This is a genomic window from Agrococcus sp. GCM10030265 (assembly GCF_042666675.1).
GTDB lineage: Bacteria > Actinomycetota > Actinomycetes > Actinomycetales > Microbacteriaceae > Agrococcus.
Map to the genome: position 1 here is coordinate 109,505 of NZ_JBHTCZ010000004.1, position 112,146 is coordinate 221,650.

The 112,146-nt window shown below is 73.2% G+C and carries 105 protein-coding genes, 3 tRNA genes and 1 riboswitch (2 of these 109 only partly in view); of the genes, 63 read left to right on the forward strand and 45 right to left on the reverse strand.

The annotated features are described in order from the left end of the window. The 5 genes in view from ACFQPP_RS12245 to nagB are tightly spaced (at most 23 nt apart) and all read left to right on the forward strand, a layout consistent with a single transcriptional unit that may run on beyond the window. Positions 1 to 285, forward strand: the end of a protein-coding gene (locus tag ACFQPP_RS12245; RefSeq protein ID WP_376916921.1) for a carbohydrate ABC transporter permease. It extends 693 nt beyond the left edge of the window; 285 of the gene's 978 nt are visible here — the last part of the coding sequence; its start codon lies beyond the left edge, outside the window; the stop codon is at positions 283 to 285. Positions 286 to 308: 23 nt separating this feature from the next. Next, positions 309 to 1,133 carry a carbohydrate ABC transporter permease gene (locus ACFQPP_RS12250; protein WP_376917330.1) on the forward strand — a complete coding sequence of 275 codons (825 nt, stop codon included), beginning with the start codon at positions 309 to 311 and terminating at the stop codon, positions 1,131 to 1,133. Then, positions 1,130 to 2,548 carry a glycoside hydrolase family 3 N-terminal domain-containing protein gene (locus ACFQPP_RS12255; RefSeq protein ID WP_376916922.1) on the forward strand — a complete coding sequence of 473 codons (1,419 nt, stop codon included), beginning with the start codon at positions 1,130 to 1,132 and terminating at the stop codon, positions 2,546 to 2,548. Before ACFQPP_RS12250 ends, ACFQPP_RS12255 begins: the two co-directional genes overlap by 4 nt. Further along, entirely contained in the window at positions 2,548 to 3,453 is a 906-nt protein-coding gene (locus tag ACFQPP_RS12260; RefSeq protein ID WP_376916923.1) for an ROK family protein, read from the forward strand. Before ACFQPP_RS12255 ends, ACFQPP_RS12260 begins: the two co-directional genes overlap by 1 nt. Beyond that, the gene (gene nagB, locus ACFQPP_RS12265) at positions 3,441 to 4,223 is read left to right on the forward strand and encodes a glucosamine-6-phosphate deaminase (RefSeq protein WP_376916924.1); all 783 of its coding nucleotides are present in this window, start codon (positions 3,441 to 3,443) and stop codon (positions 4,221 to 4,223) included. Before ACFQPP_RS12260 ends, nagB begins: the two co-directional genes overlap by 13 nt. Before the next feature lie 3 nt (positions 4,224 to 4,226). Here nagB and ACFQPP_RS12270 read toward each other — a convergent pair whose 3' ends face one another. Next, positions 4,227 to 5,360, reverse strand: coding sequence for an acyltransferase family protein (locus tag ACFQPP_RS12270; RefSeq protein WP_376916925.1), 1,134 nt, complete (start codon positions 5,358 to 5,360; stop codon positions 4,227 to 4,229). Positions 5,361 to 5,392: 32 nt separating this feature from the next. Further along, positions 5,393 to 6,559: an N-acetylglucosamine-6-phosphate deacetylase gene (gene nagA, locus ACFQPP_RS12275; protein WP_376916926.1), complete on the reverse strand. Its 1,167-nt coding sequence runs from the start codon at positions 6,557 to 6,559 to the stop codon at positions 5,393 to 5,395. A gap of 59 nt (positions 6,560 to 6,618) precedes the next feature. Here nagA and argG point away from each other — a divergent pair, with 59 nt between their 5' ends. The 3 genes from argG (at position 6,619) to ACFQPP_RS12290 (ending at position 11,186) form a co-directional block, all read left to right on the forward strand. Continuing rightward, the gene (gene argG, locus ACFQPP_RS12280) at positions 6,619 to 8,046 is read left to right on the forward strand and encodes an argininosuccinate synthase (protein ID WP_376916927.1); all 1,428 of its coding nucleotides are present in this window, start codon (positions 6,619 to 6,621) and stop codon (positions 8,044 to 8,046) included. A gap of 195 nt (positions 8,047 to 8,241) precedes the next feature. Then, positions 8,242 to 9,183, forward strand: a complete 942-nt coding sequence (locus ACFQPP_RS12285; RefSeq protein ID WP_376916928.1) for a hypothetical protein — start codon at positions 8,242 to 8,244, stop codon at positions 9,181 to 9,183. Between the two features lie 83 nt (positions 9,184 to 9,266). Continuing rightward, positions 9,267 to 11,186, forward strand: a complete 1,920-nt coding sequence (locus tag ACFQPP_RS12290; RefSeq protein WP_376916929.1) for a beta strand repeat-containing protein — start codon at positions 9,267 to 9,269, stop codon at positions 11,184 to 11,186. Between the two features lie 46 nt (positions 11,187 to 11,232). Here ACFQPP_RS12290 and ACFQPP_RS12295 read toward each other — a convergent pair whose 3' ends face one another. Continuing rightward, positions 11,233 to 12,456: a 4-alpha-glucanotransferase gene (locus ACFQPP_RS12295; RefSeq protein WP_376916930.1), complete on the reverse strand. Its 1,224-nt coding sequence runs from the start codon at positions 12,454 to 12,456 to the stop codon at positions 11,233 to 11,235. A 305-nt stretch (positions 12,457 to 12,761) separates the two neighbouring features. On the opposite strand from ACFQPP_RS12295, the gene ACFQPP_RS12300 reads away from it, so the two are divergent. Beyond that, positions 12,762 to 13,382, forward strand: a complete 621-nt coding sequence (locus tag ACFQPP_RS12300) for a hypothetical protein (RefSeq protein WP_376916931.1) — start codon at positions 12,762 to 12,764, stop codon at positions 13,380 to 13,382. Between the two features lie 235 nt (positions 13,383 to 13,617). Next, positions 13,618 to 15,204 carry a Y-family DNA polymerase gene (locus ACFQPP_RS12305; RefSeq protein WP_376916932.1) on the forward strand — a complete coding sequence of 529 codons (1,587 nt, stop codon included), beginning with the start codon at positions 13,618 to 13,620 and terminating at the stop codon, positions 15,202 to 15,204. Between the two features lie 46 nt (positions 15,205 to 15,250). On the opposite strand, the gene ACFQPP_RS12310 is transcribed toward ACFQPP_RS12305, so the two are convergent. From ACFQPP_RS12310 to ACFQPP_RS12325, 4 genes are all read right to left on the reverse strand, one after another. After that, a complete protein-coding gene (locus ACFQPP_RS12310; protein ID WP_376916933.1) occupies positions 15,251 to 16,657 on the reverse strand; it encodes an Nramp family divalent metal transporter in 1,407 nt (468 codons plus the stop codon). 66 nt (positions 16,658 to 16,723) lie between these two features. Next, positions 16,724 to 17,761: an Ldh family oxidoreductase gene (locus tag ACFQPP_RS12315; RefSeq protein WP_376916934.1), complete on the reverse strand. Its 1,038-nt coding sequence runs from the start codon at positions 17,759 to 17,761 to the stop codon at positions 16,724 to 16,726. A 279-nt stretch (positions 17,762 to 18,040) separates the two neighbouring features. Next, positions 18,041 to 18,802 carry a FadR/GntR family transcriptional regulator gene (locus ACFQPP_RS12320; protein WP_376916935.1) on the reverse strand — a complete coding sequence of 254 codons (762 nt, stop codon included), beginning with the start codon at positions 18,800 to 18,802 and terminating at the stop codon, positions 18,041 to 18,043. 101 nt (positions 18,803 to 18,903) lie between these two features. Beyond that, positions 18,904 to 19,134: a hypothetical protein gene (locus ACFQPP_RS12325; protein ID WP_376916936.1), complete on the reverse strand. Its 231-nt coding sequence runs from the start codon at positions 19,132 to 19,134 to the stop codon at positions 18,904 to 18,906. Between the two features lie 341 nt (positions 19,135 to 19,475). Here ACFQPP_RS12325 and ACFQPP_RS12330 point away from each other — a divergent pair, with 341 nt between their 5' ends. After that, the gene (locus tag ACFQPP_RS12330) at positions 19,476 to 22,829 is read left to right on the forward strand and encodes an error-prone DNA polymerase (protein WP_376916937.1); all 3,354 of its coding nucleotides are present in this window, start codon (positions 19,476 to 19,478) and stop codon (positions 22,827 to 22,829) included. 123 nt (positions 22,830 to 22,952) lie between these two features. Here the strand turns inward: ACFQPP_RS12330 and ACFQPP_RS12335 are convergent, their stop codons facing one another. The 7 genes from ACFQPP_RS12335 to ACFQPP_RS12365 form a co-directional block, all read right to left on the reverse strand. Continuing rightward, positions 22,953 to 26,249 carry an ExeM/NucH family extracellular endonuclease gene (locus tag ACFQPP_RS12335; protein WP_376916938.1) on the reverse strand — a complete coding sequence of 1,099 codons (3,297 nt, stop codon included), beginning with the start codon at positions 26,247 to 26,249 and terminating at the stop codon, positions 22,953 to 22,955. A gap of 179 nt (positions 26,250 to 26,428) precedes the next feature. Further along, complete coding sequence (locus ACFQPP_RS12340) at positions 26,429 to 27,793, reverse strand: aldehyde dehydrogenase family protein (protein ID WP_376916939.1); 1,365 nt, start codon at positions 27,791 to 27,793, stop codon at positions 26,429 to 26,431. A gap of 192 nt (positions 27,794 to 27,985) precedes the next feature. Next, positions 27,986 to 28,834, reverse strand: coding sequence for a formyltetrahydrofolate deformylase (gene purU, locus ACFQPP_RS12345; RefSeq protein WP_376916940.1), 849 nt, complete (start codon positions 28,832 to 28,834; stop codon positions 27,986 to 27,988). A 37-nt stretch (positions 28,835 to 28,871) separates the two neighbouring features. Further along, positions 28,872 to 29,288 (reverse strand): DUF779 domain-containing protein, encoded by a 417-nt coding sequence (locus tag ACFQPP_RS12350; protein ID WP_376916941.1) that lies wholly within the window; start codon positions 29,286 to 29,288, stop codon positions 28,872 to 28,874. A gap of 105 nt (positions 29,289 to 29,393) precedes the next feature. After that, positions 29,394 to 30,917: an aldehyde dehydrogenase family protein gene (locus ACFQPP_RS12355; RefSeq protein ID WP_376916942.1), complete on the reverse strand. Its 1,524-nt coding sequence runs from the start codon at positions 30,915 to 30,917 to the stop codon at positions 29,394 to 29,396. An 87-nt stretch (positions 30,918 to 31,004) separates the two neighbouring features. Next, entirely contained in the window at positions 31,005 to 32,207 is a 1,203-nt protein-coding gene (locus tag ACFQPP_RS12360) for a GAF domain-containing protein (RefSeq protein WP_376916943.1), read from the reverse strand. Positions 32,208 to 32,297: 90 nt separating this feature from the next. Next, on the reverse strand, positions 32,298 to 32,600 hold the full coding sequence (locus ACFQPP_RS12365) for a DivIVA domain-containing protein (RefSeq protein ID WP_376916944.1): 303 nt from the start codon (positions 32,598 to 32,600) through the stop codon (positions 32,298 to 32,300). A 36-nt stretch (positions 32,601 to 32,636) separates the two neighbouring features. Between ACFQPP_RS12365 and ACFQPP_RS12370 the strand changes: the two genes are divergently transcribed. The 3 genes from ACFQPP_RS12370 (at position 32,637) to ACFQPP_RS12380 (ending at position 36,134) form a co-directional block, all read left to right on the forward strand. Further along, the gene (locus ACFQPP_RS12370) at positions 32,637 to 33,872 is read left to right on the forward strand and encodes an MFS transporter (protein ID WP_376916945.1); all 1,236 of its coding nucleotides are present in this window, start codon (positions 32,637 to 32,639) and stop codon (positions 33,870 to 33,872) included. Positions 33,873 to 33,876: 4 nt separating this feature from the next. Beyond that, positions 33,877 to 33,959, forward strand: a riboswitch (ZMP/ZTP riboswitch). A 19-nt stretch (positions 33,960 to 33,978) separates the two neighbouring features. Further along, positions 33,979 to 35,256 carry a serine hydroxymethyltransferase gene (gene glyA / locus ACFQPP_RS12375; protein ID WP_376916946.1) on the forward strand — a complete coding sequence of 426 codons (1,278 nt, stop codon included), beginning with the start codon at positions 33,979 to 33,981 and terminating at the stop codon, positions 35,254 to 35,256. Continuing rightward, positions 35,253 to 36,134 (forward strand): bifunctional methylenetetrahydrofolate dehydrogenase/methenyltetrahydrofolate cyclohydrolase, encoded by an 882-nt coding sequence (locus tag ACFQPP_RS12380; protein WP_376916947.1) that lies wholly within the window; start codon positions 35,253 to 35,255, stop codon positions 36,132 to 36,134. The genes glyA and ACFQPP_RS12380 overlap by 4 nt, the downstream gene beginning before the upstream one ends. Positions 36,135 to 36,182: 48 nt before the next feature. Here ACFQPP_RS12380 and ACFQPP_RS12385 read toward each other — a convergent pair whose 3' ends face one another. Both ACFQPP_RS12385 and ACFQPP_RS12390 read right to left on the reverse strand, forming a co-directional pair. Further along, positions 36,183 to 36,710: a gamma carbonic anhydrase family protein gene (locus tag ACFQPP_RS12385; protein WP_376916948.1), complete on the reverse strand. Its 528-nt coding sequence runs from the start codon at positions 36,708 to 36,710 to the stop codon at positions 36,183 to 36,185. A gap of 42 nt (positions 36,711 to 36,752) precedes the next feature. Then, positions 36,753 to 37,619 (reverse strand): hypothetical protein, encoded by an 867-nt coding sequence (locus ACFQPP_RS12390; RefSeq protein WP_376916949.1) that lies wholly within the window; start codon positions 37,617 to 37,619, stop codon positions 36,753 to 36,755. Between the two features lie 35 nt (positions 37,620 to 37,654). On the opposite strand from ACFQPP_RS12390, the gene ACFQPP_RS12395 reads away from it, so the two are divergent. The 4 genes from ACFQPP_RS12395 (at position 37,655) to ACFQPP_RS12410 (ending at position 41,626) form a co-directional block, all read left to right on the forward strand. Beyond that, a complete protein-coding gene (locus tag ACFQPP_RS12395; RefSeq protein ID WP_376916950.1) occupies positions 37,655 to 38,596 on the forward strand; it encodes an aldose 1-epimerase family protein in 942 nt (313 codons plus the stop codon). A 140-nt stretch (positions 38,597 to 38,736) separates the two neighbouring features. Continuing rightward, positions 38,737 to 39,204 carry a hypothetical protein gene (locus tag ACFQPP_RS12400; RefSeq protein WP_376916951.1) on the forward strand — a complete coding sequence of 156 codons (468 nt, stop codon included), beginning with the start codon at positions 38,737 to 38,739 and terminating at the stop codon, positions 39,202 to 39,204. A gap of 2 nt (positions 39,205 to 39,206) precedes the next feature. Next, positions 39,207 to 40,091 carry an FAD:protein FMN transferase gene (locus ACFQPP_RS12405; protein WP_376916952.1) on the forward strand — a complete coding sequence of 295 codons (885 nt, stop codon included), beginning with the start codon at positions 39,207 to 39,209 and terminating at the stop codon, positions 40,089 to 40,091. Continuing rightward, positions 40,088 to 41,626 (forward strand): oxidoreductase, encoded by a 1,539-nt coding sequence (locus ACFQPP_RS12410; RefSeq protein ID WP_376916953.1) that lies wholly within the window; start codon positions 40,088 to 40,090, stop codon positions 41,624 to 41,626. The genes ACFQPP_RS12405 and ACFQPP_RS12410 overlap by 4 nt, the downstream gene beginning before the upstream one ends. 40 nt (positions 41,627 to 41,666) lie before the next feature. On the opposite strand, the gene ACFQPP_RS12415 is transcribed toward ACFQPP_RS12410, so the two are convergent. From ACFQPP_RS12415 to ACFQPP_RS12425, 3 genes are all read right to left on the reverse strand, one after another. Beyond that, complete coding sequence (locus ACFQPP_RS12415) at positions 41,667 to 42,764, reverse strand: hypothetical protein (RefSeq protein WP_376916954.1); 1,098 nt, start codon at positions 42,762 to 42,764, stop codon at positions 41,667 to 41,669. Positions 42,765 to 43,130: 366 nt separating this feature from the next. Next, positions 43,131 to 43,203, reverse strand: a tRNA-Lys gene (locus ACFQPP_RS12420). A 156-nt stretch (positions 43,204 to 43,359) separates the two neighbouring features. Next, the gene (locus ACFQPP_RS12425; RefSeq protein WP_376916955.1) at positions 43,360 to 45,075 is read right to left on the reverse strand and encodes an alpha/beta fold hydrolase; all 1,716 of its coding nucleotides are present in this window, start codon (positions 45,073 to 45,075) and stop codon (positions 43,360 to 43,362) included. 141 nt (positions 45,076 to 45,216) lie between these two features. On the opposite strand from ACFQPP_RS12425, the gene ACFQPP_RS12430 reads away from it, so the two are divergent. From ACFQPP_RS12430 to pstB, 6 genes are all read left to right on the forward strand, one after another. Beyond that, positions 45,217 to 45,843, forward strand: a complete 627-nt coding sequence (locus tag ACFQPP_RS12430; protein ID WP_376916956.1) for a DNA-directed RNA polymerase subunit beta — start codon at positions 45,217 to 45,219, stop codon at positions 45,841 to 45,843. 70 nt (positions 45,844 to 45,913) lie between these two features. After that, the gene (locus ACFQPP_RS12435) at positions 45,914 to 46,477 is read left to right on the forward strand and encodes a hypothetical protein (protein WP_376916957.1); all 564 of its coding nucleotides are present in this window, start codon (positions 45,914 to 45,916) and stop codon (positions 46,475 to 46,477) included. A gap of 313 nt (positions 46,478 to 46,790) precedes the next feature. Continuing rightward, positions 46,791 to 47,894 (forward strand): phosphate ABC transporter substrate-binding protein PstS, encoded by a 1,104-nt coding sequence (locus ACFQPP_RS12440; RefSeq protein ID WP_376916958.1) that lies wholly within the window; start codon positions 46,791 to 46,793, stop codon positions 47,892 to 47,894. A gap of 99 nt (positions 47,895 to 47,993) precedes the next feature. After that, positions 47,994 to 48,983 carry a phosphate ABC transporter permease subunit PstC gene (gene pstC / locus ACFQPP_RS12445; protein WP_376916959.1) on the forward strand — a complete coding sequence of 330 codons (990 nt, stop codon included), beginning with the start codon at positions 47,994 to 47,996 and terminating at the stop codon, positions 48,981 to 48,983. After that, positions 48,983 to 50,065, forward strand: coding sequence for a phosphate ABC transporter permease PstA (gene pstA, locus ACFQPP_RS12450; RefSeq protein WP_376916960.1), 1,083 nt, complete (start codon positions 48,983 to 48,985; stop codon positions 50,063 to 50,065). Before pstC ends, pstA begins: the two co-directional genes overlap by 1 nt. A gap of 27 nt (positions 50,066 to 50,092) precedes the next feature. Continuing rightward, positions 50,093 to 50,872, forward strand: coding sequence for a phosphate ABC transporter ATP-binding protein PstB (gene pstB / locus ACFQPP_RS12455; RefSeq protein ID WP_376916961.1), 780 nt, complete (start codon positions 50,093 to 50,095; stop codon positions 50,870 to 50,872). A gap of 40 nt (positions 50,873 to 50,912) precedes the next feature. On the opposite strand, the gene ACFQPP_RS12460 is transcribed toward pstB, so the two are convergent. The 5 genes from ACFQPP_RS12460 to ACFQPP_RS12480 all read right to left on the reverse strand — a co-directional run bounded on the left by ACFQPP_RS12460 (position 50,913) and on the right by ACFQPP_RS12480 (position 56,284). Next, the gene (locus ACFQPP_RS12460; protein WP_376916962.1) at positions 50,913 to 51,506 is read right to left on the reverse strand and encodes a hypothetical protein; all 594 of its coding nucleotides are present in this window, start codon (positions 51,504 to 51,506) and stop codon (positions 50,913 to 50,915) included. A 105-nt stretch (positions 51,507 to 51,611) separates the two neighbouring features. Next, positions 51,612 to 52,535, reverse strand: coding sequence for an NUDIX domain-containing protein (locus ACFQPP_RS12465; RefSeq protein WP_376916963.1), 924 nt, complete (start codon positions 52,533 to 52,535; stop codon positions 51,612 to 51,614). Continuing rightward, positions 52,532 to 54,715, reverse strand: coding sequence for an RNA degradosome polyphosphate kinase (locus ACFQPP_RS12470; protein WP_376917331.1), 2,184 nt, complete (start codon positions 54,713 to 54,715; stop codon positions 52,532 to 52,534). Before ACFQPP_RS12470 ends, ACFQPP_RS12465 begins: the two co-directional genes overlap by 4 nt. 101 nt (positions 54,716 to 54,816) lie before the next feature. Next, positions 54,817 to 55,644 carry a mycothiol synthase gene (mshD, locus tag ACFQPP_RS12475; RefSeq protein ID WP_376916964.1) on the reverse strand — a complete coding sequence of 276 codons (828 nt, stop codon included), beginning with the start codon at positions 55,642 to 55,644 and terminating at the stop codon, positions 54,817 to 54,819. Beyond that, positions 55,637 to 56,284, reverse strand: a complete 648-nt coding sequence (locus ACFQPP_RS12480; protein ID WP_376916965.1) for a DNA-binding response regulator — start codon at positions 56,282 to 56,284, stop codon at positions 55,637 to 55,639. The genes mshD and ACFQPP_RS12480 overlap by 8 nt, the downstream gene beginning before the upstream one ends. Before the next feature lie 70 nt (positions 56,285 to 56,354). Here ACFQPP_RS12480 and ACFQPP_RS12485 point away from each other — a divergent pair, with 70 nt between their 5' ends. From ACFQPP_RS12485 to ACFQPP_RS12495, 3 genes are all read left to right on the forward strand, one after another. Continuing rightward, positions 56,355 to 56,612, forward strand: coding sequence for a hypothetical protein (locus tag ACFQPP_RS12485; RefSeq protein ID WP_376916966.1), 258 nt, complete (start codon positions 56,355 to 56,357; stop codon positions 56,610 to 56,612). Between the two features lie 172 nt (positions 56,613 to 56,784). After that, positions 56,785 to 57,408: an FABP family protein gene (locus ACFQPP_RS12490; protein WP_376916967.1), complete on the forward strand. Its 624-nt coding sequence runs from the start codon at positions 56,785 to 56,787 to the stop codon at positions 57,406 to 57,408. Continuing rightward, on the forward strand, positions 57,405 to 58,451 hold the full coding sequence (locus ACFQPP_RS12495; protein ID WP_376916968.1) for a YgfZ/GcvT domain-containing protein: 1,047 nt from the start codon (positions 57,405 to 57,407) through the stop codon (positions 58,449 to 58,451). The genes ACFQPP_RS12490 and ACFQPP_RS12495 overlap by 4 nt, the downstream gene beginning before the upstream one ends. A gap of 6 nt (positions 58,452 to 58,457) precedes the next feature. On the opposite strand, the gene ACFQPP_RS12500 is transcribed toward ACFQPP_RS12495, so the two are convergent. Beyond that, entirely contained in the window at positions 58,458 to 59,294 is an 837-nt protein-coding gene (locus ACFQPP_RS12500; protein WP_376916969.1) for a class I SAM-dependent methyltransferase, read from the reverse strand. 78 nt (positions 59,295 to 59,372) lie between these two features. Between ACFQPP_RS12500 and ACFQPP_RS12505 the strand changes: the two genes are divergently transcribed. Next, complete coding sequence (locus ACFQPP_RS12505; protein WP_376916970.1) at positions 59,373 to 60,119, forward strand: phosphoglyceromutase; 747 nt, start codon at positions 59,373 to 59,375, stop codon at positions 60,117 to 60,119. 80 nt (positions 60,120 to 60,199) lie between these two features. Here the strand turns inward: ACFQPP_RS12505 and phoU are convergent, their stop codons facing one another. Beyond that, positions 60,200 to 60,868 (reverse strand): phosphate signaling complex protein PhoU, encoded by a 669-nt coding sequence (gene phoU, locus ACFQPP_RS12510; RefSeq protein ID WP_376916971.1) that lies wholly within the window; start codon positions 60,866 to 60,868, stop codon positions 60,200 to 60,202. Positions 60,869 to 61,006: 138 nt separating this feature from the next. Between phoU and ACFQPP_RS12515 the strand changes: the two genes are divergently transcribed. Together ACFQPP_RS12515 and ACFQPP_RS12520 are read left to right on the forward strand one after the other, a co-directional pair. Beyond that, the gene (locus ACFQPP_RS12515) at positions 61,007 to 62,152 is read left to right on the forward strand and encodes a sensor histidine kinase (protein WP_376916972.1); all 1,146 of its coding nucleotides are present in this window, start codon (positions 61,007 to 61,009) and stop codon (positions 62,150 to 62,152) included. Next, positions 62,149 to 62,832 (forward strand): winged helix-turn-helix domain-containing protein, encoded by a 684-nt coding sequence (locus ACFQPP_RS12520; RefSeq protein ID WP_376916973.1) that lies wholly within the window; start codon positions 62,149 to 62,151, stop codon positions 62,830 to 62,832. The genes ACFQPP_RS12515 and ACFQPP_RS12520 overlap by 4 nt, the downstream gene beginning before the upstream one ends. Positions 62,833 to 62,912: 80 nt before the next feature. On the opposite strand, the gene ACFQPP_RS12525 is transcribed toward ACFQPP_RS12520, so the two are convergent. Further along, positions 62,913 to 63,428 carry a hypothetical protein gene (locus tag ACFQPP_RS12525; RefSeq protein ID WP_376916974.1) on the reverse strand — a complete coding sequence of 172 codons (516 nt, stop codon included), beginning with the start codon at positions 63,426 to 63,428 and terminating at the stop codon, positions 62,913 to 62,915. A gap of 155 nt (positions 63,429 to 63,583) precedes the next feature. Between ACFQPP_RS12525 and ACFQPP_RS12530 the strand changes: the two genes are divergently transcribed. The 10 genes from ACFQPP_RS12530 to ACFQPP_RS12575 all read left to right on the forward strand — a co-directional run bounded on the left by ACFQPP_RS12530 (position 63,584) and on the right by ACFQPP_RS12575 (position 73,051). After that, the gene (locus ACFQPP_RS12530; protein WP_376916975.1) at positions 63,584 to 64,066 is read left to right on the forward strand and encodes a CarD family transcriptional regulator; all 483 of its coding nucleotides are present in this window, start codon (positions 63,584 to 63,586) and stop codon (positions 64,064 to 64,066) included. A 105-nt stretch (positions 64,067 to 64,171) separates the two neighbouring features. Beyond that, complete coding sequence (ispD, locus tag ACFQPP_RS12535) at positions 64,172 to 65,386, forward strand: 2-C-methyl-D-erythritol 4-phosphate cytidylyltransferase (protein ID WP_376916976.1); 1,215 nt, start codon at positions 64,172 to 64,174, stop codon at positions 65,384 to 65,386. A 278-nt stretch (positions 65,387 to 65,664) separates the two neighbouring features. After that, positions 65,665 to 66,261, forward strand: coding sequence for a PTS glucitol/sorbitol transporter subunit IIC (locus ACFQPP_RS12540; RefSeq protein ID WP_376916977.1), 597 nt, complete (start codon positions 65,665 to 65,667; stop codon positions 66,259 to 66,261). A 2-nt stretch (positions 66,262 to 66,263) separates the two neighbouring features. After that, positions 66,264 to 67,319 (forward strand): PTS sorbitol transporter subunit IIB, encoded by a 1,056-nt coding sequence (locus tag ACFQPP_RS12545; RefSeq protein ID WP_376916978.1) that lies wholly within the window; start codon positions 66,264 to 66,266, stop codon positions 67,317 to 67,319. Between the two features lie 28 nt (positions 67,320 to 67,347). Continuing rightward, positions 67,348 to 67,734, forward strand: coding sequence for a PTS glucitol/sorbitol transporter subunit IIA (locus ACFQPP_RS12550; protein ID WP_376916979.1), 387 nt, complete (start codon positions 67,348 to 67,350; stop codon positions 67,732 to 67,734). A 2-nt stretch (positions 67,735 to 67,736) separates the two neighbouring features. Then, positions 67,737 to 68,123 carry a transcriptional regulator GutM gene (locus ACFQPP_RS12555; protein ID WP_376916980.1) on the forward strand — a complete coding sequence of 129 codons (387 nt, stop codon included), beginning with the start codon at positions 67,737 to 67,739 and terminating at the stop codon, positions 68,121 to 68,123. Between the two features lie 183 nt (positions 68,124 to 68,306). Next, positions 68,307 to 69,650: an NAD(P)H-dependent oxidoreductase gene (locus ACFQPP_RS12560; protein WP_376916981.1), complete on the forward strand. Its 1,344-nt coding sequence runs from the start codon at positions 68,307 to 68,309 to the stop codon at positions 69,648 to 69,650. Continuing rightward, on the forward strand, positions 69,650 to 70,639 hold the full coding sequence (locus ACFQPP_RS12565; protein WP_376916982.1) for a thiamine pyrophosphate-dependent dehydrogenase E1 component subunit alpha: 990 nt from the start codon (positions 69,650 to 69,652) through the stop codon (positions 70,637 to 70,639). Before ACFQPP_RS12560 ends, ACFQPP_RS12565 begins: the two co-directional genes overlap by 1 nt. An 83-nt stretch (positions 70,640 to 70,722) precedes the next feature. Beyond that, positions 70,723 to 71,697 carry an alpha-ketoacid dehydrogenase subunit beta gene (locus ACFQPP_RS12570; RefSeq protein ID WP_376917332.1) on the forward strand — a complete coding sequence of 325 codons (975 nt, stop codon included), beginning with the start codon at positions 70,723 to 70,725 and terminating at the stop codon, positions 71,695 to 71,697. A gap of 1 nt (position 71,698) precedes the next feature. Beyond that, positions 71,699 to 73,051, forward strand: a complete 1,353-nt coding sequence (locus ACFQPP_RS12575; protein ID WP_376916983.1) for a dihydrolipoamide acetyltransferase family protein — start codon at positions 71,699 to 71,701, stop codon at positions 73,049 to 73,051. 174 nt (positions 73,052 to 73,225) lie between these two features. Here ACFQPP_RS12575 and ACFQPP_RS12580 read toward each other — a convergent pair whose 3' ends face one another. Together ACFQPP_RS12580 and ACFQPP_RS12585 are read right to left on the reverse strand one after the other, a co-directional pair. After that, positions 73,226 to 74,680, reverse strand: a complete 1,455-nt coding sequence (locus ACFQPP_RS12580) for a PTS galactitol transporter subunit IIC (protein ID WP_376916984.1) — start codon at positions 74,678 to 74,680, stop codon at positions 73,226 to 73,228. A gap of 57 nt (positions 74,681 to 74,737) precedes the next feature. Then, entirely contained in the window at positions 74,738 to 75,016 is a 279-nt protein-coding gene (locus ACFQPP_RS12585; RefSeq protein ID WP_376916985.1) for a PTS sugar transporter subunit IIB, read from the reverse strand. Positions 75,017 to 75,139: 123 nt separating this feature from the next. Between ACFQPP_RS12585 and ACFQPP_RS12590 the strand changes: the two genes are divergently transcribed. Next, complete coding sequence (locus ACFQPP_RS12590) at positions 75,140 to 75,613, forward strand: PTS sugar transporter subunit IIA (protein ID WP_376916986.1); 474 nt, start codon at positions 75,140 to 75,142, stop codon at positions 75,611 to 75,613. Positions 75,614 to 75,615: 2 nt separating this feature from the next. On the opposite strand, the gene ACFQPP_RS12595 is transcribed toward ACFQPP_RS12590, so the two are convergent. Then, positions 75,616 to 76,530, reverse strand: a complete 915-nt coding sequence (locus ACFQPP_RS12595) for a sugar-binding transcriptional regulator (RefSeq protein ID WP_376916987.1) — start codon at positions 76,528 to 76,530, stop codon at positions 75,616 to 75,618. Between the two features lie 121 nt (positions 76,531 to 76,651). Here ACFQPP_RS12595 and cysS point away from each other — a divergent pair, with 121 nt between their 5' ends. Both cysS and rlmB read left to right on the forward strand, forming a co-directional pair. After that, complete coding sequence (gene cysS, locus ACFQPP_RS12600; protein WP_376916988.1) at positions 76,652 to 78,067, forward strand: cysteine--tRNA ligase; 1,416 nt, start codon at positions 76,652 to 76,654, stop codon at positions 78,065 to 78,067. Continuing rightward, entirely contained in the window at positions 78,064 to 79,041 is a 978-nt protein-coding gene (gene rlmB / locus ACFQPP_RS12605) for a 23S rRNA (guanosine(2251)-2'-O)-methyltransferase RlmB (RefSeq protein WP_376916989.1), read from the forward strand. The genes cysS and rlmB overlap by 4 nt, the downstream gene beginning before the upstream one ends. Before the next feature lie 63 nt (positions 79,042 to 79,104). Here rlmB and ACFQPP_RS12610 read toward each other — a convergent pair whose 3' ends face one another. Then, positions 79,105 to 80,418 carry a DUF4032 domain-containing protein gene (locus ACFQPP_RS12610; protein WP_376916990.1) on the reverse strand — a complete coding sequence of 438 codons (1,314 nt, stop codon included), beginning with the start codon at positions 80,416 to 80,418 and terminating at the stop codon, positions 79,105 to 79,107. Positions 80,419 to 80,529: 111 nt separating this feature from the next. Next, the gene (locus tag ACFQPP_RS12615; protein WP_376916991.1) at positions 80,530 to 81,645 is read right to left on the reverse strand and encodes an ABC transporter ATP-binding protein; all 1,116 of its coding nucleotides are present in this window, start codon (positions 81,643 to 81,645) and stop codon (positions 80,530 to 80,532) included. A gap of 161 nt (positions 81,646 to 81,806) precedes the next feature. On the opposite strand from ACFQPP_RS12615, the gene ACFQPP_RS12620 reads away from it, so the two are divergent. Both ACFQPP_RS12620 and ACFQPP_RS12625 read left to right on the forward strand, forming a co-directional pair. Next, positions 81,807 to 82,733: a DsbA family protein gene (locus ACFQPP_RS12620; protein ID WP_376916992.1), complete on the forward strand. Its 927-nt coding sequence runs from the start codon at positions 81,807 to 81,809 to the stop codon at positions 82,731 to 82,733. Then, entirely contained in the window at positions 82,733 to 83,698 is a 966-nt protein-coding gene (locus tag ACFQPP_RS12625) for a DsbA family protein (protein ID WP_376916993.1), read from the forward strand. The genes ACFQPP_RS12620 and ACFQPP_RS12625 overlap by 1 nt, the downstream gene beginning before the upstream one ends. Positions 83,699 to 83,728: 30 nt before the next feature. Here ACFQPP_RS12625 and ACFQPP_RS12630 read toward each other — a convergent pair. Then, positions 83,729 to 83,801 (reverse strand) — tRNA-Thr (locus ACFQPP_RS12630). A gap of 34 nt (positions 83,802 to 83,835) precedes the next feature. Between ACFQPP_RS12630 and ACFQPP_RS12635 the strand changes: the two genes are divergently transcribed. After that, complete coding sequence (locus ACFQPP_RS12635) at positions 83,836 to 84,762, forward strand: DMT family transporter (protein ID WP_376916994.1); 927 nt, start codon at positions 83,836 to 83,838, stop codon at positions 84,760 to 84,762. Positions 84,763 to 84,810: 48 nt separating this feature from the next. On the opposite strand, the gene msrB is transcribed toward ACFQPP_RS12635, so the two are convergent. Beyond that, the gene (gene msrB, locus ACFQPP_RS12640) at positions 84,811 to 85,209 is read right to left on the reverse strand and encodes a peptide-methionine (R)-S-oxide reductase MsrB (RefSeq protein ID WP_376916995.1); all 399 of its coding nucleotides are present in this window, start codon (positions 85,207 to 85,209) and stop codon (positions 84,811 to 84,813) included. Between the two features lie 77 nt (positions 85,210 to 85,286). On the opposite strand from msrB, the gene ACFQPP_RS12645 reads away from it, so the two are divergent. The 4 genes from ACFQPP_RS12645 (at position 85,287) to groL (ending at position 88,949) form a co-directional block, all read left to right on the forward strand. Further along, positions 85,287 to 85,529, forward strand: a complete 243-nt coding sequence (locus ACFQPP_RS12645; RefSeq protein ID WP_376916996.1) for a DUF3263 domain-containing protein — start codon at positions 85,287 to 85,289, stop codon at positions 85,527 to 85,529. Then, positions 85,526 to 86,038, forward strand: a complete 513-nt coding sequence (locus ACFQPP_RS12650) for a LytR C-terminal domain-containing protein (RefSeq protein WP_376916997.1) — start codon at positions 85,526 to 85,528, stop codon at positions 86,036 to 86,038. The genes ACFQPP_RS12645 and ACFQPP_RS12650 overlap by 4 nt, the downstream gene beginning before the upstream one ends. A 107-nt stretch (positions 86,039 to 86,145) precedes the next feature. Further along, the gene (locus ACFQPP_RS12655; protein ID WP_376916998.1) at positions 86,146 to 87,195 is read left to right on the forward strand and encodes a DUF3048 domain-containing protein; all 1,050 of its coding nucleotides are present in this window, start codon (positions 86,146 to 86,148) and stop codon (positions 87,193 to 87,195) included. Between the two features lie 134 nt (positions 87,196 to 87,329). Further along, positions 87,330 to 88,949, forward strand: a complete 1,620-nt coding sequence (gene groL, locus ACFQPP_RS12660; RefSeq protein WP_376916999.1) for a chaperonin GroEL — start codon at positions 87,330 to 87,332, stop codon at positions 88,947 to 88,949. Positions 88,950 to 89,062: 113 nt separating this feature from the next. Here the strand turns inward: groL and ACFQPP_RS12665 are convergent, their stop codons facing one another. The 6 genes from ACFQPP_RS12665 to ACFQPP_RS12690 form a co-directional block, all read right to left on the reverse strand. Then, positions 89,063 to 89,353 carry a WXG100 family type VII secretion target gene (locus ACFQPP_RS12665; RefSeq protein ID WP_376917000.1) on the reverse strand — a complete coding sequence of 97 codons (291 nt, stop codon included), beginning with the start codon at positions 89,351 to 89,353 and terminating at the stop codon, positions 89,063 to 89,065. Positions 89,354 to 89,395: 42 nt separating this feature from the next. Then, a complete protein-coding gene (locus ACFQPP_RS12670; RefSeq protein ID WP_376917001.1) occupies positions 89,396 to 91,021 on the reverse strand; it encodes a sensor histidine kinase in 1,626 nt (541 codons plus the stop codon). 4 nt (positions 91,022 to 91,025) lie between these two features. After that, on the reverse strand, positions 91,026 to 91,724 hold the full coding sequence (locus ACFQPP_RS12675) for a response regulator transcription factor (protein WP_376917002.1): 699 nt from the start codon (positions 91,722 to 91,724) through the stop codon (positions 91,026 to 91,028). 78 nt (positions 91,725 to 91,802) lie between these two features. Beyond that, positions 91,803 to 93,431: a DNA repair helicase XPB gene (locus ACFQPP_RS12680; RefSeq protein ID WP_376917003.1), complete on the reverse strand. Its 1,629-nt coding sequence runs from the start codon at positions 93,429 to 93,431 to the stop codon at positions 91,803 to 91,805. A gap of 31 nt (positions 93,432 to 93,462) precedes the next feature. Continuing rightward, complete coding sequence (locus tag ACFQPP_RS12685) at positions 93,463 to 95,094, reverse strand: helicase-associated domain-containing protein (RefSeq protein ID WP_376917004.1); 1,632 nt, start codon at positions 95,092 to 95,094, stop codon at positions 93,463 to 93,465. 1 nt (position 95,095) lies between these two features. After that, positions 95,096 to 95,371: a hypothetical protein gene (locus ACFQPP_RS12690; protein WP_376917005.1), complete on the reverse strand. Its 276-nt coding sequence runs from the start codon at positions 95,369 to 95,371 to the stop codon at positions 95,096 to 95,098. A gap of 65 nt (positions 95,372 to 95,436) precedes the next feature. Between ACFQPP_RS12690 and ACFQPP_RS12695 the strand changes: the two genes are divergently transcribed. Both ACFQPP_RS12695 and ACFQPP_RS12700 read left to right on the forward strand, forming a co-directional pair. Next, the gene (locus ACFQPP_RS12695) at positions 95,437 to 95,820 is read left to right on the forward strand and encodes a cold-shock protein (protein WP_376917006.1); all 384 of its coding nucleotides are present in this window, start codon (positions 95,437 to 95,439) and stop codon (positions 95,818 to 95,820) included. Further along, complete coding sequence (locus ACFQPP_RS12700; RefSeq protein WP_376917007.1) at positions 95,820 to 96,335, forward strand: DUF3027 domain-containing protein; 516 nt, start codon at positions 95,820 to 95,822, stop codon at positions 96,333 to 96,335. Before ACFQPP_RS12695 ends, ACFQPP_RS12700 begins: the two co-directional genes overlap by 1 nt. 37 nt (positions 96,336 to 96,372) lie before the next feature. Here ACFQPP_RS12700 and serC read toward each other — a convergent pair whose 3' ends face one another. Next, complete coding sequence (gene serC, locus ACFQPP_RS12705) at positions 96,373 to 97,470, reverse strand: phosphoserine transaminase (protein ID WP_376917008.1); 1,098 nt, start codon at positions 97,468 to 97,470, stop codon at positions 96,373 to 96,375. 90 nt (positions 97,471 to 97,560) lie between these two features. Between serC and ACFQPP_RS12710 the strand changes: the two genes are divergently transcribed. From ACFQPP_RS12710 to ACFQPP_RS12730, 5 genes are all read left to right on the forward strand, one after another. Then, positions 97,561 to 98,232, forward strand: coding sequence for a metal-dependent transcriptional regulator (locus ACFQPP_RS12710; RefSeq protein WP_376917009.1), 672 nt, complete (start codon positions 97,561 to 97,563; stop codon positions 98,230 to 98,232). A gap of 151 nt (positions 98,233 to 98,383) precedes the next feature. Further along, positions 98,384 to 99,181: a C40 family peptidase gene (locus ACFQPP_RS12715; RefSeq protein WP_376917010.1), complete on the forward strand. Its 798-nt coding sequence runs from the start codon at positions 98,384 to 98,386 to the stop codon at positions 99,179 to 99,181. A gap of 118 nt (positions 99,182 to 99,299) precedes the next feature. Next, complete coding sequence (locus ACFQPP_RS12720; RefSeq protein ID WP_376917011.1) at positions 99,300 to 100,091, forward strand: NlpC/P60 family protein; 792 nt, start codon at positions 99,300 to 99,302, stop codon at positions 100,089 to 100,091. Positions 100,092 to 100,195: 104 nt separating this feature from the next. Further along, positions 100,196 to 100,267 (forward strand) — tRNA-Arg (locus ACFQPP_RS12725). 67 nt (positions 100,268 to 100,334) lie between these two features. Beyond that, positions 100,335 to 101,495, forward strand: a complete 1,161-nt coding sequence (locus ACFQPP_RS12730; RefSeq protein WP_376917012.1) for an MFS transporter — start codon at positions 100,335 to 100,337, stop codon at positions 101,493 to 101,495. 239 nt (positions 101,496 to 101,734) lie between these two features. On the opposite strand, the gene ACFQPP_RS12735 is transcribed toward ACFQPP_RS12730, so the two are convergent. Next, positions 101,735 to 103,093, reverse strand: coding sequence for a sn-glycerol-1-phosphate dehydrogenase (locus ACFQPP_RS12735; protein WP_376917013.1), 1,359 nt, complete (start codon positions 103,091 to 103,093; stop codon positions 101,735 to 101,737). A gap of 217 nt (positions 103,094 to 103,310) precedes the next feature. On the opposite strand from ACFQPP_RS12735, the gene ACFQPP_RS12740 reads away from it, so the two are divergent. The 4 genes from ACFQPP_RS12740 (at position 103,311) to ACFQPP_RS12755 (ending at position 109,714) form a co-directional block, all read left to right on the forward strand. Next, positions 103,311 to 104,351, forward strand: coding sequence for a lipid II:glycine glycyltransferase FemX (locus ACFQPP_RS12740; RefSeq protein ID WP_376917014.1), 1,041 nt, complete (start codon positions 103,311 to 103,313; stop codon positions 104,349 to 104,351). 130 nt (positions 104,352 to 104,481) lie between these two features. Then, on the forward strand, positions 104,482 to 108,351 hold the full coding sequence (locus ACFQPP_RS12745) for an AAA family ATPase (protein ID WP_376917015.1): 3,870 nt from the start codon (positions 104,482 to 104,484) through the stop codon (positions 108,349 to 108,351). Beyond that, entirely contained in the window at positions 108,348 to 108,575 is a 228-nt protein-coding gene (locus ACFQPP_RS12750; RefSeq protein ID WP_376917016.1) for a hypothetical protein, read from the forward strand. The genes ACFQPP_RS12745 and ACFQPP_RS12750 overlap by 4 nt, the downstream gene beginning before the upstream one ends. A gap of 116 nt (positions 108,576 to 108,691) precedes the next feature. Continuing rightward, complete coding sequence (locus tag ACFQPP_RS12755) at positions 108,692 to 109,714, forward strand: LLM class flavin-dependent oxidoreductase (RefSeq protein WP_376917017.1); 1,023 nt, start codon at positions 108,692 to 108,694, stop codon at positions 109,712 to 109,714. Between the two features lie 72 nt (positions 109,715 to 109,786). Here ACFQPP_RS12755 and mscL read toward each other — a convergent pair whose 3' ends face one another. The 3 genes from mscL to ACFQPP_RS12770 are packed head-to-tail and all read right to left on the reverse strand — an operon-like array spanning position 109,787 to position 111,125. After that, entirely contained in the window at positions 109,787 to 110,188 is a 402-nt protein-coding gene (mscL, locus tag ACFQPP_RS12760; RefSeq protein ID WP_376917018.1) for a large conductance mechanosensitive channel protein MscL, read from the reverse strand. Between the two features lie 41 nt (positions 110,189 to 110,229). Further along, a complete protein-coding gene (locus ACFQPP_RS12765; protein ID WP_376917019.1) occupies positions 110,230 to 110,541 on the reverse strand; it encodes an FmdB family zinc ribbon protein in 312 nt (103 codons plus the stop codon). A gap of 11 nt (positions 110,542 to 110,552) precedes the next feature. Further along, positions 110,553 to 111,125: a 5-formyltetrahydrofolate cyclo-ligase gene (locus tag ACFQPP_RS12770; protein WP_376917020.1), complete on the reverse strand. Its 573-nt coding sequence runs from the start codon at positions 111,123 to 111,125 to the stop codon at positions 110,553 to 110,555. Positions 111,126 to 111,157: 32 nt separating this feature from the next. Here ACFQPP_RS12770 and ACFQPP_RS12775 point away from each other — a divergent pair, with 32 nt between their 5' ends. Both ACFQPP_RS12775 and ACFQPP_RS12780 read left to right on the forward strand, forming a co-directional pair. Continuing rightward, positions 111,158 to 111,811 carry a GNAT family N-acetyltransferase gene (locus ACFQPP_RS12775; protein ID WP_376917333.1) on the forward strand — a complete coding sequence of 218 codons (654 nt, stop codon included), beginning with the start codon at positions 111,158 to 111,160 and terminating at the stop codon, positions 111,809 to 111,811. A 101-nt stretch (positions 111,812 to 111,912) separates the two neighbouring features. Beyond that, positions 111,913 to 112,146, forward strand: the start of a protein-coding gene (locus tag ACFQPP_RS12780) for a hypothetical protein (protein ID WP_376917021.1). Its footprint extends 723 nt past the window's final position; 234 of the gene's 957 nt are visible here — the first part of the coding sequence; its start codon is at positions 111,913 to 111,915; its stop codon lies off the right edge, out of view.

A 112,146-nucleotide genomic window follows, 5' to 3' on the forward strand; every position in this document is an offset into this window, starting at 1 on the left:
ATCCAGCGGTTCACGCGCATCGTGCTGCCGCAGGTCGCGCCGATCCTCGTCATCGCGACGATCCTGCAGATCATCTGGGACCTGCGCGTCTTCACGCAGATCTTCGCCCTGCAGGACATCGGCGGCATCCGCGCCGAGACGTCGACGCTCGGCGTGTACATCTACCAGACCGCCATCTCGGGCGGCGAGTACGGCCAGGGCGGCGCGCTCGCCATCATCACGATGGCCGTCATCTCGATCGCGTCGATCGCGCTCATCCGCCGCATGCTGCGGAGCGACTCGTGAAGGGCTCGCGCGCCTACCGCGGCATGACGGTGCTGTGGTGCGCCGTCTCCGTCGTCGTGTTCCTGTGCGCCGTCTTCCCCGTGTACTGGATGGTGAAGACCTCCTTCCAGCCGAACGACGAGGTGCGCACGCCCGAGCTGCAGCTGTGGCCCGAGACGTGGACGCTGCGCAACTACGAGACCGTGCTGCTCGACCCGGGCCGCACGCCCTTCCTGCCCGCGCTTGGCACGTCGCTCGTCGTGACGCTCGTGACGGTCGTCGTCGCCGCGGTGCTCGCCTTCCTCGCCGCCGTCGCGATCTCGCGGTTCCGCTTCCGCAGCCGCCGCGGCTTCATCGTGGCGATCCTCGCGATCCAGATGCTGCCGCTCGAGGCGATGATGGTGTCGCTGTACCGCGTGCTCGACGGCTGGCAGCTGCTGAACACCGTGCTGGCGCTCATCCTCGTGTACAGCGCGACGGTGCTGCCGTTCACGATCTGGACGCTGCGCGGCTTCGTCGACGGCGTGCCCATCGAGCTCGAGGAGGCGGCGATGATCGACGGCTGCTCGCGCGTCGGCGCCTTCCTGCGCGTCACGCTCCCGCTGCTGGCGCCGGGGCTCGTCGCGACGGGCGTCTTCGCGTTCATCCAGGCGTGGAACGAGTTCCTCATCGCCCTCATCGTCAACACCGACCCGATGCTCATGACGCTGCCCGTGTGGCTGCGCACGTTCCTCGCGTTGAACGGCACGACGAACTGGGCGGCGATCATGGCCGGCTCGACCCTCATGGCGCTGCCCGTCGTCATCTTCTTCCTCGTCGTGCAGGGCCGCATGACGAGCGGCCTCGTGAGCGGGGCGGTGAAGGGATGAGCGGGTCGCTGCTGCACGACGTGCGGGCCGTGCTCATGCCCGGGTTCGCAGGCACGACGCTTCCCGCGTGGGTCGCGGATCGGCTGGCCGACGGGCTCGCGTCGGTGTGCCTCTACGGCGAGAACGCGCCCGACGCGGCGACGGTGCGCGCGCTGGCGGATGCGGTGCGCGCCGTGCGGCCGAGCGCCGTCGTCGCGATCGACGAGGAGGGCGGCGACGTCACGCGCATCCACTACGCGACGGGCGCCCCGTACCCGGGCCCCGCGGTGCTGGGTCGCGCGGACGACGTCGCGTGGACGCGCACGGTGGGGGAGCGCGTCGGTCGCGACGTGCGCGCCGCGGGCTGCACGCTCACGTTCGGGCCGGTCGCCGACGTCAACGTCGACTCCCGCAACCCGGTCATCGGCGTGCGCTCGTTCGGGGCGGAGGCCGCGCTCGCGGCCGAGCACGTCGCGGCGTGGACGCGGGGCGTGCAGTCGACGGGCGTCGCGACGAGCGCGAAGCACTTCCCGGGCCACGGCGACACCGCCGTCGACTCGCACCTCGGCCTCCCCGTCGTGCACGCGCCGATCGACGTGCTGCACGCGCGCGAGCTCGCACCGTTCCGCGCCGCGATCGCCGCGGGCGCCGCGACGATCATGACGAGCCACATCGTGCTGCCCGCGCTCGACGCCGTGCCCGCGACGCTCTCGAGCCGCATCCTGCAGGGACTCCTGCGCGGCGAGCTCGGGTTCGAGGGCGTCATCGTGTCGGATGCGCTCGACATGGCGGGCGCGTCGGGGGAGACGGGCATCCCCGAGGCCGCGGTCCGCGCGCTCGCGGCGGGCTGCGACCTGCTGTGCCTCGGCACCGCCACCGGCCCGCAGGGCATGGATGCGATCGAGGCCGCCGTGCTCGCCGCCGTCGCCGACGGCAGGCTGCCCGAGGAGCGCGTGCGCGACGCCGGGCGCCGCGTGCACGCGCTCGCCGCCGCCTCGCCCGCGCCGCTGCCGCTCGACGAGCTCGGCGACGTCGTCGACGACGAGCTGGGACGCATCGCCGCCACGTTCTCCGTGACCGACGCGGGCAGCGCGTGGCTCGGCCGCGTGCGCGGCGACCGCCGCACCGCGACGACCGTGCGCATCGAGCGCGCCGCGAACATCGCCGCGGGCGCCGTGCCGTGGGATCCGTTCGCCGCATCCGTCGTCGTCGAGCCCGGTGCCGTGCCGACGCTCGAGCCCGGACCCGTGCTCCTGCTCGGCAAGGACCTCGAGCGCGGCGACGAGTCCCGCGCGACCGTCGAGGGGCTGCGCGAGCGCCACGACGCGCTCGTCGTCGACCTCGGCTGGTCGGCGGGCGAGCTCGCCGACGTCGCGACGTTCGGCGCGAGCCGGGCGGTCGGCGAGGCGCTGCGCCGCTGGATCGAGCGCGCGTGATGCGGCTCGGCATCGACGTCGGCGGCACGAAGACCGCCGCGGTGCTGCTCGACGACCGCGGCGTCGTGGTGGGGCAGCACCAGGTGGCCACCGAGCACGGCGAGGCGGTGGTCGACTCGGTGCTCGCCGCCGCGCTGCCCGTGCTGCGCGACGTGGGCGCGACCGTCGGCGACCTCGGGGGCGTCGGCCTCGGCATCCCCGGCGTCGTCGGCGCCGACCGATCGAGCATCCGCGACGCCGTGCACCTCGGGCTCGGCGCCTTCGACGTGGGCGCCGCCGTCGGTGCACGGCTCGGCGCGCGCGTGCTCGTCGAGAACGACGTCAAGGCCGCCGTCGCGGGCGCGCGGCACCTGCTGCACGACCGCGGCAGCGACGCATTCGCCTACCTCGGGCTCGGCACGGGCATCGCGGCGGGCGTCGAGCTCGACGGCGCCGTGTGGCGCGGGGCGAGCGGCGTCGCAGGCGAGATCGGGCACGTGCCCGTGCCCGGCGCGACCGGCGTCTGCCGATGCGGCCAGACCGGATGCCTCGAGACCGTCGCCGCCGGCTGGGCGCTCGCGGAGCGGTGGGGCGAGCCGTGGCCCGCGGCGCGCATGCTCGAGGCCGCACGCGCAGGGGATGCCGCGGCGGCGGCCGAGTGGGACGTCGTCGTCGACGCGCTCGCCCACGGCATCCGCATGCTCGTGCTCACCCTCGACGTCGGCACCATCGCGATCGGCGGCGGCATGCGCGGGCTCGGGGCGCCGCTGCTCGACGGCGTGCGCGCGCGGCTCTCGGCATGGGCGGCGACGTCGCCCTTCCTCGCCGCGTTGGCGATACCGTCGAGGGTGCACATGGTCCCAGCAGGCAGCCAGCCGGCCGCCGTCGGGGCCGCGATCCTGGGGAGCAGCGCGTGGAAGTCGTGATCGTCGCGGGGCCGGCCGAGGTCGGCGCCTTCGCAGCAGGTCGGATCGCCGAGGTCGTGTCGGCGAAGCCGGAGGCGGTGCTCGGCGTCGCCACCGGGTCGAGCCCGCTCGAGACGTACCGCGCGCTCGCCGCGCGCCGCGACGCGGGCCTCGACCTGTCGCGCGTGTCGGCGTTCGCGCTCGACGAGTACGTCGGCATCGCGCACGACCACCCCGAGTCGTACCACGCGGTCGTCGACCGCGAGGTCGTGCAGCCGCTCGGGCTCGACGCCTCCCGCGTGCGCGTGCCCGACGGTCTCGCCGACGACCTCGACGCCGCGGCAGCCGACTACGAGGCGCAGATCGCCGCCGCGGGCGGCGTCGACCTGCAGCTGCTCGGCATCGGCGGCAACGGCCACATCGGCTTCAACGAGCCCACGTCGTCGCTGTCGTCGCGCACGCGCGTCAAGACGCTCGCACCGGCGACGCGCGAGGCGAACGCGCGCTTCTTCGACAGCCTCGACCAGGTGCCGATGCACTGCCTCACGCAGGGGCTCGGCACGATCCTCGACGCCAAGCGTGCGCTGCTCGTGGCGCAGGGTGCGTCGAAGGCGCGCGCGATCGCCGAGATCGTCGAGGGCCCCGTGTCGTCGATGTGGCCGGGCTCCGTGCTGCAGCTGCACCGCAGCGCCACGATCGTCGTCGACGAGGCGGCCGCATCCGAGCTGCGGCTCACCGAGTACTACCGGTACACGGTCGAGCACCGCAGCATCGTGCAGCCCGGCGCGTAGCGCTCAGCGCCGAGGGTCGACGGCGGTCGTCGGCAGCGGAGGCGTCGGCGGCACGGGCGGCAGCGCGACGCCGGGCGTGGGGATGCGGGCGACGGCCGGTGCCGCTGGGGTCGCGTCGACGCGGCGAGGCGCTCCGGCTCGGCGCACCCAGCGCCCCAGCAGCGGGGCCTGGAAGAGCCAGCGCACCGGCCGACGGTGCACGAGGAACGAGAGCGGCGTCGCGACGGCGAACGCGGCGACGAGGTTCACGGGGAACCACAGCGCGTCGAGCCCCTGCGACGTGACGAACCAGCCCGTGAGCACCATCACGGGCCAGTGCACGAGGTAGAAGACGATCGAACGCTCGCCGATCCAGGCCAGCGGGCGCATCCACCTCGCGCTGCCCGCGCGCTCCAGCAGCACGAGCGACGCCACGATGCCGGCCACCGTCAGCGGCAGCATGTACGTCTCACGCGTCAGCGTCGTGCTCACGAGCACGGCGAGCAGGCCCTGCACGACCCCGAGCGTCGCGAGCACGGCGATGGTCGCAGGACGCCGCAGCGCTCGATCGACCTGCGACCGGTGCTGCGCGAACAGGTGCCCCAGCAGGAAGAGCGTGCCGTAGTGCATGTAGCCCTCGAGCCCGCCGCTCGAGGGCAGCACGAGCGCGATCGTCAGGCAGACGGCCGCCGAGATCCACGTCGGGATCCAGCGGACGAACGGGGCGACGAGGGTGAAGACGAGCAGGTACCAGAGGTACCAGAGGTAGCCGACGGCGATCCACGACGTCGGATCGGGCAGGTAGTGCACGACGAAGAACGTCCACCCCGCCGTCAGCAGCAGCACGGTCGACCAGATGAGGTACGGCCAGGCGAGGTTGCGCACCTTGCTCAGCAGGTAGGCGCCGAGCGGCTTCGCGAGCGACGGCCCGAGCAGCATGCCGGACAGGAACATGAGCGTCGGCATGCGGAAGGGCATGAAGAGCTCGTTGATCGGCGCGAGCCACGCAGGCCCGGCCGTGCCGAAGCGGAAGGTGAGCCCCTCGGTCGCGTGGAGCACGACGAGCAGCACGATCGCGATGCCGCGCAGCGCGTCGATCGACAGCGCTCGGCTCCGCCGATCCGCGGACGCGGGCAGCGCGGAGGGCGCATGGGACATCTCCGCGGACCGACCGCGCCGACCTGTCGTCGTCACGGCTGCACGAGCTCCCCACGCGAGAGCACCGCCGACACCTCGAGGTGCTCGTCGAGCACCACGAGGTCGGCGACGCGGCCGGGTGCGATCGAGCCGAAGCGGTCGTCGACGCCGAGGGCGCGCGCCGGCACGCGCGTCGCCGCGTCGATCGCGGTCTCGAGCGGCACGCCCGCGCCCACCGCGACGCGCACCGCGCGGTCGAGCGTCAGCGTCGAGCCCGCGATCGAGCCGCCCTCGCGCAGCCGGGGCACGCCATCCGTCACGGTGACGGCGAGCGAGCCGAGCATCCAGTCGCCGTCGGGCTGGCCCGCCGCCGCCATGGCGTCGGTGATGAGGGCCACGCGACCCGGGGCCGCGTCGAAGAGCAGGCGCACCATGCGCGGATGCACGTGCACGGCATCCGCGATGACCTCGATCGTGACGCGCTCGTCGTCGAACGCCGCGGGCAGCACGCCCGGCGCGCGATGGTCGAGGCCGCGCATGCCGTTGAACGCGTGCGTCACGATCGTGGCGCCGGCGTCGAACGCCGCCGCGCCCACCTCGACCTCGGCATCCGTGTGCCCGACCGCCACGCGCCAGCCGCGCGCCGACAGCGCGGCGACGGCGTCGAGGCCGCCACCGAGCTCGGGGGCGAGCGTGATCATGGCGGGCAGCGCGCCCACGGCGTCCACGAGCGCGTCGACGGACGCGGCATCCGGCGCGCGCAGCAGCGTCGCGTCGTGCGCGCCCTTGCGAGCCTCGGCGATGCACGGACCCTCGAGGTGCACGCCGAGCAGGCGGTCGTCGCGCGCCGCGACCGTCGCGACGTCGGCGACGCGCGTCGCCATCGCGTCGAGCGATCCCGTCACGAGCGACGCGAGCTGCCTCGTGGTGCCGTGCGCGCGGTGGAACGCCATCGCGTGCTCGATCGCCGCCTCGCCGTCGTCGAACGCGGCGCCCGCGCCACCGTGGCAGTGCAGGTCGACGAAGCCCGGCGCGACGACGGCGCCCTCGAGCGTGCGGTCGGCGCGCGGTGCTGCGCCGACGCCGACGTCGACGATGCGACCGGCGTCCACGAGCACCCACGCCGAGTCGGTCGCCATGCCGTCCGAGACGACGCGTCCGCGCAGCAGCGTCGAGCCCTCCGCGGTCGATCCTGCGGGGTCCTCGGAGCGCGCATCCACCTTCCGACCCTAGAGCCGCGCGTCGTCTCGCGCATCCGCGCGGCTCTAGGCTGGAGGGCATGTCGAAGGTCCTCTCCTCCCTGCCCGTCGGCGAGCGCGTCGGCATCGCCTTCTCGGGAGGGCTCGACACCTCCGTGGCGGTCGCCTGGATGCGGCACAACGGCGCCATCCCCTTCACCTACACCGCGGACATCGGCCAGTACGACGAGCCCGACATCGACGCCGTGCCCAGCCGCGCGCTCGAGTACGGCGCCGAGGCCGCGCGTCTCGTCGACGCTCGCGAGATGCTCGTCGAGGAGGGCTTCGTCGCCCTGCAGTGCGGCGCCTTCCACATCCGCTCCGGCGGCAAGACCTACTTCAACACGACGCCGCTCGGGCGCGCGGTCACGGGCACGATGCTCGTGCGCGCCATGAAGGAGGATGGCGTCGACATCTGGGGCGACGGCTCGACCTACAAGGGCAACGACATCGAGCGGTTCTACCGCTACGGCCTCCTCGCGCACCCCGCGCTGCGCATCTACAAGCCGTGGCTCGACGCGAAGTTCGTCGAGGAGCTCGGTGGCCGCTCCGAGATGTCGGCGTGGCTCGTCGAGCACGGCTTCGGCTACCGCGACTCCGCCGAGAAGGCGTACTCGACCGATGCGAACATCTGGGGCGCGACGCACGAGGCGAAGGATCTCGAGCAGCTCGACGCCTCCGTGCTGCTCGTGCAGCCCATCATGGGCGTCGCGTCGTGGCGCGACGACGTCGTCATCGAGCCCGAGGACGTCACGATCGGCTTCGAGGCCGGCCGTCCCGTGTCGGTGAACGGCGTCGAGCTGAGCCCCGTCGACCTCGTCGACGAGGTGAACCGCATCGGCGGCCGCCACGGCATCGGCGTCTCCGACCAGATCGAGAACCGCATCATCGAGGCGAAGTCGCGCGGCATCTACGAGGCGCCGGGCATGGCGCTGCTGCACGCCGCCTACGAGCGCCTGCTCAACGCGATCCACAACGAGGACACCGTCGCGACGTACCACTCGGAGGGGCGCCGCCTCGGGCGCCTCATGTACGAGGGCCGCTGGCTCGACCCGCAGTCGCTCATGCTGCGCGAGTCGCTCGTGCGCTGGGTCGCGTCGGCCGTCACCGGCACCGTCACGCTGCGTCTGCGCCGCGGCGACGACTACACGATCCTCGACACCACGGGCCCCGCGCTGTCGTACCACCCCGACAAGCTCTCGATGGAGCGCGTCGGCGGTGCCGCGTTCGGCCCCGAGGAGCGCATCGGCCAGCTGACGATGCGCAACCTCGACATCGCCGACTCGCGTCAGCGCCTCGAGCAGTACGCCGCCGCCGGCCTCGTCACGGGCGAGACGGCGCGTCTCGTCGGCGACCTCGAGCAGGGCGGTGCCGCGCAGATCGCACGCGGCACGTCGCTCGGCGACGACGAGCTCGAGCAGCTCGACGAGGCGGGCGAGCGCGCCGCGTTCGACTCCGGCACCGACTGACGCTCGCGGGCCCACCCGCCGCACGCTCGAGAGCGCCGTCTCCCTCGTCGGGAGGCGGCGCTCTCGTGCGTGCCCATCCATCCGGGCGTCGGCTCCGAACGCGCGCGCACTACGCCTCTGACGTCTCATGTGCAAGGGGTCTGCGCCTGAGACGTCTCGGGTGTGTGATGTCGGTGTTACCGAGGGAGGTGCCGCATGGATGCGTCGAGAGCCAACGCTCTCCGCTCCCGCGCGCTCCGGCTCCTGCTCGGCTCGCTCGTCGTCGGCGGCGGCGCCGTCGTCGCCGGGCTCGCCCTCGGTGCACCGCAGGCCTCGGCCGACGACGGCTCGAGCCTCGACGGCATCCTCTCGTCGACGACGCAGTCGGTCGTCGACGCGACGATCGACGTGACGGACGTCGTGGCAGCGGTCGCCGCCCCCGTCGAGCCGGTTGCGGCTCCCGTCGTGCAGGCGGCGGCACCCGTGGTGCAGGCCGTCGCGACCCCCGCGGTGCAGCTCGCGCAGCCCGTCCTGACGGTCGCGCAGCCCGTGGTCGCCGTCGCGCAGCCCATCGTCGCCGCGCTGCCCGTCGTCGCACCCGTCACGACGCCGATCGTCGACCGCCTCGACGAGGTCGTCGGCGCCGTGCCCATCGTGCAGGATCTCGCGCCGGCTCCGGTGGGGTCGGTGATCGACCCCGTCGTCGACGTCGTCGACGACGCGCTCGACGGCACGGACGCCATCGTCGGCGTGCTGCCGGAGGCGTCGCTCGACGATCGCCCCCTCGTCGACGCGGATGCGCTCGAGTCGGATGCGGCGCTCGGCGACCGCATCGTCGCGACGGGCGCTGCGCAGGCCGCGCCCGGCTCCCTCGCGCCGCCGGCGCCGTCCTCCGCTGCCCTCGCGCAGTCCGACGATCGCGTCGCGAGCCTCTTCGCCGTCCTCGCGCCCGCCCCGTCGGGCGGCGTGGGCGTCGAGCCCTCGCCGATCGACGAGCGCGGCATGGCGTCGCCCACGGTCGGCGGCGCCACCGCCTCGACCGTCGGCGACGCGACCCACGACATCCTCGGCTCGACGGGCGCGGTGCGCGCGGCCCTCGCCGACGACGACCACGTGCCCGCCTCCGTGGTGGGCGACCACGACACGAGCCCTGACTGACGGATGCCCGGCCGCGCCCTCGCGCGGCACGGCGCCCGCTCCATCCGGAGCCGGCGGAGCATCCATCTTCAGAAGGGTTCATCATGAACAAGCACGTCACGCGAGGGCTGCTGTGCGCAGCCGTCGCAGGCGGCCTCTGGGCCGCGGGCACGGCAGTCGCCAGTGCCGACATCGGTGACGAGGGAACGGGCATCGCGTCCGACCTCACCTCGGCCATCGACCTCCAGCTGCCGGTGACGATCGCGGGCAACGCGGTCGGCGGCGACGACGCGAGCACCACCGGTGCCGACACGTCGGTCGCAGCAGCCTCCACGTCCACGTCGCAGGCCGCCCCGGCGGACTCCGGCTCGGGCGGGCTCCTGACGGGCGACTCGTCCGCCGCCGTCGTCTCGGTGCCGGTCACGGTGTCGGGCAACGCGGTGTCGGTGCTCGGCGACGCGCACTCGGAGGGCGCAGCGACGACCGTCGCAGCGCCGGCCGACGCGTCGGCGACCTCGGGCTCCGGCTCGGGCTCGGGCGGCGGGCTGCTCTCGGGCGACGCCTCGGGTGCGCTCGTCTCGGTGCCGGTCACGGTGTCGGGCAACGCGGTGTCGGTGCTCGGCGACGCTCATTCGGAGGGTGCCGCGACGGAGTCGTCGGCACCCGCCGACGCAACTGCATCCGCGGGCTCGGGCTCGGGTTCGTCGGATGACGGCGGGCTGCTCTCGGGCATCGCGTCGGGCATCGGCGTCTCGGTGCCGGTGACGGCCGGCGGCAACGCGGTGTCGGTGCTGGGCGACGCGCACTCGGAGGGTGCCACGACGGAGTCGTCGGCTCCGACGACGGTGGGCTCCGAGGCTGTGGGCTCGGGCTCGTCGGACGACGGCGGGCTGCTCTCGGGCATCGCGTCGGGCATCGGCGTCTCGGTGCCGGTGACGGCCGGCGGCAACGCGGTGTCGGTGCTGGGCGACGCTCATTCGGAGGGTGCCACGACGGAGTCGATGGCTCCGACGACGGTGGGCTCCGAGGCTGTGGGCTCGGGTTCGTCGGACGACGGCGGGCTGCTCTCGGGCATCGCGTCGGGCATCGGCGTCTCGGTGCCGGTGACGGCCGGCGGCAACGCGGTGTCGGTGCTGGGCGACGCGCACTCGGAGGGTGCCACGACGGAGTCGTCGGCTCCGACGACGGTGGGCTCCGAGGCTGCGGGCTCGGGCTCGGACGAGGGGCTGCTCTCTGGCATCGGCTCGGGCATCGGCGCTGCCGCTCCGGTCACGATCGGCGGCAACGCCGTGTCGGTGCTGGGCGATGCGCACTCGGAGGGTGCCACGACCTCGGTCGTGGCTCCGGTCTCGTCGGAGTCCGGCGCGACCGGCTCCGGCTCGTCGGACGACGAGGGCCTGCTCTCGGGCATCGGCTCGGACATCGGCATCGTCGCGCCGATCACCGTCGGCGGCAACGCCGTCTCGGTGGCTGGCGACGCGGTGTCGGAGGGCGCCTCGACGACCGTCACGGCTCCGTCGACGACCTCGGGCGGCTCGACGACGGACGGCGGACTGCTCACGGGCGGCTCGTCGCTGCTCGACGTCGTCGCACCCATCACGATCGGCGGCAACGCCGTGTCGGTGCTGGGTGACGCGACCACGACGGGAGCGACCACGGTCGTGACCACGCCGACCACGCCGACGACGCCGGGCACGCCGGGTACGCCGGGCACGCCGGGCACGCCGGGCACGCCGGGTACGCCGGGCACGCCGGGCACGCCGGGCACGCCGGGCACGCCGGGCACGCCGGGCACGCCGGGCACGCCGGGCACGCCGGGCACCGACGCGCCGACCGTCGACGCTCCTGCGGGCACCGTGCCGCAGTCGCCGAAGGCCGACGCACCCGTCTCGACCTCGTCCTCGGCCTCGCTGCCGGTGACGGGCGTCGAGCTCGGCGGAGCAGCCCTCGCGATCGCCCTCGTGGCGATGCTGCTGGGCATGCTGCTCCTGCGTGCGCGTCGTCGCACGCCCGCGCAGCGGTGACATCCGGTGTCGGCGATGCGAGCCGAGTGCTCGCATCGCCGACACCTCACACGCGGCCGGCTGCCGTCGAGATGGCGCGCAGCCGGCTCGCGTGCGCGCTCGTGAGGGCGCCGGCATCCATCCGCCACCCCCACGTCGAGGCCGTGCCCGGCGTGTTCATGCGCGCCTCGGAGCCGAGGGCCAGCACATCCTGCGCCTGCGCCATCGCGAGGCGGCTCGGGCCGTGCTGCGCGACCTCGATGAGCCCCCACGAGGGCTCGCGACGTCGCGTCGACCAGCGGACGCCCGCATCCCGCATCGCGCGCCGCGCAGCGCGTCGCTGCTGCCTCGGCAGCCCCGACCACCAGCCGACGACCGTGTCGTTGTCGTGGGTGCCGGTGTAGACGACCTGCTCGCGCGTGAGGTTGGCGGGCTCGTGCGGGCTGTCGGCGTCGCCGCCGAACGCGAACTGCAGCACCGCCATGCCGGGGAAGCCGAGTGCGTCGCGCAGGTCGAGGACGGGCTGGTCGATGTCGCCGAGATCCTCGGCGAGGACGGGCAGCGGGCCGAGCTCGGCGGTCGCGGCGTCGAACATGGCGCGGCCCGGGCCGGGCTCCCACACGCCGTGCTCGGCGGTCGCGTCGCCGGCGGGCACCGCCCAGAAGTCGCTGAACGCGCGGAAGTGGTCGATGCGCACGAGGTCGTACAGGTCGAACGTGCGCCGCAGCCGCTCGATCCACCAGCGGTAGCCGTCGCTCGCGAGCGCATCCCAGTCGTACAGCGGGTTGCCCCACAGCTGGCCGGTGGCGGCGTAGGCGTCCGGCGGGACGCCCGCCACGGCATCCGAGCGGAAGTACTCGGGCCATGCCGCCTCGTCGGCGCCGCCCTGCGCGACGTAGATCGGCACGTCGCCGAGGATCCGCACGCCGCGCTCGGCCGCGTAGGCGCGCAGCTCGCCCCACTCTCGGTCGAAGCGCACCTGGTCGGCGAGGTCGCCGCCGTGCGCGACCCACGAGGGCGCCCAGTACGCGTGTCGCTCGGCGAAGTCGCGCACCTCGTCCTGCGAGACGGGCGCGTCGGGATGCTCGAGCAGCGCGGGGTTGGCCGCGAACGCCGAGGGCGACGCGTACGGCGACCCGAACGCGTCGGGCACCGTGAGCGGCAGCACCTGCCATACGGTCTGGCCCGCGTCGGCGAGCCAGTCGACGAAGCGGCGTGCGGATGCGCCGAGACGCCCATCCGGCAGGGACGTGAGGTGCAGCTGGATGCCGCTCGCGCGATCGGGGAGCACGTGTCGAGCCTGGCAGACCCGCGGCGTCGACGTGCGGGGTTGCGGGCGGGCGTGCCGCGGGTGCTGCCGCGTGCGAGGACTGGTGGCGAATGGCCTCCGACCGGTCACTCGTCGCAACCGAGTGGGCAGGAGATGCGGTGAGACCGGCCAGGACGCAGCATCGACCGACCACTGTGGCTGCGTCGGAGGGACAGCGAGCATCGAGTGGCCTCGCCGTGCGCACCGCACGCATCACCGCTCTCGCGCCACGCCGGACACGCCGCACCGGCTTGACCGCGTTCGAACATACGTTCGATCATGGATGCGTGACGATCGCAGACCTCGACCGCGGCAAGGCCGCGACGATCGAGGCGCTGCGCTCGCGCATGCGCGGCATGGAGACGACCGCGGTCGAGGTCGTCGGCCTGCCGACGCCCGCAGCGCTGCGACGCGTGCTGCCCGCGCTGCGCATCGGCGGGGTGCACGCCGTCGACTCGAGGTCGCTCGCGCTGCGCATGCTCGCCGCCGCCCTCCCGGCGGGCGGGTGGAGCGCGATCGTCGGCCTCGCCGACGTCGGCGTCGAGGCCGCGGCCGATGCGGGCGTGCCCGTCGAGCGCGTCGTGCTCGTGCCGCAGCCGGGGGAGGCGTGGGCGAGCGCCGTCGCCGGGTTCGCCGAGGTGCTGCCCGTCGTGCTCGCCGCCGCACCGCCGAGGCTCCCGCCCGCCGAGGCCGCCCGGCTCGCCGCACGCGTGCGCGGGGCCGACGGGTGCCTGCTCGTGCTCGGCGACTGGCCGCAGCCTGCGAGCCGCATCCGCACGCTCGGCGCCGCGTGGGGTGGTGTCGAGCGCGGCCTCGGCCGCATCCGCACCGCCCGCCTCGAGGTCGAGGTGACGGCGGGCGACCGCGTGCCGCGGCGCGCGATCGTCGAGCTCGGCGGTGCGCGGTGAGCGGCGTCGGCTCGCTGCGTCGGGTCGCGGGCGGATGCGGCGGGATGCCCGTGGCGTCCGAGGTGCGCCCCGGGCGCTCGGATGCGGCTCCTTCCGCATCCGAGCGCACGGAGCGCTCCTCGGAGCCAGGCCCTCGCACGCTCGGGGAGCGCATCCGCGGCTCGCGCATCCCATGCCCGCGCATCGCAGGCGAGCGCAGGCACAGGGCGGCCGCTGCAGCAGGCGGAGGCTGGTCGTGAGCGGCCGGCGCATCGCCGTCGTGCGAGTGCCCGACTGGTCGATCGAGGTCGCGCGGGCCTCCGGCGAGCTGCCGGGAGGGGTGCCCGTGGCGACGACGCACGTGCACCGCATCGTCGCGTGCGACGACCTCGCCCGTGCGGCCGGCGTGCGCGTGGGGCAACGCGTGCGCGACGCGCAGGCCGGTGCGCCGTCGCTCGTGCTCGCCGAGGCGGATGCCGTGGGCGAGGTGCTGGCGTTCGCGCACGTCATCCGAGCGGTCGAGGGCGTCGTGCCCGGCGTGCAGGGGCTCGGCGACGGCGCGCTCGCGCTGCCGATGCGCGGCGCCGCCCGCTTCTACGGCGGCGAGCGCGAGGCGGTCGCCGCGATCGCCGACGCCCTCGCTCCGCTGGGGCTGCGGGTGCGGGTCGGCGTCGCCGACGACCGCTTCACGGCCGAGCTCGCCGAGCGTGCGGCGACCGTCTCCGATGCGGCTCGGCACGAGCCGACGCCCAGCGAGCCGTCGGCTGCGCATGACGCTCGAGATCCCGCGCAGGATCACCTCGTGCCCGACGTCTGCATCGTCGAGCCCGGCGCATCCCGCGCGTTCCTCGCTCCCGTGCCGGTCTCGGTGCTCGATGCCGAGCTCGCAGGCATGCTGCTGCGGCTGGGACTGCGCACGCTCGGCGACCTCGCCGCCCTGCCGGAGGCGAGCGTCCGCGACCGCTTCGGCGCCGAGGGGCTCCGCGACCAGCGGCGCGCATGCGGGCTCGACGACCGCCGTGTCGAGCCCGGCTCCGACCATCCGCCCGATGCGCTCGCACTCGAGTTCGAGCCGGGCATCGAGGGCGGCGAGGAGCTGGGGTTCGCGCTGCAGGGTCGGGCGGATGCATACGTCGCCGAGCTCGCATCCCGCCGCCTCGTCGTGGCCGAGGTGCGCATCCTGCTGCGCGCCGACCTCGGCGGCATCAGCGAGCGCACGTGGCGCAAGCCAGGGTTCTTCCGGGCACGCGACATCGTCGACCGAGCCCGGTGGCAGCTCGCCGAGAGCGGCCTCGACAGCGCGCTCGTCGAGGTGCGCATCACGCCAGAGCGCCTCGAGCGCGACACCGAGCACATGCCCGGCCTGTGGGGTGGCCGCGGCGTCGACGAGCGCACGCGCGGCGTCATCGAGCGGCTGCAGGGGGTGCTGGGCCGCGAGGGCGTCGTGGTCGCGAGCGTCGGCGGCGGTCGCCTGCTCGCCGAGCGCGGCGTGCTGACGCCGTGGGGCGATGCGGTGGCCGAGCCGCGCGAGGGCCCGTGGCCGGGGTCGCTGCCCGAGCCGCGCCCTGCGACGGTGTTCCGACCGCCGCAGCCCGTCGTGCTGCTCGATGGCGAGGGCGCGACGGTCGAGGCCGACGAGCGCATCCGCCCGCCCGTGTGGTTCCGGGCGCCGTCGGGCGATCGGCGTCGCGTGGCGGCGTGGGCGGGGCCGTGGCCGCTGCGCATGCGCGCCGGATCGCATGTGGAGTCGCTCGCGCGCATCCAGGTCGTCGACGGTGCGGGGGATGCGTGGGTGCTGCTGGGCGACGCCGCCGGCTGGCGGGCGGAGGGGCGGTACGACTGACGCCGACGCCCCGCCACCCATCCGAGCGGCGGGGCGTCGCGAGCGATCAGAACAGGTTGACGAGCCCGAAGACGCCGACCGCGACGATCGCGATCGCCGACACCACGAGGTAGGCGGCCGTCACCTTGCCGTCCTTGATGCGGCGGTCGGTCTGCGTGAACGACAGGTACGCCGTCGCGATGGCCACCGCGATCAGGTAGAACGCGTTGAGCGTGCCGCCGATGAGGATGAGCGCGAGCGGCGCGTTCACCACGACGCCCAGCACGCCCCACAGCACGGGCATCACGATCATCATGATCCGCAGCCAACGGGCGCGCTTGCGCGCGTCGCTCCAGTCGAAGGCGCAGAAGATCGCGAACGCCGCGACCGTGAGTCGCGACAGGCTGGGCACGTTCGCGAGGATCGTCTTGTAGAGCGTGATGGCGGCGAACACGAGGAAGGCGACGCCCGCCCACGGGCCGAGGGTGTCGGAGAAGATGCGCGAGATCGTCGTGAGCACCTCGCTGCCCTCGGGCACGAGACCCTGCGGGTGCAGCACCGCGGCGCCGAGCACGTAGAACGCGGCGGTCGAGATCGTGTACACGACCCACGCGACCCACGCATCCATCTTCATGACGCCGATCCAGCCCCGCGCGCGCCGCACCCACGCCTCCGAGCCGTCGTTCGGTCCGGTCCAGGCGGCGTAGCCCTTCTCGACGCACCAGAACGAGTAGCTCGTCACCTCGCCTGCGCCGACGCCCGTGAGGCCGAACATCGAGATCGCGACGCCGACGGCGCCGAGCGCGAGCTGGAAGGAGAGGCCGGATGCGACGTCCCCGCCGTCCCAAGCGAACGGCGTCGCCTGGATGCCGAACACGAGCACGACGGCGGCGGCGGTCACGAGCACGACGAGCACGGTGGAGACGCGCTCGACGATCGAGTAGCGGTTCGCGATGTGGATCGCGACGGCGGCGACCACGAGCAGCGCGACCCAGAAGCCGATGGATGCGGCGCTGGCGGGTGGCCCGAGCACGGGCATGAGGATCGAGAGCGCGAGGCCGCTCGTCGCGATGACGCCCGCCTGGCTCGTGACGAACTGCAGCACCATCAGCACCGACAGGTACGAGATCCAGCCGCGCTTGAACACGCGCGGCGGCACCAGGTCGTAGCCGAAGAGGGCGGGCTTGCCCGTCGAGATCGTCCAGCGCGCGAGCTCGATCTGCACGGCCACCTTGACGAACGTCGACACGAAGACGAGCCACAGCAGCATGAAGCCCACCTGCGCCCCGAGGGTCGTGGCGGTGATGAGCTCGCCGCTGCCGACGATCGCGGCGCTCGTGATCATGCCCGGGCCGAGCAGGCGCGCGCTCGCGCGCCATCCCTTCGGCGGATCCTTGATCTTCGACGGGTCGAGGACGTACGGGTCGCCCTCGACGATGGTGTCGCCGGCGCGCGACGGTGCGGTCTCGGTCATGGTCGGCTCCTTTGCCAGTGCTGATGCGGTGCGTCGGTCAGTCGTCGACGGCGTGCGCGAGGGGCGTCATCGCGCGATGCGCTCGAACGGCACCTCGAAGCGCTCGCCGAGCGCGACGAGGTCGTCGACGGTCGCGTCCGGCAGGTCGATGCCGTCTGCGAGGCGGCGCACGCGCGTGCGCTCCTCGGGCTCGCCGGGCACGAGCACCTCGTCGAAGCCGGGTGCGGGGGCGACGGCGTGCGCCTCGGCGACGAGCGCGTCCATGCGCTGCCGCAGCTCCTCGAGCGGCATGAACGCCTCCGCGTCGAGCGCGAGCATCCAGTGCCCGACGTCCTGCGGCTTCGAGAAGTCGGAGTACATGTTGCCGATGCCGCTCGCGACCGCCGCGCCCGACAGCACCCCGCCGAGGATCTCGACGAGGAAGCCGATGCCGTAGCCCTTGGGCCCGCCGGCTGGCAGCAGCGCCGTGACGGCGTGCGGATCGGTCGTGGGGTTGCCGTCGGCGTCGACGCCCCACGTGTCGGGGATGGGGGTGCCGGCGTCGCGTGCCACGAAGACCTTGCCCATCGCGCTCGTGCTCGTCGCCATGTCGAGGCTCACGGGGTCGCCGCTCGTCGGTGCCGCGAACGCGAACGGATTCGTGCCCAGCAGTGCGTCGCGACCGCCGAACGGCACGACGCCGGGCTCGGAGTTCGACACGATCATCGCGACCTTGCCGCGCGCTGCGAGGGCGCGCGCGTAGGTGCCCGCCGTGCCGAAGTGCGCGCTGCCGCGCACGACGGCCGTGCCGACGCCGTGGGCCGTGGCAGCCGCATCCACCGCGTCGACGGCGGCGCGTGCGGCGAGCTGGCCCTGCGCGCCGGCCGCGTCGACGCGCACGACGGCGCCACGCGTCTCGACGACGGGCGACGCGGTCGGCGAGACGAGCCCGGCGTCGATGCGCGCCCGGTAGGCGGGCAGTCGGATGACGCCGTGGGAGTCGACGCCGCGCAGGTTCGCGTCGACGAGGCCCGTCGCGACGTAGGTCGCATCGTCGGGGGAGAAGCCCCAGGAGGCGAGGAGGCTCGTCGTCCAGTCCAGCAGTCGAGCGGATTCGATGGTCACGCGGGGCTCCTCAGGTCGGTACGTCGCTGTCCGGCATCCATTGACTCATACTCGTCATACTTATTGCAACGGGTGCGTCGGTGAATCGCGCGGCCCGAGGTGCATGCGGCAGTGGATCGCCGCGGACGGCACGGCACGCAGATGCCGCAGCACGCGGACGCGGGAGCGCCAGGACGCGGGGGCACGCGGACGCGGGGGCACGCGGACGCGGGGGCACGCGGACGCGGGAGGGCGGTACGGGCGCGCTGCCTATGGGCCGATGCGGCGCGGCGGCCGTCGTCAGGCGGTGGGCTGCGTGCGGATGTCGTCGATCTCGGCGAGGGTGTCGCGCACGACGACGCGGGCGAGCGCCTCGGCGCCGTCTGCGTCGCGCCTCGCGATCGCCTCGGCGAGCGCCCGGTGGTCGGCGATCGACGACGCGCGGATGCCTGCCATGCCAGGGCGTGGATCGCGGCTGCGTGCGGCGATCGTGATGCCGACGGCCTCGGCGAGCCTCGCCATGACGCCGTTGCCGGAGCCCTCGAGGAGGAGCGCGTGGAACTCGACGTCGAGCGCGAAGTAGCGGTGGGCGTCGCCTGCCGCGTGCGCCGCCTCCATGCCGGCGATGCAGGCGACGAGCCGATCGGCGGCGCCTCGCGGCATGCGGCTCGCGGCGAGCCGCGCGGCGACGGGCTCGAGGCCGAGCCGCAGCTCGAGCAGCTCGCGCAGCTGCTCGAGCGCCGTGGCGCCACGACTGCGCCAGCGCACGATGTGGGGGTTCAGCAGATCCCACTCCGCAGCGGGTTGCACGCGCGTGCCGACCTGCGGTCGCGGGGCGACGAGACCCATGGAGCCGAGCGTGCGCACGGCCTCGCGCACGACGGAGCGGGAGACGCCGAAGCGTTCGCAGAGCCCGTCGACGAGCAGGATCGAGCCGATGGGCAGCTCGCCGTCGACGATCTGCTGGCCGAGGGTCTCGACGACCTGCGCGTAGAGCCCGGAGCCGATGCGAGCACGGCTGAGCGAGCGTGCGGCTGCCGCGGGGATGGCCTCGTCGTGCATGTCCTCCCCGCCCGTCGATCGCTCCTCAGACTAGTGAGCCGAGACGCACGGCCGCGTGCGGTGGCGGCGGCGGCGGATGGGCGCTGCCGGCGGCGCGACGCCTAGGCGGCGCTCGCGATGCGCATGCGCGAGCGCGCGACGCCGAGGCTGGGGATGCGGTCGCACTCGAGGCAGTCGGCGACGGCGTCGGCGTGGCCGTAGGAGTGGTGCTCGTCGGCGACCGCGAGGCATGCGGGGCACCGGCCGCCGAAGCCCTCGTGGGCCTCGAACGCGGCCGTGCACCATGCGCTCTCGCAGAGCTGGAGCTCGTGCTCGTCGTGGCGTTCGGTCATGGGATGAGGTTCGCAGCGACCACCGACACGGTTCGCGAGGCGCGCCGCCGCGGCCCCGCCGTCGCGTCCCGCCGCATCCCGTCGTCTCTCCTCATGTGGCTGACAGTGGGCAGTCGATGCTGCGATCTCGCCACTCGCAGCGCATCTCCTGCCCGTTCGACTGCATCGAGTGCCCGGTCGGCACGGGTTCGCGAACCCTCCACCGCACCTTGAGGCGAGTTCACGTCGGAGGTCGAACATATGTTCGACTCCGGCGTATCGTCGCAGCGCACCATCGTGGAGGCCGGCCCGATGCGCGACCGACGGATGCGACCGCATCCGCGCTCGAGAGGAGGGTCGACATGGGCTGGCGCAATCCGCCGATGCCGTGGAGCGAGCTCGAGGCGATCCTCGACGGCCGCGCCACCGAGGCGCCCTCGCTCACGCCGAACCCGGAGCAGCGCGAGCGTCGGTCGCGGCCCGCGCCGGACGAGACGGTGCCCTATGCCGAGCTGCATGCGCACTCGCACTACTCGTTCCTCGACGGCGCCTCGAGCCCCGCGCAGCTCGTCACCGAGGCGACGGCCCTCGGCCTCGAGGCCCTCGCCCTCGTCGACCACGACGGCCTCTACGGCGCCGTGCGCTTCGCCGAGGCCGCCGACCACGTCGGGCTGCGCACGGTGTTCGGCGCCGAGCTGAGCCTCGAGCTGCCCGAGCCGCAGCAGGGCGTCGCCGACCCGGTGGGCGACCACCTGCTCGTGCTCGCCCGCAGCCCGGAGGGGTATCGCAGGCTCGCCGCGACCCTCACCGACGGCTACCTCGCAGGCGGCGAGAAGGGCCGACCCATCCTGCAGCTCGAGCAGGTCGCCGAGCGCGCGGGCGAGTGGCTCGTGTCGACGGGATGCCGCAAGGGCGCCGTGCGCCGCGCGCTCGAGCGCGAGGGTGCCGATGCCGCAGGCGTCGAGCTCGATCGGCTCGTGTCGCTCTTCGGCCGCGACGGCGTCATGGTCGAGCTCACCGACCTCGGGCAGCCGGACGACGGCGAGCGCAACCAGGCGCTCGCGACCCTCGCCGAGCGCCGCGGGCTGCCGGTCGTCGCCACGACGAACGCGCACGTCGCGAGCCCGAGGCAGCAGCTGCTCGGCGATGCGATGGCGGCCGTGCGAGCCCGCCGCAGCATCGACGAGCTCGACGGCTGGCTGCCGGCTGGCGGCGTGCCGAGGTTGCGCTCCGGCGCCGAGATGCAGTGGCGGTTCCGGCAGTTCGACGGCGTCGTCCGCCGCGCGGCGGAGATCGGCCGCGAGCTCTCCTTCAGCCTGCGTGCCGCGAGCCCCCGCCTGCCGGACACCGAGGTGCCGAGCGGCCACACGCAGATGTCGTGGCTGCGGCAGCTCGTCGCCGAGCGACGCGATCGCGTCTACCCGCCCGGCGACGCCGCGATCGACCAGCGCAAGGTCGACGCGCGGCTCGCCCACGAGCTGCGGCTCATCGACGACAAGGGCTTCGCCGGCTACTTCCTCATCGTCAGCGAGATCGCCGACTTCGCCCACGCGAACGGCATCCTCTGCCAGGGTCGCGGCTCGGCGGTGGCGAGCGCCGTGTGCTTCATCCTCGGCATCACGGCAGTCGACCCGATCCTCTACGACCTGCCGTTCGAGCGGTTCATCTCGATGATCCGCACCGAGGAGCCCGACATCGACATCGACTTCGACGCCGCGCGCCGCGAGGAGGTCATCCAACACGTCTACGAGCGCTACGGCCGCCGCAACGCCGCGCAGGTCGCGAACGTCATCACGTACCGGCCCAAGTCGGCGGTGCGCGACGCCGCGAAGGCGCTCGGCTACGCCGTCGGGCAGCAGAACGCGTGGTCGAAGCGCGTCGAGGGGTGGAGCGCACCCTCGGTCGACGGCACCGAGGGCATCCCCGAGCCCGTGCTGGCGCTCGCCGACGACTTCATGCACTCGCCGCGCCACCTCGGCATCCACTCCGGCGGCATGGTGCTCACGAAGGAGCCCGTCGGCCACGTGAGCCCCATCGAGCCCGCGCGCATGGAGGGGCGCACGGTGCTGCAGTGGGACAAGGACGACTGCGAGTGGATGGGGCTCGTGAAGTTCGACCTGCTGGGGCTCGGCATGCTCGGCGCCATGCAGCACACGATGGACATCGCGGCCGAGCATCTCGGCGAGCGGTGGACGCTGCCGACGATCCCCGCCGAGGAGCCCGGCGTCTACGACATGCTCTGCGCAGCCGATGCCGTCGGCGTCTTCCAGGTCGAGTCGCGTGCGCAGCTCGCGACGCTGCCGCGCCTCAAGCCGCGCTCGTTCTACGACCTCGTCATCGAGATCGCGCTCATCAGGCCCGGGCCCATCCAGGGCGACGCCGTGCACCCGTACCTGCGCAGGCGCACGGGGCAGGAGCCCGTGACCTACCCGCATCCGCTGCTCGAGGACGCCTTGCGGCGCACCCTCGGCGTGCCGCTGTTCCAGGAGCAGCTCATGCAGATCGCCGTGCTCGTCGGCGACTTCGACGCCGCGGCGGCCGACGAGCTGCGACGCTCGATCGCGTCGAAGCGCAGCAAGGAGCGCGTCGCGCAGCTGCGCGACCGACTCTTCGAGGGCATGCGGGCGAACGGCATCGTCGGCGACCTCGCCGAGAGCATCTGGCGCAAGATCGAGGCCTTCGCCGGATTCGGCTTCGCCGAGTCGCACTCGCTGGCGTTCGGCAAGCTCGTCTACGCCTCGTCGTGGCTCAAGCTGCACCATCCCGCCGCGTTCCTCGCTGGGTTGCTGCGCGCGCAGCCCATGGGCTTCTGGTCGGGGCAGACGCTGAGCTCCGACGCGCGCAGGCACGGCGTCGACGTGCTCCCGCCCGACATCGTGCGCTCGGCGGCCATCGCCGACCTCGAGCGGCACGGCGAGCGTCACGGCACGGGCGACGACGCGTGCCTCGCCCCGCATCAGCCGCCCGTGCCGTGGCAGGTGGGGCCCAACGACCATCGCAGGCACCGGCGCGACGAGGGATTCGCGGTGCGGCTGGGCCTGTCGAGCGTCAACCACGTGAGCGCCGACGACGCCGAGCGCATCGTCACCGCTCGCGACGAGGCACCGTTCACGGGCATCGACGACGTCGCGAGGCGCGCGCGACTCGACCGCAGGCAGCTCGAGTCGCTCGCGACCGCCGGCGCGTTCCAGAGCCTCGGGCTCGAACGGCGCGAGGCGCTGTGGCTCGCCGCACCCGCGTCGACGGAGCGCGAGGATCAGCTCGTCGGCACGTCGGTCACGGTGCAGCCGCCGCTGCTGCCGATCCTGTCCGACGCCGAGCAGACGGCGCTCGACATCTGGGCGACGGGCGTGAGCCCCGACGACCACCCCGTGCGTCACGTGCGCGCGGCGCTCGAGGCCGACGGCGTCGTGCCGATCGCGAGCCTCACCGACCTCGAGCCAGGCAGACGGCGATGGGCGGCTGGCATCGTCACGCATCGGCAGCGGCCGCAGACGGCGCAGGGCGTCACGTTCATGAACATCGAGGACGAGACGGGCATGCTCAACGTGCTCTGCTCGGTCGGGCTGTGGAAGCGCTACCGCAGCATCGCCAGGCACTCGGCGGCGCTCAAGGTGCGCGGCATCCTGCAGCACTCGCAGGGGGTGGTGACCATGATGGCCGACATGATCGAGCCGATCGACGCCGCAGCCCCGCCGTCGCGCGACTTCCGCTGACCGAGGCCACCGCCCGCATCGCGCCGCACCGCAGGCGTCCTCCCGGGCACGTGCGTCCCCGACCGAGCATACGACTGCGGCGCCCGGCCGAAGCCGGACGCCGCAGTCGTCAGCGAGACGCGCTCAGCAGGAGGTCTGCCAGGCGTCGGCCTCGAGGGTGGGGCGACCGCCCACGTTCACGACCAGCTGCGGGTCGAGCGCGGCGATGACGTCCTCGGTGTCGAGCAGCACGCAGCGGCCCGTCGAGAGCAGCACCGGCGCCCCGAGCTGGCCTGCGACGGCCGTCGCCGACAGCGCGTCGGGGAAGTTCTCGCCCGATGCGATCGCGATCGGCTGGTCGGCCGCCGGCAGCGCGAACGCCTGCACCATGAAGGCGTTCGTCGCGTAGCGGTCGGCGCCCGCGACGCGGATCACGTCGCCGAGCGCGCGTGCCTGGCGCACGACGTCGTCCGACACCGTGACCCGGCTGCCGAGCACCGCGATGTCGACCACGCCGAGCTCGTCGAGCGCGGATGCCGTCACCTCCGGCAGCACGTCGGGCCGCGTGAGCAGCACCGGCACGTCGCCGCGCTGCGCCGCGACGCCGCTCGCCGACAGGGCGTCGGGGAACGACACCCCGCTCGCGAGGAACGCACCGTCGGCCGAGCCGAACGCGTCGAGCGCGAGCAGCGCCGCCGTCTCGAAGCGGTCGGCGCCGGCGATGCGCTCGATCGTCGCGTCGGGCAGCAGCGCGGCGAGGTCGGCCTCGACGGCCGCCGACACCGACGGCTCCCCGCCGACGATCGTGATCGTCTGCGGCGCGAGGCGCTCGAGCTCGCCGATCGTCACGTCGAGCAGACGATCGCCGGGCGTCAGCAGCAGGCTCGCGTCTTCCGCCGCTGCCGCCGGGCCGGCTGCGAGCGCGTCGACGAAGCCCTGACCCGATGCGAGGAACACGTCGGTGCCCTCGTCGAACAGCGCCTGCGAGACCTGCACGTTCGTGTCGTAGCGGTCGGTGCCCGCGAACGTCGTGACGTCGACCTCGGGCTCGACGGGCGTCTCGAGCGAGAGGCCCACGAGCACGGCGTCGTGGTCGGATGCGCGGTACGGGTCGGGCGCGTAGATCGCGTCCTGCGCGGGCTGCTTGAACGTCATGTCGTAGTCGAGGATGGGCACCTCGTCCGAGTTCGCCGTCCACGCGGCCGCGTCGACGATCTGGCTGGCGAGCGAAGGGCTCGCGAGCGCGTAGTCGAGGTAGCCGAGCTGGCCGTCGAAGACGTACGTGTACGCCTCCTCGCCCTGGAACGCCTCGAGCTGGTCGACGTAGCCGGCCGCCTCGAGCGCGACGATCGGGTCCTCGTGGTCGTACGAGTTCAGGTCGCCGAGGATGAGCACGTCGTCGGTGCCCGCGCCCGTCGGGTCGGTGGCGAGGAAGTCGGCGAGCGCCTCGGCCGCCTGCGTGCGGGTGCCGTTGCAGTTGCCGGCGCCATCGCCGAGGTCGGGGTCGCCCGAGCAGGCCGAGCCCTTCGACTTCAGGTGGTTGACCGAGATCGTGACCTGCGCACCCGAGTCGTTCGCCGCGAACGTCTGGATGAGCGAGGGTCGGTTGCGCGTCGTGTCGAAGCGCGGGTCGACCGAGGCATCGAGCACCGCGAACGCTCCGGACGGCGTGACGGCCGTGGGCTGGTAGATGAGCGCGGTCGTGATCTCGTCGGTGCCGAGCGTGCCCGTGTCGACCGCGGCGTAGCGAGCCTCGCCGGCGGCCTCGTTGAGCGCTGCGACGAGGGTGTCGAGCGCGACGCCGTCGTTGTTCTCGATCTCGAGCAGGCCGACGACGTCGGCATCGAGCTCGAGGATCGCCGCGACGATCTTCGCCTCCTGGCGCTCGAACTCGACGGCGTCGTCGGCGCCGCGGCTGCCGAGCGTCGTGAAGTAGTTCAGCACGTTGAACGACGCGACCTGCAGGTCGCCACCGACGGCAGGCACCTCGGGACGAGGGTTGGCTGCCGTGTGGTCGGCGCCCTCGGTGGGCTGGATGCGCCACTTCGAGAAGCCGTAGTCGAGGATGCCCGTGACGTTCGCGACGGTGTCGCCGCCGCGGAAGAGGTTGTCGAGGCCGAACGGCTGCCCGTTCGGGTGGATCGCGGGGTCGGCGTTCTGCTGCGTGCGCGCATCGTCGAGCGTGATGCGGTTCGCGGCGTTCGCCGCAGCGATCGCGATCGCCTCGTCGGAGCCCGGGGCGGCGAGCGCCGTGGGCTGGAACTGGCGCTCCGTGCCGAGCACGATCTCGCCGTACTGCGCGAACTGGAAGGTCTCGAGCACGGAGAGCGACTGCGGCATCGTGACGAGCATGCCCTCGGTGGCCTCCGCGTTCGCGAGCGGCAGGCTCACGACGGTGGCCTCGGGCAGCGTGGCGGTCTGCGCGCACACGGCGTAGTTGCCTGCATCGAGGTGGGTGCGGCCGAACTCCTCCGACACGGCACCGACGACGCGGACCTCCTGGCCGACCGTGAGCGTGCCGAGCAGCGAGGTGGGCAGCTCGGCGAGGATGCCCTCGCTGGTCGCGGGGTCGGCGTCCTGGTCGGCGGCCTCCTCCTGCACCGCGAAGGTGCTGGTGCCGGTCGCGCCGGCGAGACCGGGGAACACGGCGGTCACGACGCCCTGCACCTCGACGGTCGTGCCGACGAGCGGGCTCGAGTCTCCAGAGCCCTGCACGGCGCTGACGAACGTGACGCCCTCGGCGTCGCACTCGACGGCCGGGGGAGCGACGGCGTTGACGGCGTTGGGCAGGCCCGGGGTGTTGAACGCCTGGCCGGCGGGCACGGTCGCATCGCCGACGTTGAAGTCGTTGCGCACCCAGTCGGCGGTCGTGTCGGTGTCGGTGCCGTCGGGGATGCGGCTCGCGCCGCCGAAGTCCTGGCCGAAGCCGTCGGTGTCGCGGCTCAGCGTCACGCCGCCGTACGTGACGCCCGCGCCGGCGTCGGTCACGGCGATCGAGTCGACGATCGTGAAGCCGAGGCCCTCGTCGAGCACGCCGTCGTCGTTCGCGTCGAGGTCGGTGCCTGCCGCGGGCACGACGCCCGTGACGAGCAGCAGCGACAGCGCGCCGTTCTCGAAGGTGTTCGCCGCGACCGAGCGCGCGTGCAGGCCGTTCGCGTCCGTCGTGACCGCGCCGAGCTCGATGCGGTTGTCGAGCACGCCGACGCCCGCGGAGTCGCCTTCGATCCCGAGCAGGGTGTAGCCGGACAGCGAGGTGCCGGGTGCGGCGTGGATCTCGAAGGACTCGACGTCGTTGCCGGGCGAGGTGTCGAACGAGAACTCGTTGATCGTCGGGTAGGCGGCGGCGTTCGCGACGCCGGCACCTCCCAGCGCGACGAGGGCGGATGCCGCGACGGCCGTCGCGGTGGCGACGCTCAGGGAGCGTCGGAGGGCCTGGGCCATGTGTCGTCCAAGGTCTGGTGAGCAGGGATGCCGCTCAACCTAGCCAGAACCTGTGACGACACGTCAGGTCGAAGCATGACGTTTCGATGAACCTTGCCCGGAGACGCGGCTGCCGCATGAGGACGGGGCGTGCGGGCCGCAGCCCGCACGCCCCGTTGTCAGACACGACATCCCGCCGACTACGGCAGGCGCACGACCTTCTTGTTGAGGAACTCCTCGATGCCGAGCACGCCCATCTCGCGGCCCGTGCCCGAGCGCTTCACGCCGCCGAACGGCAGACCGGCCTCGTCGGCGAGCACGGCGTTGACGAACACCATGCCCGCGTCGATGCGGTCGGCCACGCGCGACGCCTGGGCCTCGTCGGTCGTGTACACGTACGAGCCGAGGCCGAACGGGGTGGCGTTGGCGACCTCGATCGCCTCGTCCTCGCTCGACACCCGGTAGAGGGATGCGACGGGTCCGAAGAACTCCTGCTGGTAGGCGGGGTTCTCGGGTGCGATGTCGGCGAGCACCGTGGGGCCGACGGACGCGCCGCCGTCGCCGTGCGGTGCGGCGCCGCGCAGCAGCGCGGTGGCGCCCGCGGCGATCGCCGCCTCGATCTGCGCCTCGAGACGGTCGGCTGCGGCCTTCGACGACAGCGGTCCGAGCAGCAGGTCGTCCTCGGGGGCGCCGGGCGACTGCTCGGCCATCTTCGCCGTCATGCGCTCGGCGAACGCGTCGTACAGGTCCTCGTGCACGATGAAGCGCTTCGCGGCGTTGCACGACTGGCCCGAGTTGTCGAGGCGCGCGTTCACGGCATCCTCGACGACGGCGTCGAGGTCGTCGGTCGAGAGGAGGATGAACGGGTCCGAGCCGCCGAGCTCGAGCACGGCCTTCTTGAGGTTGCGGCCCGCCACCTCGGCGACGGCGGCGCCCGCGCGCTCGGAGCCGGTGAGCGAGACGCCGCGCACGCGCGGGTCGGCGATGACGTCGGCGGCCTGCTCGTTCGTGAGGAAGACGTTCGCGTACGCGCCGACGGGGAAGCCCGCCTCCTCGAAGATCGCGTGGATCGCGAGCGCCGACTCGGGGCACTGCGGGGCGTGCTTCAGGAGGATGGGGTTGCCTGCGACGAGGTTCGGGCCTGCGAAGCGGGCCACCTGGTAGTAGGGGAAGTTCCAGGGCATGATGCCCAGCAGCGGGCCGAGCGACGACCGGCGCACGACGGCGCGGCCGTCGTCGGTCGTGAGCGGCTGATCGGCGAGCAGCTCCTCGGCGTGGTCGGCGTACCAGCGGTAGATGGCGGCGGCGAACTCGACCTCGCCGGTCGCCTGGCTCCTCGGCTTGCCCATCTCGCGCATGATGATCGCGGCGAGCTCGTCGACGCGCTCCTCGTGCAGGTCGGCGACCTTGGCGATGCGGGCGGCGCGCTCGGCGACGGACTCGGCAGCGAGCACGTGCCACGCCGACCACGCGCCGGCGATGGCGTGCTCGAGCTCGTCGGCCGTGACGGTGGGGTGCACCTCGCCGGTCTCGCCCGTGTACGGGTTGACGACCTGATACTGCATGGTTGCGCTCCTTCGCTGCTTCCGGATGCATCCCAGTATGGAGGGGCAGACGACGGATTCGATAGGCGTGGCGCTCGATCGGTCACCGATCCGTCGGTCCGACGGCCGGCGCGGTCGCCGCCGGCCGGCCGCCGCCGGTCGCCGCCGCCGGTCGCCGCCGCCGGTCGTCGCCGCCGCCGAGGGTCGTCGCGCCTAGCGGAAGATGATGGTGCGCTGCCCGTCGAGCAGCACGCGGTCCTCCGAGAACCACTGCACCGCCTTCGTGAGCGTGCGCGACTCCTCGTCCTGGCCGATGGCCACGAGCTGCGCCGGGGTCTGCGTGTGGTCGACGCGCACGACGTTCTGCTCGATGATCGGCCCCTCGTCGAGGTCGCTCGTCACGAAGTGGGCCGTGGCGCCGATGAGCTTCACGCCGCGCGCGTGCGCCTGCCGGTACGGGCTCGCGCCCTTGAAGCCGGGCAGGAAGGAGTGGTGGATGTTGACGACCTTGCCGGCGAGGCGCGCGCAGAGCTCGGGGGAGAGGATCTGCATGTAGCGGGCGAGCACGACGAGCTCGATGTCGTGCTGCTCGACGGCCTCGAGCACGCGCGCCTCGAACGCGGCCTTCGATGCCGCGTCGGTCACGGGCGCGTGCTCGAAGGGCACGTCGTAGAACGCCGCGAGCGAGCCGAGGTCGGGGTGGTTCGACAGCACGAGGGGGATGTCGACGGTCAGCTGGCCGGCACGCTGCCGGAAGAGCATGTCGTTGAGGCAGTGCGCCGCCTTCGACACCAGCACGAGCGTGCGCAGCGGTCGCCCGACGTCGTCGAGCTGCCACTGCATCTCGTAGCGGTCGACGACGGGTGCCAGCTCGCGCTCGAAGTCCTCGCGCGGCGCATCCGCCTCCACCTGCAGCCGCATGAAGAAGCGGTCGGTGTCGGCGGAGGAGAACTGCTGCGACTCGGTGATGTTGCCGCCGCAGGCGACGATGGCGCCCGTGATGGCGTGCACGATGCCCGCACGGTCGTCGCATGCGAACGAGAGGATCCAGTGGTTGGGCACGAGCACAGAGTCTACGAGCGCGGGTGCCCGGCTCCCGTCAGTCGGCGATGACCCCGGCGTCGACGAGCGAGCGGTACTCGTCGTCGGAGAGGATGCGCGAGCGGATCAGGAAGCGCTTGCCCTCGGGTGCCTCGAGCGAGAAGCCCGAGCCGCGGCCGGGCACCACGTCGACGGTGATGTGGGTGTGCTTCCACAGCGCGTACTGCGAGGCGCTCATGTAGAAGGGTGCGGGCTCGTCGACGCCGTCGATGCGCAGCTCCTCCAGCAGCACGTCCTGCCCGCCGGTGCGGAACATCCCCTTCGGGTAGCACATGGGCGCGGAGCCGTCGCAGCATCCGCCCGACTGGTGGAACATCACGGGCCCGTGCGCTGCGACGAGCGCGCGGATGAGGTCGGCCGCCTCGTCGGTGAGCGCGACGCGCTCGATGGCGGCGGGACTCGTGGACTCGGTCATCGTCGACCTCCTGTCTCGTTGCGGGTGCGGCCCGCGGCACCAGGATGGCACCGCGGGCCACGGGCGGCGAGGGGTGGCGGAGCGTCGTCCGCCACCTGGCGCCGATCAGAAGAAGCCCATGGGCCCTTCCGCGTACGACACCAGCAGGTTCTTCGTCTGCTGGTAGTGGTCGAGCATCATCTTGTGGTTCTCGCGGCCGATGCCCGACTGCTTGTAGCCGCCGAACGCGGCGTGCGCGGGGTACTGGTGGTACGTGTTCGACCACACGCGGCCGGCCTCGATCGCGCGGCCCGCACGGTACAGCTGCGCGCCGTCGCGGCTCCACACGCCCGCACCCAGGCCGTAGAGCGTGTCGTTCGCGATGGCGATCGCCTCGTCGAACGAGTCGAACGTCGTCACCGACACCACGGGCCCGAAGATCTCCTCCTGGAACACGCGCATGCCGTTCTGCCCCTTGAAGACCGTCGGCTGCACGTAGTAGCCGCCGGACAGGTCGCCGCCGAGGTCGACGCGCTCGCCGCCCGTGAGGATCTCCGCGCCCTCCTGCGTGCCGATGTCGATGTAGCTGAGGATCTTCTCCAGCTGGTCGTTCGATGCCTGGGCGCCCATCATCGTGTCGGTGTCGAGCGGGTCGCCCTGCGTGACCTTGCCCACGCGTGCGAGGCCATCCTCGATGAACCCGTCGTAGATGCTCGAGGCGATGAGCGCGCGCGACGGGCATGTGCACACCTCGCCCTGGTTGAGGGCGAAGAACGAGAAGCCCTCGAGCGCCTTGTCGTAGAAGGCGTCCTTCTCGCGGGCGACGTCCTCGAAGAACACGTTGGGGCTCTTGCCGCCGAGCTCGAGCGTGACGGGGATGAGGTTCTCCGACGCGTACTGCATGATGAGGCGGCCGGTCGTCGTCTCGCCCGTGAAGGCGATCTTGCGGATGCGCGGATGCGACGCCAGCGGTGCACCCGCCTCGAACCCGAAGCCGTTGACGATGTTCAGCACGCCCTCGGGGATGAGGTCCTCGACGAACGACAGCAGCAGGTGGATGGATGCGGGCGTCTGCTCGGCGGGCTTCAGCACGACGCAGTTGCCTGCGGCGAGCGCCGGCGCGAGCTTCCACACGGCCATGAGGATGGGGAAGTTCCACGGGATGATCTGCCCCACGACGCCGAGCGGCTCGTGGTAGTGGTACGCGACCGTGTCGCCGTCGAGCTCCGAGATCCCGCCCTCCTGCGCGCGCAGCGCTCCGGCGAAGTAGCGGAAGTGGTCGATGGCGAGGGGGATGTCGGCGGCGAGGCACTCGCGCACCGCCTTGCCGTTCTCGTACGACTCGGCGACGGCGATCGCCTCGAGGTTCTGCTCCATGCGGTCGGCGATCCGGTTGAGGATGTTCGCGCGCTCGGTCGGGCTCGTCCTCCCCCAGGTCGCGAAGGCCTTCCATGCCGCCTCGACGGCGGCGTCGACGTCCTCGCTCGTGCCGCGGGCGACCTCGCAGAAGGTCTGGCCCGTGATGGGGGTCGGGTTCTCGAAGTACTGGCCCTTGACGGGCGGCACGTACCGCCCGCCGATGTAGTGGTCGTAGCGCGGCTGGTAGGAGACGACGGAGCCCTCGGCTCCGGGTCGTGCGTAGACGGTCATGTCACCCTCTCTGACGTCATCGTCCGGCGGGTTGCCGTTGCGCGCACGCTACGCGCGGGGACGTTGCAGGGCGTTGCAGGGCGCCGGCTAGCGCAGCTCGCGGTCGAGGCGCTCGAGGTGCTCGACGACGGCGGCGCGACGCGGCGAGCGCGGCGGCAGCCCGTGCAGCAGCTGCATCCACGCCTCGCGGTCGGCGCGGCCGTGCGTCGTCGCGTAGTCGTAGAGCACCTCCGCCGACGCGGCGGTCAGCAGCGCCGTGCGCAGGCGTCCGGCGATCTCGTCGCGCGCCGCGACGATGCCGGGCGCGGTCGAGCCGGGCACGAGCGGCCCGCGGTAGCACGACAGCGCGACGCGGTGCGCGCCGCGATCGAGCAGCGAGCGCAGCCGATCGACGTCGGTCTCGAGCGGCGTCGCGAGCCGGTACGGCCGCGACTCGATGCGCACGGCGGGCGCGAGGGCGCGCTTCAGTCGCGTCATCTCGGCGCGCAACGTCACGGGGGAGGTGGCGTGCTCCGAGAGCATCGCGGCGAGCTCGCCTCCCGCGAGGCCCTCGCCGTGGAGCGCGAGCAGCGTGAGGATCTCGGTGTGCCGCATCGTGAGGCGGCGCTCGCGACCGTCCGAGACGACGCCGGTGTCGACGCCGAGGCACTGCAGCACGGGCACGGCGACGGCGGAGGCGGGCCGCGCGCTCGTGAGCCGCTGCACGAGCAGCTCGCGCTCGACGGCGGCCGCGGTCGCCTCGAGCAGCGGCAGCACGTGCGGGTCGACGACCTCGCTGCCGCCCGTGATGTCGATGACGCCGAGCAGCCCGCCGTGCTCGGGGTCGTGCACGGGCACCGCCGAGCAGCTCCACGGCTGCACCACCTCGGCGAAGTGCTCGTCGCGGTGGATCTGGATGCCGTGGTCGATCGCGAGGGCCGTGCCGGGCGCGCTCGTGCCCACGCGCCCCTCCGACCAGTCGGCGCCGGCGACGAACAGCATCGACTCGGCGCGCGCCTTCAGGCTGCGGTCGCCGTCCACCCACAGCAGGCGCCCCATGGCGTCGCCCACGGCGACGAGCACGCCCGAGCCGTCGTCGGCATCCCGGTGCAGCAGCCGCGAGATGACGGGCAGCGCGGGGGCGAGCGGATGCGCCGAGCGTGCGTCTCCGAGCGCGGCCGCGTCGAGCACGAGGGAGGCCGAGACGTCGGGTGCGAGGCGCTCGCGACGTGCACGATCCCACGACGCGCGCACCACCGCGCGCTCCTCGCCGCTGCCGGGCCTGGCCAGCCACGGGCTCAGCGTCGTCATGCTGGCATCCTCGCCATGCGCACACCCTACGCCGCGGCCTCGGCCGTCGGGCGAGCGTCGTCGATCGGTGGTCGTCCTGCGCCGCGAGGCTCAGCTCGGGCGCTCGCCGCGCTCGAGGGCCGCGAGCGTCGCCTGGACGCGGTCGAGCAGGTCGTCGACCTCCTCCATGTCATAGCCGTCACGCCACCGCTTCGTCGCGAAGACGACGGTCGCGACGTCGCTCGCCTGGACGGGGTCGGAGACGGGAGCACCTGCGAGGTGTCCGCGCATCGTCGCGACGACCGCGTCGAGCAACACGTCGACCTGGTCCTGGTCGTAGCCGGCTCGCAGGCGCGTCGTGGTGAACGTCTGTGCGACGACGTCGTCGGGCATGAGGAGGGCGCCTGGCTGCATGCGGCGAACCTATGCCGGGTAGGCTGAGCGGTCGCCATGACGAGCCGAGCGCAGACCCCATCCACCTTCCCCCTGGTGGCGCTGCTCACCCTCGCGTTCGCGATCTTCGTGAACATCTCGGTCGAGATGCTGCCCATGGGCCTGCTGCTGCCGATGAGCCGCGACCTCGGCGTCGGCGAGGGCGCGATCGGCCTGCTCGTCACCGTGTTCGCGGGCGCCGTGGTCGTCACGTCGACGACGCTCGTGCATCTCACGCGTCGCGTGCCGCGCCACGTGCTCGTCATCACGGTGCTCGTCGTCTTCGGCGTCGTCAACCTGCTCACGGCAGCGGTGCCCGAGTACTGGATGGTCGTGGCGCTGCGCGTCGTCGCCGGCCTCGCGCACGGCGTCTTCTGGACGGTGGTGGGCGCCTACGCCGCGTACCTCGTGCCGAAGGAGGAGCTCGGACGCGCCGTGGGCATCACGAGCGCGGGCGGCTCGCTCGCGTTCGTGCTGGGCCTGCCGCTGTCGACGCTGCTCGGCCAGGCGCTCGGGTGGCGCTGGTCGTTCGCGGTCTTCGGCATCGCGTGCCTCCTGGGCGCCGTGCTCGTGCGCCGGATGCTGCCCGCCGTCGACCATCTGCCGGCCGTCGCGACGACCGAGACGGGATCCGTCGCGCTGCCGCAGCGCGAGCCGGGGCGGTCGGCGGTCGGCGTCGCCGTCGCCGTCTCGGCGACCGCCGTCGTCATGCTGGGCCAGTACGCCTTCTACACGTACGTCACGCCGTACCTCGTCGAGCGCGTCGAGCTGCCGGAGGTGTGGCTCAGCCCCGCGCTGCTCTCCTACGGGCTCATGGGCGCGCTCGCGGTGGCGGTCGTGTCGGTGTGGCTCGGGAGGCGGCCGTTCGCGGGCGCCGTCGGCTGCATGGTCGTCATGGCGATCGTGTGCGTCGTGCTCTCGGCGACCGACGTGCTCTCGGTGGCGTTCGCGGCCGTGCTGCTGTGGGGACTCGCGATGGGCGCGCTGCCTCCGCTGCTGCAGACGCGCATGCTGCAGGCCTCGCCCACCCGCATGCTGCAGACCTCCACCGCCTGGTACACGACGGGCTTCAACGTCGGCATCGGCGGCGGTGCGCTGCTCGGCGCCGTCGTGTACGACGCGGTCGGCATCGAGGCGCTGCCCGCGGTGCTGCTGGGCGCCGTCGTCATCGGGCTCGTGCTCGTGCTCGCCGACGGCGCGCGGCTCGCCCGGCTGCGTCGCGCGCACGTGCGCGCGGATGGGGTCTCCGAGTAGCATCGGCAGCGGCCGCGACTGGCGCTTGGGTGGGGGACCACCGGGGAGCGGCCGACCTTCGTTCGGTCGCGCGCCTGGGCCATCCATCACTCCTGAGGAGATGCACGTGTCCGACCGCCTGCCCTCGACCTTCAACGACTCCCTCGCCACCGTCGACCCCGAGATCGCGGCGGTGCTCGCCGACGAGCTCGGCCGTCAGCAGCAGTACCTCGAGATGATCGCCTCCGAGAACTTCGTGCCCGTCGCCGTGCTCGAGGCGCAGGGCTCGGTGCTCACGAACAAGTACGCCGAGGGCTACCCGGGCCGCCGCTACTACGGCGGCTGCGAGTTCGTCGACGTCGCCGAGTCGCTCGCGATCGAGCGCGCCAAGTCGCTGTTCGGCGCCCAGTTCGCCAACGTGCAGCCGCACTCGGGCGCCTCGGCCAACGCCGCGGTGCTCCACGCCATCGCGCGCCCCGGCGACACGATCCTCGGCCTCTCGCTCGACCACGGCGGGCACCTGACGCACGGCATGAAGATCAACTTCTCCGGCCGTCTCTACGACATCGTCGCGTACGGCGTCGACCCAGAGTCGAGCCGCATCGACATGGACGAGGTGCGCCGTCTCGCCGTCGAGCACCAGCCGAAGGTCATCATCGCCGGATGGTCGGCGTACCCGCGCCAGCTCGACTTCGCCGCCTTCCGCGCGATCGCCGACGAGGTGGGCGCGCTGCTGTGGGTCGACATGGCGCACTTCGCGGGCCTCGTCGCCGCCGGCATCCACCCGAGCCCCGTGCCGCACGCGCACGTCGTGTCGTCGACGGTGCACAAGACGATCGGTGGCCCGCGCTCGGGCTTCATCCTCACGAACGACGCCGACATCGCGAAGAAGATCAACTCGGCGGTCTTCCCCGGCCAGCAGGGCGGCCCGCTCATGCACGTCATCGCCGCGAAGGCGACGGCGTTCAAGCTCGCGGCCGAGCCGGAGTTCGTCGAGCGCCAGGAGCGCACCGTGCGCGGTGCGCGGATCCTCGCCGAGCGCCTCATGCAGCAGGACGTCGCCGACGCGGGCATCACGCTGCGCTCGGGCGGCACCGACGTGCACCTCGTGCTCGTCGACCTGCGCGACGCCGCGATCGACGGCAAGCAGGCCGAGGACCTCCTCCACGAGATCCGCATCACCGTCAACCGCAACTCGGTGCCGAACGACCCGCGCCCCCCGATGGTGACGTCGGGTCTGCGCATCGGCACGCCTGCGCTCGCGACGCGCGGCTTCGGCGACGAGGAGTTCCGCGAGGTGGCCGACGTCATCGCGCTCGCGCTCCTGCCGGGCGCCGACGTCGATGCGCTGCGCGCGCGGGTGGATGCGCTCGCGGGCGCGTTCCCGCTCTACCCGAGCCTGTGACCGCCCGCGTCCTCGACGGCGTCGCGACCGCGACCGCCGTCAAGGACGCGCTGCGCGTGCGCGTCGACGCCCTGCGGGGCGTCGGCGCGACGCCGGGGCTCGCGACGCTGCTCGTCGGCGACGATCCCGCATCCCGCTCCTACGTGTCCGGCAAGCACCGCGACTGCGAGGAGGTCGGCATCGCGTCGGTGCGCGTCGAGCTGCCCGCCTCGGCGACGGACGCCGACGTGCGGGCAGCGATCCGCGACCTCGTCGACGCTCCGGAGGTCACGGGCATCGTCGTGCAGCTGCCGCTGCCGACGGGCCTCGACGAGCGGGCGATGCTCGAGGCGGTCGATCCGGCGAAGGATGCCGACGGCCTGCATCCGTCGAACCTCGGCAGGCTCGTGCTCGGCGTCGACGGCGAGATCGACGCTCCGCTGCCGTGCACGCCGAGCGCGTGCCTGCAGCTGCTCGCGCACCATGGCGTGCCGCTCGAGGGCGCCGAGGTGTGCGTCGTCGGGCGCGGGCTCACGGTGGGTCGGTCGATCGGCCTGCTGCTGTCGCGCCGCGGCGTCGACGCGACCGTCACGCTGACGCACTCGCGCACGCGCGACCTCGCCGCTCGCGTGCGCGCCGCCGACGTCGTCGTCGCGGCGGTCGGCAGCCCGCGACTCGTGCAGCCCGAGTGGGTCGCTCCGGGCGCCGCGGTGCTCGACGTCGGCATCACGCGCGAGCGCATCCTGCACGACGGTCGTGCGCTGCTCGTCGGCGACGTGCATCCGGGCGTCGCCGAGGTCGCGGGGTGGCTCTCGCCCGTGCCGGGAGGCGTGGGCCCCGTGACGCGGGCGATGCTGCTCGAGAACGTGGTGCGGGCGGCCGAGCGGGCCCTGCGGTAGCCGCTCGGGCCGTGCAGACGGGTGCGGCTCGCCGAGACGGCTCGCGCGTCAGAGGGCGCGGTACTGCGCGGTGCGCTCGACGTAGACCGCGGCGTTGCGGTGGATCGAGGCGAGCTCCTCGTCGGTGACCTCGCGTCGCACCTTCGCGGGCACGCCCGCCACGAGCGAGCGAGGCGGCACGACCTGCCGCTGCGTGACGAGCGCGCCGGCGGCGACGAGCGAGCCCTCGCCGACGACGGCGCCGTTCATGATCGTCGCGTGCATGCCCACGAGCACGTCGTCGCCGATCGTGCAGCCGTGCACGACCGCGTTGTGCCCGATGCTTACGCGGCGGCCGATCGTGAGCGGCGACCCCGCATCCACGTGCAGCGAGCACGAGTCCTGCACGTTCGAGTCGTCGCCGACGACGATCGCCTCCTCCTCCGCGCGCAGGCTCGCGCCCGGGTACACGCCGACGCGCTCGCCCAGACGCACGTCACCGGCGACGACGACGTTCGGCAGCACGTAGGCGCTGGCGGGGATGCGCGGCTCGCGGCCGGGCAGGGCGATGATCGTGGCGCGCTCGTGTGCGGTCATGCCGCGAGCGTAGCCGCGCGGCGCGCGTCGGCGGCGGGTGCGTCAGCGGCGAGCGGAGCGCAGCAGCAGCACGCCGGCGGCTGCGACGAGCAGCGCGCGCACCACCACCACGGCGACGGATGCCGGCACGGGCGGCTGCCCGACGACGAGGCTCGCGATGGGGAGGATCAGGAGCGCCGCTGCCAGGCCGCAGACGAGCCAGCCGGCGAGCGCGCGGCCGTCGGGCGCGAAGCACAGCACGAGCGCGGCGGCGACGGAGAGCAGCGCGATGGGCGTCGTGCCGACGACGCCCACGACCGCGGAGAGCGAGCCCTCGAGCGCGACGACGGGCGTCACGATCGACAGGCCGTAGAACAGCAGCGTCGCGGCGGCGGCGAGGGCGACGGCGACGATCCGCAGCGGCCCCGTGCCCTCGGCAGGGGCGAGCACGCCGAGCACCGCGGCGACCACGGCGATCGCGACGCTCACGGCGACGAGCGCCGGCGCCCACACCTCGCCTGCCGACAGCAGCGGGAAGCCGATGGCGACGACGAGGCCGAGCCCGGCGCAGACGGCGGCGAGCAGGCGGTGGCGGCCGGCGACGGCGAACAGCGTGGAGAGCACGACGCCCGTGGGCGCCCAGGTCGCGAGGAGCGACAGCGTCAGACCGGCGTCGAGGCTGCCCGCGCTCATCGCCGAGGCGAGCACCTGCGCGGCGAGGAGGTAGGCGGAGACGGCGAGGAGCACGAGGGCGACGCTCGGCGTCGCAGGAGCCTCGACGGCCCGCGGGCGTGCGATCGGCGCGCCGCCCTGCTGCCAGCCGCTCGCCGGCCGGAACGCCTGCGATGCCTGCTGGCCGAATCCGCCGTCGAGCGCGCCCGTGGGCTGCTGGCCGGGAGCGGGCGGATAGGCGTGCGTCGGCTGGCTCACGCCTCGACTCTATCCACGCTCATAGGATCGACGCTGTGCGATCTCCCACCGGCCAGCAGCTCACGATCGCCTCGACCGTCTCGGGCGTGCGACTCCGCGCGACCGTCACCGAGGTGGCGGCCGGGCTGCGCGAGCTCGTCCTCGGCGACGTCGACCTCGTCGAGCCGTTCCGCGAGGACGCACGACCCGGCAAGGGCCAGGGCATCACGATGGCGCCGTGGGGCGGTCGCGTCCGCGACGGGCGGTGGCAGCTGGACGGCGCGCCCCAGCAGCTCGCGATCACCGAGCCCGCGCTCGGCAACGCGAGCCACGGGCTGCTGCGCTACGCCCCGTACCGCGTGCTCGACCACGGTGATGCGCACGTGCTGCTGCAGGCGACGATCCACCCGCAGCCGGGCTTCCCCTTCCTGCTCGACACGTTCGTGCGCTACGAGGTCGACGAGTCGGGGCTCGTCGTGACGCACGAGGCCGTCAACGTCGGCGCGAGCCGAGCCCCGTGGGCGTGCGGCGCGCACCCCTACCTCGCGGTCGGCGCGACGCCGGCGGACGCCCTCACCCTCACGGTGCCCGCGGCATCGGCCATCGTCGCCGACGACCGCCTGCTGCCCGTGCGCACCGTCGCGGTCGACGCGTCGGACGCGCCCGCGGGCGCCGACCTGCGCTCGGGGCGTCGCCTCTCCGCGCTCGACCTCGACCTCGGCCTCGCCGGCGTGCAGCACGTCGACGGCATCGCCACCTCGACGCTGCTCGACGACGACGGACGCGGCGTGCGGCTCTGGCAGGACGCCGCATACCCCTACGCCGTCGTCTTCACGCCGCGCGACTTCCCCGGCGTCCACGGCGTCCACCAGGCCGTCGCGGTCGAGCCGATGTCGGCGCCGGCGGATGCGCTCAACTCCGGCGAGGGGCTCGCATGGCTCGAGCCCGGCGAGACGTGGACGGGCCGGTGGGGCATCTCGCCCGTCGGCCTCGGCTGACCCCGCCGACGCATCAGGGCCGCACGCCTCCCGCCGAGCGGCCGCCGTGCGGCATCATGGGAACCTCCAAGGCGCCTGATGGCGGGCGCGTCGCACCCCACGGCTACCGTGACCGACGACCCCCGACGACAGGAGCCCCCATGACCCCTCGCCGCCGCGCAGCCCTCGCGCTCGCCACGACCTCGTTCGCCGCGTTCGGCCTCGCCGCCTGCGCCAGCGCCGACGAGCCCGCGGACACGACCGACGAGTCGACGGCGCCCGAGTCGTCCGCCACGGGCGGCGACGCGACGGGCGGCGAGGGCTCGAGCGCCTACGCGGACGGCACGTACACCGCCGACGGCTCCTACACGTCGCCGGGCGGCGAGGAGACCATCACGGTCACCCTCACCCTCGCCGACGGCGTCATCGACGACGTCGAGGTCGAGAACCCCGAGACGACCAACCCGAACTCGCAGCGCTACCAGGGCGAGTTCATCGACGGCATCGCCGACGAGGTCGTGGGCGTGCCGCTCGACGAGGTGTCGGTCGATCGCGTCGGCGGCTCGAGCCTCACGAGCGGCGGCTTCGAGGACGCCCTCGAGACCATCCGCGACGAGGCAGCCGCGTAGGCATGCCCGCCAGGCTGCGCCTCGACGCCATCGGGACGCGCTGGTCGATCGACACCCCCGAGCCCCTGGGCGACGAGGTGGTCGCGGCGATCCGCGCCCGCATCGACGCGTACGACCGCGCCTGGTCGCGCTTCCGACCCGACGCGGCGATCGCGCCCCTCGCTCGCGCGGCCGGGTCGGTGCGCATGCCGCCGGAGTCCGCCGAGCTCGCCACCCTGTACCGCACGCTGCACGACCTCACGCAGGGCGCCATGACCCCGCTCGTCGGCGCGTCGCTCGAGCGCCTCGGCTACGGCGCGGACGGCGTCGTCGACACGGGGGCCGAGCCCGAGGCGCCCCCGGCGTGGGATGCCGTGCTGCGGTGGGAGGGCGCGACGATCGAGACGTCGGCGCCCGTCGTCCTCGACGTCGGCGCCGCGGGCAAGGGTCAGCTCGTCGACCTCGTCGGCGACGTGCTCGACGCCCACGGCATCCACGACCGCGTCGTCGACGCCTCCGGCGACCTCCGGCACGCGGGCACGGGCGACGCGGGGCGGCCCACGCGGGTGGCGCTCGAGGACCCTCGCGCGATCGGCCACGCCATCGGCGTCGTCGAGGTGTCCGGCGAGGCGCTGTGCGCCTCGGCGGGCAACCGGCGCCGCTGGGCGGGCAGGCACCACATCCTCGACGGACGCACGGGCGCGCCGGCCGACGAGGTCATCGGCACCTGGGTCATCGCCGAGCGCGCCATGGTCGCCGACGCGATCGCGACGGCGCTGTCGTTCGCCCCCGTCGGGCTGCTCGCACGCCACTGCTCGTTCGAGCACGCGAGGATGTACGCGGGCGGTCAGGTCGAGGCGACCGGTCGATTCGCAGCAGGGCTGCACGTCAGGAAGGTGGCCGCGTGAGCGCCAGAGGACCCATCGCACGGCTCGACGCCGTGCCCATGCACGCGCTCGTCGGCGCGATCCTGGGAGCCCACGTCGTGCTCGGCGCCCTGCTGTCGTTCGCAGGCGTCCTCGCGTTCGACGGCCTCGGCATCCTCGTGTCGGCGCTGCTCGCCGTCGCGGTGTCGGTCGTGGCGAGCCTGCTCTTCGGCCGCATCGCACGGCGCCCGGCGCACGTGCCGAGCGCCGCAATCACGGGCCTCCTCGTCGCGTCGATCGCGGCGCCGCCGAGCATGGATCGCCCCAGCGGCATCGTCGACCTCGCCGTCGTCGCGGCGGTCTGCGCGCTCGCGGCGGCCGTGAAGGTGCTCGTCGTGCGGCGCGGCCGCCTCATCGTGAACCCCGCCGCGGCGGGACTCGTGCTCGCGGGCATCGCGCTGCCGCTGCTGACCCCGGGGGTCGGCGTCGAGCTGTGGTGGGTCGCAGCGCTGCCGCTGCTGCCGCTCACGATCGTCGGCGGGCTGCTCGTGCTCGTGCGCACCCGCATCGTCGGGCCCGCGCTCGTGCTCGTCGCGATCGGCGTCGTGCTGCAGACGCTCGCCTACGCGGCGTTCACGGGCGACGTGCCCGCGGCGCTCGTGCAGGCGATCGGGCAGAGCCCCGTGCTGTTCCTCGCGGCGTTCATGTTCACCGAGCCGATCACGCTGCCGCCGCTGCGGCAGCAGCGGCTGCTCGTCGGCGCACTCGTCGGGCTGCTGCTCGCCGTGCCCGCCCTCGCGTCGGTCGCGAGCATCCCCGTCGGCATCGGCTCGTTCTACCCCGGGCCCGCGCTCGCGCTCGTCGTCGGCAACGTCGTCGCGTTCCTGCTCGGCACGCGCCACGGCACGGTGCTGCGGCTCACGGGCTCCGAGCGCCACGGCGACGTCGTCGACCTCCGGTTCCTCGCCGAGCCCGAGCTCTCGCATCGCCCCGGGCAGTGGGTCGAGCTGAGCCTGCCGCATCGCGCCGACCTGCGCGGCGAGCGTCGCGTGTTCTCCGTCGCATCCCCTCCCGGATCCACGGAGGTGCGGCTCGGCATCCGCGCGGCCGAGCCCATCTCGTCGTTCAAGCGCCACCTGCTCGACATGGCGCCGGGCGACACCGTCGCCGTGACGCGCCAGGGAGGCGACTTCACGCCCAAGCCGGGGCAGCCTCGCCTGCTCGTCGCAGCCGGCATCGGCGTGACGCCGTTCCTGTCGCATCTCGGCGCGAGCGACGACGACACCGTGCTCGTGCTGCTGCTGCGCGAGGGCGACCCCGTGCCGTTCGCCCACGCGCTCGAGCAGGCCCACGCGCGCGTGATCGTCGTGTCGCCCAGCGCGCCGGCCGGCATGGCGTCGACGTGGGAGCACGAGTCCGGTCGCATCGACGGCGACCGCCTGCGCGCCCTCGTCCCCGACCTCGCCGAGCGGCAGGTGCTCGTCTCGGGATCGTCGGAGCAGGTGGGCAGGCTGCGGCGCATCGCGAAGGCGGCGGGAGCTCGCCGCGTGCTCGTCGACGCGTTCGCCGGCTACTGAGCCGTCGGCGGCGCCTGCGCGCGCCGACCGCTCGCCGGCGTCACCGGCCCTCGGGGCCCGTCGACGACTCCGGCACCTCGCGGTCGCCCTGGTCGAGCGCACGGTCGGCGTCGGCGACCACTCCGGGCGTCGCATGCGTGGTGGCGGCTCCGTCGCCCGCGGCGTGCGCGGCCGGCTCGGGGGCCGCCGGAGGAGCAGCGGCGGGCGCGGGCTCGCCTGCCGCCTCCGCGGCGACCGGGGGAGCGACGTGCGGCGCGGGCTCGCGATGCGGCACGACCGGCGGTGCCACCGCGGCCGGTGCGGGCTGCGGTGCGGCAGGCGGCACGACGGGCGCGGCGACCGTCCGCGGGCGCGCGAGCCACCGCGTCGACATCGCGACGAGCGCGGCGGCGAGCACGAGCAGCAGCGCGCGCACCGCGGCGACCGCGATCGTCGAGGGCGCAGCCCACGGCAGCACGACCGTCTCGAGCAGCACGACCCACAGCGCTGCGACGACCAGCACGGCGGCCGCGGCCCATCGCGCCGTCGACGAGCGGATGCCGGCGACGGCCACGCCGGCGACGAGCAGCGCGACGACGAGGGTGTCGGCGGTGAGGATCGCGAGCAGCGTCGCCTCCGTCGCCTCGAGGTAGGGCGCGGCGAGCACGACGACCGTGGCGATGCCGACGAGCACGAGCGCCGCGAACCATCCCGCACCCTCGTTCCGGTCGGCCGCACGGGCTGCGGCCGTCGCGACGAGCGCGACCACGACGGCGGCGAGCGCGATGCCGAGCGCCGTGGCATCCGCCAGCCGCCCGAGCACGGCGAGGCCCGTGGCCCCGGATGCGCCGGCGACGATCGCGGCGACGACGAGCGCGAGCGCGTGGGCGGCGAGCACGGGGATGGCGAGCACGAGCAGCCAGACGATGCGGGTCGCGACGGCGCCGACCGCGAGGACGATCGATGCGGGCACCGCGGCGACGACGACGAGCTCGACGACGTCGCCGGCGTCGACGACGCTGCCCGAGCTGCCGATCATGGCGACGAGCTGCGGCACGAGCAGCCACGTCGAGACGGCGGCCGCGACGATGCCGAGGCCGAGCACCCCCGTGCGCTGCTGCGGCGGGCGAGTTCGAGTGGGGGCCGGGAACCCGGTCATGGCGTGCTCCTCGCGTCGGGTGCGGTGCGCTCCACCGTACGCGTCGCCGCTGGATGCGGCCTGCGCCGCGGTGCGAGGGGCACGCGGGGTCGCGCTCGCCGCGGCTCCGCGTCGCTCGTCGCTCGTCGCTCGTCGCTCGTCGCTCGTCGCTCGTCGTTCGTCGCTCGTCGCTCGTCGCCCGTCGGAGCCGCGCACGAGCGCCAGCGAGGCGGCGCGCCGAGCGCGGCTGCACACGGCTTGGCCGAGAGGGATCCGACGATGGTCACGAGGACGCCGTCCTCGGATGCCGCCGAGCGCCACGAGCGCTCGGGCCGGCTCGGGTCGATCCCTCCGGCCCGGCGCGCCGAGCGATCGCGGCGGTGGCGGTGGGCCCCGTGGGGCTCGAACCCACGACCAGCGGATTAAAAGTCCGATGCTCTACCGACTGAGCTAGAGGCCCGCGCCTCCATCCTCGCACCGCCTCCGCCGCAGCCACCGCACGACGGTGGGCAGCAGATGCGGTCGGACGTGCGTCCGGAGCGCATCTACTGCCCACTCGGTGACATCGTCTGCCCAGTCCCGTCATCGGAGGTGGAGGGACCGGGCAGCCGAGAGGTCAGACTCCTGGCGCGTACGCGAGCGACGGCGCGTGCAGCGGCGCGACCGCAGCGCCCGGCGGCGCCTGGAAGGGCGCGACGTCCTGCCCGCACGTCGACGGCAGGGATGCGCCCGGCGATGCCAGGTAGGTGGCGATCGCGGCGTTCGCGCATGCCGAGACGCCGAGCGTCGTGTGGCCGTAGCCCTCGACGGTCAGCACGCTGGCGTTCGCGAAGCGGTCGGCGTACGGCTGCGTCTGGTCGTACGGCGTCGCCGGGTCGTGCCGCGTGCCGAGCACGAGCACGGGCGCCTGCGTCGTCTGATCCCACGGGCCGGCGTACGCGTCGTCGTCGACGTAGTCGACGAACTCGCACTGCAGCCCCACCCACGAGCGGAAGCGGCCGAAGTGCGGGGCCTCGGCGTCGGCGGCGTCGGCCTGCGCCGGGTAGTCCCACGGCCGCAGGGGGTGCGTGCCGTCGACGCACATCGACGCGAGGGCGCCGCCGACGCTCGCGTAGTCGTCGATGAGGCCGAGCTCGCGCAGCCAGTCGCCGACGTCGCTGAGCTCGAGGCCGCGCTGCTGCGTGCGCTGCTGCGTCGTCGCCTGCAGCTGCTGCGGCTGCGTGAGCCGATGCAGGAGCGTGAGCGTGTCGGCGAGCGGCGCGAAGCCGGCGGGGGAGTACATCGACTGGAAGGCGGTCGCGACGGCGAGGCCGTAGTCGACCGTGAGCGTCGTGCCGTCGGGGTTCGGCACCTCGACGGGCTGCTGCTGCAGACGCTGCAGCAGCTGCTCGACGACCTGCGCGGGGTCGCCGACGGCGGCGAGGGAGCACGACTGCGGGCCGACCTGGCTGCACAGCGCGAGGAACTCGTCGAACACCTCGCTCGCCGCGACGCCCTGCCCCGTGCGGAGCCCGACGGAGCCCGCCCCGCCGGACCAGCGCGACGGCTCGAGCGTGCCGTCGATCGCGAGGGCGCGCACGCGCTCGGGGAAGAGCATGCCGTAGGTCGCCCCGAGCACCGAGCCGTAGGAGTAGCCCAGGTAGCTCAGCTGCTCGTCGCCCACCGCCTGCCGCAGCAGATCCATGTCGCGGGCGACGTTCGCGGTCGACGCGTGCTCGATGCGGCTGCCCGAGAGGGTCTCGCACGCCAGCGCGAGCGCGCCCATCTGGGCGATCGCCTCGGCCTCCTCGGCGGCGGTCGTCGGCACGGCGGCGCCCTCCGCGAGGAAGGCGGCCTCCGACGCGGCGTCGGGGAAGCACGTCACGGGGTCGGACTGCGCGACGCCGCGCGGGTCGAAGCCGATGACGTCGAAGCGCGCGTGCACCTGCGGGTCGAGGAACGCGCCGAGCTGCTGGAGCGTCGAGACGCCGGGGCCGCCCGGACCGCCGAAGTTGAGGAAGAGGCTGCCGATGCGCTGGGCGGGATCCGTCGCCGGGATGCGCGTCACCGCGATCGACGTCGTGTCGCCCGTCGGCTCGTCGTAGTCCGAGGGCACCTGCGCGGTCGCGCACTCGAAGGCCTCGAGGCCTGCGCCCTCGCAGGCCGTCCAGGCGAGGTCGGGCACGGGCGCCTCGACCTGCGGCGCGGCCGCGACGGCGGGGTCTGCCGCCGGCGCGTCGACCTCGGGTGGCGATGCCGACGCGATGGCGGGGGATGCGACGACGAGCATCGCCGCGGTGGCGATGGCTGCGAGGGTCCGGGCGGGTGGTCCGAGGTGTCTGCTGCTTCGCATGCATCCTTCCTATCCGCGGCGCGACGGCCTTCGGATCCCCCGAACGATGGATCCGGGGGACGGAGTGCGTCGGGCGGGGCGGGAATGCGCTCGGTACCCTGGACGCTGCACCACCGAGCACGTCCACGGCAGAGGAGGGGCATGGCCCAGCACGCACGGCCGGCGCGATACGCGTCGCGATGGTTCGAGCAGTTCGTCGGCGACATGGATCCCGTCGCTCGCGTGCAGCTCGCGCACGAGACCGCGGCCGCGCTGCTCGCACGCGTGCGGTCCGACGCCGACCCGGACGTCGTGCGGCGCCTGCTGAGCCTCGCAGCCGACGACGGCATCGACTCGGTCGCCGAGCTCTGGGCCGACGCCCGACCGCACTCGCTGCCCGGCGCGCTGTGGCGCATCCACCTGCTGCGCACGGTCGTGGCGCAGCAGCCCGTCGACGTCGCGGCCCACTTCACGGCCGGCGCCGCGCGGCTCGACACCGCCGACCCCGTCGTCGCAGGCGCGCCGACCCCCACGGGCCCCGAGGAGATCGCGTCGCTCGCGGACGAGATCCTGCGCGGCGTCTTCGCGGGCGACCTCGCGCTCGCGCTCGATCGTGCCGCCGCCTTCTGCCGCGTCGCGTCGGCAGGCGCGCTCGTCGAGGCGGATGCGCGCGACGCGTACGATGCCGAGGGCGCGTCGCGGCTCACGGTGCGGGCGTCGCGGCTCGCGACGCTCGGCGTCGACCTCGCGGCGTCGGCCGCCCTGCAGCGACGCGACCAGCTCCACTGACGCGCGGGGCGCCACGCCCAGTCCGCGTCCAGCGGCCCGCGACTAGCCTGCTCGCAGCAGGAGGTCCCCGATGTCGCACGCCGCTCGCATCCGATCGTCAGCCGTCGCCGCCCTCGCAGCGCTCGCCCTGGCGGGCTGCGTCGTCGCCCCGCCGCAGCAGGCGAGCCCGCCGCCGCAGCCGCAGCCGTCGGCGAGCGAGCAGCCCTCCGCCGAGCCCTCCGCGACGCCCCAGCAGAGCGCCTACGCGTACACGACCGAGGCGACGGGCGCCGACGCCTGGAGCTTCGAGCCGACGAGCGTCACGGTCGTGGAGGCCGACCGCGACGGCAACGTCGCAGGCGAGGGTGCGCAGCTGGTGATCCTCTCGATCGACGCCGAGATCCTGCAGGGCGAGCCCGACTTCTACACGCAGTTCCGGGTCGCCGCGATCGATCCCGACACCGCCGACTACTACGGGCTCTCGTCCGGCACGATCTTCTACGCCGAGGACGACCTCTTCACGGTCGGTCGGCAGCCGTCCTTCCAGGGTGCGCAGGCGATCTTCCAGGTGCCGCTCGACTGGCCCCTCGACACGTGGTACTTCCTGCACCACGCCACCGGCGAGCAGTGGTTCATCGAGGTGCCGCGCGTCTGAGGTTCGCGACACGCGAACGGACTCGATCCCGCAGCCCTCGTTCGCTACAGTGGACGGCGCCGGGCCGCGAACCCCGGGCTCCAATCTTCGCCGCTACGAGCGGCCTACCGCCGAGAGGCGTTCCGCGGCCCGGCATCATCGTCTCCGCATCTGGGCACCGGCTGTGCCGCTCGAGACGTTCCCGTCGCGTTCACCTCGCGTTCACCGACGCGGGCCTCGCACGCCATGCCCGATCCCTAGCGTGATCCAGGCGCATCCGCTGCGCCATGCAAGCGGGACTCCCCGCACCTCACATTCCGAAAGGGATCACAGCGTGAAGATCACGAAGCTCGGCCGCGTGGCGATCGTCGCCGCAGCAGGCAGCATCCTCCTCGCCTCCTGCGCGTCCAACGAGGGCGGCTCCAGCTCGTCCGGCGAGCCCGCCGAGGGCGGCGTCGCAGGCACCATCGAGGCCACGGGTGCGTCGTCGCAGACGGCCGCCCAGGAGGCGTGGGTCGCCGCGTTCCTCGACGCGAACCCCGACGCCGACGTCGTCTACGAGCCCACGGGCTCGGGCGTCGGCCGCGACAACTTCATCGCGGGCGCGTCGAACTTCGTCGGCTCGGACCGCGCGTTCGACGCCGAGGAGCTCGAGGCCGGCGGCTTCGAGGCGTGCGTCTCGGACGACATCATCGAGATCCCCGTCTACATCTCGCCCGTCGCCGTCGCGTTCAACATCGATGGCGTCGACGAGCTGAACCTCGACGCCGCGACGATCGCCGGCCTCTTCGCGGGCACGATCACCAACTGGAACGACCCGGCGATCGCCGAGCAGAACCCCGACGCGACGCTGCCCGACCTCGCGGTCTCGCCGGTGCACCGCTCGGACGCCTCGGGCACGCAGGAGACGTTCACGGCCTACCTCGAGGCCACGGCGCCCGACGTGTGGACGTACGAGGCCTCCGACGAGTGGCCGATCCAGGGCGGCGAGGCTGCCCAGGGCACCTCGGGCGTCATCGACCGCGTCTCGAACGGCCAGGGCACGATCGGCTTCGCCGACGCGTCGCAGGTCGGCGACCTCGGCACCGTCGCGGTGCAGGTCGGCGAGGAGTACGTGCCGTTCTCGCCCGAGGCCGCCGCGCAGCTCGTCGCCGGCGCCGAGCAGGAGGAGGGTCGCGGCGACGCGGACCTCGTCTTCGACGTCGACCCGTCGGCTGCCGCAGACGGCGCCTACCCGATCGCGCTCGTGTCGTACCTCATCGGCTGCACCGAGTACGAGGACCCGGAGGTCGCCGCGACCGTCCAGGCCTACTTCTCCTACGTCGCCTCGGCCGAGGGCCAGGACGCCGCTGCGGAGAACGCAGGCTCGGCTCCGATCAACGACGAGCTCCGCTCGCAGATCGAGGCAGCGATCGAGCTGATCCAGGTCGAGGGCTGATCCCCTGACCACCCTGGGGCTGATGGCCGGGATGCGCGGCATCCCGACCATCAGCCCCGCTCCACTGCCACCGCACTCCACACGAAGGGCCGACGCGGCATGACGACCAGCTCCACGGCGCAGCAGCAGCAGCAGGACGAGCCTGCGCTGCCGCCGAAGGCGACGCAGCAGGCGAAGCCCGCCGTGCGCCGACTCGGCGACTCGATCTTCTCGGGGACCGCGCTCGGCGCGGGCATCATCATCCTGCTCGTGCTGGCGGCCGTGGCGATCTTCCTCGTCGCCCAGAGCGTGCCGGGCCTGTCGAACGACGACAACTCGATCCTGCGCGAGCGCTCGTTCCTCGAGTACGTCGTGCCGCTCGCGTTCGGCACCGTGTGGGCGTCGCTCATCGCCCTCGTGCTCGCGGCGCCGGTCGCCATCGGCATCGCGCTCTTCATCTCGCACTACGCGCCGCGCCGCTTCGCCGCGGTGCTCGGCTACGTCATCGACCTGCTCGCCGCAGTGCCCTCCGTGGTCTTCGGCCTGTGGGGCGCCGTGACGCTCGCCGGCTTCGTGCAGCCGTTCTACGCGTGGCTCAACGAGAACCTCGGGTGGATCCCGCTCTTCGGCGGCCAGGCGTCGGCGACGGGCAACACGATCCTCACGGCCTCCCTCGTGCTCGCCGTCATGATCCTGCCGATCATGACGGCCATCTGCCGCGAGGTCTTCCTGCAGGCGCCGCGCCTCCACGAGGAGGCGGCGCTCGCGCTCGGCGCGACCCGCTGGGAGATGATCCGCATGGCGGTGCTGCCCTTCGCCCGCGGCGGCATGGTGTCGGCCGCGATGCTCGCGCTGGGTCGCGCGCTCGGCGAGACCATGGCGGTCACGATGGTGCTGTCCGCGTCGGGCGTCATCAGCGTCGAGCTGCTGACGTCGACGAACCCGACGCCCATCCCCGCGAACATCGCGCTCGCGTTCCCCGAGGCGCACGGCAACGGCGTGAACACGCTCATCGCCACGGGCCTCGTCCTCTTCGTGGTCACGTTCCTCGTGAACGCCATCGCCCGCGCGATCGTCAACCGACGCGCCGAGTTCTCCGGAGCCAACTGATGACCGCCGTCGTCGCTCGAGGCCAGGCGAGCTCGCTCGCCGCAGGCCGTCTGCCCAAGTGGGCAACGTGGGTCACGCTCGCCGCCGCCATGGTCGTGTCGGCCGTGATCTTCGCGCTCATCAACATGGGCTCCGCCGCGTCGGACTTCAACGTCGGTGGCACGCTCGTCGTCGGCGCCCTGCTCTACGTCGTCGTGATCTACGTGCTCTCGCGCCTCAGCGAGAGCCCGCGCCACGCGATCGACCGCTTCGTGACCGCGCTCGTGACGAGCGCGTTCATCATCGCGATCATCCCGCTCGTCTCGCTGCTGTACACCGTCGTCTCCTCGGGCGTCGAGCGCTTCGACGCCGAGTACTTCTCGTCGTCCATGCGCGGCATCGTCGGCACGGGCGGCGGCGCCATCCACGCCATCTGGGGCACGATCCTCATCACGCTCGCCGCGACGATCATCTCGGTCCCCATCGGGCTCATGACGTCGATCTACCTCGTCGAGTACGGCGGGAGGGGTCGCATCGCGAAGGCGATCACGTTCTTCGTCGACGTCATGACGGGCATCCCCTCGATCGTCGCGGGCCTGTTCATCTTCGCGGTGTTCTCGATCTTCCTCGGGCCCGGCGCATCCATCGGCATCATGGGCGCGCTCTCCCTCGCCGTCCTGATGATCCCGGTCGTCGTGCGCTCGAGCGAGGAGCTGCTGCGCATCGTGCCGAACGAGCTGCGCGAGGCGTCGTACGCGCTCGGCGTGCCCAAGTGGCGCACGATCGTGAAGGTCGTGCTGCCGACGACGATCGCGGGCATCATGACGGGCGTCATGCTGTCGATCTCGCGCGTCATCGGCGAGACGGCCCCGCTGCTGCTGACCGCGGGCTTCACGACGAGCCTCAACATGAACCTCTTCGACGGGCGCATGATGACGCTGCCCGTGTTCGTGTACAACCAGTACCAGAACCAGGGCACGAACCCCGACGAGGCGGTCGCGCGCGCATGGGCAGGAGCCCTCGCGCTCATCCTCATCGTCATGGCGCTGAACCTCGTCGCGCGCCTCATCGCCAAGATCTTCGCCCCCAAGCTTCGCGGCTGAGCCGCACCCGAACAGGAGAGCACTTCCGTGTCCAAGCGCATCGAGGTCGACGACCTCAACGTCTACTACGGCGACTTCCTCGCGGTCGAGGGCGTGTCCCTCGAGATCGCCCCCCGCTCGGTGACCGCGTTCATCGGCCCGTCGGGCTGCGGCAAGTCCACCTTCCTCCGCACGCTGAACCGTATGCACGAGGTCATCGCGGGCGCGCGCGTCGAGGGCAGCGTGCTGCTCGACGGCGAGGACCTCTACGGCCCGGGCGTCGACCCCGTGCTCGTGCGTCGCCAGATCGGCATGGTCTTCCAGCGTCCGAACCCCTTCCCGACGATGTCGATCCGCGAGAACGTGCTCGCGGGCGTCCTGCTCAACGACACGCGCATGTCGAAGTCCGACCAGGACGACCTCGTCGAGCGCAGCCTGCGCGGCGCGAACCTCTGGAACGAGGTCAAGGACCGCCTCAACCTGCCCGGCTCGGGCCTCTCGGGCGGTCAGCAGCAGCGTCTGTGCATCGCGCGCGCCATCGCCGTCGAGCCCGACGTCGTCCTCATGGACGAGCCGTGCTCGGCCCTCGACCCGATCTCGACGCTCGCGATCGAGGACCTCATCGAGGAGCTCAAGCAGGACTACACGATCGTGATCGTGACCCACAACATGCAGCAGGCTGCGCGCGTGAGTGACAAGACGGCGTTCTTCAACATCGCGGGCACCGGCAAGCCCGGCAAGCTCATCGAGTACGACGAGACGACGCAGATCTTCTCGAACCCGTCGGTGCAGGCCACGGAGGACTACGTGTCGGGCCGCTTCGGCTGATCCGCAGCACCCCTCCGCGCGAGCCCGTCGTGCTCGAGCCTCAGCGCTCGAGCACGGCGGGCTCGCCGCCGTTCGGCACGAACGCGAGGGTCGTGAAGTCGACGTCGGCGGGCACCACGAAGATGGGGCACACCCGGTCGTAGGGCTCGCCGAGGGCGTTGCCGGATGCCTGGTACACGTCGGTCGAGCCGTCGGCCGGCTCGTAGTCGAAGCCCGTGAGGTCGTCGAAGCGCTGCCCCTGCGGGCTCGACCACACCTCGATGCGCACGTCGTCGGACAGCCACGATCCCGGGTCGCCCGCGACCTGCGTCGCACGCACGCACACCCAGCCCACCTGCGCGCCACCGGCCGGGGGCTCGGCGGTGGATGCGCCGTCGAACATCGCGAGGTCCGCGAGGTCGACGGGGCCGGCCTCGAGCACCTCGAGCCGCCACTCGGCGTCGCTCGTGACGACGGTCACGGCGTCGCCGTCGATCGTGGCCCGCGCATCGACGCCCGCGGGGTCGCGCGACGACTCGGCCGCGGCGTCGCCGATGCCGACGGGTTGCGCCGTCGTCGGCTGGGGCGCGTCCGCGCAGCCGACGAGCAGCAGCGCGGTGGCCGCGAGCATGGTCGTCGCTCGTGCGCGTCGCATGCGTGCATCACCTCCGGGCATCGACGGCACGCTAGCCGTCGAACCTCTGCGGAACCCGAGCGCGCGGTGCGAGCGGACGGCGACGGACGCGGTCGCCGCCGCCCGTCAGTGCGGCGCGCCGTGCGTCTCGATCGCGACGACGCGGCCGTCGACGCCGCCCACGTGCAGCACGGTGAAGTCGGCGGTGTGCAGCATCGAGCCTCGGTGCAGCGCGGGGGAGTCGGGCGTGGCGGTCGCGGTCGCCACGGCGTCGACGACGGCGGGGATCACCGGCAGGTGGCTGCACAGCACGGTCGCGCGACGGTGCCGCACCGCCTTCTCGACGCGGCGCAGCAGGCGATCGCCGCGCCCCATGAAGGTGTCCTGCGCGAGCGACCTCGACGTGCGCGCCTGCGCCCCGACGAGCCGCTCGAGCGGCTCGACGGTCTGCCGGCAGCGCGTCGCCGTCGACGTCACGATGCGCTCGACGCCGAAGGCTGCGAGCGACGGCGCGATCTGCTGGGCCTGGCGCTCGCCCCGCGACGTGAGCGTGCGCGACGCGTCGCTGCCATCCCACGCGTAGGGATCGGCGGCCTTCGCATGCCGCAGCGCGATGATCGCGAACGTGTCGGCCTCGTCGGCGGCGATGCGCTCGGCCAGCCTGCGCACGAGCACGGCGTCGTGCTCGTAGCTGCAGCGCGACGCCGCCTCGTCGAGCGGCAGCCAATGCAGCGCCAGGATCTCGTCGTTCGGCGAGAAGGCGCGGGCGGGCTCGTCGTCGCGCAGCTCGGACTGCCAGTAGTAGACGACCTTGTCCTGCCCCGTCGGCATGCGGTACTCGCTCGTGCCGAGCGGCGCCTGCAGCGAGACGCGGTAGCCCGTCTCCTCCTCGAGCTCGCGCACGGCGCAGGCGGGCAGCGCCTCGCCGGGGTCGAGCTTGCCCTTCGGCAGCGACAGGTCGCGGTGCTTCGTGCGCTCGACGAGCAGCACCTCGATGCCGCCCGCCGTGCGCCGCCAGAGGCCGACGCCCGCGGCGAGCTGCGGCGTCACCGGCGACGCCTGCGCTGGATCTCGATCATGCGCTCGCGCTGCAGGTCGCGCAGCGGGGCGCCGTCGTCGTCGAACGCGTGGCGCGTCCACGTGCCGTCGGGCTCGGACCACCACGACGCCGTCTCGTCCGACATCGCGCGGTCGAAGTGCGCGGAGATGTCGTCCATGTGCTCGGTCGAGGTGAGGCGGATGAGCGCCTCGACGCGGCGGTCGAGGTTGCGGTGCATCATGTCGGCCGAGCCGATCCACACCTCCTCGTCGCCGTCGTTCAGGAAGGCGAAGACACGCGAGTGCTCGAGGTATCGGCCGAGGATCGAGCGCACGGTGATGTGCTCGGAGAGGCCGGGCACGCCCGCGCGGATCGACGAGATGCCGCGCACCCACACCTGCACCTGCACGCCCGCGCGGCTCGCGCGGTAGAGCGCGTCGATGATCTGCTCGTCGACGATCGAGTTGACCTTGATGCGGATGCGGGCCGGGCGGCCCGCCTGCGCGTTGCGGGTCTCGCGGCGGATGCGCTTCAGGAGGCCCTTGCGCAGGTGCAGGGGTGCGACGAGGAGGCGCTGGAACTTGCGCTCGATCGCGAAGCCCGAGAGCTGGTTGAAGAGGCGGGTGATCTCGAGGCCGACCTGGTCGTTGTCGGTGAAGAGTCCGAAGTCCTCGTAGATGCGCGACGTCTTCGGGTTGTAGTTGCCGGTGCCCACGTGGCAGTAGTGCCGCAGGCGGCCGCGCTCGCGACGCACGACCACCAGCAGCTTGCAGTGCGTCTTCAGGCCCACGAGGCCGTAGACGACGTGCACGCCCGCGCGCTCGAGCGTGCGCGCCCACTGGATGTTGTTGGTCTCGTCGAAGCGCGCCTTCACCTCGACGAGCGCGAGCACCTGCTTGCCCTTGGCAGCGGCCCGGATGAGGGCCGCGACGACGGGGGAGTCGCCGCTCGTGCGGTACAGCGTCTGCTTGATCGCGAGCACGTCGGGGTCGTCGGCGGCCTGCTCGAGCATGGCCTGCACGCTCGTCGCGAAGGTCTCGTACGGGTGGTGCACGAGCACGTCCTTGCGGGTGATGGCGTCGAAGATCGACTCCTGCTCCTCCGCATCCGCAGGCTTGAGCGCCGCGGCCGTGACGGGCACGCGCTTCGTGTAGCGCAGCTCGGGCCGCTCGAGGCCCGAGATCTGGAAGAGGCCCGTGAGGTCGAGCATGCCGGGCAGGGTGTAGACCTCCTGCTCGGTGATGCCGAGCTCGCGCACGAGCAGGTCGAGCGAGTCGGGGTCGACCTCCTCCGACACCTCCAGCCGGATCGGCGGGCCGAACTTGCGCCGCGAGAGCTCCTGCTCGAGCGCCTGGATGAGGTTCTCGGTCTCGTCCTCGTCGATCGTGACGTCCTCGTTGCGCGTCACGCGGAAGACGTCGCAGTCGACGACGCGCATGCCGGGGAAGAGCTCGTCGAGGTTGTTGGCGATGAGCTCCTCGAGCGCGATGAAGCGCGTGCCGCCCCCCTCGACGGCGACGAGGCGCGAGAGCACCGGCGGCACCTTGAGGCGCGCGAACTCCTCGGAGTCGGTGAGCGGGTTGAACACCCGCACCGCGAGGTTCAGCGACAGTCCCGAGATGTAGGGGAAGGGATGCGCGGGGTCGACCGCGAGCGGCATGAGCACGGGGAAGACGTCGTCGTGGAAGCGCTTGCGCAGCGTCTGCTGCTCGCCCTCGTCGAGCTCGCCCCATCGCACGATGCGGATGCCGACGGCCTCGAGCGCGGGGCGCACGGAGTGGCGCCAGCAGTCGGCGTGCCGCAGCTGCAGCTCGTGGGCGCGCTCGACGATGCGGTCAAAGATCGCGACGGGGTTCATGCCGACGTTCGTCGGCACCGCGAGCCCCGTGACGATGCGGCGCTTGAGGCCGGCGGCGCGCACCATGAAGAACTCGTCGAGGTTCGACGCGAAGATCGCGAGGAAGTTGGCGCGCTCGAGCAGCGGCACCGTCTCGTCCTCGGCGAGCTCGAGGACGCGCTGGTTGAACGCGAGCCACGACAGCTCGCGGTCGAGGAAGCGGTCGGCGGGGAGGCCGTCCTCCGTCTCGCCGCCGTGCAGCTCGAGGTCGTACTCCTCGTCGTCGTCGAAGTCGTCGAGGTCGGCCTCGGTGGCCTGCGCGAAGCTCGCGGCCTCGGCGAGCTCGGGAGCCATCGTCACGGTCGACCTCGTCGTCGGGGGCGTGGGCTCGTCGTGGTCGTCCATGCTCTCATCCTGGCACCGGGAGGTGAACGGATGGTGCGGTCGGACGCGGCTCAGACGCCGTGTCGCCAGCGCACGTCGCGCGCGTGGTCGACGAAGCCGCGGGAGCGGTAGAGGCCGAGCGCCGGGGCGTTGTCGCCCTCGACGTAGAGATGCGCGATGGTGGCGCCGAGCGCGTGCATGCGCGCGAACGTCGCCGCCATGAGCACGCCGCCGAGGCCCGTGCCCTGCGCGTGCGGTGCGACGCCGAGCGCGTAGAGCTCGGCGACGTCGTCGCCCTCGGGCTTGATCCACGCGTACCCGTCGATGCGGCCGTCGGAGCCGGGCGCGACGAGCAGGTTCGCGTCGTCGTGCCATGCCTCGGCGCGTCGGTCGGCGAGGTCGCGCGTCGTGAGCCTGCCCTGCTCTGGGTGCGCGGCGAAGGCCGCGGCGTTCGCGGCGACCCAGGCATCCGCGTCGGACGGCTCGAACGGTCGCAGCCGCGCGTCGACGACGGCGTCGGTCGGCACGGGTGCGCGCAGCTGCAGGAGCGTGCGGATGCGCTGCATGCCGAGGCGCTCGGCGAGCGCTCGCGAGGCGGGCAGGTCGCCGTGCGCCCACGCCTCGAAGCCCGGATGCTCGGCGGCGATGCGCGCGCCGAGGCGCGCACCGAGGCCGGCGCCGCGGCGCTCGGGTGCGACGGCGAGCTCGACCTCGGCGACGGCGTCGCCCGCCTGCGCGCCGGTCGCGACGACGGCGAGGGCGTCGCCGTCTCCGTCGAGGTCGACGACGGTGCGCTCGCCGCGCCGCGCCTCGAGCATCGCCTGGTCGTTGACCGGGCTGACGCCGTCGGCCGCGAGGCAGCGCTCGACGAGGGCGGCGAGGGCTGCGACGTCAGTCATGGGAGAGCTCGAATCGGTAGCCGACGTTGCGCACGGTGCCGATGGCCGACTCGAGGTCGCCGAGCTTGGCGCGCAGGCGACGCACGTGCACGTCGACCGTGCGGGTGCCGCCGAAGTAGTCGTAGCCCCACACCTCGCTGAGCAGCTGCTCGCGGGTGAAGACGCGCACGGGGTGCGAGGCGAGGAAGCGCAGCAGCTCGAACTCCTTGTAGGTGAGGTCGAGCGGCTTGCCGTTGATGGACGCCTGGTAGTTGGCCTCGTCGATGCGGAGGCCGGCCGCGACGATGGGCTGGTCGCGGGGCGCGGTGCGTGCGAGCGCGAGGCGCACGCGCGCGTCGACCTCCGCGGGCCCCGCGCCGTCGAGCACGACGTCGGCGATGCCCCAGTCGAGCTGCACGGCGGCGAGCCCGCCCTCGCCGAGCACGAGCAGCACGGGCGTCTGCATCGTCTGCTCGACGATGCGGCACAGGCTCTTGGCCGTCGCGAGCTCGACGACGCCGTCGACGACGACGAGGTCGGCCTCGGTCGCCTTCGCCAGGGATCCCGTCTCGGCCGGCAGCCTCGCGACCCGATGGTCGAGCAGGTCGAGGCTGGGGAGCACGTCGCCGCTGCGCCGGGTGAGGATCAGCACTTGTGCCACGTCGAGTCCTTCCCGCCGGACAGTCTAGGGTGGCGTGGAGATGGGCGCGGACGGGGGAGCGATGGCGGCGATGCGCTGGCACAGCATCTGGCCGATCTGGGCGCTGGCGGCGGTGGGCGCGGCCGTGGTGGCCGTGCTGGTGCCCGTCGATCGCACCGTGTGGCTGCCCATCGTGCTCGGCGCCTGCGTCGTCGCGTCGTTCGGCGTGCAGCTGGGCTTCCCGAACCAGAAGGGCCTCGTCGACCGGCTCTTCGCATCCGTCGGCGGCGCCATCGTCGTGCTCGCCGTCGCGACCCTCGTCTTCAAGGCCCTGAGCCTGGGCGCCTGAGCCGCGCCGGGGGCAGCGCCCTCGCGCGCGCGGCGCGTAGGATGGGTGCATGGACATCCCCGTCGTCGCGCTCGAGATCTTCTTCCTCGGCCTGCTGGGCCTCGCGACCCTCGCGATCGCGGGCCTCTCGTTCGTCGTGCTCCGCAACCTCTTCCGCGGCCAGCGCTAGCCAGTGCTCGACATCGACCCGACGCTCCCGGCGGAGCTCGGTCCGCTGCAGTGGCTCGTGGGCGACTGGGAGGGCACGGGGCACGTGCAGTTCTCGGTCGGGGAGGACGACGTCCGCGAGCACGCCTTCGGGCAGCGCGTGACGTTCGCGCACCACGGCCTGCCGTTCCTCGCCTACACGTCGTACGCATGGCTGCTCGACGACGAGCTCACGCCGCTCGCGGCCGAGTCGGGCTACTGGTCGCTCGCCCGCACGGCCGACGACCGCGACAACGGCCCCGGCATGCTGCCGCCCACGGCCCCGCCGCGCACGGTCGACGACGTCGAGGCGCTGCGAGCGCCCGAGGGCCACTTCGAGATCGAGGCGCTCATCGGCCATCCGACGGGCGTGTCCGAGCTGTACCTCGGCCGCATCGCCGGCCCGCGCATCGATCTCGCGACCGACGCCGTCATGCGCTCGCCGAGCGCCAAGGCGCACTCGGCGTCGACGCGCATGCTCGGGCTCGTCGACGGCGACCTGCTGTGGGCGTGGGATCTCGCGGCGCTCGGCCGCCCGCTGGCGACGCACGCCTCCGCCCGCCTGTCGCGCACGCACCGCGTCGAGGCGTCCGGCGAGGACGAGGCGTGACGATCGCCGCGTTCGTCGACGCGCCGGGTGCCGTGCTCGGCGACGCGGGGGTGCCGCTGCATCTCGGCAACCCCATCGCCGAGGGGCGCGTGCTCGAGGCGGGCGCGTGGGTGCTGCTGCCGCGCGAGGTGCTGCGGCTCACGGGCCCCGACAGGCTGACGTGGCTCGACTCGATCACGACGCAGGCGATCGCGCAGCTGCCCGCCGGCGTCTCGACCGAGTCGCTCGTGCTGTCGCCCGAGGGCCGCGTCGAGCATGCGATGCGCCTCGTCGACGACGGCGAGTCGCTGTGGGCGATCGTCGACGCGGGCCGCGCCGAGGCGCTCGAGGCGTGGCTCACGCGCATGCGCTTCTGGGCGAAGGTCGAGATCGCGCGCGTCGACGCGCCGGTCGTCGGCTGGACGGGATCCGTCGCACCCGAGGGCACCACGTGGGACGATCCGTGGCCGACCGTCGCAGAGGGAGGCGTGCGCTACGGCGCATCCGACGACCTCGGGCCGTGGGGCTGGCACGAGACCGTCGTGACGGGCGCGCTGGGCGAGCCGCCCGCCATCGCGGGCACGCTCGCGCTCGACGCGCGCCGCATCGCGGCCGGCCGTCCCACGATCGCCGACGTCGACGAGCGCACGATCCCGCACGAGCTCGACTGGCTCGCGACGGCCGTGCACCTCGCCAAGGGGTGCTACCGCGGGCAGGAGACCGTCGCGAAGGTGCACAACCTCGGGGCGCCGCCGCGCAGGCTCACGCTGCTGCATCTCGACGGCAGCGACGCCGTGCTGCCGCAGCCCGGCGACGACGTCGTGCACGGCGAGCAGCCCGTCGGCCACGTGACGGCCGCGGCGCATCACCACGAGCTCGGGCCGGTCGCGCTCGCGATCCTCAGACGCTCGGTGCCGACGGATGCCGAGGTCGTCGTGCGCGCGGGCGACGACGACGTCGCCGTCGCGGCGGCGCAGCAGGTGCTCGTGCCGCCGAGCGCGGGTCACGTGCACCGCCCGCCGCGGCTCCCGCGCCTCGGCGCGGTGCGCCGCCCCACCGCCTGAGCCCGCTCAGCGCGGCGCGACCGCCGCCCACGGCAGCGTGAGCTCGCCGAGGCGCGCCCGGCGCAGCGCGGCGCGGTCGACGGGCCAGCCCTCGTCGCGCACCGCGGAGACCGCCGCGCCCCAGCGCTGCTCGGCGCCGAAGGTGCCGACGTGCGCCGCGCGCTCCCAGGCGCGGTCGAGGGCGACGAGCAGGTCGTGGATGCGCTCGCCGGGCACGTTGCGGTGGATGAGCGCCTTCGGCAGGCGCTCGGCGAGCACGCTCGGCGCAGGTGCGGCATCCGTGCCGATCGAGCCGAGCCGCAGCGCGAGCGTGAGCGTGCGCGGGCCGGCGGCGTCGAGCGTCACCCACGTGGCGACGCGACCCACCTCGTTCGACGTGCCCTCCACGAGCACGCCCCCGGGTGCGAGCCGTGCGAGCAGCCGCTGCCAGATGGCGCCGACCTCGTGCTCGTCGTACTGCCGCAGCACGTTCATCGCGCGGATGACGTGGGGCCGCCGTGCCGTGGGCACCTCGAAGCCTCCGAGCGCGAAGGACACCCGCACGTCGTCGGCGAGCGCGCGCCCGTGGCGCTGCGGCCCCGCGGCGATCGCGGCGGCGAGCTCGCGGGAGGCGAGCGCGACGCGCTCGGGGTCGATCTCGAGGCCCACGACCTCGACGTCGGGCGTGCGGCGCGCGAGGCGCTCGTGCAGCTCGAGCGACGTCGTCGCGCTCGCGCCGTAGCCGAGGTCGACGACGAGCGCGCCCGGCACGCGCGCGGCGGGCAGGTCGGCGATCCAGCGGTCGACCCTGCGCAGGCGGTTCACGCCGGTCGTGCCGCGCGTGATGCGACCGATGGGAGCCATGCGCCCATCGTCGCAGGCGACCGTCGTGGGCGCCGCCGCCGACACCTCCCGGACACCCGGCGTCGATAGGCTGAGGCCATGAGCGAGCACACGCTGATCCTGCTGCGCCACGGGCAGTCGGACTGGAACGAGAAGAACCTGTTCACCGGCTGGGTCGACGTCGACCTCACCGACAAGGGCCGCCAGGAGGCGGCGCGCGGCGGCGAGCTGCTGCGCGAGCGGGGCCTGCTGCCCGACGTCGTGCACACCTCGCTGCTGAACCGGGCCATCCAGACCGCGAACCTCGCGCTCGACGCCGCTGGCCGCTCGTGGATCCCCGTGCACCGCTCGTGGCGTCTCAACGAGCGCCACTACGGCGACCTGCAGGGCAAGGACAAGGCGCAGACGCTCGACGAGTACGGCGAGGAGCAGTTCATGCTGTGGCGTCGCTCGTTCGACGTGCCCCCGCCCGCGATCTCCGCCGACAATGCCTACTCGCAGGTCGGCGACCCCCGCTACGACGGCATCGACGGCGAGGTGCCCGCGACCGAGTGCCTGAAGGACGTCATCGACCGCTTCCTGCCCTACTGGGAGGGCGCGATCAGCGACGACGTCCGCGCCGGCCGCACGGTGCTCATCGCAGCCCACGGCAACTCGCTGCGCGCGCTCGTCAAGCACCTCGAGGGCATCTCCGACGACGACATCGCGGGCCTCAACATCCCGACGGGCATCCCGCTCGTCTACCGCCTCGACGACGACCTGCAGGCCACGGGCCCCGGCGAGTACCTCGACCCGGAGGCCGCTGCGGCAGGCGCCGCCGCCGTCGCCAGCCAGGGCAAGGGCTGAGCGACGGCAGCGCCCGCCACGACGACGAGACCCCCGGCCGATCGGCCGGGGGTCTCGTCGTACGTCACGTGGCGCGCGGGTCAGTCGGAGACGACCTCGTGCAGCTCGGCCTGCCAGTCGCCCGTGGCGAGGTAGGCCATCTTCTTGCCGATGCCGACCGCGTGGTCGGCGAAGCGCTCGTGGTAGCGGCTCGCGAGCGTCGCGTCGACGGTCGCGTGCGCGGCGCCCTCCCACTCGGAGCCGAGCACCTGCTCGAACACCGACTTGTGCAGGGCGTCGACCTTCACGTCCGAGCCGGCGATCTGCTCGGCGATCGAGACGTCCTGCGTGCGCAGGAGCTCGACGAGCAGGTTCGCGATCTCGACGTCGGCCGCGCCCATCTGCACGAACGTCGGCGCGAGCGACTCGGGCACGACGTTGGCGGGGAAGCGGTAGCGCGTGAGCATCGCGATGTGCCTGGCGAGGTCGCCCATGCGCTCGAGCGACGCCGAGATGCGCAGCGCCGAGATCACGATGCGCAGGTCGCGGGCCACGGGGCCCTGCCTCGCGATGATGTCGATGACGAGCTCGTCGAGGGCGATGGCCTTGTCGTCGATGTCGGCGTCGGACTGGATGACCTGCTCGGCCAGCTGCACGTTCGAGTCGCCGAACGCCTCGGTGGCGCGCGTGATCGACCTCGCCACATCCTCGGCGATCTCGACCAGGCGGTCCTGGACCTCGGCCATCTCCTGCTTGAAGACCTCGCGCATCGGCACACTCCTCGACATTCCGCCCGCGTGGGCATACGGGTCGAGCATCCCAGACGGAGGTGAACACCGCGTGCCCCCTTGCTGAACGGCTCGCGAATCGGCAGGGCCGCCCGGTGGCGCGCCGGTATCGTGAGGCGCGTGGATACGACCTGGATCGTGCTGCTCGCGCTCGCGTTCGGGTTGGGCCTCGGCGCCTTCGTCGTGCACCTCGGCGGCGTGGCCGCCACGCGCGGACGACGCGCGATGGAGCTCGCGAACGAGAGCATCCCCGACGGCATCGCCGACGTCGTCGGCGCCCTCGAGTCGGCTGGCGTCGTGCTCGACGCCTCCGGCACCGTGCTGCGCGCCTCGCCCGCGGCGGTGACGCTCGGGCTCGTCGCCGACCGGGCGCTCGCGAACGCCGAGCTCGCGGAGCTCGTGCAGGACTCGCGGATGTCCGGGCACCCCGAGGAGCGTGCGGTCGAGCTGCGCAGGAGCCGCTTCGACGACAGCCAGGTGCATCACCTCTCGGCCCGCGCAGCGCCCATCGGCGCGCGCTTCACCCTGCTGCTCGCGGAGGACCGCACCGAGGAGGTGCGGCTCGAGGGCGTGCGCCGCGACTTCGTGGCGAACGTCAGCCACGAGCTGAAGACCCCCATCGGCGCCGTGACGCTGCTCGCGGACGCCATCGACGCCGCGGCCGACGAGCCCGAGCGCGTCCGTGCCTTCACGCAGCGGCTGCAGGTCGAGGCCCTGCGGCTCGGCACGCTGACGCAGGAGCTCATCGACCTCTCGCGCGTGCAGGACGACGACCCGCTCGACGCCCCGGAGCGCGTCGAGATCGAGCGCGTCGTCGAGCGCGCCGTCGATGCCGTGCGCGTCGCCGCCGAGGCCAGGCGCATCCGCATCTCGTGCCGCGTCGTCGACGCCGTCGCGGTGCTCGGCGACGAGTCGATGCTCGTCATGGCGATGCAGAACCTCGTCGCGAACGCGGTGCAGTACTCGCCCGAGGGCTCGCACGTCGGCGTCGGCGTGCGGCTGAACGACGACCTCGTCGAGCTGAGCGTCACCGACAAGGGCGTGGGCATCGCACCCGACGACGCCGCCCGGGTCTTCGAGCGGTTCTACCGCGTCGACCCGGCGCGCTCGCGCGTCACCGGTGGCACGGGCCTCGGCCTCGCCATCACGAAGCACATCGCCGTCAGCCACGGCGGCGAGGTGCAGCTCTGGTCGCGCCTCGGCCAGGGATCCACCTTCACGCTGCGCCTGCCCATCGCGCAGCCCGAGGCTCAGGGAGTCGCATGACCCGCATCCTGCTCGTCGAGGACGAGATCGCGCTCGCGGAGCCCCTCGCGTACCTGCTCGGACGCGAGGGCTACGAGGTGCACCACGAGCTCGACGGGCTCGCCGCCGTCGAGTCGTTCGACGCCGAGGGCGCCGACCTCGTGCTGCTCGACCTCATGCTGCCCGGCATGGCGGGCACCGAGGTGTGCCGCACGATCCGCACGCGCTCGACGGTGCCGATCATCATGCTCACGGCGAAGGACTCGGAGGTCGACGTCGTCGTGGGCCTCGAGCTCGGCGCCGACGACTACGTCACGAAGCCGTACTCGTCGCGCGAGCTGCTCGCTCGCATCCGCGCCGTGCTGCGCAGGCGGGTCGATGCCGAGGGCGACGTCGACGACGCGATCGTCGAGGCGGGCCGCGTGCGGCTCGACGCCGACCGCCACACGGTGTCGGTCGCGGGGGAGTCGGTGTCGATGCCGCTGAAGGAGTTCGAGCTGCTCGAGTACCTCATGCGCAACGCCGGCCGCGTGCTGACGCGCGGCCAGCTCATCGACCGAGTCTGGGGCAGCGACTACTTCGGCGACACGAAGACCCTCGACGTGCACGTCAAGCGCCTGCGGTCGAAGATCGAGACCGATCCGTCCGATCCGCAGCAGCTGCTGACCGTGCGCGGCCTCGGCTACCGCTTCGAGGGCTGAGCGGGCGCACCCGACCACGAGCGAAGGGGCGGCATCCGACGCGGATGCCGCCCCTTCGAGCGTTCGTGGGTCGCGAGCGACTACGGCGCGGACGTCTCGCTCTCGGAGGGGAGCGGCTCGGCGCCCTCCTCCTCCTCCTCGGGGGCGACGGGGCCGTAGCTCGACCAGTTCGCGGTCGCCGTCGAGTAGACGGGCACGGGCAGCGCCTCGCGGTCGGCGGCGTCGGCGGCGAAGACGACGTCCTCGAGCGCCCCGGTCGTGATGGGCGACGTGAAGACGAGCTGCTGCTCGGGGAAGCCGAAGGTCGTGATGCCCTCGTCGAGGTCGAGCGACTGGGTCTCGTCGCCGACCGTGACCTCGAGCGTCGTCGAGGGGCCGTCGTTGACGAACGTCACGGCGAGGCTCGAGAGGTCGGCGTCGCCCTCCTCGTCGACCACGAGCACCGCGTTGCGGATGTGCACGGGCCCGGTCGCGCCGGAGACGCCGTCGGCGGCGTCGTACTCGAACTGCGTCGCCTGCGGGGTGATGAAGTTGCAGCCTGCCAGCGTCGCCGTCGCGAGGACGGCCGCTGCTGCGGCGGCGAGACGGGACTTCACGGGTGCTGCTCCTTCGGTTCCGCGCACGATGCGAACTGCACACGAGTCTAGTGGCGCCGTGGAGCGCGACCTGCGCGCCCCCGCCGAGCGGGCGGGAATCCTGCCAGTGACGGGTGGTAGAATCAAGAGTCTGTGCAATCGAGGAGCCCAATCCTATGAACTTCGAGGTCGGCGAGACCGTCGTCTATCCGCATCATGGCGCTGCCACCATCACCGAGGTGAAGAAGCGCAAGGTCAAGGGCGAGGAGAAGGTCTACCTCAAGCTCAACGTGACCCAGGGAGACCTCACGATCGAGGTCCCCGCCGACAACGTCGGCCTCGTCGGCGTGCGCGACGTCATCGGCAAGGAGGGCCTCGACAAGGTGTTCGAGGTGCTGAAGGCGCCCTTCACCGAGGAGCCCACCAACTGGAGCCGGCGCTACAAGGCGAACCTCGAGAAGCTCGCCTCCGGCGACGTCATCAAGGTGAGCGAGGTCGTGCGCGACCTGTGGCGTCGCGACCAGGATCGCGGCCTCTCGGCCGGCGAGAAGCGCATGCTCGCGAAGGCGCGCCAGATCCTCGTCTCCGAGCTCGCGCTCGCCGAGAAGACCGACGAGGAGGCTGCGAGCAGCGTCCTCGACGAGGTGCTCGCGTCCTAGCCGACCGATCGCAGCGCCCGCGCCGCCCTCGGGCGCGCGCGGCCTGCCCGGCGACCCGTGCATGCCTGCGCATGCGCGGGTCGCGCGCATCGTAGGGTCGAGGTCGTGACCGATCCGACGCGCGCGACCGATCCGACCGTCGCGGTCATCCTGCTCGCAGCCGGCGAGGGCCTGCGGCTCGGCCGCGGTGAGCCCAAGGCGTTCGTGCACCTCGCGGGCCGGCCCATCCTCGCCCACGCGCTCGAGTCGCTCGCCGGCATGCGCATCCACCCGCAGATCGTGCTGGCGGTGCCGCCGACGCATCAGGCGATCGCGCGCGAGCTGCTGCGTGGCGTCGCGGGCCTCGACGCCGAGCACGCGGCGATCGTCGTCGGCGGAGCGTCGCGGCAGGAGTCGGTGCGCATCGCGCTCGACCGGCTCGCGCCGACGATCGCGACGGTGCTCGTGCACGACGCGGCGAGGCCCATGACGCCCGCCGTGATCTTCGACTCGGTCGCCGCCGAGGTCGAGCGCACGGGCGAGGGCGTCATCACGGGCCTCGCCGTCTCGGACACCGTGAAGCGCGTCGACGCCGACGACCGCGTCGTCGAGACGCTCGATCGCACGCAGCTCACCGCCGTGCAGACCCCGCAGGGCTTCCCGCGCGCGTGGCTCGAGGACGGGCATCGTCGAGCGACGGGCGACCGCACCGACGACGCGGCCCTCGTGAGCGACGCCGGCTACCCCGTGCGCGTCGTCGCTGGCGACCAGCTCGCGTCGAAGATCACGACGGCGTGGGAGCTGCGTCGCACGGAGGAGATGCTGCAGCGCGACCCCGCCTCGAGCATCCGCGTCGGGACCGGCATCGACGTGCACGCCTTCTCGACCGATGCCGAGCTGTGGCTCGCCGGTCTGCACTGGCCAGTCGAGCCGGGCCTCTCCGGGCACTCCGACGGCGACGTCGTGGCGCACGCGATCTGCGACGCCATGCTCTCGGCCGTGCGGCTCGGCGACGTCGGCGAGGTCTTCGGCACATCCGACGCCCGCTTCGCCGGCGCGCACGGCGACGTCTTCCTCGCCGAGACGCTGCGGCGCGTGCGGGAGCTCGGCTACGAGCTCGTGAACGTCTCCGTGCAGGTCGTGGGGGAGCGGCCGCGCATCGCGTCGCGCCGTCGCGAGGCCGAGGCGCATCTCTCGGCCGTGCTCGGCGCATCCGTGAGCGTCGCGGGCACCACGTCGGATGCGCTGGGCTTCACGGGGCGCGGCGAGGGCGTCGCGGCGATCGCGACGGCGCTCGTGCGCTCGGCGGCGTCGGAGCACGCCGGTCCCCACGGCGAGTGACCCGCGCACCCCGGCGACGCGCATGGCGTCGGCGTGTCGATCGGATCCGTGTTGTCGTGGATCGCACGGCGTGGTAGACATGCGCAGCACGTTCGTGAAGCAACATCTGCACGAATGTGCACACTCACACACAATGGCGTGTCGTCGACTCCCTCGACGACCTGGTCGCCGGCGCGAGAGCGCGCAGGCGGAAAGGTGGGCCGATGCTCGAAGCAGCGTCCCTCGGTCACCTGGCGGCAGCAGATGCTCCGCCGGTGCCGGCTAGCGACAATCCCGTGATGCAGGTGCTCACCTGGATCGCCACCCACTTCATCGGGCTGTTCCAGGCGAGCGGCGACGCGTTCGTCGGCCTCGTCACGGGCATCCTCCCGACCCTGATCGTGCTCCTCACGCTCATGTACGCCATCACGACCTGGGTCGGCGAGGCGCGCATGACGCGAGCGGTGCAGTTCTCGGCGCGGTACGCCATCACGCGGTACACGCTCATGCCGATCCTCGCGGTCATCCTGCTCACGAACCCGATGTGCTACTCGTTCGGCGTGTACCTGCCCGAGCGCCAGAAGCCCGCGTTCTACGACTCCGCCGTGTCGTTCGTGCACCCGGTCACGACGTTCTTCCCGCACGCGAACGGCGGCGAGCTGTTCGTCTGGGCGGGCATCTCGGCAGGCGTCCTGCAGGCCGACCCGGAGAAGTACCCGGTCCTCGCGATCCTCTACTTCCTCACGGGCATCGTCGTGATCTTCTTCCGCGGCTTCATCACCGAGGCGATCACGCGCTTCCTCATCCGCCGACAGGGCCTCACCGAGGTCTTCGACGGCTACGACCGCGAGTTCGCCGAGGCACGTGCGACCCGCCTGGCCAAGAAGGCGGCCTGACCATGAGCGAGTACCAGAGCGCACGCGTCAGCGCGGGCAGCGGCGGATGGGGCCCCGGCTTCGTCGTCGCCCCCGACGAGCAGAAGAACGTCATCCTCTCGGTGACGGGCGGTGGCATCCACCCCGTGGCGGCCCGCCTCGCCGAGCTCACGGGCGCGGAGGCCGTCGACGGCTTCACGAGCAGCGTCGCCGACGACCGCGTCGCGGCCGTCGTCATCAACTGCGGCGGCACCGCGCGCATCGGCGTCTACCCCAAGAAGCGGATGCTGACGGTCGACGTCTACCCGGGCGAGCCCTCCGGCCCGCTCGCGCAGTTCATCACGCCCGACGTCTTCGTCTCGGCCGTGGGCGTCGAGCAGGTGACCCTCGCAGGCGAGGGTGCCGAGGTCTCGGCCTCCGCCGCTCCCGCGCAGGCCGCGAACGCCCTCGACCTCACGGCCGACCCCAAGGCGAGCCGCGTCGGCGCCGACCGCATCGCTGCGGCGAAGGCCGCCGCGAACGCGAACCAGCAGGGCGGCTTCATCGGCGTCTTCTCTCGCATCGCCACGTCGTTCGGCGGCGTCATCGGCGGCATCATCAACACGCTGCTGTCGTCGGGGCGCCAGGCTCTGACGCTCGTGCTGCAGACGATCATCCCGTTCATGGCGTACGTGAGCCTCCTGATCGGCTTCGTCACCTACACGGGCCTGTCCGACCTCATCGCGCAGGGCGTCACGCCGCTCGCGTCGAACCCGCTCGGCCTCATCCTGCTCGGCCTCATCACGGGCCTGCCCTTCCTGTCCCCGATCCTCGGCCCCGGCGCCGCGATCGCGCAGGTCGTCGGCGTGCTCATGGGCACGCAGATCGGCGCGGGCGCCCTGCCCGTCGCCTACGCGCTGCCCGCGCTCTTCGCGATCAACGGCCAGGTCGGCTGCGACTTCGTGCCCGTGGGTCTCGCGCTCGGCGAGGCGAAGCCCGAGACGGTGTCGATCGGCGTGCCGGCGGTGCTGTTCTCGAGGCTCATCACATCGCCGCTGGCCGTGGTGCTGGCGTACTTCGTCAGCTTCCTGCTGGTCTAGGCGCAATAGGTTCGAAGGAGACGAAGGGATGTCGAGCACGATGACGACGCTGTACGAGGCGACGGTGACGAGGATCGGGGCGGATGCCGCCGACATGATCGAGGCGGGAGTCGTGATCCTCTTCGGGGAGCCATGCCCCGACGCGCTCGCGGAGGTGAGCATCGTCCACGAGGGCGGGGTCGCCGCCGAGGGCCTCGCTCCGCAGCCCGGCGACGTCGTCGTGCTCGGCTCCACCGAGCTCACGGTGCGCGCCGCCGGCGACCTCGCGGGCTCGAACCTGCGCGAGCTCGGCCACATCGTGCTCTACTGCGACCCCGCCGACGACCAGGCGCTCCTGCCGGGTGCCGTGTTCGTCGACGGTCAGGCGGGCGCGATCGCCGCGGGCGACCGCGTCGCCCTCGAGCGCCGAGGCTGACGATGGAGCTCGACGGCCGCTTCGGCATCGTCCTGCTGGTGGTGCTGCTGCTCGGCATCGCGCTGAGCCTGTGGCAGCACTTCTCGTACCAGCGCGCCACGCGGCGCATGGTCGCGGAGCACCAGGGGGCGAGGGACTCGTTCCTCGTCTCCGGGCGCGGCAAGGGCTGGTTCCGGGGCGCCGTCGTGCTGCTCGTCGTCGACGCGTCCTCGTCGCGCATCGAGGCGGCCGAGGCCATGGTGGGGGCGAGCGTCTTCGCACGCTTCCGCCCTCGCCCCGAGCTGCTCGGGTCGCTCACCGCGGCCCCCGGGCGTGCGAGGGACAAGCGGCTCGGCGAGGCCGTCGAGTCGGCGATCGCCCAGTACCGGGCCATCAAGAAGCGGCGCTGAGCGCTCGGCCCCGTCGCGGATGCGGCGGGGCCGACGCGTCGGTGCTCCGTGTGGATGCGGCGCCGGCGCCGACATCCGCATCCACGTGCGTCGATCGGACGCGCTATCCTGAAAGCAACAATGTGCGCGTAGATATGCACGTATGTGCGTGAAGCGCGAATCGGACCGGGAGAGGTCGAGACCATGGGATACACCAGCAGGCTCGTCGAGCGGGAGCAGCGCCTCGGGCGCCCCGTGCGCGTCGGACTCGTCGGCGCAGGGCAGATGGGCACGGGCTTCATCGCCCAGATCGCCCGCCAGCGAGGCGTCGACGTCGTCGCCGTCGCCGACGTCGCCATCGAGCGCGCCGAGAGCGCGCTGCGCAAGGCAGGCATCGACGACGTGACGCACGGCGACGAGGCCGCGCTCGTCGCCGCGATCGAGGCGGGCGGGCACGTCGTGCTCGACGACGGCCTCGCCCTCACCCGCCTGCCCGTCGACATGGTCATCGAGGTCTCCGGCGTCCCCGAGGTCGCCGCGAAGGTCGCCCTCGCATCCCTGCTCGCAGGCAAGCACGTGGCGCTCATGACCGTCGAGGCCGACGTGACCGTCGGCCTGCTGCTGCAGGCCATCGCGAAGCAGACCGGCGCGATCTACACCGTGTGCCGCGGCGACGAGCCCGTCGAGTGCCTGAAGCTCGTCGAGTTCGTCGAGGACATCGGCCTCGAGGTCGTCATGGCGGGCAAGGGCAAGAACAACCCGCTTCGCCAGGACGCCACCCCCACGAGCCTCGCCGAGGAGGCGCAGCAGAAGGGCATGAACCCCCGCATGCTCTGCTCGTTCGTCGACGGCACGAAGACCATGATCGAGATGGCCGACCTCGCGAACGCGACGGGCCTCGAGCTCACGCGTCGCTCGATGCACGGCCCCGAGGCGTCGGTGAAGACCCTCCAGGACGTCTTCAAGCCCATCGCGGACGGCGGCATCCTCGAGGCGTCGGGCGTCGTCGACTACGCCACGGGCGACGTCGCCCCCGGCGTGTTCGTCATCGGCAAGGCCACGCACCCCGTCGTGCACGAGGAGCTCTCGTACCTGAAGATGGGCGACGGCCCCTACTTCTCCTTCTACCGGCCGTACCACCTCGCATCCGTCGAGGCCGTGCTGTCGATCGGCGAGGTCATGGTCGACGGCCAGCCCTCGCTCGCCCCGCGTGCATGGAAGGCCGACGTGTCGGCGATGGCGAAGCGCGACCTCGTCGCAGGCGAGCGCATCGACGGCATCGGCGGCGAGCACGTGTACGGCGACGCCGTGCCCGCAGCCGAGGCCCGCGCAGGCCGCGAGCTGCCCATCGGCCTCGCGAGCGCCGCGACGCTCGTGCGCGACGTCGCGAAGGGCACCGCCATCACCTACGACGACGTCACGCTCGACGAGTCGCGCACCATCGTGCTGCTGCGCAAGCTGCAGGACGCGCTGCTCGCCGCCGGCGTGCTCGACGGCGGCGAGGCCGCCGTCGACCTCGGCGCGCTCGTCGGGGCGGGGGCACGCTGATGCAGATCCTCGCCGACCGCTCGGCCGCCATCGAGGCCCTCGGCACGCTGTGGCGCATCCGCCGCTTCGAGGAGGCCGTCGAGGACCTCTACGGTCGCGGCCTCATGCACGGCACCATGCACCTGTCGATCGGCCAGGAGGCCGTGCCCACCGGCGCGTGCATGGCGCTGCGCCGCGACGACTACATCACGTCGACGCACCGCGGCCACGGCCACTGCATCGCGAAGGGCGCCGACCTCGAGCGCATGATGGCCGAGCTGCTCGCGAAGGACACGGGCTACTGCCGCGGACGCGGCGGCTCGATGCACATCGCCGACGCCGCGACCAACAACCTCGGCGCCAACGGCATCGTCGCAGGCGGCGTGCCCATCGCCGCGGGCGCGGGCCTGTCGGCCCAGATGCGCGGCAGCGACCAGGTCGCCGTCTGCTTCCACGGCGACGGCGCCATGGGCGAGGGCGCATGGCACGAGGGCGTCGTCCTCGCCGCCATGTGGAAGCTCCCCGTGATCTTCCTCTGCGAGAACAACCTCTACGGCATGTCGATGTCGTCGGCGAAGGCGTTCCCGCTCGAGCAGCTCTCCGACCGTGCGAACGGCTACGGCATCCCCGGCGTCACCGTCGACGGCAACGACGTGCAGGCGGTGCACGACGCCGTCGAGACGGCCGTGGCGCGCGCTCGCGCCGGCGAGGGTCCCACGTTCATCGTCGCCGAGACGTACCGCTGGCGCGGCCACTCGAAGAGCGACAAGAACCTGTACCGCACGCGCGACGAGATCGAGTCGTGGCGCGAGTCGAACGACCCGATCGCGCGCTTCGAGAAGGCTGCGCTCGAAGCCGGCACCCTCACGGAGGCCGACATCCAGACCGTGCGCGACGAGGTGCGCGACGACCTGCGCGCCGCCGTGCAGCGCGCGGCCGCCGCCCCCGACGCGACGCCCGAGGGCCTCCTCGACGCCGTGTTCGCATCCACCGAGGGAGTCATGCGATGACGCTGCACGACCAGCAGCAGATCCACGCCGGCACGGAGCACCCGACCGGCCTCGGCGCCCGACCCGGCGCCGAGACGGCCGAGATGACGTACGCCGAGGCCATCCGCGACGCGCTGCGCATCGCGATCGAGCAGGACCCGGCGGTCTTCCTCATGGGCGAGGACGTCGGCCGCTACGGCGGCGCCTTCGGCGTCACGGGCACGCTCGTCGACGACCTCGGCACCGACCGCATCCGCGACACGACGATCTCGGAGCTCGGCATCGTCGGTCTCGGCGTCGGCGCCGCCATGACGGGCATGAAGCCCATCGTCGAGATCCAGTTCTCGGACTTCACGGCGCAGGCGATGGACCAGATCGCCAACCAGGCGGCGAAGATCCACTTCATGCTCGGCGGCGAGGCGAGCGTGCCGCTCGTCATCCGCGCGCCCGGCGGCTCGGGCACGGGCGCCGCGGCGCAGCACTCGCAGTCGCTCGAGTCGTGGTTCGCGCACATCCCCGGCCTCAAGGTCGTCATGCCCGCATCGGGCGACGACGCGAAGGGCCTGCTGCTGGCCGCGCTCGACGACCCGAACCCCGTGATGATCCTCGAGCACAAGCTGCTCTACAAGCAGTCGTTCGAGGTGCGCACGGGCGACGTCCGCACGCCGATCGGCAAGGCCGCCGTGCGTCGCACGGGCGGCGACCTCACGATCGTCGCGACGGGCGTCGAGGTGCAGCGCTCGCTCGAGGCCGCCGAGCTGCTCGCCGCGCAGGGCATCGAGGCGACGGTCGTCGACCCCGTGACCCTCACGCCGCTCGACTCCGACACGATCCTCGCCGAGGTCATCAAGACCGGTCGCGTGCTGCTCGTGCAGGAGGCCGTGCAGACGCTCGGCTTCATGAGCGAGGTGTCGGCCATCATCGCCGAGTCGGAGGCGTTCGTGCACCTGCGCGCACCGATCCGCCGCCTGTCGGGCCTCGACGTCCCCATCCCGTACGCACCGCAGCTCGAGCGCGCCGTCGTGCCGCAGGTCGACGACATCGTCGCGGTGGCGTCGGCGCTCGTGAAGGAGTGGTGACGTGCCCGAGCTCGCGCTGACGATGCCCAAGATGTCGATGACCATGGAGGAGGGCACCATGGTCGCCTGGCTGAAGCAGCCGGGCGACGCCGTGAAGAACGGCGAGCCCGTCGCCGAGGTCACGACCGACAAGGTCGACATGGAGGTCGAGAGCCCCTACGACGGCGTGCTCGTGCGCATCGTCGCCGAGCCCGACGACGTCGTCGCCGTCGGCGAGCCCATCGCCTTCATCGCCTCCGAGTCCGACGACCTGCTCGGCGGCCTCTTCGACGCGCCCGCGGGCGACGACGCCGAGGCGCAGCCCGTGGCGGATGCCGTCGCCGACCCCGCCGCGGCCGGTGCGACCGCGACGAGCGCGGCGCCGTCGACCGGCGACGCGCCGACGACGGGCTCGGCGGGCTGGCCCGCGGCCGTGCCCGCGGCCCGCACGCTCGCGAGCGAGCGCGGCGTCGACCTCGGCACCGTGCAGGGCTCGGGGCGCTGGGGCGCCGTGACCGTCGGCGACGTGGAGTCGGCGGCGTCGGCGCAGCACGCCGCCGCGCCCGCGCAGCCCGCAGCCGCACCCGCCGCGCCCATCGCACCCGCGGCCCCCGCCGCGCCTGCGGCACCCGCTGCTCCCGCGGCCCCCGCAGCATCCGCTGCCACGGCGCCCGCCGCGGTCGCCGCGCCCGAGCGGCCCCGGTCGCCGAGCGACCCGGCGGCGACGCGTCGCCGCCGCACGCGCATGGCGGTCGCGAGGGTCATGGACCAGTCGGCGCTCGTGCCGCAGTTCACCGCCTACGTCGACCTCGACCTGTCGCGGCTCGACGCCGTGCGGAAGACGAGCCTGGGCGGCGCGAGCTGGACGGCCATCCTCATGCGCATCCAGGCGCAGGCGCTCGCCGAGTCGGCACCCGTCAACCAGACGTGGACCGACGAGGGCCCCGTCGCCAACCAGCACGTGGGCATCGCGCTCGCGGTGGACAGCCCGACGGGCCTCATCGCGCCCGTCTTCGTCGACCCGCACCGCGGGTCGCTCTCGGCGCTCGCCGCGTCGATCGTCGAGACCGTCGAGCAGACGCGCGCCGGCACGCTGCCCGGGGATCGCCTGCAGGGCGGCACGAGCGTGCTGTCGAACCTCGGTGGCTTCGGCATCGAGCGCTTCAACGCGCTGCTCACGCCGCCGCAGTCGTCGGCGCTGTCGACGGGTGCGATCGCGCAGCGCATCCTCGTGCACCCGGACGGCTCCTTCGGCCCGCGACTGCAGTGCACCGTGGGGCTCACGCTCGACCACCGCGTGGCCGACGGCGCGGATGCGGCACGCGTGCTGCAGCGCATGCGAGAGCTCGCGGCGAACCCCGCGCTGCTGGGCTGACATCGCGCGAGACCCGCCCGACCACCTGCGGTCGGGCGGGTCTCGTCGTGTGCGGGTGCGTCCGGCGATGCGCGTCTCAGGTGGCCCGCGCGCGATGAGCGTGAGCGGGCCGCCGAGGGTGCATTCCACTCGGCACCCCGCGCACGCTCATCCGGTGCGCGACGCCGGCCCGCGCTACGCCTCCGCGGGCTGCGGCGGCTCCGTCGCCCGCGCCTCCTGCGCACGGGCCTCGGCCTCCGCCGCCTCCTGACGCCGCGCATCGCGACGCCGCTCGACGCGCGCGACCGCGAACGCGAACGCGAGGGCGAGCACGCCCAGCACGCCGATCGTCCAGCCGCCGAGCTGCGATGCGCCGAAGAACAGCCCGGTGAGCGGGTTGGCACCGTCGACGAGCGACGAGATGCGCGTCGCGCCGTCGGGCAGCTCGAAGCCGGCCGACTGCGCGATCTGGGTGAACGACCCGGCGGTGGCGGTCGCGATGAACAGGCCGATGCCGATGACGATCGCGCCGCCGATCACCGAGCGCACGATGTTGCCGCGGAAGATGGGCACCATGATCGCGACGATGAACGGGATGGTCGCGAGGTCGACGAGCGGCAGCACCGTGTTGCCGAGCGGCGCGAGCGCCACGGCCACGACGACGGTGACGGGCACGAGCACGAGCGACGTCGCGAGCACGGCGGGCTGGCCGACCGCGATGGCTGCGTCGAGGCCGATGTAGAACTTGCGCCCGGGGAAGCGGCGCTCGACGAACGCCTTCGCCGACTCGGAGATGGGGATGAGCCCCTCCATGAGCAGCGACACCATGCGCGGCAGCAGCACCATGACGGCGGCGAGCGAGACGGCGAGCGTGAGGATCGCGATCGAGTCGGCGCGCGGGTCGTCGAAGCCGAAGCCGAGGATGCCGAGCAGCAGGCCGAGCACGAACCCGAGGATCATCGCCTCCCCGAACACGCCGAAGCGCCTCTGGATCGACGCGGGGTCGGCGTGCAGGCGGTTGAAGCCGGGGATGCGGTCGAACAGCCAGTTGAGCGGCACCGCGAACGCGATGTACGGCGCCGACGTGCCATGCGGGAACGAGATGTCGGGGAAGCCGAAGTACCGCTGGATCCACGGCGCGGAGAGGTCGGCGAGCGCGAGGACCACGACCATGTGCACGGCGGCGGCCGCCATGCCCAGCCAGAACGACTCGGTCACGGCGGCGACGAGCGCGCCGACGAGGGCGGTGTGCCAGAAGTTCCACAGGTCGATGTTGAACGTGCGGGTGAGGCCCGTCGCGAGCAGCACGATGTTGACGAGCAGCCCGAGCGGGATGATGATCGCGCCGATCGTGGAGCCGAACGCGATGGCGGCCGATGACGGCCAGCCGACGTCGATCGTCGTGAGGTTCACGCCGAGGCTCTCGGCGATGCCGGTGGCCGCGGGGCCGACCTGGGTGCCCATGAGGCCGATGACGAGGTTGATGCCGATGAAGCCCACCCCGATGAGCAGGCCGGCGCGGATCGCCTGCGGCACCTTCTGGCCGAGGATGAGGCCGAAGATCGCGATGAGGAACGGCAGCGTGATCGAGGCGCCGAGCGCCGAGAGGTAGCCGCTCACGGCGGCGAGGGTGTCGGTGAACCAGTCCACGAGAGCTCCTTTGCTCCTTGGTGGCCGATGTCGCCGCGGGTCGCGGCGGCGCCTCGGCTAGGCGAGGTGGTCGCGCAGCTGCGCGAGGGCGGCGTCGGTGCCGACGCCGGTGAGGAAGGGGAGGCCCTGCACGACGGGCACCTGCACGGTCGCGGGCACCTGGGTGGTGGCGACGATGACGTCGGCGTTCGTGCCGCCGGAGACGAGGTCGGCGACGGCGCACTGCGTGATGGTGGCGTCGATGCCCTGCGCCTCGACGAACGCGCGCACCTTCTGCACGACGACCGTGGAGGTGGCGACGCCGGTGCCGCAGACGACGAGGATGCGCTTGCTCACGGATGCTCCTTCGCATGATTCCGTTCGGATGCGGTCGATCCTGCCACCAGAACCGGTCGACGTGGCGTGCGACGCGCACATCCGTGCCCCAAGATGGGGTCAGGCGTGCATGAGGAGGCTGCGATGACGGATGCTGCGATGGGGATGCGGGCGCTGCCGGCCGCGTGCGCCGTGAGCCTCGACGTGACGGACGCTGCCGGCGTCCTGCGCCACCTCGCCCGCCTCGCGACGACGGCCGGCCATGCGGAGCCGTCGTTCGCCGATGCGCTCGTCGCCCGCGAGGAGGCGTTCCCGACGGGGCTGCCGACGCTCGTGCCCGTCGCGATCCCGCACGCGGACCCAGCCCACGTGCGCGAGGCGGGCTTCGCGGTCGCGACGCTCGCACGGCCCGTGCCGTTCGGCGTCATGGGCACGGCCGACGACCGCGTCGACGTCGACGTCGTCGTGGCGCTGCTCGTCACCGAGGCGCACGCGCAGGTCGAGGTGCTCGCCGCGCTCGTCGACGTCGTGCAGCGCGACGGATGGGATGCGTCGCTGCGGGCCGCGCGCACGCCCGCGGCGCTCGCCGCCGCGTTCGACGCGCTGCTCGCCGGCTAGTCCTACGCCTCGGCGAGCAGCGCGGTCGCGAGCGGCTCGTCGATCACGAGCACGTCGGCGAGGCCGCCGCGCAGCGCCGCGCGCACGGCGGGCGCCTTGCGGGCGCCGACCGCGACGGCGACGACGGTGTCGACGCCCTGGAGCGCGTCGAGCTCGATCGCGACGACGCGGCGATCGACGGGGGAGTCGACGTGCCGGCCGGCTGCGTCGAAGAAGCGGGTGCAGCAGTCGCCGACGGCGCCGGAGGCCTCGAACGCCACCTGCTCGTCGGGCGCGAGGTTCGTCGACTCGACGATCGCGGCGGACGCTCCGGAGCCGACGACGCCGATGCCCACGACGGCGATCTGCGCCTTCGCGGCGGAGTCGAGCACGGATCCGATGGTCGACTCTCGCAGCAGGCCGTCGCGCAGCGTCGCCGACTCGACCACCGCCGGCGCGTACAGGCGTCGGTGGCCTGCGCCGAGCCGCGTCGCCAGCGAGCGCACGAGCACGTTGCCGTCCTGCGCGGAGTCGACGATCGACAGGCCGCCGACGAGCGGCAGCACCTCGAGGCGGGGGCGCGAGCGGCCCGGCTCGACGGCGTCGACGACGGCCTGCACGCTCGCACCCCACGACAGGGCGATCGCGCCCTCGTGCGGCAGCTCTCGCTCGAGCCACTCGGCGCCGAGCAGGCCGACGCGGCCGAGGTCGTCGTCGGGGCCGCGTGCCACGCGCACCTCGCGCAGGCCGAAGCGCTGCTCGAGCAGCTGCTCGAGGTCGGCGGCGCGGCCGAACGGGTCGGTGATCGTGATCGTGACGATGCCGGCCTTGCGCGCCTCGGCGAGCACGCGCGACACGTTCGAGCGCGAGACGCCGATCGCCTCGGCGACCTCCGCCTGCGACAACCCGTCCATGTAGTACAGGGTCGCGGCTCGCACGAGCATCTCCTGCGAGCGGGCGGACGGCATCGGACTCCCTGGGGTGGTGGTGTGCGCCGATCCTACGGCCCGTCGCCGATGCCCGGCGCCAGCGACGCAGCGCGCCCCGTAGGCTTCCTGGGTGACCATCCGCATCCACGACTCGCGCGCGCAGCGCACCGTCGACCTCGTGCCCGTGCGCGAGGGCGAGGTGTCGTTCTACGTGTGCGGACCGACGGTGCAGTCGAGCCCCCACGTCGGGCACCTGCGCAGCGCGCTCGCGTACGACGTGTGGCGCCGGTGGCTCGAGCACCGCGGGCTGCGCACGACCCTCGTGCGCAACGTCACCGACATCGACGACAAGGTGCTCGCGAACGCCACCGACGACGAGGCGTGGTTCGCGCTCGCCTACCGCGTCGAGCTCGAGTTCACGGCGGCCTACCGCGCCATCGGCATCCTGCCGCCCACGTACGAGCCGCGTGCGACGGCGTCGATCCCGCAGATGCAGGAGCTCATCCAGACGCTCGTCGACCGCGGCCACGCGTACGCGGCGCTCGACGGCTCGGCCGACGTCTACTTCGACGTGCGCTCGTGGCCCGAGTACGGCGCCCTCACGCGGCAGCGTCTCGAGGATCTCGAGCCCGCCGGCGACGCCGACCCGCGCGGCAAGCGCGACTCGCGCGACTTCGCGCTCTGGAAGGCGAGCAAGGACGACGAGCCGGGGTCCGCGTCGTGGGCGTCGCCGTGGGGCGACGGCCGGCCCGGCTGGCACATCGAGTGCTCGGCGATGGCGCGCCGCTACCTCGGCGACGCGTTCGACGTGCACGGCGGCGGCCTCGACCTGCGCTTCCCGCATCACGAGAACGAGCTCGCGCAGTCGACGGCGGCCGGGCTGCCGTTCGCGAGCGTGTGGAGCCACAACGGCACCGTGAACGTCGACGGCGAGAAGATGTCGAAGTCGCTCGGCAACTCGATCTTCGCCCACGAGCTGCTCGCGTCGGCACGGCCCATCGTGGTGCGCTACTTCCTCGCGACGCCGCACTACCGCTCCGCGATCGACGTTCGCACGGTCGAGGGCGTGCTCGCAGACGGCTCGCTCGCCGAGGCCGAGGCGGCCTTCACGCGCATCGAGGGCTTCCTCGAGCGCGCCGGGCGCATCGGCGAGGTCGCGCTCGGCCGCGTGCCGGATGCGTTCGCCACGGCGATGGACGACGACCTGTCGACGCCGCAGGCCGTCGCCGTGCTGCACGACACCGTGCGCGCGGGCAACGCCGCGATCGACGCCGGCGACGCGGATGCGGCGCTCGCGGCAGCGTCGGCGGTGCGGGGCATGCTCGGCGTGCTCGGCCTCGACCCGACCGACCCCGCATGGGGAGCGGTGGGCGGCGGCGCGGCGGAGGCCGCGCTCGGCCGCCTCGTCGAGACCCTCATCGCCGACCGTCGCGCCGCGCGCGACGCCCGTGACTTCGCGTCGGCCGACCGCATCCGAGACGCCCTCGCGTCGTCGGGCATCGCGGTCGCCGACGGCAAGGACGACACCACCTGGAGCATCGCATGACGAGCAACAAGCCGCAGCGCCCCCGAGGCAAGAAGGGCGCGACGAAGGGCACGGGCGGCAAGGGCCGCCGGTCGCTCGAGGGCAAGGGACCGACGCCGAAGGCCGAGGACCGCGCCTGGCACCCCGCAGGCAAGCGCAAGATGGCGCAGGAGCGGCTCGCTGCCGCGAAGGCCCGCGGTGCCGGGTCGCCGCAGCCGCCGCGGCACCGCAAGCCCTCGAGCGCGCGCGACGACTCCGAGCTCGTCACGGGCCGCAACGCCGTGCTCGAGGCGCTGCGCACGCGCATCCCCGCGACCGCGCTGTACGTCGCGGCGCGCATCGAGGTCGACGAGCGCGTGCAGGAGATCCTGAAGACCGCGACGGCACGGCAGATCCCCGTGCTCGAGGTCATGCGCCCCGAGCTCGACCGCATGTCGGGACCGGACACGGTGCATCAGGGCATCGCCATCAAGGTGCCGCCGTACGAGTACGCGCACCCCGGCGACCTGCTCGACCGTGCGGCGAAGGCCAAGGAGCCGGCGCTCATCGTCGCGCTCGACGGCGTCACCGACCCGCGCAACCTCGGCGCGATCATCCGCTCGGCCGCGGCGTTCGGCGCGCACGGCGTCGTCGTGCCGCAGCGGCGGTCCGTGGGGCTCACGGCGTCGGCGTGGCGCACGTCGGCGGGCGCCGCGGCGCGCACGCCGGTGGCGATGGCGGCGAACCTCACGCGTGCGCTCGAGGAGCTGAAGGCCGAGGGCGTCTTCGTCGTCGGCCTCGACGGCGACGGCGACGTGAACCTGCATGAGCTCGACCTGGCGGACGGCCCGCTCGCGATCGTCGTCGGCAGCGAGGGCAAGGGCCTCTCGCGGCTCGTGGCCGAGACGTGCGACGCCATCGTGTCGATCCCGATCTCGGCGGCGACCGAGTCGCTGAACGCGGGCATCGCCGCGTCGGTGACCCTCTACGAGGTCGCGAAGCGCCGCAGCGCCTGAGCAGCGGGCCGCCGGGCGGCCACGCGGCGGATGCGGGGCGAGCCCGCATCCGTGCGCTCGCCGTCAGACGAGGTCGCGCCAGTCGACCTCGACGTCCTCGTCGCCGATCGGCTGCCCGTTCGGACCGATGATCGGGATGGGCACCGTCTGCGTCGTGACGCCGAGCACGGCGGCCTCGTCGCGACGGTGCTCGAGCACGTCGACGACGTACGACTGCACGGCCTCGGCGAGGGGCACGCTGCGCGACTCGCGCTCGGCGATGTACCAGCGGTGCTCGAGCACCTGGTGGAAGACCTCCGCCGGCTCGAGCTTGCCGCGCAGGTGCCGCGGCACGGCCTGCACGATCGGCTCGAAGCGCGTGACGAGCCAGTCGTGCGCGAGCTGCTCGTCGTCGGCCTCCGCGTCGCGTCGGCGCTGCGCCGCCGCGTACTGGTCGAGGTCGTTGAGCATGCGCCGCGCCTGGTTCTCCTCGGCGTCGAGGCCCGTGAGCCCCAGCAGCCGGCGGTGGTGGTGCCCGGCGTCGACGACCTTCGGCTGGATGCGCACGCTCGTGCCGGAGGCATCGGTGCGGATCTGCAGCTCCTCGATGTCGAAGCCCAGCTCGTTCAGACGCTCGACGCGCTCGTTGATGCGCCACCGCTCGGCCTGGTCGAACTGCTCGACGTCGGTGAGCTGCGCCCACAGCTCGCGGTACTGCGCGACGATCGAGCCGGCGACGTCGACGGGATCCTGCCCCTCGTCGAGGCGCCCGCCCGCCTGCAGGTCGAGCAGCTCGCCCGCGATGTTGACGCGCGCGATCTCGAGGTCGTTCTCGCGCTGCCCGCGCGACAGCCCGCCGGGGTAGAGCTTGCCCGTCTCGGCGTCGACGAGGTAGGCGGCGAAGGCGCCCGCGTCGCGTCGGAAGAGCGTGTTCGACAGCGACACGTCGCCCCAGAAGAAGCCCACGAGGTGCAGGCGCACCAGCAGCAGCGCGAGCGCGTCCACGAGCCGCTGCGCCGTCGCGACCTTCAGCGAGCCCGAGTACAGCGCGCGGTACGGCATCGAGAACTTCAGGTGCCGCGTCGCGAGGATGGTGTCGAGCGGCTCGCCCGCCGCGTCGACGCGGCCGGCGACGACCGCGAGCGGCTCGACGCACGGCACCTGCAGGCGCTGCAGCGTGCGCAGCATGTCGTACTCGCCGCGCGCCATCTCGTCGCTCGTCTCCTTGAGCGCCACGACGCGACCCGAGAGGTGCGCGAAGCGCACGAGGTGGCGCGAGATGCCCTTCGGCAGCGTCACGACGACGTCGTCCGGCCACTCGTCGAGCGGGAGGTCCCAGGGCATCTCGAGCAGGGCGCCGTCCATGAGTGCGGACGTGATGCGCAGGTTGCCGCTCATGCTGCGAGCCTAGGACAGCGCGCAGGCGGGCGGATGCCGTGGGCCGCGGACGACGGACGGGGCGGGACCGATGCCGGTCCCGCCCCGTCCGCTGCGATCAGCGTCGCCTGCTCAGAGGCGCTCGCCCGTGGCTGCGTCGAACAGGTGCAGATGCGTCGCGTCGGGCGTCGCGAACACCTGGTCGCCGATGTGCGGGTGGCTGCGGCCGTCGACGCGGGCGACGAGGCTCACGCCGTCGGTGGCCTCGGCCTCGGTGTCGACCGCCTCCGAGACGTCGACGATCTTCGACGACTGCGCGGTGCCGTAGAGGTAGCCGTCGGCGCCGAGCTCCTCGACGAGGTCGACCTTGATCGGCAGGCCGGGGCCCGACGGCGAGATCGTGAGGTCCTCGGGGCGGATGCCGACCGTGATCTGCTTCGCCTTCGCGAGCGTCTCGCGGGGGATCGGCACGACGTGGTCGCCGAACAGGATGCCCTGGTCGTTCGTGGGCAGCTGGAGCAGGTTCATCGCGGGGCTGCCGATGAAGCCGGCGACGAAGACGTTCGCGGGGCTCGCGTAGAGGTCGCGCGGCGTGCCGACCTGCTGCAGGATGCCGTCCTTCAGCACCGCGATGCGGTCGCCCATCGTGAGGGCCTCGGTCTGGTCGTGCGTGACGTAGACGGTCGTGACGCCGAGGCGGCGCTGCAGCGACGCGATCTGCGTGCGCGTCTGCACGCGCAGCTTGGCGTCGAGGTTCGACAGCGGCTCGTCCATGAGGAAGACCTGGGGCTGACGCACGATGGCGCGACCCATGGCGACGCGCTGACGCTGACCGCCGGAGAGGGCCTTCGGCTTGCGCGAGAGGTACGGCTCGAGGTCGAGCAGCCTCGCGGCCTCGAGCACGCGCTCGGCGCGCTCGTCCTTGCCGACGCCCGCGATCTTCAGCGCGAAGCCCATGTTCTCGGCCACGGTCATGTGGGGGTAGAGGGCGTAGTTCTGGAAGACCATCGCGATGTCGCGATCCTTCGGGGGGATGTCGGTGACGTCGCGGTCGCCGATGAGGATGCGACCGTCGTTCACCTCCTCGAGCCCGGCGAGCATGCGCAGGGTCGTGGACTTGCCGCATCCCGAGGGGCCGACGAGGACGAGGAACTCGCCGTCCGCCACCTCCAGGTCGATCGCATCGACTGCGGGTCGGGTGCCACCCGGGTAGAGACGGGTTGCCTTGTCGAACGTGACGGACGCCATCGTCATCCTCCTTCACCGGCAGGTACGTGCCGGACGATCCTTCGTGAATGGAAGCGGGACCTCGTAGTCCCGTGTGCCGAACACTCTGGCACAGGCCTGGCGCAACTTCATAGCGATCGCCCGTATCCTGTCCCACGGCCCCACGACACCGACGAGGACCGATGACGAACGATCGACGACTCACCAAGAACGAGCGGCGCACGCAGGCGCGCGAGACCGCGAGGCTCCAGCAGCAGCAGCGACAGCGCCGCGAGCGGCTGACCAAGGGCCTCACGATCGGCGGCATCCTGATCGGCGCCCTCGCGCTCGTCGCGATCGTCACGCTCGTGATCGTGAACGCCATCCGCCCGCCGGGGCCCGGACCCGAGAACATGGCGTCCGACGGCATCGTGATCGGGCAGGGCTTCACGGCCGAGACGACGCCCGCCGTCGCCGCCGACGAGCCCCCCGTGGCGACGGAGGAGCGCGACGACGTCGTGCAGATCCGCGTCTACCAGGACTACCTCTGCCCGTTCTGCGGCGAGTTCGAGACGGCGAACGGCGAGTACATCGACGGCCTCCTCGAGGACGGCGTCGCGACGATCGAGTACCACCCGGTCTCGTTCCTCGACCGCCTCTCGCTCGGCGAGCAGTACTCGACGCGCGCGGCGAACGCGGCGGCGTGCGTCGCCGAGGCCGCCCCCGACGCGTTCCACGACTGGAACCGGCTGATGTACGAGAACCAGCCGGCCGAGAACACCGAGGGCCTCACCGACGCCGAGCTCATCGACATCGCGGGCCAGGCGGGCGTCGACACCGACGCCGCGTTCTCGGAGTGCATCGAGTCGGTGCAGTTCGAGGGATGGGTCGAGCGCGCCACGCAGGACGCCCAGCTCGAGCCGGGCCCGTCCGGCGAGGACGGCATGGAGATCACGGGCACGCCCACCGTCATCGTCGACGGCGAGCAGTACCGCGGCCAGCCCAGCGACGCCGCGTCGTTCACGGCCTTCGTGCAGGCGGCGCTCGGCCAGGTCGGCGGCGGCTCCGGCGGCGACGAGTCGCCGGCGCCCAGCGAGTCCGAGTCGACGCCCGAGCCGTCGGAGGGCTGATGCGCGTGCGCACCTGGCTCACCGGGTGCACCGCGCTGCTGCTGCTCGCAGGGTGCGCGCAGGCCGACGCGCCCTCCGAGCCGCAGACGCTCGGCGAGCTCTCGGCCGCGTACCTCGACGCGGGCGGCGCGTGCGAGGACCTCGTCGAGCAGTACCGCGATGGCGACGACGCCCCGGCGGTGGCGACGTGCGGCACCGACACGGTGCTGACGCTCGCCACCGACGAGGCGCAGGCCGCGCAGCTGCGCACGGGTGCGCTGCTGCGCGACGTCCCCGTGCTCGCATCGGGTCGCTGGATCGTGCAGGATCCGCAGGTCGCCGCGCTGCAGTCGTCGCTCGGCGGCGAGCTGTGGGCGCTCGATCCCGCCGACGGACCTGCGAACCTCGCCGACGCGCTCGTGGTCGACGCGTCGGGCGTCGTCGCCCAGCCTCCCGTGCCCGCCGACGGCGAGCCGGGGGAGGTGCCCGCCGAGGGCACGGTGATCACGGTCGTCGTCGACCCGACGTGCGAGTACTGCGCGCGCTTCGAGGCCGCGAACCGCGACCAGCTCGCGGCCTGGGCGGCGGACGGCACGGCGACGATCGTCTACCGGCCGGTCGCGCTCGACGACGCCATCGAGAACGGCTACGCCGCATCGTTGGGCGTCACCGCCATCGCCTGCGTCGCGGACGCCGATCCCGACGCGGCCCTGCCGCTGCTGCAGGCGATGCTCGAGGCGAACGTCGACCTCGACGCCGAGCGGGTGCTCGCGCTCGCCGACGACGCGTCGTCCGGCGCATCCGACTGCGTGCGCGACGGCACGTTCGCATGGTGGGCGCGGCACGCGACCGAGCGGGCGCTCGCCGACCCGCTGCCCGACGGCTCGCCGCTGCGCGGCGTGCCGAGCGTCTTCGTGGACGACAGGCTGTTCGCGGGAGACGTGAGCGACCCGGCGGCGTTCGCCGCCTTCGTCGCCGAGGGCTGACGCGCGGGCGCGCGGCGCGCGCCCAGGCCGAGCCCCCGGCCGGACTCGAACCGGCTACCTCCGCATTACAAGTGCGATGCTCTACCTGGTGAGCTACAGGGGCGCTCGCAGCATCCTGCCACGCCTAGGCTGGGTCGGTGCGTCTCGTATGGGTCCTCGCCGCCTTCGTCGGCGGCATGGCGATGGCGGCTCAGAGCCGCATCAACGGCGAGCTCGCCGTCCGCGTCGGCGACGGCATCGCGGCGGCCCTCGTCTCGTTCGGCGTCGGCCTCGCGCTCGTCGGCTCCCTGACGATCGCGCTGCCGTCCGGCCGCGCCGGCGCCGCGCGGATGCTCGCCGCGCTGCGCGAGGGCAGGCTGCGCTGGTGGTACGCGCTCACGGGCCTGTTCGGCGCCGTCGTCGTCGCCTCGCAGGGGCTCGCGGTGCCGACGCTCGGCGTCGCGCTCTTCACGGTCGGCATCGTCGCCGGCCAGACGCTCTCGGGCATCCTCGTCGACCGCATGGGCATCGGCGTGCTCGCGGCGAAGCGCGTCACGCCGCAGCGCGTGCTCGGCGCCCTCGTGACGATCGCAGCCGTCGCGACGGGGGCGGCGGCGGGCGGCTTCGCGTCGTCGTCGATCCTGCTCGTGCTGCTGCCGCTCGTCGCGGGCATGCTCATCGCGCTGCAGCAGGCCTTCGCGGGGCAGGTGCAGCACCACACGCGCTCCGCGCTCACGCAGACGACGTCGAACTTCCTCGTCGGCACGCTCGCGCTCGCGCTCGTCGTCGTCGTCCGCGTCGCAGGCGGGCTCGAGCTGCAGCCGCTGCCGGTCGAGTGGTGGCTGTACCTCGGCGGCCCGCTCGGCTGCCTCTTCATCGCGGTCGCCGCCGTCGCCGTGCATCGCATCGGCGTGCTCGCGCTCGGGCTCGCCTCGATCGCGGGCCAGGTCGTCATGGCGCTGGTGCTCGACCTCGTCGCACCGACGGCGGGGCATCCCGTCTCGGTCCTGTCGTACGTCGGCGCCGGCCTCGCGATCGCGGGCGTCGCCGTGTCGACCATGCGGCGTCGACCGCGCCCCGCATGACGAGACGCCGCGCCCGATGGGCGCGGCGTCGTCGTGGTAGGGGCGGGATCAGCCCTTCGGCGTGAAGTCCATCGCGACGGAGTTCATGCAGAAGCGGTCGCCCGTCGGCGTCTGCGGGGCGTCGTCGAAGACGTGGCCCAGGTGGCTGCCGCAGCGCGAGCATCGCACCTCGGTGCGCACCATGCCCAGCGAGCGGTCCTCGATGAGGGTCACGGCGCCCGGGTCTGCCTGGTAGAAGCTCGGCCAGCCGCATCCGGAGTCGAACTTCACCTCGTCGCTGAAGAGCTCCTGGCCGCATGCGCCGCAGGAGTAGACGCCGTGGCGCTGCTCGTCGAGCAGCGCACCCGTCCAGGGACGCTCGGTGCCCGCCTCGCGGAGCACCTTGTAGGCCTCCGGCGACAGCCGCTGTCGCCACTGGTCGTCGGTCGTCGCCTCGAAGTCGCTCATGTCCTCGATGCTACGCCGCACGAGCGCTCGCGGGCGCGCGCGACGATACGCCGAGGGCGAAGGTATGCTCGGGGGTCATGTCCGAGCCGGAGGACGCCGTCGCCCTGACGGCGCTGCAACGCTCGATCCTCGACTTCGAGGCGTCCTCGCGCACGCACGCCGGCGCGAAGGCGGGGGCGATCCGCTCCCGGTTCGGATGGTCCACGACCCGCTACTACCAGCTGCTGAACGCGCTGATCGACACGGAGGCCGCCCTGCGATACGACGCCCTGCTCGTGCGCAGGCTGCAGCGCATCCGCGACCGCGGGGAGACGTCGTGACCGACCGCTTCGACCATCCGCCGCGCCTCGGCCGCGTCGGCGTGCATCGCCTGCCCGAGCGCTCGTGGTGGCGCTGGTGGATGACGGCGATCGTGGCCGCGGCGGCGGCGGTCGTGCTCACGGTCGGAGGGCTCGGCATGCTGCAGCTGCTGCGCGTCGGAGGCATCGAGACGACCGAGGTCGCAGGGCCCGAGGCGGTCACCGACCCTGCTGCGCTGCCCGAGGGCACGACCGTGACGATCCTCGACGCATCCGGGGCGGGCCGCGGCCAGGAGGTGTCGGCGGCGCTGCAGGCGGCGGGCTGGCCCGTCGTCGCGGTCGCCGACGCGAGCGAGGGGCGCGAGTCCTCGACCGTCTACTACCAGGGCGACCTCGAGCCGTACGCCCTCGGTCTCGCGCAGACCCTCGGCACCGACGCCACCGAGGCGACCGCCGAGCCGCTGTCGGGCTCGACCCTCACGGTCATCGTCGGCGCGAGCGACGAGCCCGCGCCGTCGCCCACGCCCTAGCGGCCGAGGCCCGCTCGGCGCGCCGGGCGTGCCGCTCGTCGGCGCTTGCCGTCGCCCTCGGCGAGCCTCGCAGCCGGCGGCGCCATGGGGCACCTACCCTGGCGTGCATGCGAGCACGCACCGCCACGCGCCCGACCAGGGCGGCCCACGCCGCCGCGATCCTCCTCGTGGCGGCCGGCGTCCTCACCGCGTGCGCCGGCGACCCTGAGCCGTCGCCGACGCCGAGCGCGACCGAGACGGCGTCGCCGACGCCCAGCCCGGCGCCCGAGCCCGAGCCCATCCTGCAGCCGCTCACGGGCATCGAGGTCGAGACGGCGGTCGCGGGCCCGGCGCTCGCCGCGAAGATCGACGACCACCCGGCCGCCCAGCCCCAGATCGGCCTCGAGGCGACCGACATCGTCTTCGAGGAGCTCGTCGAGGGCGGCATGACGCGCTACGTCGCCGTCTGGCACTCGACCGTGCCCGAGCAGGTCGGCCCCGTGCGCTCGATCCGCCCGATGGATCCGGCGATCATCTCGCCGCTGGGCGGGATGGTGGCCTACTCGGGCGGGCAGCAGCCCTTCGTCGACGCCATGGCCGCGACGGGTCTGCCGAACGTCGTCCACGGCGGTGCCTACGACGGCTACTTCTTCCGCTCGGGCGATCGCGCCGCGCCGCACAACGTCATCCTGAACGCACGGCAGCTGCTCGCCGACAACGCGTCGATCGCAGCACCCCAGCAGCACTTCGCCTACCCCGTCGACGGCGCTGCGCCGTCGTCGCAGGCGGCGGGCGCGCCCGCCGCGCGCCTCGACCTCGGGTTCTCGCCGTCGCAGTCGCGCCAGTGGGGATGCGACGCGGGCACGGGCCGGTGGCTGCGGTGGCAGAACGGAGCCGCCGACATGGCGGCGGGCGGCGGGCAGCTGAGCGCTGCGAACGTCGTCGTGCTCAGCGTGCAGATCCGCAACAACGGTGGCGTGCCCGAGACGATGCTCGCCGGCACGAACGGCACCGGCGTCGTGCAGAGCGGCTGCACGACCATCGCGGTCGAATGGTCGAAGCCCGACATGACGACGCCCATCCGGCTCACGGACGCCGCGGGCCAGCCCGTCACCCTCACGCCGGGCAACACGTGGGTCGAGCTCGTGCCGAGCGACGGCTCGATCGCGGTCGGCTGAGCGGTCGGCGCACCGCGGCGCAGCGCGTCGCGCTCGCTTGCACTCGCGTGCCCTGAGTGCCAGACTCGTCCCTGGCACTCGCGACCGTCGAGTGCCAGCAGACGTGTCGACGTGTCCAGGAGGGACGAGACTCAATGGCAAAGATGATCGCATTCGACGAGGAGGCCCGCCGCGGCCTCGAGCGTGGTCTGAACACGCTCGCCGACGCGGTGCGCGTCACCCTCGGCCCGCGCGGCCGCAACGTCGTGCTCGAGAAGAAGTGGGGCGCCCCCACCATCACGAACGACGGTGTGTCGATCGCGAAGGAGATCGAGCTCGACGACCCGTACGAGAAGATCGGCGCGGAGCTCGTCAAGGAGGTCGCGAAGAAGACCGACGACGTCGCAGGCGACGGCACGACGACCGCGACGGTGCTCGCGCAGGCGCTCGTCCGCGAGGGCCTCCGCAACGTGGCGGCCGGCGCCGACCCCATCAGCCTCAAGCGCGGCATCGAGAAGGCGACCGCAGCGGTCTCCGAGCAGCTCGTGGCCCACGCGAAGGACATCGAGACGACCGAGGAGATCGCCGCGACGGCATCCATCTCGGCCGCCGACCCCGAGATCGGCAAGCTCATCGCCGAGGCGATCGACAAGGTCGGCAAGGAGGGGGTCGTCACCGTCGAGGAGTCGAACACCTACGGCACCGAGCTCGAGCTCACCGAGGGCATGCGCTTCGACAAGGGCTTCCTGTCGCAGTACTTCGTCACCGACCCCGACCGCCAGGAGACGGTGTTCGAGGACGCCTACATCCTCATCGCCAACCAGAAGATCTCGGCGATCAAGGACCTCCTCCCGATCGTCGACCAGGTGATCCAGGCGGGCAAGCAGCTCGTCATCATCGCCGAGGACGTCGACGGCGAGGCGCTCGCGACGCTCGTCGTGAACAAGATCCGCGGCATCTTCAAGTCGGTCGCCGTCAAGGCTCCCGGCTTCGGCGACCGCCGCAAGGCGCAGCTGGCCGACATCGCCATCCTCACGGGCGGCGAGGTCATCTCCGAGGAGCTCGGCCTCAAGCTCGAGGGCGTGCAGCTCTCGCAGCTCGGCCGTGCGCGCAAGGTCGTCATCACGAAGGACGAGACGACGATCGTCGAGGGTGCGGGCGACGCAGAGGCCATCGCAGGCCGCGTGCGCCAGATCCGCTCCGAGATCGACGCGACCGACTCGGACTACGACCGCGAGAAGCTCCAGGAGCGCCTCGCGAAGCTCGCAGGCGGCGTCGCCGTCATCAAGGCGGGTGCCGCGACCGAGGTCGAGCTCAAGGAGCGCAAGCACCGCATCGAGGACGCCGTGCGCAACGCGAAGGCCGCCGTCGAGGAGGGCATCGTCGCCGGTGGTGGCGTCGCGCTCATCCAGGCCGGCAAGGCTGCGTTCGAGACCCTCGAGCTCACGGGCGACGAGGCGACGGGTGCGAACATCGTGCGCGTCGCGATCGACGCGCCGCTGAAGCAGATCGCCCTCAACGCGGGCCTCGAGCCCGGCGTCGTGGTCGAGAAGGTGCGCTCGCTCGAGCCGGGTCACGGCCTCAACGCCGCGACCGGCGAGTACGTCGACATGCTCGCCGCCGGCATCGCCGACCCGGTGAAGGTCACGCGCTCGGCGCTGCAGAACGCCGCGTCGATCGCCGGCCTCTTCCTCACGACCGAGGTCGTCGTCGCCGACAAGCCCGAGAAGAACCCGATGCCCGCTGGCGACCCCACGGGTGGCATGGACTTCTGAGTCCAGCACGACAGCGCGTCCGCAGGGCGCACGACGAAGGGCCCCGAGCAGCTGCTCGGGGCCCTTCCCGCGTCCTGGCCGCGGCGGCCCTGCGGCCCGCGACCGGGGCGGAGTCACACGGCGAAGAGCCGCATGTTGGCCGACTCGACGTCGGTGTACTGCTGGCTCGCGGTCTGCAGCGCGATGGTGATCTGCCGCAGCGACTCCTCGACGCGCTGCTGCGTCGCCCGCCAGTCGGTGGCGCACCCCTGGAACGCGGCCGATGCGCCGCCGCTCCACGAGTCCTGCAGGGCCTGCAGCTGCCCGTGCAGGGCTGCGCAGTCGGTCTGGATGCGGCCCACGGTGGCGTGCGCTGCCGCGCGCGCCGCGTCGATGGCGTCGCTGTCGACGACGTACCTGGTCATCGTTCCTCCTCGCTGTCCCGGTCGAGCCGGGGTGTGGCGAGGCTAGGCGTCGGATGCCTCGTCGTCGTGGTCGCGACGGGCGCGCTGGGGAGGGCTCGTCGTGGTCGTCGCCTGGTCGGGACGGATGCGCTCCGTCAGCTCGAGGAGCGCGGCGTCGCCCGCGAGCGGGAGCGCGATGCGGAAGGTCGCGCCGCCGCCCTGCGTCTCGACGACGTCGATGCGCCCGCCGTGCGCCGCGACGATGCCCTGCACGATCGCGAGGCCGAGGCCCGATCCGCCCGTGTCGCGCGCACGCGACTTGTCGGCGCGGTAGAACCGCTGGAAGATCTTGCGCCGCAGCGGCGGCGCGACGCCCTCGCCGTGGTCGATGACGTGCAGCACGGCCTCGCGTCGACGCCACGAGACGCCGACGCCGAGCTCGATGGGCGTGCCGTCGGCCGTGTAGCGCAGGGCGTTGCCCACGAGGTTCGCGATGACCTGTCGCATCGAGTTCTCGTCGGCGAGCACGACCGCGGGCGGCGCGACGGGCGGCGGCGCGAAGACCTCGCCGGGTGCCGAGCCCGCGTCGACGATCGTCTGCGCGTCGGGGTCGATCGAGAGCGCCCCGAACGTGCGATCCTTCGCCGACACGCGAGCGTCGAGCACGGCGTCGTGGATCAGGGGCACGAGGTCGAGCGGCCGCAGCTGCAGCGGGCGACGCTCGTCGAGGCGCGCGAGCGTCAGCAGGTCCTCCACGAGGGTGCCCATGCGCTTCGCCTCGCGCTCGATGCGATCCATGGCGCTCGCGACGTCCTCGGGGCGCTGGATCGCCCCCATGCGGTACAGCTCGGCGTAGCCGCGCACCGACACGAGCGGCGTGCGCAGCTCGTGGCTCGCATCGCCCACGAACTGCCGCATCTGCGTCACCGACTCGTCGCGCTCCTCGAGGGCCGTCTCGACGCGCGCGAGCATGCCGTTCAGCGACTGGCGCAGGCTTCCGACCTCGGTGCGAGGGTCGCCCGCGTCGAGGCGCGTCTCGTAGTCGCCGTCGGCGAAGCGCTCGGCGACCTGCGCGACCGTGCGCAGCTGCCGCAGCGCCGTGTCGACGAGCACGCGCGTGAACGCGGCGCTCAGCAGCACGGCGAGCAGGGCGAAGCCTGCGAACACGATGACGAACGAGCGCCAGGTGTTCTCGACGCGGTCGAGGCCGACGGCGACGACGAGCGTCGCGATCTCGCCGCGCTCGTCGACGACGAGCGGCAGCACGTCGATCCGCCAGCTGCTCTCGCGGTTGTGGCTCGGCACGCTGAACGGGCGATCGTCGGTCGCGACGTAGGCGAGCGAGACGCCGTCGAGGTCGGGGAGGTTCTGCGACGCTCCGCCGGGGTTGTTGCGGCACGTCACCGAGCCTCGGGCGTCGAGGATCGCGATGTAGTAGGTGTTCGGGATCTCCTGCTCGAGCTCGCATTGGCGCGAGCCCACGTCGTCGAGGCTCTCGAGGTCGAGGTCGTCGTACGTCTGCAGCGCGTAGCTGAGGTCGCGGTCGGTGCCGTCGAGCAGCGACTGGCGCACGACGGTCATCGTGCCGAGGCCCGCGATGAGCAGGCCGATCGTCATGACGACGACGATCAGGATGGTGATCCTGGCTGCGAGCGAGACGCTGCCGAGGCGCGTGCGCAGCGAACGCACGCGACTACGCGGACTTCGGGGCCTTGAGCATGTACCCGAAGCCGCGCTTCGTGATGATCATCGGCTCGCTGGTGTGGCCATCGACCTTGCGGCGCAGGTACGAGATGTACGACTCGACGATGCCGACGTCGCCGTTGAAGTCGTACTCCCAGACGTGGTCGAGGATCTGGGTCTTCGACAGCACGCGGTTGGGGTTGAGCATGAGGTAGCGCAGCAGCTTGAACTCGGTGGGGGAGAGCTCGATCTCCTCGTCGGCGACCGTGACCTCGTGCGTGTCCTGGTTCATGACGACCTCGCCGATGCGCAGCGTCGCGTCGTCGTCCTCGGCGCGGGTGCGGCGGAGGATGGCCTTGATGCGCGCGATGATCTCGTCGAGCGAGAAGGGCTTCGTGACGTAGTCGTCGCCGCCGACGGTGAGGCCCGTGACCTTGTCGTCGGTGTCGTCCTTCGCGGTGAGGAAGAGGATGGGCGACGTGAAGCCCGATGCGCGCAGGCGCTTCGTGACGCCGAAGCCGTTGATGTCGGGGAGCATGACGTCGAGCAGGATGAGGTCGGGCTCCTCCTCGAGCACCGCCGAGATCGCCGCCGCGCCGGCGCCGACGGATCGCACGTCGAAGCCGCTGAAGCGGAGGCTCGTCGTCAGCAGGTCGCGGATGTGGGGCTCGTCGTCGACGACCAGGATCTTGGGGGCGGCGTCAGTCATGCCCTCAGTCTCTGACCGTCGCCTGATCGCTTCCTGGACACCACGCCGTCGGGGGACGAGGTCGTGGTGCCGCGAGGCTCAGAGGTCGGCTGCGTCGAGGATCTCGTACGCGTAGCCCTGCTCGGCGAGGAAGCGCTGGCGCCCGAGCGCGAAGTCCTGGTCGATCGTGTCGCGCGCGACGAGCGTGTAGAACGAGGCCGTGCCCCCACCGGACTTGGGGCGCAGCAGTCGTCCGAGGCGCTGCGCCTCCTCCTGCCGCGAGCCGAACGAGCCCGAGACCTGGATCGCGACCGACGCATCCGGCAGGTCGACCGAGAAGTTCGCGACCTTCGACACGACGAGCGTCGCGATCGTGCCGTCGCGGAAGCCCTGGAAGAGGCTCTCGCGCTCGTCGACGGGCGTCTGCCCCGTGATGAGGGGCGCGTCGAGCGCCTCGGCGAGCGTGTCGAGCTGGTCGAGGTACTGCCCGATGACGAGCGTCTGCTCGCCCTCGTGCCTGCGCAGGATGCGCTGGGCGATCGTGACCTTCGCCGGGCTCGACGCCGCGATGCGGTAGCGCTCGCGGTCGGCGCTCGCCGCGTACTCGAGCCGCTCGGACTCGGTGAGGTCGATGCGCACCTCGTAGCACTGCGCGGGCGCGATGAAGCCCTGGGCCTCGATCTCCTTCCACGGCGCGTCGAAGCGCTTGGGGCCGATGAGGCTGAAGACGTCGGACTCGCGGCCGTCCTCGCGCACGAGCGTCGCCGTGAGGCCGAGCCTGCGGCGCGCCTGCAGGTCGGCGGTGAGCTTGAACACCGGCGCGGGCAGCAGGTGCACCTCGTCGTACACGACGAGCCCCCAGTCGAGCGCGTCGAGCACGCGCAGGTGCGCGAGCTCGCCGCCGCGCTTCGCGGTGAGGATCTGGTACGTCGCGATCGTGACGGGCCGGATCTCCTTCGACTGGCCCGAGTACTCGCCGATGTCGTCCTCGGTGAGGCTCGTGCGGGCGAGGAGCTCGCTGCGCCACTGCCGTGCGGAGACGGTGTTCGTCACGAGGATGAGGGTCGTCGTGTCGGTCGCGGCCATCGCCGCCGCGCCCACGAGCGTCTTGCCGGCGCCGCACGGCAGCACGACGACGCCCGAGCCGGCGTCGGCGAAGTGCCGCACGGCATCCTGCTGGTACGGCCGCAGCTCCCAGCCGTCCTCGACGAGCTCGATGTCGAACGGCGTGCCGGGCGTGAACCCCGCGAGGTCCTCCGCGGGCCAGCCGATCTTCACGAGCTCCTGCTTCAGCTGGCCGCGCGCCCAGTCGACGACGCGGATGCCGCCGGGCACGTCCTCGGCGAGGAGCGGCGCGATGCGCTTCGAGCGCCGCACCTCGGCGAGCACGGGCCGGTCCTCGCTCACGAGCCGCAGGCCCTCGTCGTCGCGGTCGATCGTGAGGCGGCCGTAGCGGCTCACGGTCTCGCGCATGTCGAGCGCGACCGCCGACGGCACGGGGAAGCGCGCGTGGCGCTCGAGCGTGCCGAGCATCTCGTCGGCCGTGTGGCCGGCCGCACGGGCGTTCCACAGCCCGAGCTGCGTGATGCGGTACGTGTGGATGTGCTCGGGTGCGCGCTCGAGCTCGGCGAAGACCGCGAGCTCGTGCCGCGCGTCCGCAGCGGCGGGATGCGCGACCTCGAGCAGCACGGTTCGGTCGCTCTGCACGATCAACGGGCCGTCGTTCACGACCGTCGAGCCTAGCCCCGTCGGCTATGCGTCACGGCACGCCGGTGAGATGCGTGATGGCGGTGACGGGCAGCGTGCGCTCGACGTCGCTCGCGAGGTCGCGGGCGCGCAGCCTGCCGTTCGCGACGCCGAGGGGCAGCAGCGCGAGCTCGCGCTCCTCGCCGCCGACGTCGACGCGCACCTGCACGCTCACCCGCTCGCGGGCCGCGACCTGCAGCCGACGCTCGAGCCACGCGCGCTCCTCGCCGCCGACGTCGAAGCCCGAGCCGCGCAGCCGCTGCACGAGCGGCGTCGGCGGCGGCGCGAGCACCTCGGCGACGTGGCGAGCGGGCGCGAGCAGCTCGCCCTCGGCGTCCTCGACGGCGGCGGGGTAGCGGCGCGCACGCAGCGCGGCGAGCACCATCGCGGGCTCGGCGCGCGTGACGAGCCTGCGCGGGCTCTCCTCGCGCATCCGCAGCGGCGCGAGCCCGTGGTCGACGGCGAGCTCGGCGATGAGCGCCGGCTCCGCGCGCACCGCCGTGCGGTCGGGGCCGTCGGCGAGCGCGAGCACGCGCACGGATCCGAAGCGCGCGGCGGCGTCGCGCACGAGGTAGGCGACGGGCTGCGGCACGCCCGTGAGGGAGATGGCATCGAGCAGCCCGAGGATGCTCGCCTCGTCCTCGCCGGCTGCGAGGCCGCGCGACAGCGATGCGAGCGACATGCGGTACGTCGAGGCCGTGCCGCGCTGCTCGAGGTCGGCGACGAGGCGCACGCGGGACTCGAGCGCGGGCTGGAGGGGACCGGGCACGACGATCGAGAGGTCGGGCTGCACGTAGGCGCGATCGATCTCGTGGGGCACGAGCGCGTCGAGCACGGCGTCGGCGCCGTCGCCCGCGAGCGACGTGGCGGCCCCGTCGCGGATGCCGAGGCGCGCCGCCCGCGCCGCGGCGGTGGCGAGGCGCTCGAGCGTCGCGGCGCCCGCGAGCGGGAATCGCGCGGCGGCGGGCGCGGCGTCGGGCGCGGTCGCCACGGCGCGCTCGGCCCACTCGATCGCGGCGAGCCAGCCGTCGCGCAGTCGCAGCCAGCGCGCGGGCAGGGGAGCGCCCAGCCAGCCCTCCGCAGCCGTCGACGCCACGAGCGCGGCGTCGCGCACCGCGAGCAGGCCGGCCGCGCGCGCGATGGCGACGGCGTCGAGCACGGCATCGGCGTCGGTCGCGAGCGCCTCCGCGAGCCTGCGCGCATCCGCCATGGCGACGGCGCCGCGCGCCAGCATCTGGATGGGCTGCTCGAGCGCGGCGCGCACGACCTCGCCGACGAGCAGCACCGTCGCGAACGCGCGCTCCGCGGCCCGTGCGTCGTCGGGGGAGGCTGTGGGCGTCTCGCGCGCCCCCTCGCCTGCGGGCGCAGCGGCCGCCTGCCTGCGGGCCTCGTCGAGCGCGACGCCCGCGACGCCGAGGCCGAGCGCGTCGAGCCGGGGCGTCGTCGCCCCGGTCGCGAGCGCGACCAGCTCGTCGTCGCGCACGCCCTCGAGCGCCGCGGCGACCGACTCGGGGCGGCGCAGCTGCTCGGCCACGTCGAAGTAGGAGGCGACGTGCTGCGGCACGTGCCGCGTCCGCACGAGGGCGTCGAGGGCGTCGTCGCTCAGCGCCTGCAGCGCTCCGGCGAGCTCGACCGTCGTCGGCACGTCAGCCCCGACCGCGTCCCTTGCGCACCGCGGAGAGCACGAGCAGCGCGATGACGCACAGCAGCCCGAGCGGCAGCGCGACCACGGGGATCGCGAACGCGTACGGCCACGGCCCCTCGTCGAGCCACGTCCACGTCGACCGCAGGGCGATCTGCGCGAGCGTCACGACGAATCCGAGCAGCGCGGCGCCGACGAGCGTCGCGGCGGCGATCGCGAGGATGCGCTCGATCGTGCCGATGATGTCGGCGCGGGCGCCGCCTGCACGCGTGCTGGGCATCCGTCGAGACTACCAGCGGGCGATAGCCTGGGGTCCGCACCACCCACGCACATCAAGGGAGCATCGTGCCCACTGGCAAGGTCAAGTTCTTCGACGAGGACAAGGGCTTCGGCTTCATCGCCGGAGACGATGGCGTCGAGGTGTTCGTCCACGCCTCCGCCGTGCCCGACGGCGCGACGCTGAAGGGCGGCACGCGCGTCGAGTACGGCGTCGCCGAGGGGCGCCGCGGCGCCCAGGCGCTGTCGCTGCGCGTGCTCGACGCACCCGCGGTGTCCGCCGTGCGGCAGTCGCGCCGCTCGAGCGAGGACATGGCGGTGATCGTCGAGGACCTCGTGAAGCTGCTCGACGGCGTCGGCGAGGGCATGCGGCACGGCCGCTACCCGAGCCCGGACCAGGCACGCAAGGTCGCGACCGTGCTGCGTCGCGTCGCCGACGACCTGGAGGCGTGATGGCCATCGTGCCGAGCCAGGAGGCCCTGCGCCTCGCCGAGGCCGCGCTCGACGAGATCGCGCCCGCGGGTGCCGTGGGCGACGTCGTCGACGCCGCCGACGAGCAGGGCGTGCTCGCGCTGCGCTACCAGTCGCTGCTCGCGGGCTACCCGGACTGGCTGTGGACCGTGACGCTCGCGACCGACGACGCCGGTGCGCAGACGGTGCTCGAGGTCGCGCTGCTGCCGGGCGAGGGCTCGCTCGTCGCCCCCGACTGGGTGCCGTGGGCCGACCGGCTCGCCGACTACCTCGCCGCGAAGGAGGCCGCGCAGGCCGAGGACGACGACGACGCGGACGACGACGACGCCGACGACGAGGAGTCGGACGACGAGTCCGAGGGCGACGACTTCGACGACTTCGACGAGGGCGACCTCGCGGCCGGCGACGAGCAGGACGGCGTCGACGTCGACGACGCGCTCGCCACCGCGGACGACGCCGCATCGGCATCGGACGAGGACGAGGCGGCCGGACGCTGACGCATCCGACCGCCTCGGTCGCTCGGCTCCCGCGCCGCTAGATGCGCTCGAGCACGTGGTCGAGGCAGGCGACGAGCGCCTCGACGTCGCTCGGCTCGATGCCCGCGAAGGTCGCGACGCGGATCTGGTTGCGGCCGAGCTTGCGATAGGGCTCGGTGTCGACGATGCCGTTCGCGCGCAGGGCCCGCGTGACTGCCGTCGCATCGACCGACTCGTCGAAGTCGATCGTGACGACGACCTGCGAGCGGTGCTCGGCGTCGGCGACGAACGGCTGCGCGTCGCCGCGGGCCTCGGCCCACGCGTAGAGGGTGTCCGACGACTGCCGCGTGCGCGCCGCCATCGCAGGCAGGCCACCCTGCTCGAGCATCCAGCCCAGCTGTTCGTCGAGCATCACGAGCGTCGCGATCGCGGGGGTGTTGAGGGTCTGCTCGAGGCGCGAGTTGTCGAGGGCCTGCTTGAGGCTCAGCGACTCCGGCACGTAGCGGCCCGATGCTGCGATCGACTCGATGCGCTCGATCGCGGCGGGCGAGACGAGGGCGAGCCACAGGCCGCCGTCGGATCCGAGGTTCTTCTGCGGCGCGAAGTAGTAGACGTCGGATGCGCTCGCGTCGAAGTCGATGCCGCCGGCGGCGCTCGTGGCGTCGACCAGCGTGAGGCCCTCGCTCGCGCGCACCACGGGGTGCATGACGCCCGTCGACGTCTCGTTGTGCGGGTACGCGACGACGTCGACGCCCTCGACGGGCTCGAGCACGGGGCGCGACCCGGCCGGCGCGCTCGCGACGCTCGGAGCCTCGAGCCACGGCGCGGCGGTCGCCTTGGCGAACTTCGCACCGAACTCGCCGAACGCGAGATGGTGCGCGCGGCGCTCGACGAGCCCGAAGGCCGCCGCATCCCAGAACGTCGTCGAGCCGCCGTTGCCGAGGATGACCTCGAAGCCGTCGGGAGCCGAGAGCAGGTCGGCGATGCGCGACCGCACCGAGCCGACGAGGCCGCGCACGGGCGCCTGCCGATGGCTCGTGCCGAGCAGGCGGGAGGCGGCGAGCGCCTCCACCTGGGCGGGTCGCACCTTGGCGGGACCGCAGCCGAAGCGGCCGTCGGCTGGGAGGAGGGAGGCGGGGATGACGAGGTCGCTCACCGCGTCAGTCTACGAGCGCCTGTCGCGTCGCTCGCGTGGATCCTCGCTCACTAGTGTTGTCGTCATCGCCACGGCAGAGGAGGTGTGCGCATGACCGATCTCGTCGACACGACGGAGATGTACCTGCGCACGATCCTCGACCTGGAGGAGGAGGGCTTCGTGCCCATGCGCGCCCGCATCTCGGAGCGCATCGGCCACTCGGGCCCCACCGTGTCGCAGACCGTGGCGCGCATGGAGCGCGACGGCCTCGTCGTCGTGGCGGAGGACCGCCACCTGCAGCTCACCGACGAGGGTCGGGCGCTCGCGACGCGCGTGCTGCGCAAGCATCGCCTCGCGGAGCGTCTGCTGCTCGACGTCATCGGCCTCGACTGGGCGCTCGTGCACGACGAGGCGTGCCGGTGGGAGCACGTCATGAGCGAGCAGGTCGAGCGCCGCCTGCTCGAGGTGCTCGGCAGCCCCACCGAGTCGCCCTACGGCACCCCCATCCCCGGGCTCGACGAGCTGGGGCTCCCCGGCGCCGACGCCTTCCTCGACGGCGTGCACCGCGCGACGACCGTCGTCGGAGCCCACGTCGTGCGCCGTCTCGGCGAGCCCATCCAGTCCGACCTCGCCACGCTGCGGCGGCTGCGCGAGGCCGGCGTGACGCCCGGCGCATCGGTGACGGTCTCGGCGCAGGGGCGCGACCGCGTCGTCGCCGTCGTGGGCGGCGACTCGGTGACGCTGCCGCCCGAGCTCGCGCAGCACCTCTACCTCGCCGCCTGAGCGCGGTCAGCGGGCGTCCGGGGGACGCATAGGGTTCGACACGGGCCTGAGGGCGCGCCAGAGCGCGAGATGACAATCGTGCAACGGTGTCGTACGCTCGGGCAGGCCCTATGCCACTCATAGGCGTTCGACGAGCAGGAACCCCCACCGCATGCAGCACTCCTCCACCAGCACCGAGATCGTCGCGCAGCCGACCCGTCGCCGCGCATCCGGGGCTCGTGGCGGCATGGCGAAGCGCGTCGGCGTCGTCGTCGTGGCCGCCGCGCTCGTCGGCACGATCGCGCTCCCGGCCGCCGCGCTGCAGACCGCATCGGCCGAGCCTGCGACGCTCGACGGCTCGATCGCCGAGATCCTCGCGCAGAGCCAGCAGACCTACGACGTGCAGCAGTCGGCGCTCGTCGACGACATCGCGCAGAACGGGCTCGCAGCCACGACGCCCGAGCAGCTCGCGCAGGCGCAGGCCGAGGCCGCCGCCGCCGAGGCCGAGCGACAGGAGGCCGCGGCCGAGGCCGCAGCCGCCACGGAGTCGGCTGCGACCGCGTCGGCCGCGTCGACGGCGACCGCGACGCCCGCCGCCGCGCCCTCCTCGGTGGCGTCCGCCGCAGGCGGGTCGGTCGTCGGCATCGCTCAGTCGCAGCTCGGCGTCCCCTACGTGTGGGGTGGCGCGAGCCCCTCGACCGGATTCGACTGCTCCGGCTTCACCCAGTGGGTGTACGGGCAGGTCGGCGTCTACCTGCCGCACTCGGACCGCGGCCAGCTGGGATACGGCACGCCCGTCTCGGCCTCCGAGGTGCAGCCAGGCGACCTCATCATCTGGAACGGCCACACCGCCATCTACGTGGGTGGCGACTCCATCATCCACGCCGCCACCGCAGGCAAGCCGGTGAAGTACTCGAGCTTCTCCGGCATGGTCGCCGCCATGGGCCAGCCCCAGGTGCGGCGCTTCTGACTCGACCGATCGCGACGACGTTCGTAGCCCACTGGCACATCGTCGTAACGATTTGGTAACATCGGTTGGTCATGCTGTCGCACAGGCGCATGCCCGCAGGACCCCAGGAGACTGATTCGTGACCCGAAGCACCGAGATCGCCGAGAACGCCGACACCAACGGTGAGGCGCCCAAGGCCCGCACCTCGCGCGGCACCCACATCCGTCGCATCGGCGTCGCTGGCATCGCCATCGCCCTCGTGACCCCGCTCGCCCTCCCCGCCTTCGCAGGCAACCAGGGCGCCACGCCGGAGCCCGGCTTCGCGGCGACGTCGATCGACGAGCAGTCGATCACCGCGACGTCGACCGCCGGCTCGCCCGAGCAGGAGGCCGAGCGCGCCGAGCTGTACGCGACGACCCCCGCAGAGCTCGAGCAGCTCCGCGTCGACCTGCAGGCGCAGGCCGACGCCGAGCAGGCGGCGGCCGAGGAGGCAGCAGCCCAGGAGGCAGCGGCCGACGAGGCCGCGGCCGACGAGGCGGCGGCGCAGGAGGCGTCGACGACGACGTCGGGCGCGCCCGCTGGCGCTGCGGTGTCGGTCGGCGCGGGCGGCAGCGCCATCGCCAGCGCCGCGCTCGCCCAGATCGGCGAGATCCAGACGTGCACCCAGCTCGTCGCCGACTCGCTCGCAGCGGTCGGCATCCCCTACACGGGCATGGGCAACCTCTTCAACCTCGGCCCGACCATCCCGGGCTCGCAGGCGACGCCCGGCGACATCATCTACTACTCGAACGGCGGCTTCGGCTCCGCGCACGTCGCCGTCTACATCGGTGGCGGCCAGGCCGTGCACGGTGGCTGGAACGGCAACCAGACGGTCGTCGCAGGCTCCACCATCCCGGGCGCCTCGGCTCCCGTGTTCATCGACGTGGGCTGAGCCCGCTCGACGTGACCGACGCCCGCAGCCATCCGGCTGCGGGCGTCGTCGCGTCCGGCGGGCCTTCGCTAGGCTGGTCTGACCGCCGCGCCCTGCGCGGCCCGGCCTCTGTAGCTCAATGGAAGAGCAGCTCCGTCCTAAGGAGAGGGTTGGGGGTTCGAGTCCCTCCAGGGGCACCGTGCGCGATGGTGCCGGGCGCCAACCGGTCGGCGCAGTGCCCCGGGCGTCGCTAGCCTCGAGACGGTGCGCGCTCTCGGATACCTCGTCGCCGCGACCCCGCTGCGGCTCGCGAGCGCGGGATCGATCGTCGCCATCCCGATCCTCGCGGTCCAGGAGGTCGGCGACGTCGCGCTCGGCGGCGCGCTGACGGGCGTCGCGCTCGCGCCGACCGTGCTCGCCGCGCCGCTCGCAGGCGTCGCCCTCGACCGTGCCGCGCGACCGCAGGCGCTCATGCTCGTCGCCGCCCTCGTCACGGCGCTCGGGCTCGCCATCGCCGCATTCCTCGGCGAGGTGCCGACGCCGCTCGTCGCCGCCATGCTCGCGCTCACGGGCTGCGCGGCCCCGTTCGCGCTCGGCGGGCTCTCGAGCTTCGTGGCCGACGTCATCGACGACGAGCATCGGGCCTATGCGAGCGACGCGCTGTCGTACAACGTCGCGTCGGTCGCCGGACCGGCACTCGTCGCAGGCGCCGTGCTCGTGGGGTCGGCGCGCGTGGGGATGCTCGTGCTCGCGGCCGTCGCCGCGGCAGGGGCGGTGGGCATGCTGCGCATGCGGCTGCCCGCGCGTGCGGGTGCGCGACGCGGCGTGCGAGAGACCATCGCCGCCGGCATGTCGCACCTCGCGCGGCACCGGCCCATCGCCGTCGTCACGGCCTCGGGCACGCTGAGCCAGGTGGGCGGCGGCGCCGGCCCCATCGTGGCCGTGGCGATCTCGCTCGAGCGATCGGGGGAGGCCGAGGGCGGTGCCGTGATCGTGACGGCCTTCGCGATCGGCGGGCTCGTGGGCGCGCTCGTCGCCGCGGTGCGGCGATGGACGAGCTTGACGCCGCCCTGGGTCATGGGCGGCGGCTTCGCGCTCGTCGGCGCGTGCCTGCTCCTCGCCGTCCCCGACCTCGGCCTGCCGATCGCGATCGTCGCGTTCGGCGTCGCCGGATCCTGGACGGCCGCATCCACTGCGGCGATGCTGCTGCTGCGCAAGCGGCAGAGTCCCGCGCGCGTGCGATCGCAGGTGTTCACGGTCGGGGCGGGCCTGCGCTCGGCGGCGGCCGCCGCGGGCGCATCGCTCGCCGGGCTCGTCGCGGGCCTCGACGCCGGCGTGCTCGTCGCGATCGTCGCAGCCTGCTGGGTCGCGTCGGGGCTGCTGCTGCTCGCGTATCCGCGCGACGCGCCCGCCTTCGACGACTGAGCGCGCGGCGCGCCGCAGCTCGACCGGGAGCCCGACGGTCCGCCGTGGGTGCGGTCGCGCGTCGCACGCATGCGCACGCAGCGCGGGCTCACGCGACATGCGCACGCGAGACAGCGCTCGGCGCGCATCCCGGTGCCGCGCCGTCGCGCCGCCGCGCCGCCGCGCCGCCGCGCCGGCGGACGACGACGCGATCGTCGAAGCGGAGCAGCGCGAGCGGTCCGTCGCCGTCCGTCCGCGGGTCAGGCGGGGAAGGGGCGCTCGGCCCAGAAGCCGCCGGGCGCGAAGAGCGCGTCGACGCACGCGTCGAGCAGCCCCGCCTCGTGCAGCACGTCGAGCAGCGTGTAGCGGCTGCGGATGCGCATGGCTCGCGCGTACGTGGCGCGGAACGCCGCGGGGCCGAGGCCGATCTGCGACGGATGCGTCACGGCGCCGACCACCGTGAGGATGCGCTCGACCTCGACCGCGGGCAGGAGCTGCCGACGCAGGCGCTCGGCGATCGTGGGCCATTCGTCGCGCAGCGTCGTGAGGCGCGCGCGCAGCACCTCGGGGCTCGGGTGCTTCGCCTCCGACTGCGCGAGGGCCGCCGACAGGAGGTCGGCGGAGAACCCCTCGCGGCGGATGCTGCGCGCCACGGCGTCCCAGGTGGGGAAGGCGGCGACGGCGGCGTCGACGTCGAGCGCGCCGAGGTCGCGGCGCAGCGCCTCCTCGTGGAGCGCCGTCAGCATGATCGTGCCGAGCCCCACCTTGAGGCCGTGCGCGAGCGGCGGGTCGTCGTGCGCCCCGAGCCCCTCCATCTCCCACAGGTGCGAGCACTGGTGGCCGGCGCCGGACGCGGGCCGCGACGATCGATGCGCCTGCATCGCGAGGCCCGACAGCACGAGGCCGTCGCAGAGCCCGACGGTCGCCCCGACCGCGCCGTCGCGGATGCCCTCGGGATCGGCGAGCGCGGCGCGCAGCGGCTCCTGCACGAGCGCCCACACGTCGGCGTCGATGGGCTCGACGCCCAGCGCGTCGGCGAGGATCCAGTCGGCGCCGCCCGGCAGCTTCTCGACGAGGTCGCCGACGCCGGACGCCACCATCCGCCGCGGCGCCGCGGCGAGGATGCGGTGGTCGGCCACGACGGCGATGGGCGCGGGGCACGACAGGGTCTGCTTGTAGCCGTCCTTCGCGATCGACGCGCCGAACGCGGCGTAGCCATCCATCGACGGCGCGGTCGCGACGCAGACGTACGGGCGCCCCAGGCGGCCGGAGGCGAGCTTCACGACGTCGTTCAGCGTGCCGGCGCCGACGACGACCGCGACGGCGTCGAGCGGGCGCAGGTGCGCCGTCACGAGCGCGACGGTCTCGGCACCCGCGTACGGCGGGGGCGAGCCCGGCAGCACGAGCGGGTCGACGAGCCTGACGCCCGCCGCGCGCAGGGCACCCGTCGTGGCCTCGCCCGCGATGGCCCACGTCGTCTCGTCGGCGACGACGATCGCCGTCGCTCCGGGCAGCAGCTGGGCGAGCATCGGGCCGATCCGCGGCAGGACGTCGGCACCGAGGAGGATCGCTCGGGTGTCGGATGCGCGCTCCACCGCGCGCTCGATGCTCGTCGCCATGATCCTCCAGCCGTCCCGACGCCGCGCATCCGCCCGGGGGATCGGGGCGTGGACGCGCGCGCACGTCGAGCGTACGGGCCGGTCGGGCGAGCGCGGGATGCGCGAGGGGCCGCGGGGGAGGGAGGTGCGACGGCGGTGGCCGGTAGCCTTGCCGTGCGCCGCCGACCTCGGCGCGCGGCCGCCACGAGCAGGCCGGCACCCGACCCGCGAGGACCGCATGACCGTCATCGAGCCCACCCCGGCACGCCCCGACGACGCGCAGGCGTGGGACGAGGAGGTGCTCGCAGCGCAGGCGCGGGCCCACTACATGCAGTCGAGCGCGTGGGCGCGCACGCGCGAGGGCTCGCCATGGACGGCGCTGCGCGACCGCATCCCCGTGGGCGAGGCGCAGTACCCCGTGCAGTACTTCGCGAGGAAGGCGCCGCTCGCGGGCACGATCTACCACGCGGCGCGCATCGCCGGCGTGACGCCCGAGACCGTCGCCGCGCTCACCGAGCGTGCACGCCGGTACCCGAAGGGCGTGTTCGCCGTGAAGGCGGAGGTGTTCCAGGAGTACGACGAGGCGCTCGTCGCCGCCTTCGAGCGCGCCGGCTGGGTGCGGTCGGTCTCGAGCCAGTACGAGCACGCCGTCATGGTCGACCTCTCGGGATCGCTCGACGAGGTGGCGGCGCGCTTCAAGAAGCGCGCCCGCAACTCCTACCGCTCGGCGGCGAAGCAGGGCGTCACGATCGACGAGGAGCCGATGACGCCCGAGTCGACGGCGCGCATGCACACCCTCATCGACGAGGTGCGCGAGCGCACGGGCGGCTACTTCCGCCCCCACTCCTACTTCGAGCGCATCTGGGACGTCTACGACGCCGAGGGCCAGGGCCGCTTCTTCTCCGCCACGCACGAGGGCGAGGTGATCGCGGGAGCCTTCGTCATCCGCTTCGGCGACACCGCCTGGTACAAGGACGCAGGCTCGCAGCGCGAGAACCCGAAGCTCTTCGCGCCCTACGCGATGCAGTGGGCGATCATGCAGCGACTCCACGCCGAGGGCGTCACGGGCTACGAGCTCGCGAACATCCCCGACCCCGCCGAGTGGGAGACGAGCGACATCCGCGGCCTCTACGTCTTCAAGACCGCATGGGCGCCCGAGCCCGTGCGCTACATGCCGTCGTTCGAGCTGCCGCTGAACGCGCGCTACCGCCTGTGGCAGAAGGCGGGCCGCTACCTGCGCGCCCTCTACACGCGCCGCACGAAGGACGCCTGGTACTGACGCAGCGCATCGGGCTCGGCCTCGCAGCCCTCGGCCGGTCCGGCTCCAGGGCGCCGGTGCGTGGCCCCGATCCTCGGACACCCCGACGTCGTGCCGCCGCGCGACGCGGTTCCGCTCGTATCGTGGGGCCGTGCGGCGAGAGAACGATGACGTGGGCGGGTCCGGCGAGCCCTCGGCGTCGGCCGAGACGCCCTTCTGGACGACCGAGGTCGAGCGCGACGGTGCGGCCACGGGCGACGGCCCTGCCGTGACCGACGCCGACGCGCCGGCGACCGCGCCGCAGCACGCCGAGCGCGAGCGCGGCGGGCACGAGCTCGTCGGCGCCTCCGCGCCGGCACCCGAGCGCGCGCCGTCGGCGCCCGCGGCGCCCGACGCGCAGCAGGTCGCCCCCGAGCCCGCTCGGCATGACGACGCATCCGCACCGCGCCGTCGCGACTGGCAGTCGTGGCGACTCGAGGTCGAGCGCCTCGGCGGCCGCTCGCCGCTCGCGTCGTTCGTCGACACCACCGCGACGCGCATCGAGCTCTCGACGACGCATCCGGGCGGCCTCGCGCAGTTCATCACCGGCAGGCCCACGGCGCTGTCGAGCCTGATCCGCGACGACCTCGCGCTGCGCGCCGCACGCAACGCCGCCGCGGCCATCGCCTCGAAGGGCATCGACCTCGCCGCGTCGCGCTCGATCGACGCCGTGCACCTCGGCATCGGCATCGTGCGCTTCCCGCACGAGCACGGCGAGCTGCACGGTCCCGTGCTGCTGCGCCCGCTCGTCGTGCGCCGCCGCGGCCGCGACTTCGAGCTGCAGCTGCAGGGACGCCCGTACCTGAACCCGCGCCTCGCGCACGTGCTGCGCACCGTGCACGGCGTCGAGCTCGACGAGCGCGCGCTCGTGTCGCTCGCCGACCACGAGGGCACCTTCACGCCCAACCCCGTGCTCGACCGCATCCGCCTCGCGGCAGCGCACGTGCCGGGCTTCCAGGTGCTGCCGCGCCTCGTCGTGTCGACGTTCGCGGAGGTGGGCCCCGCGATGGCCGCCGACCTGCGGCCCGCCGCGCACACCGTGCTCGACGCCGTCACCGGCGACGAGGCTGCGCGCTGGAGGCTGCGCGAGGGCCGCTCGGCCGTGGCGCAGCTGCCGCTCGACGAGCGCTCGCCGCAGGCCGACCGGCTCGTGCTCGACGCCGACGCCGAGCAGGACGCCGTCGTCGGCGAGATCGTCGCAGGCAACTCGCTCGTCGTGGAGGCGCTGCCGGGCACGGGTGTGACGCAGACGGTCGTCAACGCGATCGCCGCGCTCGTCGACGACGACCGCCGCGTGCTCGTCGTCAGCCCGCGCCGGGCGACGACGCAGGGCATCGTCGACCGGCTCGCCGCCACCGGCCTCCCCGGCCTCGCGGTGCGCCCGCAGACCCTGCGCCGCGACCTCATCGCCGCCATCACGCGCTCGGAGCAGGCGCAGCGGCCCGACACCGGCGAGATCGACGACGCCCTCGAGCGCCTGCGCAAGGTGCTGCTCGACTACCGCGGCGCCCTGCGTCGCGTCGACGACGAGCTGCAGGTGTCGGTGCTCGACTGCCTGCGCGCGCTCTCGCGCCTCGCGATGCTGCCGACGCCGCCGCAGACGCAGGCGCGCCTCGCACCCGACACGGTGCGTCGCCTCGCGCAGGACCGGCCGCGCACCGCAGCGACCATGGTGCAGGCCGCCGAGCTCGGCCAGTTCCGCTTCGGCCCCGAGGACACGCCCTGGTACGGGGCCAACTTCACGACCGACGGCGACGCCGCGACGGCGCGCGAGGATGCCCGATCCCTCGCGCACGGCGGCCTCGCCGAGCTCGTCGACGAGGGCCGCCGCGTGCTCGGGGCGACGAAGCTGCGCCCCTTCGACTCCGTCGCCGAGCTCGGGGCGCAGCTGCGGCTGCTCGCCGACATCCGCGAGACGCTCGACCGGTTCGTGCCGTCGGTGTTCGACCGGCCGCTCGGCGAGCTCATCACCGCCACCGGCCCGCGCCGCGAGGCGAACGCGGCCCTCGGCGGCCTGCAGCGACGCCGCCTCAAGCGGCTCGCGCTCGAGTACGTGCGCCCCGGGGCCGTGGTCGGCGACCTCCACGAGGCGCTCGTCGGCGTGCAGCGGCAGCGCAAGCTGTGGACGCGGTGGGCGCCCGACGGCGCCGTGCCCTCGGTGCCGACGGGGCTCGGCGGCCTCGAGGCGAAGCACCGTGCGGCCCTCGCGGCCCTCGACGGCATCGACGCCGCGCTCGTCGGCACCGACTCGCCCGTGCTCGTCGACCTGCCGCTCGATGCGCTGCAGCAGCGCCTCGACGAGCTCGCAGCGCCCTCCGAGGCCCTCGACTCCATCCAGGAGCGCGCGACCCTCATGTCGACGCTCGCCGAGCTCGAGCTCGAGCCCCTCGTCGCCGACCTCGCGACGCGCCACGTCGAGCACGACGAGGTCGCGCACGAGCTCGACCTCGCATGGTGGCAGTCGGCGCTCGAGCAGCTGCTGCAGCGCGAGCGTGCGCTGCTGCGCGGCAACACGACGGTGCTCGAGCGGCTCGAGTCGGACTTCGCGCTCGTCGACGAGGCGCACGTCGACGCCGCATCGGGTCGTCTCGCATGGCAGCTCGCGCAGTCGTGGCGCCTCGCGATCGCCGACCACGCCGACGAGGCGGAGGCGCTGCGGGCGCTGCTGCGCGGCGGCGGCCTCGACCCCGCGCAGCTGCAGGGCCGCGCGCCGCACGTGTCGCGCGCCATCGCGCCCGTGTGGGTCGCGAGCCCGTACGACGTGCACCGCGTCGCCCGCACGATCCCGTTCGACGTCGTCATCGTGCTCGACGCGGGCGCCGTGACGCTCGCCGAGGCGGTCGGCGCCATCACGCGCGCTCCGCAGGTCGTCGCGATCGGCGATCCGGCGACGCAGATCCCGTCGCCGTTCGACGTCGGCATCTCGGCGCTCGGCGTGCGCCCCTCGTACGAGCTCGGCAGCCCCGACGAGCTGCACGGCGAGTCGGCGCTCGCACGGCTCGCCGAGGTCCTGCCGGTGCACCGCCTCGCCCGCACCTACCGCACGGGTGGCGCCGACCTCATCGACGCCGTGTCGCGACGCTTCTACGACGGTGCCATCGAGACGCTGCCGTGGGCGGGCACGTACCTGGGCCACGCATCCCTCACGGTCTCGACCGTGCAGGACGCCTGGGGCCTGCCCGACCAGCAGTCGTCGCTCGTCGAGAGCCCCGACGCCGAGGTCGAGCGCGTCATCGCGCTCGTCACGCACCACGCCCGCACGCGCCCGCACGAGTCGCTCATGGTGGTGACGGGCAACGAGCGCCACGAGGTGCGCGTGCAGCAGGCCGTCGTGCAGGCGCTCGGCCAGCCCGGGGCGTTCGCCGACTTCGTCGTCGCCGACTCCGACGAGCCCTTCGTCGTCGCCGACGTCGCCCACGCCAACGCCCTCAGCCGCGACCGCGTCATCTTCTCGGTCGGCTACGCGCGCACCCGCTACGGCCGTGCCATCGAGCTCGGGCGCCTCGCCGACCCGGGCGGCGACCGGATGCTCGCGGTCGCGATGACGCGGGCGCGCAAGGCCATGACGCTCGTCGCCGCCTTCCAGGCCGCCGACCTCGACGGCTCGCGGCTCGAGCACGGCGCCGCCGTGCTGCGCGACGTGCTGCTCGAGGCCGAGCGGCCGCACCTCGCGCGGTCGACTCGCGGCGGCGACCCGCTGCTCACCGACCTCGCCAGGCGCCTCGAGGCGCGCGGCCTGCGCACCACGGTCGACTACGCGGGCCTGCCGCTCGTCGTCGCGAACGGCGGCGTGTGCGCGGCGATCGAGACCGACCACGAGGACGACGACCGACCGCTGCGCGAGACGCTGCGCGTGCGCCCCGAGCACCTGCGTCGCCTCGGCTGGCACACGATGCGCGTGCACGCGTTCGAGCTCTTCACCGACCCGGACGCCGTCGCCGCGCGCATCGCGACGCTCGTCGGCGCCGACGCGAGCGAGTGACGGGCGCCGGCGAGGCGGAGCGGGACGACGGCCCCGTGCCGCGCGTGCGCGCCGACGGGCTCGTGGAGGACGCGTCGGCCGAGCCGCTCGTCGTGCGCAGGCGCGGCCGGCGCGTGTCGACGGGCCCCGTCGACGGCGCATCGAGGGAGCCGGCGCCGGAGCCGCGGCAGTCGTCGGAGAACGACGAGCGCCTGCGCGGCGACAAGCCGCCGCACTGGGGCTGACGCGCCCGCCGCATCCGGGTCTCCGCGCCGTCGCGAGGGACGCGGGGGAGGGGCCGAGGGTCGGCCGTCGGCGAACGACGCCCACGGCACTACGGATTCCGGAGTAGCCTGACGTCGTGCAACGCTTCGGGACCCTCTCCTTCGGCCACTACGGACCCCTCGGCGGCGGTCGCGAGCTCACGGCGCAGGACAACCTCCTGCAGGCCATCGACCTCGCGGTCGGCATGGACGAGCTCGGCGTCGACGTCGCAGGCGTGCGCGTGCACCACTTCGCGCGCCAGCACGCCGCCCCCATGCCGCTGCTGTCGGCGATCGCTGCGCGCACCAGGCGCATCCACGTCGGCACGGGCGTCATCGACATGCGCTACGAGAATCCGCTGTACCTCGCGGAGGAGGCGGCGGCGCTCGACCTCATCGCGGGCGGCAGGCTCATGCTCGGCATCTCGCGCGGCAGCCCCGAGACGGTCGTGCGCGGCTACGAGCACTTCGGCTACCGCGGAGACGACGAGCGCGGCGCCGATCTCGCCGCGCGCCACCTCGACGTCTTCCTGCGCGCGATCGAGGGCGAGCCCATCGCGGAGCGCGACGCCCACAGCCCGTTCGGCGGCGGCTCGGGCATGCAGCGCATCGAGCCGCAGTCGCCGACCCTGCGCGGCAACGTGTGGTGGGGTGCCGGCTCGACCGAGACCGCGATCCGCACCGGGCAGCAGGGCATGCACCTCATGTCGTCGACGCTGCTGACGGAGGACCGCGGCATGGCGTTCGGCGACCTGCAGGCCGAGCAGCTCGCCGCGTATCGAGCCGCGTGGACGGCGTCGGGGCATGCGGGCACGCCGCAGACGTCGGTGTCGCGCAGCGTCTTCCCGATCACGACCCAGGAGGATGCGCTGCTGTTCGGCGGCGCCGCCGGCCGCGACCAGGTGGGCGTCATCGACGGCTTCCGCTCGACGTTCGGTCGCACCTACGCCGCCGAGCCCGACGTGCTCATCGAGCAGCTGCGCGCGGACCGGGCCGTCATGGAGGCCGACACGCTGCTGCTGACGATCCCCTCGCAGCTGGGCGTCGAGCTGAACCTGCGCATCGTCGAGTCGTTCGCGACCCACGTCGCCCCGGCGCTCGGCTGGCACGCGGAGGGCTGAGGCCCGCGCGCCCCGAGGCCGCGCACGACGAAGGCCCGCGCACCGAGGGGTGCGCGGGCCTTCGCGGCATCGCTAGGCCTTGGTCGTCGGCGGCGTCGCCTGCACCTGCTGCTGGCGCAGCAGCTCGCGGATGTCCTGCAGCACGTCGACGTCGGTCTCCTTCGCGGCCTCCTCCGTGGTGCCGCGGCGCTTCGCCTGGCGCTCCTTGAACTTCGCCATCGGCATGACCATGGCGAAGTAGACGACGGCGGCGACGATGAGGAAGTTGATGACCGCCCCGATGACGAGGCCGATCTTGATGATCCCGACCTCGACGTCCGAGAAGTCGTTCTGCCCGGCGATCGCCGTGATGATCGGGTTGATCACGCCCTCGACGATCTGCGTCACGATGTTCGTGAAGGCGGTGCCGATGACGACCGCGACGGCCAGCTCGACGACGTTGCCGCGGAGGATGAACTCCTTGAATCCCTGCATGGTCTGGCTCTCCTTCGTGGCGTGCCGGATGGCGCGCGCGGTCAGCTCGAGGTGGAGGACGAGGACGACGACGGCGTGGAGCCCGAGCCCGAGCCCGACTCCTTCGAGCCCGACGTCGTCGAGGAGCCGGACTCCTTCGCCGACGACCCGCTCGACGACGATCCCGAGCCGGAGGCGGCACGCGAGTCGGTGCGGTAGAAGCCCGAGCCCTTGAACGTGACGCCGATGGCGTCGAACCGCTTGCGGAGGCGGCCGCCGCACGTCTCGCACACGGTGAGGGCGTCGTCGGTGAACGACTGCCGCACCTCGATGGCGGTGCCGCACTCGGTGCACTGGTACGCGTAGACGGGCATGGTCGGGTCTCCTAGAAGGTCAGGCGCCCGGACGGCGAGATGGCGCCGTCGACGGGCTGGTCGTGCGCCTCGGCGGGCACGGCATCCAGGATCTCATCGTCGAAGACGATCGCGTGCACCGGCGGGCGCCTGCCGAGCGCGCCGAGCGCCTTGTCGAAGAAGCCGCGGCCCCAACCGAGCCGCTGGCCGTCGCGGGCGACGGCCGACGCAGGGGCGAGGATGAGGTCGACGTCGCCGAGCGCCGTGGGCGGCAGCACTTCGCCCGTCGGCTCGAGCAGCCCGAACGCGCCCTCGGCGAGGGCGTCGCCCTGCTCGGCCCAGTCGAGGAGGCCGTCCTGCCGCACGATCGGCAGCAGCACCCGCACGCCGTGCTCGCGCGCCCAGGCGAGGATGCCCGCGGTGCCGGGCTCCTCGGGCAGCGAGAGGTAGGCGGCGACGTCGCGTGCGCCGAGCTGCTGGATGAGCGAGACGGCGGCGGCGGCGATCGCGTCGTCGGCCGCGCGGCGCTCGTCGGGCGTGCGCGCGGCGCGCGACGCGCGCACCCGCTCGCGGATCGCTCGCTTCTGGCTCTGCGCGTCCGGCATGCGCCCATCGTAGGCATAGGCTCGGGCGCGTGATCTCCAGCACGCCCCGCCTGGAGGACGACGGCGTCGTCATCCGCGGGATCCGCACGCGGGATGCGCGCGCGCTCGAACGCGAGCTCGTCGACAACCGCGCGTGGCTGCAGCGCTGGGAGGCGACGCTGCCCGGCCGCGTGCCGACGGGCCGCTTCGACACGCGCTCGAGCATCCGCAGCCTGCTCGACGCCGAGCGCGACGGCACGGGCATCCCGTTCGCGATCGAGGTCGACGGCGAGCTCGTCGGGCAGCTGAACGTCTCGGGCATCGCGCAGGGCGCGCTGTCGAGCGCGACGCTCGGCTACTGGGTGGCGCAGCGCGTCGCGGGGCGCGGCGTCACGCCCACGGCCGTGGCGCTCGCGACCGACCACTGCCTCTTCGGGCTCGGGCTGCACCGCATGGAGATCTGCGTCCGCCCCGAGAACGTCGCATCGCTGCGCGTCGTCGAGAAGCTGGGCTTCCGCTTCGAGGGGCTGCGGGTGCGCTACATCCACATCGACGGCGACTGGCGCGACCACCTGTGCTTCGCGCTCGTGCGGGAGGAACTCGCCGAGAGCGTGCTCGGCCGGTGGCGCGGCGGCCGCGTGCCGGCGTTCGACCGGTCGGTCTACCCCGTGCCGATCGGGGAGCGCACGGAGCCGCAGGCGAGTTGACCGCCCACCTCGCGCGGGTGCGATGACGAGTCTCGACCTGCATTCCGGGAATCGCCGCGCGCATCCCGGTGGCGGGCCGACGCCGGCCGTAGCGTGCTCGCATGCAGATGGCGGGGATGGGCACCACGGTGGTGTTCGCGCTCGCCGCGATCGTGTGGCTCGCGTACCTCGTGCCCGTGTGGGTGCGTCGCCGCGAGTACCTCGCGACCGAGCGCAACGCCGTGCGCCTGCAGCAGACGCTGCGCATCATGGCCGAGACGGCGGAGGCGCCGCCCGAGGTGCAGATCGCCGCGAACGCACGGGAGATCGCACGGCAGCAGAAGGTCGTGGCGAAG

Bases quoted from the DNA above. Each gene is read 5' to 3' on its own strand.
- ACFQPP_RS12250 (WP_376917330.1), top strand. From the start codon at position 309: ATGACGGTGCTGTGGTGCGCCGTCTCCGTCGTCGTGTTCCTGTGCGCC.
- ACFQPP_RS12255 (WP_376916922.1), top strand. From the start codon at position 1,130: ATGAGCGGGTCGCTGCTGCACGACGTGCGGGCCGTGCTCATGCCCGGG.
- ACFQPP_RS12260 (WP_376916923.1), top strand. From the start codon at position 2,548: ATGCGGCTCGGCATCGACGTCGGCGGCACGAAGACCGCCGCGGTGCTG.
- ACFQPP_RS12270 (WP_376916925.1), bottom strand. From the start codon at position 5,360: ATGTCCCATGCGCCCTCCGCGCTGCCCGCGTCCGCGGATCGGCGGAGC.
- argG (WP_376916927.1), top strand. From the start codon at position 6,619: ATGTCGAAGGTCCTCTCCTCCCTGCCCGTCGGCGAGCGCGTCGGCATC.
- ACFQPP_RS12285 (WP_376916928.1), top strand. From the start codon at position 8,242: ATGGATGCGTCGAGAGCCAACGCTCTCCGCTCCCGCGCGCTCCGGCTC.
- ACFQPP_RS12290 (WP_376916929.1), top strand. From the start codon at position 9,267: ATGAACAAGCACGTCACGCGAGGGCTGCTGTGCGCAGCCGTCGCAGGC.
- ACFQPP_RS12310 (WP_376916933.1), bottom strand. From the start codon at position 16,657: ATGACCGAGACCGCACCGTCGCGCGCCGGCGACACCATCGTCGAGGGC.
- ACFQPP_RS12320 (WP_376916935.1), bottom strand. From the start codon at position 18,802: ATGCACGACGAGGCCATCCCCGCGGCAGCCGCACGCTCGCTCAGCCGT.
- ACFQPP_RS12325 (WP_376916936.1), bottom strand. From the start codon at position 19,134: ATGACCGAACGCCACGACGAGCACGAGCTCCAGCTCTGCGAGAGCGCA.
- ACFQPP_RS12330 (WP_376916937.1), top strand. From the start codon at position 19,476: ATGGGCTGGCGCAATCCGCCGATGCCGTGGAGCGAGCTCGAGGCGATC.
- ACFQPP_RS12335 (WP_376916938.1), bottom strand. From the start codon at position 26,249: ATGGCCCAGGCCCTCCGACGCTCCCTGAGCGTCGCCACCGCGACGGCC.
- ACFQPP_RS12340 (WP_376916939.1), bottom strand. From the start codon at position 27,793: ATGCAGTATCAGGTCGTCAACCCGTACACGGGCGAGACCGGCGAGGTG.
- ACFQPP_RS12350 (WP_376916941.1), bottom strand. From the start codon at position 29,288: ATGACCGAGTCCACGAGTCCCGCCGCCATCGAGCGCGTCGCGCTCACC.
- ACFQPP_RS12355 (WP_376916942.1), bottom strand. From the start codon at position 30,917: ATGACCGTCTACGCACGACCCGGAGCCGAGGGCTCCGTCGTCTCCTAC.
- ACFQPP_RS12360 (WP_376916943.1), bottom strand. From the start codon at position 32,207: ATGACGACGCTGAGCCCGTGGCTGGCCAGGCCCGGCAGCGGCGAGGAG.
- ACFQPP_RS12365 (WP_376916944.1), bottom strand. From the start codon at position 32,600: ATGCAGCCAGGCGCCCTCCTCATGCCCGACGACGTCGTCGCACAGACG.
- ACFQPP_RS12370 (WP_376916945.1), top strand. From the start codon at position 32,637: ATGACGAGCCGAGCGCAGACCCCATCCACCTTCCCCCTGGTGGCGCTG.
- ACFQPP_RS12385 (WP_376916948.1), bottom strand. From the start codon at position 36,710: ATGACCGCACACGAGCGCGCCACGATCATCGCCCTGCCCGGCCGCGAG.
- ACFQPP_RS12400 (WP_376916951.1), top strand. From the start codon at position 38,737: ATGACCCCTCGCCGCCGCGCAGCCCTCGCGCTCGCCACGACCTCGTTC.
- ACFQPP_RS12405 (WP_376916952.1), top strand. From the start codon at position 39,207: ATGCCCGCCAGGCTGCGCCTCGACGCCATCGGGACGCGCTGGTCGATC.
- ACFQPP_RS12415 (WP_376916954.1), bottom strand. From the start codon at position 42,764: ATGACCGGGTTCCCGGCCCCCACTCGAACTCGCCCGCCGCAGCAGCGC.
- ACFQPP_RS12425 (WP_376916955.1), bottom strand. From the start codon at position 45,075: ATGCGAAGCAGCAGACACCTCGGACCACCCGCCCGGACCCTCGCAGCC.
- ACFQPP_RS12430 (WP_376916956.1), top strand. From the start codon at position 45,217: ATGGCCCAGCACGCACGGCCGGCGCGATACGCGTCGCGATGGTTCGAG.
- ACFQPP_RS12435 (WP_376916957.1), top strand. From the start codon at position 45,914: ATGTCGCACGCCGCTCGCATCCGATCGTCAGCCGTCGCCGCCCTCGCA.
- pstC (WP_376916959.1), top strand. From the start codon at position 47,994: ATGACGACCAGCTCCACGGCGCAGCAGCAGCAGCAGGACGAGCCTGCG.
- pstA (WP_376916960.1), top strand. From the start codon at position 48,983: ATGACCGCCGTCGTCGCTCGAGGCCAGGCGAGCTCGCTCGCCGCAGGC.
- ACFQPP_RS12460 (WP_376916962.1), bottom strand. From the start codon at position 51,506: ATGCGACGCGCACGAGCGACGACCATGCTCGCGGCCACCGCGCTGCTG.
- ACFQPP_RS12470 (WP_376917331.1), bottom strand. From the start codon at position 54,715: ATGGCTCCCGAGCTCGCCGAGGCCGCGAGCTTCGCGCAGGCCACCGAG.
- mshD (WP_376916964.1), bottom strand. From the start codon at position 55,644: ATGACTGACGTCGCAGCCCTCGCCGCCCTCGTCGAGCGCTGCCTCGCG.
- ACFQPP_RS12485 (WP_376916966.1), top strand. From the start codon at position 56,355: ATGCGCTGGCACAGCATCTGGCCGATCTGGGCGCTGGCGGCGGTGGGC.
- ACFQPP_RS12500 (WP_376916969.1), bottom strand. From the start codon at position 59,294: ATGGCTCCCATCGGTCGCATCACGCGCGGCACGACCGGCGTGAACCGC.
- ACFQPP_RS12505 (WP_376916970.1), top strand. From the start codon at position 59,373: ATGAGCGAGCACACGCTGATCCTGCTGCGCCACGGGCAGTCGGACTGG.
- phoU (WP_376916971.1), bottom strand. From the start codon at position 60,868: ATGCGCGAGGTCTTCAAGCAGGAGATGGCCGAGGTCCAGGACCGCCTG.
- ACFQPP_RS12520 (WP_376916973.1), top strand. From the start codon at position 62,149: ATGACCCGCATCCTGCTCGTCGAGGACGAGATCGCGCTCGCGGAGCCC.
- ACFQPP_RS12530 (WP_376916975.1), top strand. From the start codon at position 63,584: ATGAACTTCGAGGTCGGCGAGACCGTCGTCTATCCGCATCATGGCGCT.
- ACFQPP_RS12540 (WP_376916977.1), top strand. From the start codon at position 65,665: ATGCAGGTGCTCACCTGGATCGCCACCCACTTCATCGGGCTGTTCCAG.
- ACFQPP_RS12545 (WP_376916978.1), top strand. From the start codon at position 66,264: ATGAGCGAGTACCAGAGCGCACGCGTCAGCGCGGGCAGCGGCGGATGG.
- ACFQPP_RS12550 (WP_376916979.1), top strand. From the start codon at position 67,348: ATGTCGAGCACGATGACGACGCTGTACGAGGCGACGGTGACGAGGATC.
- ACFQPP_RS12555 (WP_376916980.1), top strand. From the start codon at position 67,737: ATGGAGCTCGACGGCCGCTTCGGCATCGTCCTGCTGGTGGTGCTGCTG.
- ACFQPP_RS12560 (WP_376916981.1), top strand. From the start codon at position 68,307: ATGGGATACACCAGCAGGCTCGTCGAGCGGGAGCAGCGCCTCGGGCGC.
- ACFQPP_RS12565 (WP_376916982.1), top strand. From the start codon at position 69,650: ATGCAGATCCTCGCCGACCGCTCGGCCGCCATCGAGGCCCTCGGCACG.
- ACFQPP_RS12570 (WP_376917332.1), top strand. From the start codon at position 70,723: ATGACGTACGCCGAGGCCATCCGCGACGCGCTGCGCATCGCGATCGAG.
- ACFQPP_RS12590 (WP_376916986.1), top strand. From the start codon at position 75,140: ATGACGGATGCTGCGATGGGGATGCGGGCGCTGCCGGCCGCGTGCGCC.
- rlmB (WP_376916989.1), top strand. From the start codon at position 78,064: ATGACGAGCAACAAGCCGCAGCGCCCCCGAGGCAAGAAGGGCGCGACG.
- ACFQPP_RS12610 (WP_376916990.1), bottom strand. From the start codon at position 80,418: ATGAGCGGCAACCTGCGCATCACGTCCGCACTCATGGACGGCGCCCTG.
- ACFQPP_RS12615 (WP_376916991.1), bottom strand. From the start codon at position 81,645: ATGGCGTCCGTCACGTTCGACAAGGCAACCCGTCTCTACCCGGGTGGC.
- ACFQPP_RS12620 (WP_376916992.1), top strand. From the start codon at position 81,807: ATGACGAACGATCGACGACTCACCAAGAACGAGCGGCGCACGCAGGCG.
- ACFQPP_RS12625 (WP_376916993.1), top strand. From the start codon at position 82,733: ATGCGCGTGCGCACCTGGCTCACCGGGTGCACCGCGCTGCTGCTGCTC.
- msrB (WP_376916995.1), bottom strand. From the start codon at position 85,209: ATGAGCGACTTCGAGGCGACGACCGACGACCAGTGGCGACAGCGGCTG.
- ACFQPP_RS12645 (WP_376916996.1), top strand. From the start codon at position 85,287: ATGTCCGAGCCGGAGGACGCCGTCGCCCTGACGGCGCTGCAACGCTCG.
- ACFQPP_RS12655 (WP_376916998.1), top strand. From the start codon at position 86,146: ATGCGAGCACGCACCGCCACGCGCCCGACCAGGGCGGCCCACGCCGCC.
- groL (WP_376916999.1), top strand. From the start codon at position 87,330: ATGGCAAAGATGATCGCATTCGACGAGGAGGCCCGCCGCGGCCTCGAG.
- ACFQPP_RS12665 (WP_376917000.1), bottom strand. From the start codon at position 89,353: ATGACCAGGTACGTCGTCGACAGCGACGCCATCGACGCGGCGCGCGCG.
- ACFQPP_RS12675 (WP_376917002.1), bottom strand. From the start codon at position 91,724: ATGACTGACGCCGCCCCCAAGATCCTGGTCGTCGACGACGAGCCCCAC.
- ACFQPP_RS12690 (WP_376917005.1), bottom strand. From the start codon at position 95,371: ATGCCCAGCACGCGTGCAGGCGGCGCCCGCGCCGACATCATCGGCACG.
- ACFQPP_RS12700 (WP_376917007.1), top strand. From the start codon at position 95,820: ATGGCCATCGTGCCGAGCCAGGAGGCCCTGCGCCTCGCCGAGGCCGCG.
- ACFQPP_RS12710 (WP_376917009.1), top strand. From the start codon at position 97,561: ATGACCGATCTCGTCGACACGACGGAGATGTACCTGCGCACGATCCTC.
- ACFQPP_RS12715 (WP_376917010.1), top strand. From the start codon at position 98,384: ATGCAGCACTCCTCCACCAGCACCGAGATCGTCGCGCAGCCGACCCGT.
- ACFQPP_RS12735 (WP_376917013.1), bottom strand. From the start codon at position 103,093: ATGGCGACGAGCATCGAGCGCGCGGTGGAGCGCGCATCCGACACCCGA.
- ACFQPP_RS12740 (WP_376917014.1), top strand. From the start codon at position 103,311: ATGACCGTCATCGAGCCCACCCCGGCACGCCCCGACGACGCGCAGGCG.
- mscL (WP_376917018.1), bottom strand. From the start codon at position 110,188: ATGCAGGGATTCAAGGAGTTCATCCTCCGCGGCAACGTCGTCGAGCTG.
- ACFQPP_RS12765 (WP_376917019.1), bottom strand. From the start codon at position 110,541: ATGCCCGTCTACGCGTACCAGTGCACCGAGTGCGGCACCGCCATCGAG.
- ACFQPP_RS12770 (WP_376917020.1), bottom strand. From the start codon at position 111,125: ATGCCGGACGCGCAGAGCCAGAAGCGAGCGATCCGCGAGCGGGTGCGC.